The organism is Micromonospora sp. NPDC049114, assembly GCF_040648635.1.
Classification (GTDB): domain Bacteria; phylum Actinomycetota; class Actinomycetes; order Mycobacteriales; family Micromonosporaceae; genus Micromonospora.
Genome location: NZ_JBEZEA010000009.1, coordinates 54,936 through 167,835 on the forward strand (window position 1 = coordinate 54,936; position 112,900 = coordinate 167,835).

Annotated in this window: 114 protein-coding genes and 1 pseudogene (2 of these 115 only partly in view); 59 read left to right on the top strand and 56 right to left on the bottom strand. The window is 71.6% G+C overall.

What is annotated here, in order from left to right; all coding sequences use genetic code 11:
• Together AB0B39_RS23650 and AB0B39_RS23655 are read left to right on the top strand one after the other, a co-directional pair.
• Positions 1-145, top strand: partial view of a hypothetical protein gene (locus tag AB0B39_RS23650; RefSeq protein ID WP_357575395.1) — the 3' end only. 311 nt of this gene lie to the left of the window's left edge; the window shows 145 of its 456 coding nt (coding positions 312-456); its start codon lies beyond the left edge, outside the window; the stop codon is at positions 143-145.
• Between the two features lie 73 nt (positions 146-218).
• Positions 219-788 carry a hypothetical protein gene (locus tag AB0B39_RS23655; protein ID WP_357575396.1) on the top strand — a complete coding sequence of 190 codons (570 nt, stop codon included), beginning with the start codon at positions 219-221 and terminating at the stop codon, positions 786-788.
• A 3-nt stretch (positions 789-791) separates the two neighbouring features.
• Here AB0B39_RS23655 and AB0B39_RS23660 read toward each other — a convergent pair whose 3' ends face one another.
• Positions 792-947: a hypothetical protein gene (locus tag AB0B39_RS23660; RefSeq protein ID WP_357575397.1), complete on the bottom strand. Its 156-nt coding sequence runs from the start codon at positions 945-947 to the stop codon at positions 792-794.
• A gap of 122 nt (positions 948-1,069) precedes the next feature.
• Between AB0B39_RS23660 and AB0B39_RS23665 the strand changes: the two genes are divergently transcribed.
• From AB0B39_RS23665 to AB0B39_RS23710, 10 genes are all read left to right on the top strand, one after another.
• A complete protein-coding gene (locus AB0B39_RS23665) occupies positions 1,070-1,351 on the top strand; it encodes a hypothetical protein (protein ID WP_357575398.1) in 282 nt (93 codons plus the stop codon).
• Entirely contained in the window at positions 1,344-1,724 is a 381-nt protein-coding gene (locus AB0B39_RS23670; RefSeq protein ID WP_357575399.1) for a hypothetical protein, read from the top strand. The genes AB0B39_RS23665 and AB0B39_RS23670 overlap by 8 nt, the downstream gene beginning before the upstream one ends.
• Before the next feature lie 8 nt (positions 1,725-1,732).
• Positions 1,733-2,005 (top strand): hypothetical protein, encoded by a 273-nt coding sequence (locus tag AB0B39_RS23675; protein ID WP_357575400.1) that lies wholly within the window; start codon positions 1,733-1,735, stop codon positions 2,003-2,005.
• A gap of 1 nt (position 2,006) precedes the next feature.
• Entirely contained in the window at positions 2,007-3,932 is a 1,926-nt protein-coding gene (locus AB0B39_RS23680; protein WP_357575401.1) for a hypothetical protein, read from the top strand.
• Positions 3,919-6,651 carry a hypothetical protein gene (locus AB0B39_RS23685; RefSeq protein WP_357575402.1) on the top strand — a complete coding sequence of 911 codons (2,733 nt, stop codon included), beginning with the start codon at positions 3,919-3,921 and terminating at the stop codon, positions 6,649-6,651. The genes AB0B39_RS23680 and AB0B39_RS23685 overlap by 14 nt, the downstream gene beginning before the upstream one ends.
• Positions 6,652-6,670: 19 nt before the next feature.
• Complete coding sequence (locus tag AB0B39_RS23690; RefSeq protein WP_357575403.1) at positions 6,671-7,165, top strand: hypothetical protein; 495 nt, start codon at positions 6,671-6,673, stop codon at positions 7,163-7,165.
• Positions 7,165-8,058 carry a hypothetical protein gene (locus tag AB0B39_RS23695; RefSeq protein ID WP_357575404.1) on the top strand — a complete coding sequence of 298 codons (894 nt, stop codon included), beginning with the start codon at positions 7,165-7,167 and terminating at the stop codon, positions 8,056-8,058. The genes AB0B39_RS23690 and AB0B39_RS23695 overlap by 1 nt, the downstream gene beginning before the upstream one ends.
• A gap of 45 nt (positions 8,059-8,103) precedes the next feature.
• Entirely contained in the window at positions 8,104-8,277 is a 174-nt protein-coding gene (locus AB0B39_RS23700; protein ID WP_357575503.1) for a hypothetical protein, read from the top strand.
• An 88-nt stretch (positions 8,278-8,365) separates the two neighbouring features.
• Complete coding sequence (locus tag AB0B39_RS23705) at positions 8,366-8,704, top strand: hypothetical protein (RefSeq protein WP_357575405.1); 339 nt, start codon at positions 8,366-8,368, stop codon at positions 8,702-8,704.
• A 231-nt stretch (positions 8,705-8,935) separates the two neighbouring features.
• Positions 8,936-9,199, top strand: coding sequence for a hypothetical protein (locus AB0B39_RS23710; protein ID WP_357575406.1), 264 nt, complete (start codon positions 8,936-8,938; stop codon positions 9,197-9,199).
• Positions 9,200-9,357: 158 nt separating this feature from the next.
• Here the strand turns inward: AB0B39_RS23710 and AB0B39_RS23715 are convergent, their stop codons facing one another.
• The 3 genes from AB0B39_RS23715 to AB0B39_RS23725 form a co-directional block, all read right to left on the bottom strand.
• Complete coding sequence (locus AB0B39_RS23715) at positions 9,358-9,540, bottom strand: hypothetical protein (protein ID WP_357575407.1); 183 nt, start codon at positions 9,538-9,540, stop codon at positions 9,358-9,360.
• 9 nt (positions 9,541-9,549) lie between these two features.
• The gene (locus AB0B39_RS23720) at positions 9,550-9,858 is read right to left on the bottom strand and encodes a hypothetical protein (RefSeq protein WP_357575408.1); all 309 of its coding nucleotides are present in this window, start codon (positions 9,856-9,858) and stop codon (positions 9,550-9,552) included.
• 200 nt (positions 9,859-10,058) lie between these two features.
• Entirely contained in the window at positions 10,059-11,231 is a 1,173-nt protein-coding gene (locus AB0B39_RS23725; RefSeq protein WP_357575409.1) for a helix-turn-helix transcriptional regulator, read from the bottom strand.
• Between the two features lie 141 nt (positions 11,232-11,372).
• On the opposite strand from AB0B39_RS23725, the gene AB0B39_RS23730 reads away from it, so the two are divergent.
• On the top strand, positions 11,373-11,732 hold the full coding sequence (locus AB0B39_RS23730; RefSeq protein ID WP_357575410.1) for a hypothetical protein: 360 nt from the start codon (positions 11,373-11,375) through the stop codon (positions 11,730-11,732).
• A gap of 55 nt (positions 11,733-11,787) precedes the next feature.
• On the opposite strand, the gene mobF is transcribed toward AB0B39_RS23730, so the two are convergent.
• From mobF to AB0B39_RS23775, 9 genes are all read right to left on the bottom strand, one after another.
• A complete protein-coding gene (mobF, locus tag AB0B39_RS23735) occupies positions 11,788-16,185 on the bottom strand; it encodes a MobF family relaxase (protein ID WP_357575411.1) in 4,398 nt (1,465 codons plus the stop codon).
• A 220-nt stretch (positions 16,186-16,405) separates the two neighbouring features.
• A complete protein-coding gene (locus AB0B39_RS23740; RefSeq protein WP_357575412.1) occupies positions 16,406-17,473 on the bottom strand; it encodes a hypothetical protein in 1,068 nt (355 codons plus the stop codon).
• A 1-nt stretch (position 17,474) separates the two neighbouring features.
• On the bottom strand, positions 17,475-18,164 hold the full coding sequence (locus tag AB0B39_RS23745) for a hypothetical protein (protein ID WP_357575413.1): 690 nt from the start codon (positions 18,162-18,164) through the stop codon (positions 17,475-17,477).
• A complete protein-coding gene (locus tag AB0B39_RS23750; RefSeq protein WP_357575414.1) occupies positions 18,161-19,846 on the bottom strand; it encodes a TraM recognition domain-containing protein in 1,686 nt (561 codons plus the stop codon). Before AB0B39_RS23750 ends, AB0B39_RS23745 begins: the two co-directional genes overlap by 4 nt.
• A gap of 2 nt (positions 19,847-19,848) precedes the next feature.
• A complete protein-coding gene (locus AB0B39_RS23755) occupies positions 19,849-20,175 on the bottom strand; it encodes a hypothetical protein (protein WP_357575415.1) in 327 nt (108 codons plus the stop codon).
• A 129-nt stretch (positions 20,176-20,304) separates the two neighbouring features.
• On the bottom strand, positions 20,305-20,622 hold the full coding sequence (locus AB0B39_RS23760; protein WP_357575416.1) for a hypothetical protein: 318 nt from the start codon (positions 20,620-20,622) through the stop codon (positions 20,305-20,307).
• Positions 20,619-21,248 (bottom strand): hypothetical protein, encoded by a 630-nt coding sequence (locus AB0B39_RS23765; protein ID WP_357575417.1) that lies wholly within the window; start codon positions 21,246-21,248, stop codon positions 20,619-20,621. The genes AB0B39_RS23760 and AB0B39_RS23765 overlap by 4 nt, the downstream gene beginning before the upstream one ends.
• The gene (locus AB0B39_RS23770) at positions 21,245-21,670 is read right to left on the bottom strand and encodes a hypothetical protein (RefSeq protein WP_357575418.1); all 426 of its coding nucleotides are present in this window, start codon (positions 21,668-21,670) and stop codon (positions 21,245-21,247) included. Before AB0B39_RS23770 ends, AB0B39_RS23765 begins: the two co-directional genes overlap by 4 nt.
• A gap of 475 nt (positions 21,671-22,145) precedes the next feature.
• Positions 22,146-22,841, bottom strand: a complete 696-nt coding sequence (locus AB0B39_RS23775) for a hypothetical protein (protein ID WP_357575419.1) — start codon at positions 22,839-22,841, stop codon at positions 22,146-22,148.
• Positions 22,842-23,025: 184 nt separating this feature from the next.
• On the opposite strand from AB0B39_RS23775, the gene AB0B39_RS23780 reads away from it, so the two are divergent.
• The 3 genes from AB0B39_RS23780 to AB0B39_RS23790 all read left to right on the top strand — a co-directional run bounded on the left by AB0B39_RS23780 (position 23,026) and on the right by AB0B39_RS23790 (position 25,211).
• Positions 23,026-23,463 carry a VOC family protein gene (locus tag AB0B39_RS23780; protein WP_357575420.1) on the top strand — a complete coding sequence of 146 codons (438 nt, stop codon included), beginning with the start codon at positions 23,026-23,028 and terminating at the stop codon, positions 23,461-23,463.
• Positions 23,464-23,746: 283 nt separating this feature from the next.
• Entirely contained in the window at positions 23,747-24,262 is a 516-nt protein-coding gene (locus AB0B39_RS23785; protein ID WP_357575421.1) for a hypothetical protein, read from the top strand.
• A gap of 274 nt (positions 24,263-24,536) precedes the next feature.
• On the top strand, positions 24,537-25,211 hold the full coding sequence (locus AB0B39_RS23790; RefSeq protein ID WP_357575422.1) for a VOC family protein: 675 nt from the start codon (positions 24,537-24,539) through the stop codon (positions 25,209-25,211).
• A gap of 80 nt (positions 25,212-25,291) precedes the next feature.
• Here AB0B39_RS23790 and AB0B39_RS23795 read toward each other — a convergent pair whose 3' ends face one another.
• The 4 genes from AB0B39_RS23795 to AB0B39_RS23810 all read right to left on the bottom strand — a co-directional run bounded on the left by AB0B39_RS23795 (position 25,292) and on the right by AB0B39_RS23810 (position 27,657).
• Positions 25,292-25,804 carry an NUDIX domain-containing protein gene (locus tag AB0B39_RS23795; protein WP_357575423.1) on the bottom strand — a complete coding sequence of 171 codons (513 nt, stop codon included), beginning with the start codon at positions 25,802-25,804 and terminating at the stop codon, positions 25,292-25,294.
• An 88-nt stretch (positions 25,805-25,892) separates the two neighbouring features.
• Entirely contained in the window at positions 25,893-26,246 is a 354-nt protein-coding gene (locus tag AB0B39_RS23800) for a hypothetical protein (protein ID WP_357575424.1), read from the bottom strand.
• Positions 26,247-26,298: 52 nt separating this feature from the next.
• Entirely contained in the window at positions 26,299-26,958 is a 660-nt protein-coding gene (locus AB0B39_RS23805; RefSeq protein ID WP_357575425.1) for an MSMEG_1061 family FMN-dependent PPOX-type flavoprotein, read from the bottom strand.
• A 57-nt stretch (positions 26,959-27,015) separates the two neighbouring features.
• Positions 27,016-27,657 (bottom strand): VOC family protein, encoded by a 642-nt coding sequence (locus AB0B39_RS23810; protein ID WP_357575426.1) that lies wholly within the window; start codon positions 27,655-27,657, stop codon positions 27,016-27,018.
• An 84-nt stretch (positions 27,658-27,741) separates the two neighbouring features.
• On the opposite strand from AB0B39_RS23810, the gene AB0B39_RS23815 reads away from it, so the two are divergent.
• The gene (locus AB0B39_RS23815) at positions 27,742-28,083 is read left to right on the top strand and encodes a hypothetical protein (RefSeq protein ID WP_357575427.1); all 342 of its coding nucleotides are present in this window, start codon (positions 27,742-27,744) and stop codon (positions 28,081-28,083) included.
• A 118-nt stretch (positions 28,084-28,201) separates the two neighbouring features.
• Positions 28,202-28,642: a VOC family protein gene (locus AB0B39_RS23820; RefSeq protein WP_357575428.1), complete on the top strand. Its 441-nt coding sequence runs from the start codon at positions 28,202-28,204 to the stop codon at positions 28,640-28,642.
• A gap of 10 nt (positions 28,643-28,652) precedes the next feature.
• On the opposite strand, the gene AB0B39_RS23825 is transcribed toward AB0B39_RS23820, so the two are convergent.
• The 3 genes and pseudogenes from AB0B39_RS23825 to AB0B39_RS23835 form a co-directional block, all read right to left on the bottom strand.
• Positions 28,653-29,147, bottom strand: coding sequence for an N-acetyltransferase (locus AB0B39_RS23825; RefSeq protein ID WP_357575429.1), 495 nt, complete (start codon positions 29,145-29,147; stop codon positions 28,653-28,655).
• A gap of 493 nt (positions 29,148-29,640) precedes the next feature.
• Positions 29,641-29,967: pseudogene (locus AB0B39_RS23830) on the bottom strand (ADP-ribosylation/crystallin J1); the annotation flags it as partial.
• An 84-nt stretch (positions 29,968-30,051) separates the two neighbouring features.
• A complete protein-coding gene (locus AB0B39_RS23835) occupies positions 30,052-30,663 on the bottom strand; it encodes a hypothetical protein (RefSeq protein ID WP_357575430.1) in 612 nt (203 codons plus the stop codon).
• Between the two features lie 253 nt (positions 30,664-30,916).
• Between AB0B39_RS23835 and AB0B39_RS23840 the strand changes: the two genes are divergently transcribed.
• Positions 30,917-31,501, top strand: a complete 585-nt coding sequence (locus AB0B39_RS23840) for a hypothetical protein (protein WP_357575431.1) — start codon at positions 30,917-30,919, stop codon at positions 31,499-31,501.
• 67 nt (positions 31,502-31,568) lie between these two features.
• Here AB0B39_RS23840 and AB0B39_RS23845 read toward each other — a convergent pair whose 3' ends face one another.
• Positions 31,569-34,817 carry a S8 family serine peptidase gene (locus AB0B39_RS23845; protein ID WP_357575432.1) on the bottom strand — a complete coding sequence of 1,083 codons (3,249 nt, stop codon included), beginning with the start codon at positions 34,815-34,817 and terminating at the stop codon, positions 31,569-31,571.
• A 183-nt stretch (positions 34,818-35,000) separates the two neighbouring features.
• On the opposite strand from AB0B39_RS23845, the gene AB0B39_RS23850 reads away from it, so the two are divergent.
• The gene (locus AB0B39_RS23850) at positions 35,001-35,501 is read left to right on the top strand and encodes a SigE family RNA polymerase sigma factor (RefSeq protein ID WP_357490232.1); all 501 of its coding nucleotides are present in this window, start codon (positions 35,001-35,003) and stop codon (positions 35,499-35,501) included.
• On the top strand, positions 35,494-36,222 hold the full coding sequence (locus tag AB0B39_RS23855; RefSeq protein WP_357575433.1) for a hypothetical protein: 729 nt from the start codon (positions 35,494-35,496) through the stop codon (positions 36,220-36,222). Before AB0B39_RS23850 ends, AB0B39_RS23855 begins: the two co-directional genes overlap by 8 nt.
• Before the next feature lie 61 nt (positions 36,223-36,283).
• Here AB0B39_RS23855 and AB0B39_RS23860 read toward each other — a convergent pair whose 3' ends face one another.
• Entirely contained in the window at positions 36,284-37,003 is a 720-nt protein-coding gene (locus AB0B39_RS23860; RefSeq protein WP_357490235.1) for an SDR family oxidoreductase, read from the bottom strand.
• Between the two features lie 144 nt (positions 37,004-37,147).
• On the opposite strand from AB0B39_RS23860, the gene AB0B39_RS23865 reads away from it, so the two are divergent.
• Together AB0B39_RS23865 and AB0B39_RS23870 are read left to right on the top strand one after the other, a co-directional pair.
• Entirely contained in the window at positions 37,148-38,047 is a 900-nt protein-coding gene (locus AB0B39_RS23865) for a LysR substrate-binding domain-containing protein (RefSeq protein ID WP_357575434.1), read from the top strand.
• Positions 38,048-38,060: 13 nt separating this feature from the next.
• Positions 38,061-38,510, top strand: coding sequence for a GNAT family N-acetyltransferase (locus AB0B39_RS23870; protein WP_357575435.1), 450 nt, complete (start codon positions 38,061-38,063; stop codon positions 38,508-38,510).
• Here the strand turns inward: AB0B39_RS23870 and AB0B39_RS23875 are convergent.
• From AB0B39_RS23875 to AB0B39_RS23885, 3 genes are all read right to left on the bottom strand, one after another.
• Positions 38,507-39,415, bottom strand: coding sequence for an NAD-dependent epimerase/dehydratase family protein (locus tag AB0B39_RS23875; RefSeq protein ID WP_357575436.1), 909 nt, complete (start codon positions 39,413-39,415; stop codon positions 38,507-38,509). The genes AB0B39_RS23870 and AB0B39_RS23875 overlap by 4 nt on opposite strands.
• 169 nt (positions 39,416-39,584) lie before the next feature.
• On the bottom strand, positions 39,585-42,413 hold the full coding sequence (locus AB0B39_RS23880) for a PQQ-dependent sugar dehydrogenase (RefSeq protein ID WP_357575437.1): 2,829 nt from the start codon (positions 42,411-42,413) through the stop codon (positions 39,585-39,587).
• Between the two features lie 87 nt (positions 42,414-42,500).
• Positions 42,501-43,769 carry a ThuA domain-containing protein gene (locus tag AB0B39_RS23885; protein ID WP_357575438.1) on the bottom strand — a complete coding sequence of 423 codons (1,269 nt, stop codon included), beginning with the start codon at positions 43,767-43,769 and terminating at the stop codon, positions 42,501-42,503.
• A 312-nt stretch (positions 43,770-44,081) separates the two neighbouring features.
• On the opposite strand from AB0B39_RS23885, the gene AB0B39_RS23890 reads away from it, so the two are divergent.
• On the top strand, positions 44,082-44,429 hold the full coding sequence (locus AB0B39_RS23890; protein WP_357575439.1) for a hypothetical protein: 348 nt from the start codon (positions 44,082-44,084) through the stop codon (positions 44,427-44,429).
• Positions 44,430-44,459: 30 nt separating this feature from the next.
• Here the strand turns inward: AB0B39_RS23890 and AB0B39_RS23895 are convergent, their stop codons facing one another.
• A complete protein-coding gene (locus AB0B39_RS23895; protein WP_357575440.1) occupies positions 44,460-45,182 on the bottom strand; it encodes an alpha/beta hydrolase in 723 nt (240 codons plus the stop codon).
• Between the two features lie 120 nt (positions 45,183-45,302).
• A complete protein-coding gene (locus AB0B39_RS23900; protein WP_357490246.1) occupies positions 45,303-46,046 on the bottom strand; it encodes a methyltransferase domain-containing protein in 744 nt (247 codons plus the stop codon).
• Positions 46,047-46,150: 104 nt separating this feature from the next.
• On the opposite strand from AB0B39_RS23900, the gene mug reads away from it, so the two are divergent.
• Positions 46,151-46,717 (top strand): G/U mismatch-specific DNA glycosylase, encoded by a 567-nt coding sequence (gene mug, locus AB0B39_RS23905; protein WP_357575441.1) that lies wholly within the window; start codon positions 46,151-46,153, stop codon positions 46,715-46,717.
• Here mug and AB0B39_RS23910 read toward each other — a convergent pair.
• Together AB0B39_RS23910 and AB0B39_RS23915 are read right to left on the bottom strand one after the other, a co-directional pair.
• Positions 46,714-47,217 carry an SRPBCC family protein gene (locus AB0B39_RS23910; RefSeq protein WP_357575442.1) on the bottom strand — a complete coding sequence of 168 codons (504 nt, stop codon included), beginning with the start codon at positions 47,215-47,217 and terminating at the stop codon, positions 46,714-46,716. The genes mug and AB0B39_RS23910 overlap by 4 nt on opposite strands.
• The gene (locus AB0B39_RS23915) at positions 47,214-47,576 is read right to left on the bottom strand and encodes a metalloregulator ArsR/SmtB family transcription factor (protein WP_357490250.1); all 363 of its coding nucleotides are present in this window, start codon (positions 47,574-47,576) and stop codon (positions 47,214-47,216) included. Before AB0B39_RS23915 ends, AB0B39_RS23910 begins: the two co-directional genes overlap by 4 nt.
• 92 nt (positions 47,577-47,668) lie before the next feature.
• Here AB0B39_RS23915 and AB0B39_RS23920 point away from each other — a divergent pair, with 92 nt between their 5' ends.
• On the top strand, positions 47,669-48,766 hold the full coding sequence (locus AB0B39_RS23920) for an ionic transporter y4hA (RefSeq protein ID WP_234581952.1): 1,098 nt from the start codon (positions 47,669-47,671) through the stop codon (positions 48,764-48,766).
• A 65-nt stretch (positions 48,767-48,831) separates the two neighbouring features.
• Here AB0B39_RS23920 and AB0B39_RS23925 read toward each other — a convergent pair whose 3' ends face one another.
• The 3 genes from AB0B39_RS23925 to AB0B39_RS23935 form a co-directional block, all read right to left on the bottom strand.
• On the bottom strand, positions 48,832-50,088 hold the full coding sequence (locus AB0B39_RS23925) for a sigma-70 family RNA polymerase sigma factor (protein WP_357575443.1): 1,257 nt from the start codon (positions 50,086-50,088) through the stop codon (positions 48,832-48,834).
• Between the two features lie 4 nt (positions 50,089-50,092).
• Complete coding sequence (locus tag AB0B39_RS23930) at positions 50,093-50,485, bottom strand: YciI family protein (RefSeq protein WP_234582035.1); 393 nt, start codon at positions 50,483-50,485, stop codon at positions 50,093-50,095.
• 170 nt (positions 50,486-50,655) lie between these two features.
• Complete coding sequence (locus AB0B39_RS23935) at positions 50,656-51,018, bottom strand: hypothetical protein (RefSeq protein ID WP_357490253.1); 363 nt, start codon at positions 51,016-51,018, stop codon at positions 50,656-50,658.
• 223 nt (positions 51,019-51,241) lie between these two features.
• Between AB0B39_RS23935 and AB0B39_RS23940 the strand changes: the two genes are divergently transcribed.
• Positions 51,242-51,985 carry a neutral zinc metallopeptidase gene (locus tag AB0B39_RS23940; RefSeq protein ID WP_357575444.1) on the top strand — a complete coding sequence of 248 codons (744 nt, stop codon included), beginning with the start codon at positions 51,242-51,244 and terminating at the stop codon, positions 51,983-51,985.
• Positions 51,986-52,106: 121 nt separating this feature from the next.
• Positions 52,107-52,757 carry an HAD family phosphatase gene (locus AB0B39_RS23945; RefSeq protein ID WP_234582034.1) on the top strand — a complete coding sequence of 217 codons (651 nt, stop codon included), beginning with the start codon at positions 52,107-52,109 and terminating at the stop codon, positions 52,755-52,757.
• 54 nt (positions 52,758-52,811) lie between these two features.
• Here AB0B39_RS23945 and AB0B39_RS23950 read toward each other — a convergent pair whose 3' ends face one another.
• The 4 genes from AB0B39_RS23950 to AB0B39_RS23965 all read right to left on the bottom strand — a co-directional run bounded on the left by AB0B39_RS23950 (position 52,812) and on the right by AB0B39_RS23965 (position 58,266).
• Entirely contained in the window at positions 52,812-55,367 is a 2,556-nt protein-coding gene (locus AB0B39_RS23950; RefSeq protein WP_357575445.1) for an ABC transporter permease, read from the bottom strand.
• Complete coding sequence (locus AB0B39_RS23955) at positions 55,367-56,134, bottom strand: ABC transporter ATP-binding protein (RefSeq protein WP_234581947.1); 768 nt, start codon at positions 56,132-56,134, stop codon at positions 55,367-55,369. The genes AB0B39_RS23950 and AB0B39_RS23955 overlap by 1 nt, the downstream gene beginning before the upstream one ends.
• Before the next feature lie 354 nt (positions 56,135-56,488).
• Positions 56,489-57,175 carry a response regulator transcription factor gene (locus AB0B39_RS23960; protein WP_357490259.1) on the bottom strand — a complete coding sequence of 229 codons (687 nt, stop codon included), beginning with the start codon at positions 57,173-57,175 and terminating at the stop codon, positions 56,489-56,491.
• Between the two features lie 176 nt (positions 57,176-57,351).
• Positions 57,352-58,266 carry a PD-(D/E)XK nuclease family protein gene (locus AB0B39_RS23965; protein ID WP_234581945.1) on the bottom strand — a complete coding sequence of 305 codons (915 nt, stop codon included), beginning with the start codon at positions 58,264-58,266 and terminating at the stop codon, positions 57,352-57,354.
• Positions 58,267-58,343: 77 nt separating this feature from the next.
• Between AB0B39_RS23965 and AB0B39_RS23970 the strand changes: the two genes are divergently transcribed.
• From AB0B39_RS23970 to AB0B39_RS23980, 3 genes are read left to right on the top strand one after another with little or no spacing between them, the layout of a single operon-like run.
• Entirely contained in the window at positions 58,344-59,498 is a 1,155-nt protein-coding gene (locus AB0B39_RS23970; protein ID WP_357490260.1) for a site-2 protease family protein, read from the top strand.
• Between the two features lie 44 nt (positions 59,499-59,542).
• Positions 59,543-60,496, top strand: a complete 954-nt coding sequence (locus AB0B39_RS23975) for a tRNA (adenine-N1)-methyltransferase (RefSeq protein ID WP_357575500.1) — start codon at positions 59,543-59,545, stop codon at positions 60,494-60,496.
• Positions 60,497-60,524: 28 nt separating this feature from the next.
• Positions 60,525-61,097 (top strand): hypothetical protein, encoded by a 573-nt coding sequence (locus tag AB0B39_RS23980; protein ID WP_234581943.1) that lies wholly within the window; start codon positions 60,525-60,527, stop codon positions 61,095-61,097.
• A 63-nt stretch (positions 61,098-61,160) separates the two neighbouring features.
• Here the strand turns inward: AB0B39_RS23980 and AB0B39_RS23985 are convergent, their stop codons facing one another.
• Complete coding sequence (locus AB0B39_RS23985) at positions 61,161-61,454, bottom strand: ferredoxin (RefSeq protein WP_039908212.1); 294 nt, start codon at positions 61,452-61,454, stop codon at positions 61,161-61,163.
• A 178-nt stretch (positions 61,455-61,632) separates the two neighbouring features.
• Between AB0B39_RS23985 and arc the strand changes: the two genes are divergently transcribed.
• The 6 genes from arc to prcA all read left to right on the top strand — a co-directional run bounded on the left by arc (position 61,633) and on the right by prcA (position 67,891).
• A complete protein-coding gene (gene arc, locus AB0B39_RS23990) occupies positions 61,633-63,417 on the top strand; it encodes a proteasome ATPase (protein WP_234581942.1) in 1,785 nt (594 codons plus the stop codon).
• Between the two features lie 309 nt (positions 63,418-63,726).
• Entirely contained in the window at positions 63,727-65,244 is a 1,518-nt protein-coding gene (gene dop, locus AB0B39_RS23995; protein ID WP_357490263.1) for a depupylase/deamidase Dop, read from the top strand.
• 104 nt (positions 65,245-65,348) lie between these two features.
• Positions 65,349-65,564, top strand: coding sequence for a ubiquitin-like protein Pup (locus AB0B39_RS24000; RefSeq protein ID WP_030332902.1), 216 nt, complete (start codon positions 65,349-65,351; stop codon positions 65,562-65,564).
• A 245-nt stretch (positions 65,565-65,809) separates the two neighbouring features.
• Positions 65,810-66,241: an endonuclease VII domain-containing protein gene (locus tag AB0B39_RS24005; protein WP_357575446.1), complete on the top strand. Its 432-nt coding sequence runs from the start codon at positions 65,810-65,812 to the stop codon at positions 66,239-66,241.
• Complete coding sequence (prcB, locus tag AB0B39_RS24010) at positions 66,160-66,999, top strand: proteasome subunit beta (protein ID WP_234581940.1); 840 nt, start codon at positions 66,160-66,162, stop codon at positions 66,997-66,999. The genes AB0B39_RS24005 and prcB overlap by 82 nt, the downstream gene beginning before the upstream one ends.
• A gap of 61 nt (positions 67,000-67,060) precedes the next feature.
• Positions 67,061-67,891 carry a proteasome subunit alpha gene (gene prcA / locus AB0B39_RS24015; protein ID WP_234581939.1) on the top strand — a complete coding sequence of 277 codons (831 nt, stop codon included), beginning with the start codon at positions 67,061-67,063 and terminating at the stop codon, positions 67,889-67,891.
• A gap of 229 nt (positions 67,892-68,120) precedes the next feature.
• On the opposite strand, the gene rfbB is transcribed toward prcA, so the two are convergent.
• Entirely contained in the window at positions 68,121-69,122 is a 1,002-nt protein-coding gene (rfbB, locus tag AB0B39_RS24020; RefSeq protein ID WP_357575447.1) for a dTDP-glucose 4,6-dehydratase, read from the bottom strand.
• A 92-nt stretch (positions 69,123-69,214) separates the two neighbouring features.
• Here rfbB and rfbA point away from each other — a divergent pair, with 92 nt between their 5' ends.
• The 4 genes from rfbA to AB0B39_RS24040 all read left to right on the top strand — a co-directional run bounded on the left by rfbA (position 69,215) and on the right by AB0B39_RS24040 (position 73,150).
• Positions 69,215-70,099 (top strand): glucose-1-phosphate thymidylyltransferase RfbA, encoded by an 885-nt coding sequence (gene rfbA, locus AB0B39_RS24025; RefSeq protein WP_357490268.1) that lies wholly within the window; start codon positions 69,215-69,217, stop codon positions 70,097-70,099.
• Between the two features lie 123 nt (positions 70,100-70,222).
• Positions 70,223-71,581 (top strand): Pup--protein ligase, encoded by a 1,359-nt coding sequence (pafA, locus tag AB0B39_RS24030; protein WP_234581936.1) that lies wholly within the window; start codon positions 70,223-70,225, stop codon positions 71,579-71,581.
• A gap of 68 nt (positions 71,582-71,649) precedes the next feature.
• Positions 71,650-71,853 carry a hypothetical protein gene (locus AB0B39_RS24035; protein ID WP_234581935.1) on the top strand — a complete coding sequence of 68 codons (204 nt, stop codon included), beginning with the start codon at positions 71,650-71,652 and terminating at the stop codon, positions 71,851-71,853.
• A gap of 154 nt (positions 71,854-72,007) precedes the next feature.
• Positions 72,008-73,150, top strand: a complete 1,143-nt coding sequence (locus AB0B39_RS24040) for an oxalate decarboxylase family bicupin (protein WP_357490270.1) — start codon at positions 72,008-72,010, stop codon at positions 73,148-73,150.
• Between the two features lie 17 nt (positions 73,151-73,167).
• Here AB0B39_RS24040 and AB0B39_RS24045 read toward each other — a convergent pair whose 3' ends face one another.
• Both AB0B39_RS24045 and AB0B39_RS24050 read right to left on the bottom strand, forming a co-directional pair.
• Positions 73,168-74,253 (bottom strand): DUF3866 family protein, encoded by a 1,086-nt coding sequence (locus tag AB0B39_RS24045; RefSeq protein ID WP_357575448.1) that lies wholly within the window; start codon positions 74,251-74,253, stop codon positions 73,168-73,170.
• Between the two features lie 55 nt (positions 74,254-74,308).
• Positions 74,309-75,406: a cation diffusion facilitator family transporter gene (locus AB0B39_RS24050; RefSeq protein ID WP_357490274.1), complete on the bottom strand. Its 1,098-nt coding sequence runs from the start codon at positions 75,404-75,406 to the stop codon at positions 74,309-74,311.
• 119 nt (positions 75,407-75,525) lie between these two features.
• On the opposite strand from AB0B39_RS24050, the gene AB0B39_RS24055 reads away from it, so the two are divergent.
• The 6 genes from AB0B39_RS24055 (at position 75,526) to AB0B39_RS24080 (ending at position 80,457) form a co-directional block, all read left to right on the top strand.
• Positions 75,526-76,524 (top strand): WYL domain-containing protein, encoded by a 999-nt coding sequence (locus tag AB0B39_RS24055; RefSeq protein ID WP_234581931.1) that lies wholly within the window; start codon positions 75,526-75,528, stop codon positions 76,522-76,524.
• On the top strand, positions 76,521-77,579 hold the full coding sequence (locus AB0B39_RS24060; RefSeq protein ID WP_357490276.1) for a YafY family protein: 1,059 nt from the start codon (positions 76,521-76,523) through the stop codon (positions 77,577-77,579). The genes AB0B39_RS24055 and AB0B39_RS24060 overlap by 4 nt, the downstream gene beginning before the upstream one ends.
• A 10-nt stretch (positions 77,580-77,589) precedes the next feature.
• Complete coding sequence (locus tag AB0B39_RS24065; protein WP_357575449.1) at positions 77,590-77,835, top strand: hypothetical protein; 246 nt, start codon at positions 77,590-77,592, stop codon at positions 77,833-77,835.
• A 181-nt stretch (positions 77,836-78,016) separates the two neighbouring features.
• Positions 78,017-78,331 (top strand): Sec-independent protein translocase subunit TatA, encoded by a 315-nt coding sequence (gene tatA / locus AB0B39_RS24070; protein WP_279516191.1) that lies wholly within the window; start codon positions 78,017-78,019, stop codon positions 78,329-78,331.
• Between the two features lie 18 nt (positions 78,332-78,349).
• Positions 78,350-79,300 carry a twin-arginine translocase subunit TatC gene (tatC, locus tag AB0B39_RS24075; protein WP_234581928.1) on the top strand — a complete coding sequence of 317 codons (951 nt, stop codon included), beginning with the start codon at positions 78,350-78,352 and terminating at the stop codon, positions 79,298-79,300.
• 272 nt (positions 79,301-79,572) lie between these two features.
• Positions 79,573-80,457: a diacylglycerol kinase family protein gene (locus AB0B39_RS24080; protein WP_357575501.1), complete on the top strand. Its 885-nt coding sequence runs from the start codon at positions 79,573-79,575 to the stop codon at positions 80,455-80,457.
• Here AB0B39_RS24080 and AB0B39_RS24085 read toward each other — a convergent pair.
• Together AB0B39_RS24085 and AB0B39_RS24090 are read right to left on the bottom strand one after the other, a co-directional pair.
• Positions 80,420-81,331: an EamA family transporter gene (locus tag AB0B39_RS24085; protein WP_357575450.1), complete on the bottom strand. Its 912-nt coding sequence runs from the start codon at positions 81,329-81,331 to the stop codon at positions 80,420-80,422. The genes AB0B39_RS24080 and AB0B39_RS24085 overlap by 38 nt on opposite strands.
• Positions 81,332-81,526: 195 nt before the next feature.
• Positions 81,527-82,297, bottom strand: coding sequence for an HAD-IA family hydrolase (locus AB0B39_RS24090; protein WP_357490281.1), 771 nt, complete (start codon positions 82,295-82,297; stop codon positions 81,527-81,529).
• 86 nt (positions 82,298-82,383) lie between these two features.
• Here AB0B39_RS24090 and AB0B39_RS24095 point away from each other — a divergent pair, with 86 nt between their 5' ends.
• Both AB0B39_RS24095 and AB0B39_RS24100 read left to right on the top strand, forming a co-directional pair.
• Positions 82,384-85,185 carry a DEAD/DEAH box helicase gene (locus tag AB0B39_RS24095; protein ID WP_357575451.1) on the top strand — a complete coding sequence of 934 codons (2,802 nt, stop codon included), beginning with the start codon at positions 82,384-82,386 and terminating at the stop codon, positions 85,183-85,185.
• A 165-nt stretch (positions 85,186-85,350) separates the two neighbouring features.
• A complete protein-coding gene (locus AB0B39_RS24100; RefSeq protein WP_357575452.1) occupies positions 85,351-86,235 on the top strand; it encodes an MHYT domain-containing protein in 885 nt (294 codons plus the stop codon).
• A 20-nt stretch (positions 86,236-86,255) separates the two neighbouring features.
• Here the strand turns inward: AB0B39_RS24100 and AB0B39_RS24105 are convergent, their stop codons facing one another.
• Complete coding sequence (locus AB0B39_RS24105) at positions 86,256-86,624, bottom strand: nuclear transport factor 2 family protein (protein WP_234581920.1); 369 nt, start codon at positions 86,622-86,624, stop codon at positions 86,256-86,258.
• 131 nt (positions 86,625-86,755) lie between these two features.
• Between AB0B39_RS24105 and AB0B39_RS24110 the strand changes: the two genes are divergently transcribed.
• From AB0B39_RS24110 to AB0B39_RS24140, 7 genes are all read left to right on the top strand, one after another.
• The gene (locus AB0B39_RS24110) at positions 86,756-87,574 is read left to right on the top strand and encodes a helix-turn-helix transcriptional regulator (RefSeq protein ID WP_357575453.1); all 819 of its coding nucleotides are present in this window, start codon (positions 86,756-86,758) and stop codon (positions 87,572-87,574) included.
• A 97-nt stretch (positions 87,575-87,671) separates the two neighbouring features.
• Entirely contained in the window at positions 87,672-88,523 is an 852-nt protein-coding gene (locus AB0B39_RS24115) for a fumarylacetoacetate hydrolase family protein (protein WP_357575454.1), read from the top strand.
• Positions 88,520-89,269, top strand: coding sequence for an SDR family oxidoreductase (locus AB0B39_RS24120; RefSeq protein ID WP_234581918.1), 750 nt, complete (start codon positions 88,520-88,522; stop codon positions 89,267-89,269). The genes AB0B39_RS24115 and AB0B39_RS24120 overlap by 4 nt, the downstream gene beginning before the upstream one ends.
• Positions 89,270-89,288: 19 nt before the next feature.
• Positions 89,289-90,056, top strand: coding sequence for a (Fe-S)-binding protein (locus AB0B39_RS24125; RefSeq protein WP_234581917.1), 768 nt, complete (start codon positions 89,289-89,291; stop codon positions 90,054-90,056).
• A gap of 20 nt (positions 90,057-90,076) precedes the next feature.
• A complete protein-coding gene (locus AB0B39_RS24130) occupies positions 90,077-91,513 on the top strand; it encodes a LutB/LldF family L-lactate oxidation iron-sulfur protein (RefSeq protein WP_357490614.1) in 1,437 nt (478 codons plus the stop codon).
• A complete protein-coding gene (locus tag AB0B39_RS24135) occupies positions 91,495-92,109 on the top strand; it encodes an LUD domain-containing protein (RefSeq protein WP_357490292.1) in 615 nt (204 codons plus the stop codon). Before AB0B39_RS24130 ends, AB0B39_RS24135 begins: the two co-directional genes overlap by 19 nt.
• Before the next feature lie 122 nt (positions 92,110-92,231).
• Complete coding sequence (locus tag AB0B39_RS24140) at positions 92,232-93,215, top strand: zinc-dependent alcohol dehydrogenase family protein (protein ID WP_357575455.1); 984 nt, start codon at positions 92,232-92,234, stop codon at positions 93,213-93,215.
• 17 nt (positions 93,216-93,232) lie between these two features.
• Here AB0B39_RS24140 and AB0B39_RS24145 read toward each other — a convergent pair whose 3' ends face one another.
• Positions 93,233-93,463 (bottom strand): winged helix-turn-helix domain-containing protein, encoded by a 231-nt coding sequence (locus AB0B39_RS24145; RefSeq protein WP_357490616.1) that lies wholly within the window; start codon positions 93,461-93,463, stop codon positions 93,233-93,235.
• A 223-nt stretch (positions 93,464-93,686) separates the two neighbouring features.
• Here AB0B39_RS24145 and AB0B39_RS24150 point away from each other — a divergent pair, with 223 nt between their 5' ends.
• Complete coding sequence (locus tag AB0B39_RS24150; protein WP_357575456.1) at positions 93,687-93,899, top strand: hypothetical protein; 213 nt, start codon at positions 93,687-93,689, stop codon at positions 93,897-93,899.
• Positions 93,900-93,951: 52 nt separating this feature from the next.
• Here the strand turns inward: AB0B39_RS24150 and AB0B39_RS24155 are convergent, their stop codons facing one another.
• The 3 genes from AB0B39_RS24155 to AB0B39_RS24165 form a co-directional block, all read right to left on the bottom strand.
• Positions 93,952-96,396, bottom strand: coding sequence for a DUF4132 domain-containing protein (locus AB0B39_RS24155; RefSeq protein WP_357575457.1), 2,445 nt, complete (start codon positions 96,394-96,396; stop codon positions 93,952-93,954).
• A 1-nt stretch (position 96,397) separates the two neighbouring features.
• On the bottom strand, positions 96,398-96,826 hold the full coding sequence (locus tag AB0B39_RS24160) for a hypothetical protein (RefSeq protein WP_357575458.1): 429 nt from the start codon (positions 96,824-96,826) through the stop codon (positions 96,398-96,400).
• A gap of 74 nt (positions 96,827-96,900) precedes the next feature.
• Positions 96,901-97,782, bottom strand: coding sequence for an endonuclease/exonuclease/phosphatase family protein (locus AB0B39_RS24165; protein WP_357575459.1), 882 nt, complete (start codon positions 97,780-97,782; stop codon positions 96,901-96,903).
• Positions 97,783-97,884: 102 nt separating this feature from the next.
• On the opposite strand from AB0B39_RS24165, the gene AB0B39_RS24170 reads away from it, so the two are divergent.
• Positions 97,885-98,214: an NIPSNAP family protein gene (locus AB0B39_RS24170; protein WP_234581910.1), complete on the top strand. Its 330-nt coding sequence runs from the start codon at positions 97,885-97,887 to the stop codon at positions 98,212-98,214.
• A 45-nt stretch (positions 98,215-98,259) separates the two neighbouring features.
• On the opposite strand, the gene AB0B39_RS24175 is transcribed toward AB0B39_RS24170, so the two are convergent.
• Both AB0B39_RS24175 and AB0B39_RS24180 read right to left on the bottom strand, forming a co-directional pair.
• Positions 98,260-99,453 carry an endo-1,4-beta-xylanase gene (locus AB0B39_RS24175; protein WP_357575460.1) on the bottom strand — a complete coding sequence of 398 codons (1,194 nt, stop codon included), beginning with the start codon at positions 99,451-99,453 and terminating at the stop codon, positions 98,260-98,262.
• A 319-nt stretch (positions 99,454-99,772) separates the two neighbouring features.
• The gene (locus AB0B39_RS24180; protein WP_357575461.1) at positions 99,773-105,235 is read right to left on the bottom strand and encodes a carboxyl transferase domain-containing protein; all 5,463 of its coding nucleotides are present in this window, start codon (positions 105,233-105,235) and stop codon (positions 99,773-99,775) included.
• Between the two features lie 437 nt (positions 105,236-105,672).
• On the opposite strand from AB0B39_RS24180, the gene AB0B39_RS24185 reads away from it, so the two are divergent.
• Positions 105,673-106,926 (top strand): phosphodiester glycosidase family protein, encoded by a 1,254-nt coding sequence (locus AB0B39_RS24185; protein ID WP_357575462.1) that lies wholly within the window; start codon positions 105,673-105,675, stop codon positions 106,924-106,926.
• A 102-nt stretch (positions 106,927-107,028) separates the two neighbouring features.
• Here AB0B39_RS24185 and AB0B39_RS24190 read toward each other — a convergent pair whose 3' ends face one another.
• From AB0B39_RS24190 to AB0B39_RS24220, 7 genes are all read right to left on the bottom strand, one after another.
• The gene (locus AB0B39_RS24190) at positions 107,029-107,832 is read right to left on the bottom strand and encodes a methyltransferase (protein WP_234581906.1); all 804 of its coding nucleotides are present in this window, start codon (positions 107,830-107,832) and stop codon (positions 107,029-107,031) included.
• Positions 107,833-107,904: 72 nt separating this feature from the next.
• Complete coding sequence (locus AB0B39_RS24195; protein WP_357490304.1) at positions 107,905-108,675, bottom strand: ABC transporter ATP-binding protein; 771 nt, start codon at positions 108,673-108,675, stop codon at positions 107,905-107,907.
• On the bottom strand, positions 108,675-109,418 hold the full coding sequence (locus tag AB0B39_RS24200; RefSeq protein WP_357490305.1) for an ABC transporter ATP-binding protein: 744 nt from the start codon (positions 109,416-109,418) through the stop codon (positions 108,675-108,677). Before AB0B39_RS24200 ends, AB0B39_RS24195 begins: the two co-directional genes overlap by 1 nt.
• The gene (locus AB0B39_RS24205) at positions 109,415-110,443 is read right to left on the bottom strand and encodes a branched-chain amino acid ABC transporter permease (protein WP_357490307.1); all 1,029 of its coding nucleotides are present in this window, start codon (positions 110,441-110,443) and stop codon (positions 109,415-109,417) included. Before AB0B39_RS24205 ends, AB0B39_RS24200 begins: the two co-directional genes overlap by 4 nt.
• On the bottom strand, positions 110,440-111,336 hold the full coding sequence (locus AB0B39_RS24210; RefSeq protein WP_357490309.1) for a branched-chain amino acid ABC transporter permease: 897 nt from the start codon (positions 111,334-111,336) through the stop codon (positions 110,440-110,442). The genes AB0B39_RS24205 and AB0B39_RS24210 overlap by 4 nt, the downstream gene beginning before the upstream one ends.
• Entirely contained in the window at positions 111,333-112,526 is a 1,194-nt protein-coding gene (locus tag AB0B39_RS24215; RefSeq protein WP_357490310.1) for an ABC transporter substrate-binding protein, read from the bottom strand. The genes AB0B39_RS24210 and AB0B39_RS24215 overlap by 4 nt, the downstream gene beginning before the upstream one ends.
• 38 nt (positions 112,527-112,564) lie before the next feature.
• Positions 112,565-112,900: the 3' portion of a roadblock/LC7 domain-containing protein gene (locus AB0B39_RS24220; protein WP_007460021.1), read on the bottom strand. It continues 69 nt past the right edge of the window; 336 of the gene's 405 nt are visible here — the last part of the coding sequence; its start codon lies off the right edge, out of view — the gene reads right to left on this strand; it ends in the stop codon at positions 112,565-112,567.

Genomic DNA, 112,900 nt, shown 5'->3' on the forward strand with positions numbered 1-112,900 from the left:
GACGGTGCCCGGGTGGCCGCGGCCGGTGACCTGCTCTCGGGTGGGCACGTTCGCCGGGCCGACACCGGTTCCGGACCCGGCCGACAACACCCGAACGATCACCCAACTCACTGTCGAAATCGGCATGCGCGGCCGGCCCGCGTAACCCCCACTGTCGCGCCCGCGACCAAGTCCCCGGCGACCGCCGGGCCCTCACCATGCACGCAGGAGGATGACCCATGGCGGTCAACATTGACCTGATCCGGGCGTACACCGACGGGCTTGTGGCAACGCACAGCCCCACCAGCCCCGGCACGATCACCGCCCCCACCAACGCGACGACGGCGCTCGCGTCCGGCTTCAAGGAGGTCGGGGCGATCTCCAGTGACGGCTTGACCGAGGCCACCAACCAGGACCGCACCGACGTGTTCATCTGGCAGGGCAACGCCTTGGCCCGCCGGATCCCCGGTCAGTTCACCAAGACGTTCACCTTCGCTGCGGCTGAGACGTCGCTGTTCAACCTGGGCATTCAGTACCCGGGCAGCACCATCACGCAGACCGCCGAGGGCGCCAGCGTCGCGGAGAAGCCGGCGGCGACGGACATCCGGGCGTGGGTGCTGCACGGCATGGACGGGGCGACCCGGGCGCAGCGCGTGTACCTGCCGAAGGCGGAGGTGACCGAGCGCGGTGACGTGGTCTGGTCGTCGGGTGACGTGACGGTCTACGAGTGGACGCTGTCCGCTTACGTGGACGGTTCCGGCGTGGTGGCGTACCGGTACTTCCTCGACGCCCAGATGGCCACGCCGTAGCGGCTACTGGCCGTCGGCGGCGGTGAAGAGCAGGCCGAGGACTACCCATCCGGCGCACATCACCGCCGGGGCGACGACGAACAGCATCAGCAGCCAGAACAGGACGCGTCCGCACCCGGAGCCCTGCTGCTGCACGTACACGACCGGTGGCTGTGACATCCGGTCATCATGCCGGGCGCCCGCAACGTCGGGCTGCCCCCTGATCGCACCGGCGGGTCTGTCAGCGGGCGCGGGGCCCGCCGGTGCTCAAGCCCGCATCGCCCGCCCGAAAGGGGCCGCTCGTGCCCACCGAGAAGCAGCGGCAGTTCGCCGCCGACCTTCGTTTCATGTTCACCGCCTTGGTCGCCGAGGGCATCACCGACGACCACGCGGTCGCGCTGCTGTGCCGCCTGATCGAACCTCAGCCGGCCCGACCCAGCTCGGCGGACCGCAGCAAGCAGATCGCCGCGCTGCTCGCTTCCGCCGGCCAGAAGCCACCTGCGACGCGTGGCCCAGCCGATGACCGCGCGGCCGACCTGTGGAACCCGCCCGCCCCCGATCTTGGAGCGCCCGCCCATGACTGACGTTTTCGACCTCGACGCGTACGTCGCCGAGCACCGCAAAGTGCCGTACCGGTTCCGCTACGGCGGGCAGGACTTTGCGCTGCCCCACGCCCAGGACACCGACTGGCGGGTGATGGAAGTCGCCGACCAGGGCGACGTGGAGGCCATCCAGACGCTGTTCCGCCGCGGCCTCGGACCCGAGCAGTGGGAGCGGTTCGACGAGCTGCCACAGCCGGCCGGCGCGATGGGTGAGCTGTTCCGCCGCTGGCAGGCGCACTCCGGGACGAAGCCGGGGGAATCGCCGGCCTCGCCCGGCTCATCCGAGAGCACGGCGGGGCCGTCGACGCGTCGCTCCGCCGGTACTACCCGGGCACGTCGCTCCGTCAAGCCCTGATCGGCGAGGTGACCCGGCGGGAGCTGCTGGTGATGATCCGCCATCTTCCGCCGGAATCGCCGCTCGGCCTGGCGCTACACGGTGAGGCTGCCCGCTGGTCGACAGGCGATCACCTGCTGGCCAGCGCCGTGGAGTTGCTGGCGGGCGCGAATTGGCAGCGCGGCGGCGGCAAGGGCTCCAAGCCGAAGCCGATCAAACGCCCGGATGCGCGAGCGGAGAAGCGGCGCCGTGAGTACGTGGGACGCCTGGAACGGCTCGGACTGATCAAGGCATGGGGGTGACATGGCCACGGAGGCTGGTACCGCCTACGTGGGGCTCATCCCGTCGGCGAAGGGCTTCGCGCGTGCTCTCAAGAAGGACATCGCGCGGGAGTTCGCCGGGTCGAAGCTGGACACGCTGATCGGGGATGCCCTCGCAGGCACCACGGTCAGCGTGCCGGTGAAGCCGGAGATTGACCCCCGGGACATGCCCGACGAACTGCCGGTGCGGCGCGGCCGGGAGCCGGTTCTGCCAGTCAAGCTGGACCCGTTGACGGCGGCGTTGCAGGCCGACGTTCGACGGCAGTTGGCTGCCCTGACCCGTGAAGCGGTGCAGGTTGACGTTGGCGCCGATACCGATGGTCTGCGCGCCGACGTGTCTGCCGCGATCAACGCGGTTGAGTCCAGCCTGTCCGCTGACGTGCCCACCGAACCCGCCGGCCGAGCCGAGTATGAGCGGCAACTGCGGGCGCAGGTCGACGAGGCGGCCCGCACTGTCCGCGCCCGCATCCGCGCGGACGTGGACGTTGACGTCGACAAGCCGCTTCGCAACGGCACCGTCGACAAGTCGGGTGAGACTGTCGGACGGTCCCTGGCCGCCAGCATCGTCAGCAGCCTCGGCGCGGGCATCTCCACCCTGTCCGGCCCGGCCACATTCCTAGGGTTGACCGCTGCGGCCGTGCTGGTGGCGCCGCTGATCGCGGCGACCATCGCCGGCGGCATCCTCGCCGCCCTCGGTGGTGGGGTCATCGGCCTGGGCATTGTGGCGTTGGCTGACGACCCGCGGTTGAAGTCGGCGGCCGGGAAACTGTCGACCACCCTCAAGGACACGCTGGCGAAGGCCGCCGGGCCGCTGCTGGGTACAGAGCAGGCCCCGGGTCCGTTGCTGCGGGCCATGGAGACGCTGCAACAGCTCGTGGTGGACATCGGCCCGTCGCTGGAGCAGATGTTCGCCGCGATCGGCCCGTACATTCCTGGGCTGGCCGAGGGCATCGCCGCGTTCGTGAAGGAAGCGATGCCCGGCCTGGTCGCCGCCGTGCAAGCCTCCGGCCCGATCCTGGAGGTGATCGCACTCAACCTGGGTCCGCTCGGGGACGCGGTCGGCCGGTTCCTGATGCTGATGGCCGACTTGGGTCCGGCAGCCGCCGATGCCCTGAACGTCATCTTCTACTTGATCAACCACGTGATCGGTATCGCCGGCAGCCTGGTGTGGGCATTGGGTGCCGCGTTCGGCGGGCTGTTCCAGAACGTCAAGGACATGGTCGCCGGCATCGCCGCCGCCTGGGCGGTGATCGTCAACATCTTCACCGGCGGAACGGCGTCGGTGAAGCAGAGGGTTGAGGCGTTCATCGGCGCGACGATCCGCCTGTTCACCGGCCTGTGGGATCGGCTGACCGGCGGGGCGCGTGGCGCGCTCAACGGCGTTTCTGGCACGTTCAGCGGACTGCCCGGCCGGATCCGGTCGGCGGTCGGCAGCCTCGACAACCTGCTCTACCAGGCTGGCCGGAACGTGGTCGCCGGCTTGATCAACGGCATCCGGTCCCGGTTCCCGGACCTCGGCGCCGTCATCTCGCAGGGCGCGCAGATGATCAGGGACCACTTCCCCTACTCGCCGGCCAAGACCGGCCCCCTGTCCGGCAGCGGTAACCCGTACTACTCGGGTCAGAGCATCGTCAACCTCCTGTCGTCCGGCGTCACCGGCAACCTGGGTGTGGCACGGTCGGCGGCTTCCGATCTGGCGTCGACGTTCGCGCTCGACGGGTCGCCGCTCTCCGTCGCCCCCGGGGGCGGCTACGGGCTGTCCACCACGGCTCCACCTCCGGCCCCGCTGGTCGCCGAATGGGTTGGCGGTGACGGCGACCCGATCATGCGGGCGATCCGGGACCACACTCGGATTTACTACGGCGGCAGCGCGCAAGCCGCGTTGGGGAGTTCCAGTGGCGTGGCCTGACGACCGTGACCTACCGATCGAGGTTGATGCCGCGTTTGGGGCGGACGTGGCAGCGGACCCGGGCACCTGGGCGTGGACGAGCCTGTCGTCGCGTCTGCGGGCCGAACCGATCCGGCTGCGGGCCGGGAAGTCCGGCGGTGCCGCTCGGGTGTCACCGGGAACGTGCACGGTCACCCTCATCAACGACGACGGGGCGCTCACTCCTCTGCACCCCATGTCCCCGTACTGGCCGAACGTCGACCTGAACACCCCTGTGCGGGTGCGTTTGCGGCGGGTGGAGGACACGTTCGCGCGGACAGCATCGAACGGGTGGGGAACCACGGCGGCCGGCGACCAGTGGTTGGTTAACGGAGTCACGTCGGCGTACTCGGTCGCCGCAGGTGTCGGCCGGCAGTCCCACCCGGACACGAACACCATCCGTCGCGCCAGCCTGGCGGTCACGCTCAACGACAGTGAGCAGATCGCCGACATCGCTGCATCGGCGTTGCTGTCGGGCTCGTCGCTGGTGACGGGGTTCGTGTTCCGCTACACGAGCGCGGGCTACTACTGGGCGCGCTGCGAGTTCAACCCGGGCGGCACTGTCACCTTGAAACTCAGCCGCTATACCCCAGCCACCGGGCACGTCGACCTGGCGACCCTCGGCGTGGTGCCCGGCGTGTCGTACTCGGCGAACACGTACCTGCGGGTGCGGGCGGCCGTGTCCGGCACCAGTCTGGGGGTGAAGGTATGGCCGACGGCCAGCCCCGAGCCGGCCGGGTGGCACATCACCGCCACCGACAGTGTGGTCACCTGGACGGGTCGGGTCGGCTGCCAGTCGTGGCTGGTCATCGGGAACTCCAACACCCTGCCGGTCACCGCCCTGCACAAGACGTACACCGTGTATGTGGACCGGTTCTCCGGCGGCGCCGATCAGTGGGAACCCACCTACCTGCCGACGGGTGTGGCGGGGCAGGCGGCTTCGGCGGTGCGGATCACCGCGTCGGGTGTCCTGCGCCGCCTCGGGCAGGGCCGCAGCCTGGTGTCCTCGCCGATCTTCCGGGGCCTCAGCGCGTTCGCGCCGACCGGCTATTTGCCGCTTGAAGACGGCAACGACAGCACGCTGCCGGCGAACGTGGTTCCCGGCGGCCGACCGGGCAGCGCGTTCGACGTGGCGTACGGCGCGGATGACTCCCTGCCGGGTGCCTCCACCAGTGTCCGCCTCAACTCGGCGTCGTCGTTCGTCACGCTCACCAATCGTCCGCCCGCCGGAAACACGGCGTGGACGTTCGTCTGCTACCTCAAGTTGGATGCGCTGCCGCCCGGCGGGGACGTGACTCTGCTGCGCCTGAAGTCGACGGGCACCGTCACCGAATGGATCCTCCAGGTCAGCAACGGCGGCTACCGGTGGTACGGCACCAACGCCGCCGGCAGCATCGTGTTCGATAAAGGTCAACTTCACGGTGAGCAGGCGGCGCCCACCAGGTGGGTGGCGATGACTGTGTCGGCAACCCAGAACGGCGGCAACGTCGAGGCCCGGATTTACTGGCATGGCTTGGGATCCAACACGGTCTACCGCACTGACATCGCCGGGTTCTTCTCGTACACGGGCTCGATCGGCAACGTTTCCTCGGCCACTGTGGGCCCGAGCAGCATCCTTCCGGGGTCTGTCGGCCACATGGCCGTGTTCGGGCAGGTCGGCCCGGAGATCACGGTGTCTTTCACGAAGCTGTCGAATGGCTACATCGGGGAGACCGCCGGCCGGCGGATCCTCCGCCTGGGCGTAGAGCAGGGCATCCCGGTCGGTGTGGCCGGTGACCCGGACGACACCGAGGCGATGGGCCGGCAGGAGGTCGACACCTTCCTGAACCTGCTGGCGTCGTGTGAGGCGGTCGACGGCGGGATCCTGCACGAGCGCGGCCCTCGGCTGGCCTACCTGCCGAGAGCAGCCCGGTACAACAAGGCCGTTGACGTGACCGTCGACCTGGCCACCTACGCGCAGGCACGCGGCGCGGCGGACCCGCTGGTGCCGGTGTACGACGACCAGGACATCCGCAACGAGTGGCTTGTCGAGCGCCCGAACGGCTCGTCGGCGGTGGCCAGCGATCCGGTGAGTCAACGCCGCGGCGTGTACCCGGACAGCGTCGAGCTGAACGTCGCCGACGACTCCCGGCTGCTCGACCACGCGACGTGGCGGCTTCACCTCGACACCGACGTGGACCTGCGGGAAGCCACCTTTCCCATCGACTTGGCGGCGAACCCGACCCTGCTCGACGGCTGGCTGTCGTGCCAGGTCGGTGCCCGGATCGTGCGCACCAACCCGCCCGCACAGCATCCCCCCGGCCCGTTGGACCGGCTCGTGCTGGGTTGGACGGAGACGATCGGTCCCCGGTCGTGGCTGGTGCAGGTGGTGCCCGTCCCGGCTGCCCCGTGGGACGTGGCCCAAGCCGACGGGGCGCAGCGGGCACCGGCGGATGGGTCGACGCTGGCGGCGCCCCTGTCGTCGTCGGCGGCGTCGTTCTTGCTGGCGTCCACCGTCAGCAACGGTGTGTGGACCACCGCCGCAGCGGATTTCCCAATGGATGTCCGCGTGGGCGGGGAGCGGATGACCCTCTCGGGGATCACCGGCACGTCGAGCCCACAAACCGCCACCGTCTCGGCCCGCGGCGTCAACGGCGTCCAGCGGGCCTGGCCCACCGGCACCGAGGTTGACGTGTGGCAGCCGGCAGTCTCTCCACTTTGAGAGGACCAGCATCATGACGATGCCAGCACCGATCGCGTCCGGGAACTACCTGTTCCCGTCTCGACTTAACCGGCCACCCACGTTCAGCGCCCTGTCGACTGCGGCGCAGACGGGTGTGGGCACCACCGAGCTGGTGTCGCTGACCGTGGCGGGTGTGACGTTCAAGGCCGGGTGGGCGTATGAGGTGCAGATGCGGGGCGGCGTGTACGGCACCGCGGCCTCTCAGGCACTGTTCCGGATCCGGAAGACCAACGCGGCGGGTACCGACTGGGGCGAGTACGGGCGGGTGACGTGTGTGGGCACCTCCGCCGGCACCACCGCCATGGCCAACGGGTCGATCGTGCTGGTGCGGTCGGCGACCACTGATCTGACCGCCGATGTGGCGCTGACGGTGGTGGCGTCGTCTGGTGCCACCGTGAATGTGTACGCCAACGCCACGTCGCCCCGGTATCTGGTGGTCCGGCCGTGCGGGTTCGCCTACGAGTACGTCGGCTGCGGCGTGGAGGTCGCCTGATGACCCGCGCACCTGCCAACCTGCTGGCCGTCCGGTCGCTGCTCCTCGCCCATCTGAACATCGACGAGGCGCGGGTCCGCGACGCCGACTTGGAGCCGGCGGAGGTCGGCATCGTTGGGAACGCGGCCCATCGGGGCGGCTACCACTGCGGATCCGACCGCCTCGACTCGGACGACTACTCGCTGCGGGAGTCGTCCCGGGACCGCAACGGCCTGACTCTCGACGCCGCGGCGCTCGACGTCGGCGGCTTCTCGGTCCGTTCCGGCGGACGTACGCACACCCTGGCCAGCTTCTCACTGTGGTGTGTGGGCCAGTGCAAGGCGGGAGCGGCGGACACCCGGGATATCCGGGAGATCATCTACAGCCCCGACGGCACCACCGTGAAGCGGTGGGATCGCCTCGGCAAGCGGTCGAGCGGCGACAGCTCGCACCGCTGGCACACGCACTTCAGCTTCTTCCGGGACGCGATCAAGGCGGGCCGCGACCAGCGGCCCCTGTTCCGCCGCTACCTGACCAGCATCGGCCTGATCCGGCCGACCCCGCCCCCGAAACCGGCCCCACCTGTGGAGGTACCCGACATGGAACAGTCCGACAAGCTGACCCGCGCCACGAGCTACGACAAGCGGACCGTCGGCCACGTCTACGCCGACATGAGCAACCTGCGGGACTGGCTGGTGTCGCCGCTCGGCGAGATGGACGGATTCCTCAAGCCGGCCCCCGGTTCCCCGCTGGCGCTGCTCGTGGAGATGGCGAAGGGCGACCGGGACCTGGACGAGCAGATCGTGATCTCGGGCGTTCTCGCCGGGCTGACCCCGGAGAAGATCGCAGCCGCGATCCCGCCCACGGTGGCGCAGCAGGTCGCCGACGCGCTCGCCGCCCGGCTGGCGGACTAACCCAGCAACCCGAACGGGGGCCCGATGTCGACCTGGGTCCGAAACTTGACCATGCTTGTCGGCTTGGGCGGCTGGTCGGCGGTCGTCATCGCCTACCTGGTGCAGGACAAACTGCCGGACGCCATCCTGTTGGGTGTGCCCGCAACCCTTGTCCTTGCCCTGTCGCCGCCGTTCATCGGCCGTTCCCGGTCGTCCAACTCTGAGGAGTCTTCGCAGTGAGCTACGGCCTCCAAGCATTGCTTTCCCTCGCTGGTGCGGCCGTTGTTGGTCTGCTGCTGCGGCCGATCGTGAACCGGGGGCGGAAGTGATGGCGCGGGTGGTGCGGGCGTTGAATTCGCCGGCCGCGAACATGACCGTGAAGCTGGTGGCCTTCCTGGCGTTGGGGCTGTCGGTGTACGTGAACGTGCAGCAGGTGCAGTTGACGTCCTGCCTCGCCGACTACAACGAGGCGAGCAACCGCAGCCAGGCGGCCAGGTATGAGGCGGCCGAACAGGACCGGCAGGCGCAGGACCGGTTGTTCCGCAGCATCGCCGAGGATCCGCGATCAGGGATTGAGGCGCTGCGGCAGTACAACCTGAGCCGCGACGAGGCGAACGCGACCAGGCAGGCGAATCCGCTGCCGGCGCCGCCGTCGCAACGCTGCTAGCAGAGAGGCCCCGACCGAGGTCGGGGCCTTGCGCCGGGTTCACGGAGTTGCCCCTTCCCCTCAACCACGGTGCTGCGCTTTCTACTGAGTGCGCTACTCGCAGTGTTCTTGGGTCACCGGCCTTTGGGTCTCCACGTCAAGGATAGCCCGCTGCTGACCCTGCCCCACCTGACACCAACCGGCCCGCCCCCACTCCGGGTGCAGGGCCTTCTTCATGCCCCGGGAGAGCCAATGACCACCACCCCCACCGTGCCGCTTCCGGCGAAGGCCGACGCGGTCAATCGTGCGGCGCGTACCTTCGTGCAGGGCCTCGCAACCGACGTGGCCATCGCCGCGCTGCCCGTCATCTACGACGCCGTTTCCGGCTGGGACGGCGCGTTCACCAGCGAATACTGGACGGTCGTGGGCATCTCGGTGATGAAGACCGTCGCCGTGGCCGCCGTCTCGTACTTCATGCGCCTGCGCTCGACGCCGCCCGGGAACCGCCCCAACTGAACCCAACCGCGTCCCCCAATTAGGGGGTACCCCTTGGACCGTTGCTGTTCCCAGCGGGAGCAGTAACCGCCGGCCTGCTCATCCCCAGCGGCAGACCGCGCGAAGACGCCCCACCGCCTCCTACCGGAGGTTGGTGGGGCGTCTTCGTCGTTTCCGGGCTAGTCGCGGGCGGGCGCGGCCGGCTTGCGCTTCATGTCCTCACCGCGCCGATGGTCGTCCATGTGCGCGTGAAGTGCCGCCTGCCAGGCTGCTTGCCCCGCCTCGTCGGCCGGACCACCGGACCACCTGTGCGACCAGTCGGAGTGGTGGAGCCCTTCGTCGCCGCGGTGGATGCTGCCCACGGCGCACAGTCAGCGCGTCCAGCCGACGAACCGCTCCCACAACTCACCTGGGGCCGCCCCCGACAGTTCGGCGGAGGCCACCGGGTGCAACGCCCCGCAATACATGGACAGGCCGATGCGGTCGCGGCCGTACGCCTCAGCGAGGCGCACCCGCGCCGGGTCGCACGGCCACGCCTGCTCACAGGTGTCGCAGTCCCACTGCGGACGGCGGGGCGTGTGCTGTCCGCCGAGCCGCCTGTCGAGGGCGGCGACCGCCCGGCGACCTCGGGCCAGTTCGGCTTCTCGGGCTTCGCGGACGGTGGTCGGGATCGGAAGCATGGTCAGCGTCCCTCCGTCAGTGGCAGAGGGGCGCCCGGTCATCTCCGGCGCGGACGCCCCCCGCCTCTCGGCGGGACGGCGGTCACGGTCGCACACACCTCGGGTTGATGTTCGCCACCGCCGTCCCGTGGGCAGGACGTTACGGCGGGTCAACGGCTACTCGACGTCGGCGGCTGTCCGCTGTCCGCTGTCCCTGTCCGCTACTTCCCGACCGGACGGAACTGCTCGAACACGTCCCGCAGGTCGGCGGCCTCGGGTGCTCCGGACTGCTCAACCCGGCGCAGCACCTCCCGCGCCCGCCACCAGTTCGACGGCACCACACGGCCCGACGTTACCGCCTCCACAGCGAACGCGGACGCCTCGTCGGGGCGGCCTGTGGTGGCCAACGCCAACCCGAGATCCAGGCGGGCAGACGCCGACCGGCGCGGCCGGCTACCACCGTCGCCGAGCGGATCCAGGTTCGCCAGCACCTGCCGGGCGACCTGCTCGGCGCCCGGGTCGCCAGCCCACGCCAGCGTCGTAGCCGTGTACGCCTCAGCTTTCGCCGGGTCGTACCGGTAGTGGTGCTCCGCCCGCTCCGGAACGGGCAGGTTCGCCGTCAACCGTTCCACCCGCTCCAACGCCCGGCGTGTCTCGCGTACGTCACCCATCCTCGCCCACGCCCGTGCCTCCTGCGCTGTCGCCTGAATGTGGGCTGAGCTGCCGACTGGGGCGACCTGCTGCGCCTGCTGCGCCAGTCGCACGGCGGTCTGGTAGTCGCCGAGGGTCAGCACCTCCCACGCCCGGGTTTCCAAACACCAGCCCAGGATCTCCGGGTGTTCGGCGTGACCGGCGAGCCCGGACGCTGCGGCGAGGTGCGCGGCGGCGGCGCCGGGCTGTTGCAGGTCAATGTGCACGGTGGCCCGCAGCACCGCCAGCCACCCACCGGCGACAACCAGCCGCCGCTGCTGGGTGAGGGTGACCCGCCCGTCGAGTAGGCGGGTGACGTACGCGAGGTGCCGCCGAACCATGGGCAGCAGGTCCACTGGGGCGGTTGTGGGATACAGGCTGGCCAGGTCGTCCACACCCTGTTCGATGCGGGCGAGGGTTTCCGCGCTGACGTCACTGGCGGCCACCCGTTGGAGCAGGTCGTCGGCTTCCGCTTCGTGGTCGACGGGCGCCGTGACCAGCCGGGCGAGCGCACCACCGGCGTTGAGCACCTGGTCGAGGTGCTGGGCGGTGTCAACGGTGGGCGCTTTGCTGCCCGTTTCCAGTTCGTGCAGGTGGCTCTTACCCCGGTGGGTGAGCTGGCCGAGTGCCCGCAGGGACAGGCCGGACTGTTCACGGAGCTGCCGGAGTGTGGCGCCGAAACGCGGGTCGACGTGAGACGTCATGGTGGTGCTCCCAGGTAGAGGGCTGGGCGGCGGCGCTGCCGGCCTCTACCCCGGCAGCCCGCCACCTGCCACGGTACCCGTTCGTCTATGCGTCCTGGAGATGTCATTGAAGGTGTCGCACGTCTATGCGACCCTCAGTGAATGCCCGCCAACATCCCAGCCGGCGCGCTCGGTCGGCCACCCGAAGAGTTCCTTCAGGCCGTCGACGTGTGCGCCGACGAGTGGCGGCGGGACGACACCAACCTGTGGGTTGGCGGCATGGTCGCCGCAGCCTGGTGGGTGTGCGGATACACCCCGCACCCGCCGATGGAGCCGGACAAAGAGTCCGTCGCCGACCGGGATGCAATTGTCGACCAGTTGATGATGGCCGGCACCGCCCGGCTGGGTGACGCCGAAACGACGGCATGGGCACGCGGCGTGTACCGGATGCTGATCTACGCGACCGGCTACAGCGACGAGGTGCCGCTGCTGCCCACACGGCCCGCCCCCGCACGACCCTGACCACAACACGAAGCGGCCCCGGACCTCGCGGTCCGGGGCCGCTTTCGCGTGCCTGTCACAGAGCCATGTCGGACTCCCGGCTCGCCGACCGCGACTCAGCCTGCTGGGCATGCTCAGCCCGCCACGCCGCCTCACGCGCCTGCTGGGCGGCCGTCGACTGCCGCGCAGCCTCAGCCTCCGCGTGCGCCGCCTCCGCGCTACGCCGGTCCGCGACCTCCACCAACGCCAACCGAGCAGCCGCCACCGCCGCCGCCGTCTCCACCTGCGACGGCACGCCCCGCGGCATCGCCACCTCGTCGACCTCGGCCACGTCGGCAGTCCGCTCATCCGCCGACACCTCGTCGACCAGATCCACGCCCGCCGCCTTCTCCTCGTCGACCAGGTCCGCCTCCATCACCGGCCGGTGCGGATCCTCCGCAGCCATGGCCTCCGCGTGCGCCGCCAGCCACTCATCCGCCGTCACCCGATCCTCCTCGCCGCCAACATCCCGGCCCCGGGAAGCCAGCTCAGCCTCCGCGCGCTCGGCAGCCTCACGGGTCGCCGCGGTCTCCAAGAACCAGGTCGCCCGCGCGTCCGCCGCCAGCTCAAGATCCTGCTCGACCTCGGCGAGCATCCCCGCCATCGCCTCCTTCTCCTCAGCCTCGGCGAGCAGCCGGTCACGTTCGACCCGATCGGCGGCAGCCTCAGCCTGAGCCTTCAACAACGCCGCGTCCTGGCGGTGCGCCGCCGCCTGCTGACCGGTGGCCCGCATCTCCGCATCCACGTACTGCGGCGCCCACTCCTGCTCCCGCTGCCACGCCTTCACCCGCACCCGCAGAGCCCCATCGGACAGGTCCTGCTCCTCCTGGCCCGCCTCCGGTCGACCAGCGGCCCGCCACGCCTCATGCCAGGCGGCCCGCTTCTCGGTCGCCGAGATCCCCGGGCTGGGCGGCAGCACCGCAACCGGATCGTCGTGGTTGGCGGCCTCCCGGTACGCGGCAACCTGGCTCGCCCGGTGCTCCCACTCCATCCGTTCCATCAGGTCGTCCGGCACCGGACCCAGCGTCTCCACCGCCCACTGCGGCTGCTCCTGGGCGGCCTGCGTCCCCAACTCCCGGCGCCGGTCCTCTGCCCGCTCGGCCAGCTCGCCGAGGTGGTCACGCCACTGCTGCGGCAGATCCTCCGGGATGCTCTCAGCAGCGCCCGGGACCGGCGTCAGGCCGACCTCCTTGAAGGCCGTGCTGATCCGGTGGTGGGCAACCTGCGCCATCGACCGGGCACCGTCCAGCGTCCCGCCCGCCAGGGCGTCCCGCAGCGCCGCCTGCGGGTCGTGGCCGGCCTGCTCCACCGCCCGCAACTGCCGCGCCAACTGTTCCGTGCCCTGATCGGCGGCGAACGAGGCCCGCTCAACCTCGGAGATCACCCCGTCGGCGGCCAGCTCGTCGAGCCACGTCCGAACCCGGGTGCGACCCACCATCCGGATCGCCTCCTCCCGCTGCGCCTGAATGGTGTGCATCGAGGTGACCCGCTCATGGTCGGACAGGTTCTGCGACAGGGCGGCCCGCTGCTCCTCGGCGTCCCGCTCGAACGCGTCAGCCAGCACCGCACCCGCAGCCCGCCGGCCCTGCTCGTGGGTCAGACCGGTGGGTGCGTCCTGGTCCTCGGCGAAGGTCGCGACGTGCATGGTGTTGCCCTGCTTGCCTCGGGTCATCGCCACGTACTGGCCTTCCAGCGACAGCGACCCGTCCGACACCGCGTGGCAGGTGTCCACGGTGACGCCCTGGGCGGCGTGGACGGTGCCGGCGTACCCAAGCACCAGGTGCTCCTGCACGTACTCGGCCGACAGCACACGGACCTCGGTGGCGCCTTCCGGCGTCACCACCATCGACCCGTCGGCGCGCACCTCGGCGACCCGGTAGCGGCGCCGGTTCACCACCCCACGCGACCAGTCGTTGCGCCGCGCCATCACCAGATCACCAACACCAGCCAGGTTGCCGGCGTCGCGGCCCAACGCCACCCCGTCGGCGGCCACCTGGCCGAGCCCGACCAGGTGGTCCCGGATCGTCGCCGACGCCGCCGCGGCTGCCTCGTTGGACTGGCACACCACCAGCGACCGCAGACCGGAGAGGGTGTCGCCGAGGTACGCGCGGGCCGCCGAGTTCGTGGCCGCGTCCAGGGTGCCGCAGTCCAGGATCCGGCCCCGGCGGTCGTACTCGTCAAGAACGGTCACGTCGCCCTCGCGAAGCCGCAGCGACGCCCGGCTCTCCCACTCGGATTGGAACCGGCGCACCTCCGACAGGGTGTGCACCTCCGCGCACCCGTCGACCACCATCTCCATCGCACCACCGGCGCCAACCGACGCCAACTGGCGCGGGTCGCCGGCCAGCAGCAGCCGCGCCCGCCGGTGCTCGACGTACTCCCGGATCCGGTCCAGGTCCGGGGTGTCGACCATGCTCGCCTCGTCGACCACCACGATGTCGTTGTCGTTGAGCGCCCACCGCATGTCGTCGAGTGACGCCGTGCCCGCCGCCAGCCGGTCCTGCACCAGCAGCCAGCGGGCGGTGTTCATCGCGGTGACCCCGTCGTCGGCCAGAACCTCGGTGGCGATCTGCGACGTTGCCAGGCCGAACACTCGCCCACCGTCCAGATCGCTCAGCGCCTTCGCGACCGCCCCGACCGTGAACGACTTGCCGGTGCCGGCCGGCGCGGACAGCACCGACAGTCGCGCGCCAGAGGTCAGCAAACCCTTCACCGCCGCCGCCTGGTCCGGACCCAGCATCTGCCCAACCGGGTCGCACTCCAGCCAGTCCTCAACCGCCGGCACCGGCAGGGCGTGGGCGCCACGCTGCACTGCGGCACGACGCAACGCTTGCTCGGCGACAACGTGATCCCGGGTGGCGTAGCGGGCACCGGCGGGCGACGCGTACGAGCTGCGCCCGTTGGCGAGCTTCAGTTCGTCGGGGACGTCGGCGGTTACCTGCCGGCCGGTGACCTGCACGACCAGGCTGTCATCGGCGAGCGCCTGGTCGGCCAACTTTTCCGCTAGCCGCGTAACCTCGTCCGACTCCAGGCCGCCGAGGTGGTCGGGCAGTGCCAGCAGCACCTGGCGGATCAGTTCCGACCGGCCGAACGCCGGCCGCTTCGCCTGGCACGCGGCGACCGCCTCGGCGATCACACCCGACGGCGACCACTCCTCGGCGACCTGGACGAACGCCTCGCCGGGCACCCCGCCGACGGTGTGCGCGACCCGGTGCAGCCCACCGACCATCGAGGTGTGCAGCTTTTCCGCCCACCGGTCCAGTTGCTCCTCTTTCGTCTCACCATCGTGGGACTTCGCCCGTCGGGTCGACAGCGTCGACTGTCGGCGCAACCGGTCCATCTCCAACCGGGTCGGTTCCCGGCCAACCTTCTCCCGGAACAGGGCGATCTTCTCCGCCAGCTTCTTCGTGATCTTTGTGGTGCGGGTCGAAAACATGTCCATGACCTGCTGGTCGACGCCCACGACCTCCCGCGCGACCCCATCCGCGCGCATCTTCCACCGCACACCCAGCTTGCGGGACAGCGCCTCCTCCATCACCCGCTCGCCGATCGTCCCGGCGCCATGCTTGTTGTTGTAGAGCAAGTTCCCGTCGATGCTGCGGGCCTCGCCGTCGTCGCACACCACCCGGTTCAAGATCGCGTTGTGGATGTGGAGCTGCGGGTCCAGGTCCCGGCTCGTGTGCTGAAAGAACGACGCGACCGTCCAGTCCGGGGCATCGACATGCCGGGTGCCGTTGCGGCCTATGCGGGTGTACCCGCCGACGTCGTTCATGTGCCGCAGCATCGCCTGGTTGCCCTCCCAGACGGCCTCCTCGACGACGCGGCGCTTCGCCGCCCACTCGGCCGCGGCGACCTCGTCACCGTCACGCTGCGCATCCAACTCCATCCGCGCGTACGCGGTGTGCAGCACCGTCACAGACTTCACCGGAGAGAACGTCACGTCGTGAAACATCACCGCCTTCGCTCCCTTGCGTGCGTCACGGATCAACGGGGCGATGTCCTCGGGCAGTGCGCCGGTTGCGTCAACCAATGCGTCACGGAGCACCTTCTCCCACCCGGCGTGTCCGTCGTATGCGTCGCGGTACATCGCCGTGACGCGTGACGCGTCAATGCCGTACTTCTTGGCCACGGCCTCGGCGAGGATGACGTCCGGGGTGCGGTACTTGCCGGGCCGTTGCCCGAGGTGCGCCGCCTCGGCACGGGTGGCCAGGTCCTGCCAGCGCGGGTCGCGCGGGTCCAGGAACTTGCCGTACAGGGCCTCCATGTCCTCGGGGGCGACCTCACCGGTCAGGCCGAACTTCGCGGCGCCGCCGCCCGACCAGCGGCCGGGCGGCTCACCCTCGATGGCGGCGTCCAGGTAGTAAGACTCGCGCCCTCCGGCGACCTGCCCGTACAGGTACTCGGCCGAGTGTCCGCTTGAGATTCCGACGGCCATGATCTTGCCCTTCCGGCCCGCTCGCGGGCCATGATCAAACACCTACTCGATCGTGATGCATAGGTTTGTATTTCTGTGGTCGTCCTGGCTTGCTGATCTCGGTCACTGCTACGTGAGGGTTTGACTGTGCTGTTTGGTCCTGGCTTGCTGATCTACTTGCTGGTGCTGCTGAACTGATGGTTGTTGTGCTGACTGCTGTTCGTGCTGGGCTGGATCTTGGTTAGGCGTTGCTGTTCAGGTCGGGCTTCACTCCGTTGACCGCCGGCCGCGACAGCGGCCGAGGCTCTTGGGCCTCCGCTGCCCGCGCCGCGCGCACACGCCGCTGCACGGCCTGCTGGTCGACGCCGTGCTTGAGCGCCGCCTGCCGCGCGCTGACACCCGGGTCGTTCAGCGCCTCCATCACGGCGAGCGTCAACCGCTCGTCCCGCGTCAGAGATGCGTCACCCGCCGGCATGCCGCCACCGCCCGATGCGTCACCGGTCGCCGTGGATGCGTCACCCGCGCGCTGAGGTGCGTCACCGACGTGCGTCACCGGACGCGTCACGGGTGCGTCATCCTGACCACCGGACTGCGTCACTGGGGGAGTCACCGGCTTCGTGACGCGTGCCGCCGGGGCCGGCCGCGTCGCCGAGCCACCGTTACTGTCCGTGCGCGCCCGCGCCGCCCGAAACTCCGCCCGAGCCGCCCGCTCCTCCGCCAGCCGCGCCCTCTCTTCGGCCGCCTCCCGCGCCGTCTGGGCCTCCCGAGCCTGCGCGTCAACCTCCCGGAGGGCAGCCGCGCCAGCCTCGGCCACCTGCCGTGCTCGCTCCTCCTCGGCCAGCCGCGCCTCAGCCTCGATGCGCAGCCGGTCAGCCTCTGCCGCCGCCTGTCGGGCTGCCCGCAACTCCTCGGCGGCAGCCTGCTCCCGCGCGGCCTGCTCCTCGGCCTCCCCGTTGCCCTTCATGCCGAGGGTCGCCCGCAGCGCGATGATCGGCGGCACACAAACGGCACCCACCACCAGTTGCCACGGGGCCTCGTGTCCCTTCGGAACCAGGTGCACGGCGACCTGGCAGGCGATCATCAACAGCAGGCCGATGACGATGTCCACCTTGGCGCGCTTCGCAGCGGCCGTCGCCAAGTACACGTCGAGCGCGACGGGCAGCAGCCAGGCGATCGGCTTGGGGTAGTGGACCATGACGGCCAGGTCCCATTCGCCCTTGGCGGTCAGCGCCGCGGCTGCGACCATCGCCACGATCCCGCCGTGCTCGTGGATGGCCCGGGTGACGAAGTTCGTGTTGTCGTCGCTCACGTCAGCTCACCGCCGCTCGTGCCTCGGCGTCAGCCAGCATCCCGGCCGACGGTGCCGGTGCGACCTCACGGCCGCCTGTCTGCCACCACCACGCGGTAAGGGCGTCGATCATGTCCGCGCCGTGCACTCGGGGCGGCCGGAACGCGGTCACCCTGTCGGCGGTGTGGCGGTCGAGCGAGCAGTCCCCGATCTCCGCGTTGATGCGCCGCACGGTGCCCGGCCGGTACCGGTCAACCCAGTCCATCTGCGCGAACGGCGACCCGTTCTTCCGATCGGTTGCCGCGTCCCACACCTGCCGCAGCGCGAGCAGTTCGGCGACGACCTGCGGGTGCCACGCCCAGCAGTCCGGCAGCGGCTTGTTCTGCCACCGGCCGTACACGTTGGCCAGCCACTCCACGAAGCCCTTCATCAGCTTCGCCGCTTCCTCCGTGTCGGAGACGGTCAGCCAGGTCAGCGCCGGCACAACCTTCTCCACCTCGCCGTCCTCGTCGGCCCCGGCGGAAAGTTCCCCCAGCCGGGCCAGGTCGACCAGTTCCTCGGCGAGCTGCTTCGTGGCGCGCACCGCCTCCTCGGCGGTCTCCTTCGCCACCCCAGCGGTGCCCCGGATCTCGGCGAGCTGCGCCTGAACCCGCTGCACCTCCTTGATGACGGCGCGCAACTGGACCTGCGTCGTCGGATCCGACTCGGTCACTGGGCCACCTCCTCGGACGTCTCGGCCATGGCCTCCGCGTACCGGGTCTGCTTGGGCGGCTTCCCGACGGCCGCCATCGCCCGCCGCGCGTCCTTCCGCTCGAAGATCGACGGTGTGCGGATGATCGAGATCGGACCCTGTCCGTACACCACGGCGTGGAACTTCGGCAGCGCCGCGATCTGGTCCCGGGTCAGCACGGGCACCCGCCGGGTCGACGTCGACGTCACCTTCCCGTCGGCGTCCTTCGTCTCCGCGGCTTCCTCGCGCTGCCCGGACAGGGCCTCCCAGTGGGCGATGTCCGAAGGGTCCTTGCACCCGGCACCCAGCAGCACCACCGCCGAGTTGCCGAGGATGATCCGGGCACCGTTCTCACCCCACACACCGTGCAGCCACGCCAGCGACTGCACCGCGATGTCCAGGACGATGCCGCGCCCGCCCATGTCCGACGTCCATCGGTCCAGCGGACCCGGGGCGACCAGGGCGGCCTCGTCGAGAGCGAGCAGCAGAGCCGGATCCAGCCGGCCACCCGGCTGACCTTCGGCCCGCTGCGACGCCCGGAACGCGATCTCCGCGACCAGGGCGCCGGTGAGCGCGCCCGTGATCCGGTTGGTGCCGCCCAGTAGGTAGACGGTGCCGTTGCTGGTGAGCAGCGTGTCGACGTCAAGCATGTCGTCGCTGATCTCTGCGTCGCCGATCGCGGCGGCGGTCGGGTTCGACAGCCACTGCAACGCCGGCATCAGGGTGGTGACAATCGACGAGCGGGTGCGCTCGTTTTCCCCGGCCATGCCGAAAAACTGGCGGACGTTCTCCAACATCGCCGCCGCCTCCGGGGCCTTCTCCAGGATGCCCTGCACCCGCTTAGCGGCGTTCTTGGCGGCCTCCCCGTTAGCGGACACCCAACCCAGCACGGTGGCCATGGTGTGTCCGCCGCGGGCCGCCGCGAACAGCATCGGCGCGAGGATCCGCCGGGCCTGCTCGTTCCAGCCTTCCCGCTCGTCGGTGGAGGCGGTGGGCACCATGTCGTCGGCTCGGCGCATCGCCGTTTCGATGGACTTGCAGCCGACCAGCGGCGACCACTTCAACGTCGACGCGATGTCGCCCACGCCGGCCGGGTTGAAGACGTGCAGCGGGCCGCGCTTGGCGCGCATCGGGCCGGTCCACACGAGCAGGTCAACGCGGGTGGAGGTGACGACCGCCGGCCCTGGGTGGTCAACGACCCGGCAGGCCATCGCCGTTGTCTTGCCCGACCGGGCACCGGCAACCCGCAGCACCACATCCTCGGTGGACACCCACAGCGTGCGGTGGCCCGACTTGCCGAGCGGCGCCGCGTACTCGGTGACCGGGGTCCGCCAACGCTGCACGCGGGTCAGCTCGGCGAGGCTGGGCCGCAGCGTGGTTGCCCGGCGCCGCATCGCCAGCGACGACGTGGTCAGCAGGTGCCCGGCGAGGGACTGGACGCCCTGGTTGCGGCGTGCCCGACGCGACCACCGGTCGATGTGGGAGGTGGTGGTTCGGCGGCTGGTGTACCACGACCAGGCGGCCGTGCTGACCATGCCGACGCTGGCGGCCATCGCCGTCCAGCCGATCTGCTGCGCGTGGTCAACCGGCACCTGGGCGGCCACGTAGCCGACCGGCCCGGTGATGATTCCGGCCTGGATGGCGCGGATGCGGATGCTGGACATGGTCACCACCGTCCGTTCGGGGCGCGTCGTGCGTTGCGGATCTGGGCTGCGGCGGCGGCGCGGGTGATCGCCTCGCGGACGTCGCCGAGGAGCCCGACCAACTGACCGCGGGCGACCAGCTCGTCCGAGGCGAGCGCAACCCGCACACGCAGCTCGGCGTGCTCCCGGCCGGAAGCAGCCCGGATGCGGGTCAGGACGGCACGGGCGCGGCCGGAGACGTCGACAACGATCTCGTCGGAGCGGTGCTCGCCGAGTCCGCAGCGGTGGTCCTTGCCGCACCATGGCGTGTGCCTCTGCGGCGGCGTGTTGGTCGTGCGCGAGAATGGCACCGGGTTTCGCCTTTCAGTGGAGGTGGGGACCTAGGGCCCGGCCGGTGGTTGAGTCACCGCGTCCGGGCCTGCCCCCGTTTCTGGGTTAGGGCTGGCCGCCCCACCCGGGCAGGGCGGCCAGCAGGGGAGCTATGCCGGCAGGATTTCGCCGCGTCGAACCTTGACCGGGGTGGAGAGCCTGAACGGGTACGCGTCGTCGGCCTGCTCGTGCCGGGTGGTGGCGATCGACACCGCGTCGTCGCTGAACGGTCCGGCCCAGCCGTCGACCTCCACCCCGTCGACCTCCTCCCAGCCGTGCGGGCTGAGGATCTGGTCGCCGACCTGCACCCGGCAGGCGGGGATTTCCACCCCGTCCGGCCAGGCGGCGTGCAACGCCTCGTCCCGGATGTCCTCGATGAACGCCATCGCCTCGGCGGGTGTCATCCCGCGCACCAGTCCGTACGTCACAGCGCACCGCCTTCGGCCCGGTCCTGCACGGCCAGGCGGGCGGCCTCACCGTGCAGGTCGGCCAGCCGCAGCGCCGCCTCCGGGCTCAAGTCGCCGACGCCCTCCACAACCTCAACCCGCACGTACGCCTGACCGCGCTGCCCGTGGTTGTCGTCCCGCTCGATCCGCACCACGACCGTGGTGACCTCGCCACCGTGAACCGTGTCGGTGACGGTGCCCACCACGCCGATGTGAAGCGGCGAATCGGGGCTGTCCCCGGGGCAGCAGTCGTCGCACCAGTCGGGGTGAGCGAACACCTCGGCGAACGCGGCGAACTTCTCCACCGTCGACAGCAGCGGGTTTTCCAGGATCTGCTGCCCGCGGGCCATTTGCGCGGCGGTCACCGCGTCACCGGCCGCCAGGCGCAACGTCTCGCGGATGCCGTCCTTCACCGCGTCGGGCACCCGACTGTCGGAGAGGGTGGCGCGGATGCGTGACACCAGGCCGACGATCTCCGGGTCAATGTCGGCGGGCGCGTCGACCTCGCGGGCGGCGTGCACGTCGGCGGTCGTGAAGCGGGTGGTGTCGGCGTCGATGAGCCGGTACTGACGGGGCACCGGGTGGATGCCGATCGCGGGGGCGGTCACTTGGCACCGTCCAGGGCAGCAGCGGTGGCCAGCACGTTGGCGGCAGTGATCTCCGCGTCGGTGGCGGTGACCAGGCACCACACGCGGATGGGCCAGCCGGGTACGCGGGACCCCGTCCAGCACGTGTCGGTGCTGTACGACTTCCACGGCCGGTCGCGGTCGAGGTCGTGGACGCGCTTGCTGCGGGTCGGCGCCGCCAGGCCCAGGTAGGCCGCCCACCGGTCGACGGCGTCGGTGTCGTCGTCATCGAACCGCAGGGTCATCGACGGGGTGTCGTGCAGGTCCGTCGACATGGGGATCGGCAGGCCGTGCGTTGCGACGCCCTCGACGACCAGGCGGAACGCCTTGGTCCGGTCGATCGGTGTGGTGGCGGTCTCGGTCGTGTTGCTGGCGCTGGGCGCCGTGGTGATGGAGGATTCCATCGGTTCGTTCCCTTCGTCGGAGGGTTCGTGCCAGGGCTCGGTTCGGTGGCTGGAATCACCGGGTCGAGCCCGCCGCATTTTTGGGCACTTCTTGGGCACCAGGCGATGAAAACTGGTGTGAGATGACGGAAGATGCTGTGAGGCGTTAGCGCAGCTCAGAGCACCTACCGGGCCTATTCGTGCAGGTCAGCGGGTCGGCGGAATTTCTTCAACGCCAAGTGACGGCCGCAGCCTCGCTGACCTGCAATTACGGTCGTCCGAAGGGCCGCTGAACCATGATCATGCCGTCTCCAGGCCGTCAAGGGCTTCGGGGATGTCCTCGGCCGACCCTCACTGGGCACCGCCGAGAAGGGCAAAGCCGCTCTCGACAGCGTCACCCGATCGTTCGGCGAGCATCAGGGTAGCCTCGGGCCTCTGACCGGGCCGGCCGGACTGTCAGCGATGTCGTGTCTCAGGACCCGCGTGACAGTCAGTCTCAAGACGTGGGTGACACCTTCGGCTGGATGCCCTCTGATCTGTGGCTCGACGGGGCCGTTGTAGACCCACCCGTCGAGTGCGGTGGCACGGAACCAGCGACGGACCCTTCCGTTACTCCCGTCTCGGCCACGTATCCGGGAGATCCGACCGCCGGTCCAAGCCAACCCCTGACGGTGGCTGCCACCGCGGCACGTGGCGGTTTGATCGGGACCATATGGCGGCCTTTCGACCAGACCAGCAGCATTCCTTCAGTGGTGCTGATCCTCGTCGTGACCATGGTGATCCGACGGCCCTTCTGATCCCAGGTGTGCCACAACGCCCACCCCTGCGGCCGTGCCTCAACGCCGAGTCGCTCGCAGATGTCGATGTACTCCTGCTCGCTCAGGACGGTCGTGGGACGAACCAGGAGTGCTCCGGCCAGACCAACCAGCGGGGCGTCCGGATCGACGCAGCCGTCATCCTCGAAGTGGTAGTGCCGCAGCTGGCGTCCCAGCGCGTTAACGGCACGCTGGAGAGGCGTCGCATCGTCAGGATCGGGATCAAAGCTCAGCCAGCCCTCGTCCAGCGCCCGATCGACGACGTCATTGGCAAGGAGCTCTATCTCGCGGAGGTACTCCGCGTCAGTGGGGTCGATATCCGGCACCAGTTCACCCTGCCAGGCGCGCTCACGGTCGTCCTCCCCATTACGTGTCACGCACGTCTTGGTACCGATCGGTCACGTAGGTCTCGGGACGTGGGGTGACACCTCCAGCTAGACGATCTCCTCGCATGATGTCGGGGTGCGGCATGGAGTGAAGAGCTGTGTGCGGGTGAATGTGCGTCGCCGGACCGAACTCGCCCGGCCCTCGGTATGACCTTCGGCGGTCTATGGTGTGGCGATGTCCGAGCAGTGGTCCTTGACCGTCGACTGCGCGCGCCCGCGCGAACTGGCCGCGTTCTGGTGCGTCGCGCTGGGGTACGTCCCGGCCGCCCCGCCAGAAGGGTTCGCCACCTGGGAGGCATGGCAGACCCATTTCAAGGTTCCCGAGGACGAGTGGGACGACGGCGCCTTCATCGAGGACCCGGACCGCGTACGACCCGGTGTTTCGTTCCTGAAGGTGCCGGAACCGAAGGTAGTCAAGAACCGCATGCACTTCGACATCCACGTGGGCGGCGGCCGGCACGAGCCGTTCGAGGTGCGCTGGCCGCGGGTCCAGGCGGTCGTCGACAAGCTGGTGGCGGCGGGCGGGGCCGTGCTTCGGGTGGACGAACCGGACGGTACGCCTGACCACGTGACGATGGCCGACCCAGAGGGAAACGAGTTCGACGTCCTTTAGGGAGCGCAGGTCGGACAGATGTGTTGGTTGCCTGGGATCAAGGAGTCGATCGCCATCGTGTCCGCTGAGTGCCCGGTAGGCCGGCAGACATCGGCCGGTCGCGGCTTTGCCTCCGGGGAGGGCCATCCCACTGTGGGCCAGTCCCGAGGCTGGAAGGCTGTACCCTCCGACCGTGCAAAGCCCAGCGCCGAGGACTCCTACCGGGCCGTCACTGGCGGCTGCCTTCCCGGCCCATCTTCAGCGGGACGTGCAGACCGTCTTGAAGCTCCTACCGTCGGCACCCTTGAAGCCGGCCCTGCCGTTCGGTGTAACAGTCGATGAGCAGCCACTGGTCATCCCGTACCGCATCTACCAGGCCGAACCCCCAGCCGGTGCGGAGACCAGCCTGCCGCCGACCCAGCTCGCGATTCTCAACTGCCTCTACACGCGTCACCACGACGGTCGAGTACGGCAGCGACGGCTTGAGCACGTTCTGACGCTGAACGAGCCATGGGTGGTCCCATTCGTGGTCCGGCTCGTCGGGGAGTACGTCCTAGAGATCCTGCTCGACATCCGCCGTGAACTCGTCGAGCTCGACGACCCCACGACCCCGCAGCACGCTGTCTATGGACAGGTTCTCGCCGCCAACCCGTCCTTCCTCGCCGTCACGCGTCAGCGAGTGGCGAGCTACTGGGCCTGCTACTACCGGCATCTGTACTCCGACCGCCGTTACTACCCGGGCTTTACGCTCATCGAGTCCATGCGAGCCGCAGCAAGGCACCACAGCGCCCCCACCAGGTCACGACGTCCTCGTGTCTAGACGATGGGCAACGCGCCGTCGTAGTCCATCCCGATGCGCGGGCGAGTCCCAAGATCAGGCCGTACCCAGGCCGTCAGAGGTGAACCAAGCGCAACGAACGTTGACCAGCGATGACCGATGGATGCACAGCTCAGGCGGCATCTTGTCCGTGTTGATCGACTATGCCCTCACCGCTGATCAATGCAACGCCAAGTGGCCGGCGCGTCCAGACCGGTTCTAGAGCCTTGTCAGCGTGCGGAACTCCCCCTCCAGGCGCGCATGTGAGGATGCCTACATGGAACGGACACTGGGGCGGCGGGCGGCCTCGGACGCGGTAACCGACCAGGGGTGGCGGTATTTGCTGGGCGCGTTGCGCACCTCGGTTCCCGTCGGTTCATTGGTCCAGGCAACCGAGGTGGTGGCTCGCGCGGTGGCGGCGTGCGGTAGCGACGCCGATCGGCACCTACGCGCTGACATCCGGTCCGACCGGGTGGTCCTGACTCTGCAGTCGTTGGATCAGGCGGCGCTTACCGCTTGCGATATCGACCTCGCGCATCGGCTTTCCGCCGCGATGCGGATCGTCGGGCTCCGGACGGAACCTGAGATTGGTACGGGAGCGCCGCGGTCGGTCCAGCTGGTGGAGATCGCTATCGACGCGCTCGACATTGCGGCGGTCCGGCGGTTCTGGAAGGCCGTGCTGGGCTACACGGATGAGGCGGGAGCCGACGGTCCCACGGATCCGATCGTCGACCCGGTCGGGCAGGGTCCGGCGATCTGGTTTCAGCACATGGATCAGCCACGCCCGGACCGGAATCGCATCCACTTGGACATCTGTGTCCCGCACGACGAGGCGCCACGGCGGATCGAAGCCGCGCTGGCCGCCGGCGGTCGACTGGTATCCGCGTCCCATGCCCCCGCATTCTGGGTTCTCGCCGATATCGAGGGTAACGAGGCGTGTGTGACGACCTAGCAGGGCCGGGACGACTCGTAGACCGGGCTGACGCGTACACCTCGAAAGCCACCGGGGACAGCTACGACGGCGCGGGAAGCCTAGGCCTGCCGCGTGCCTGACGAATCCGTCCCAGCACAGGCACGACAGGCGGACCTTGTTCCTCGGTCGTCCTGGTCGCCGTCGGTGACATCCGACTGCCGGCGGTCGCACTCGAACTCAGGCAAAGCATGGACCATTGCCGCCAGGACGCCATGCACGAGCGGAAGGCCGGCCAGCTCGCTGATCGCGAACCACGCCATGTCGTCGTGCTCCTCGGGTGCGCGGTTGGTCGGAGTGCCGGCCCAGTCCCCGATGTGCCAGACGCCCGCGTGAAGGGCGTCCGCACCAGTGCCGTCATGCACGACGCCCAGCCGTGCGGCCGACTCCGTCACGATGTGCACACCGAGTTCCTCGTGCATCTCGCGTGCGAGGGCCTGTAGTTCCGACTCACCCGTTTCGACCAGCCCGCCGGGCAGGTCCCAGACATCGGGGTAGGCCCGTTTGGTCGGCCTGCGGTGTACGAGCAGGACCGAGCCGTTTTCAACGAGTGCGCCCGTGACGACGACATGCATGGCGGGAGTAGAGCACAGGGATGGGACAGACTCGCCAGAGCCGAAGGGGGTGGAGCGTGCCGCCGGCTCGGTGGCGATGCTGCCCGCGTTAGTGTTCCTCGATCATCGGCTCAGCCCAGGCCGCGTGACCGAACTCCCAGGTCCAGGTGATGCCGTCGGAGTCGCCCGTGGCCAGGTTGGCGGCGGCGGCGATCAGATGTCGCCCTGCCGGCACGATGGCGACTCGCTGCCGGACTCGCTTCGCGTGGCGGATCCGGTACTTCAGGCCCTCGATGTCGACGACTCCGCACCCGTCGCCTGGCTGGTCGACGGCGGTCGACTCCACCGTGACGGGCCAGCCTTCCTTCTTGGCCTTGTAGAGCCAGACCTCGAAGGCGCGTTGCTTGCCGTCGTTCTCTGAGACCCGGGCGATGATCTCGATCGGGTCCGTCCGGTTGTCCATCGTTGTCCTCTTGCCGTGGGCGGGGAGTGCACGGTAACGGTCGGGCGGCTTGTCACTCGTACCGGTACTTCAGCGCGTCCGCCTCGGCCTGCTCGATGTCGGCGATCGTCAGCTCCGGCATCCGTAGCTGGGCCAGCGTCACCTCGGCCGAGGTCGGCTGCGCGTCCGCTGGCAGCCACCGGTCGGGCTCCCAGACCCCGGTGCGCAGGAGCGACTTGGGGCAGTGCGGGTAGACCTCGTCGATTCCCACCACCAGCGCACTGGCCGGCGGCTTGCCCACGGCGGTCAGCTGTGACAGCAGGTCGGGGCGAGTGGAGACGCAGGCCCGGCCGTTCACCCGAAGCGTCGTGGTGCGCCCCGGGATGATGAACAGCAGTCCGGCCCGTCCGGTGGCGATGACGTTCTGCAGAGTGTCCAGGCGCTTGTTGCCGGTCGCGTCCGGTATCGCCAGCGTCCGTGCGTCCAGGACGGCCACGAACCCGGCGGGGCCGCCGCGCGGGGAGACGTCGCAGTTGCCCTCGGCGTCCACGCTCGCGACCAGGACCAGCGACGCGCAGCCGATCAACGTTCGGGTCTGCGCGGTGAGTTCGGTCATCTGTTTCCGTACGGCAGCCTCGCTGGGTAGGGCGTAGGCCTGGCGCAGCGTCTGCTGGTCGGGCACGGCATCGAGGCGGAGCGAGTCGAAGGCGGTGGCGGCAGGGGCTGGCGTCATGCCCCGACCCTATGGGGAACCCAAAAGCGGGTGGGGCCCGTGTCTTCGGGCCGCAGCTCAGGGCGCTGCGCGGTCGCGACCGACCCAGGTGGCGACACACACCTCGTTGCCCTCCGCGTCGGCCAGAACCCACCACATCGGCGCGTGCGCGTCGGAGACCAGGTGGCCGCCGGCGGCCAGGGCGGCGGCGATGCGTGCCTCCGCCTGATCGTGCGGAACAGCGATGTCGAGATGCATGCGGTTGCGTTGCGGGCGGGGCTCGTCCATCTGCTGTACGCCGAAGCCGGGGCCGCGGCGCGAAGGGTCGTAGAGGTAGTCGTCGCCGATCTGGGAGTAGCCGAGCACCGCACGCCAGAACGGCAGCACCTCGGCGCCGACGAGCGCGTCGAGGGTGAGGTTGATGACCTGCACGGCCGTCGGGTCGGCGGAGAGGCCCCGCTCCCTGGCGGCGGCCGAGATCCGCCGGGCCAGCCCGGCATCGCGCCGGGACAGGGACACGGTGACGCCGGCGCCGCGTACGTCGATGGTCAGAATCTCCTGCTCGGCCTCGTCGGCGAGCCGGCCGATCTCCTCGACGAGAGCGATGCTCCCGGTCAACGAGCCGGTGGGGAAGTGGGCCGAGACCAGGTGGTACAGGGAGCGCCAGTCCTGCACACCCTCGGCCGCGTGGAACTCGCTGGCCGTGATCTGCCGCGTCATGGCAGCGAACGTAACATCGGACGCCCTCAACCGGAGTCCGACGAGCAGTGGAAGCGGATCGCGCTCGGTTACCAGGCTCGCGACATGGACGAGAAGTGGAACGTGTTCGTCGAGGACGAGGTCGCGTTCCTGCACCGCAGCTGGACCGGTAATGGAATCTACGAAGCGTCCTTCTCGCCCGTGCCCGGCGGGGGCTGGCGCATCTCCGCGCTGGTGGTGGAGTCCGATCCGTCGCGTTACCGCCGCAGCTCGGATCAGTACGACCGCATGATGGTCGAGCTGGTGCTCAGCGGGATCGTGCTCGGTGAACCTGCCGTCGACCTACGCGCCGAGCTGGTGGCGCTGACCACTCAGGAGTCGGGACGCACCGACCTGCCCGCGGGGGTCGTCGAACACAGCGCGCTCGGGCTGAGATCACCCCGGTAGGTCGATCCGGGGATGCGACCTGCCAAGCAGGCCGCCATTGCGTGTCGAGAACGCCCTGGCGGCTTCGTCTCAGGGGAGGATGCGACCACGGCGGCGCACCAGAGCGAGGAGATCCCCCATGGCGATCCAGCGGATGGACAACGTCCTCATTGTTGTCAACGACCTTGACGCTGTCATCGCGTTCTTCGTCGAACTCGGCATGGAGTTGGAGGGCAGGGGGCCGGTCGAGGGACGGTGGGTGGAGCGTGTGATCGGCATCGACGACGTCCGGCAGGAGGTGGCGATGCTGCGGACCCCGGACGGTCACGGCAAGGTCGAGCTGGCGATGTTCCACACGCCGAAGGCGATCAGCCAGGCACCGGAGAACGCGCCCGCGAACACGCTGGGGATTCGCCGGATCATGTTCGCCGTCGACGACATCGAGGACGTCATCGCCCGGCTGCGCGCCCACGGGGCCGAACTCGTCGGCGACGTCGAGCGGTTCGAGGACATCTTCCTGCTCTGTTACCTGCGTGGCCCGGAGGGCATCATCGTCGGGCTGGCCGAACACCTCGACTGAGCCGCGAGAGTCAGGCTCCGACCTCGGCGACCATGGTGTCCGCGTTCTCGAACGACTCGACCGTGCGGAACCCTTCGGACGCGTAGAGACGGACGGCCGCGTTCGCCCGCTCCACGCTCAGCGACACGGTACGGATGCCGCGGTCCCGGGCGGCGTCCAGGACGGCGCGCAGCAGCGCCCGGCCGACACCCCGCCCTCGCCAGGCTCGGAGCACTCCGATGGTCAGCTCCGGCACGTCGTCCGCGACGTACCCGTAGCCGGGATCTTCGGCGCTCAGGTGGCGGAACCAGGCGGCGCCGAGCGGCCGGTGAGCGGGGTCGACCGCGACCACACCGACGTCGGTGGGCCGCATCCACCCCGTGACGTAGTGGGCCAGCGCGGGATCGGCCAGGATCCGCTCGCGCGGCCAGTCGCGCTCGGGTAGCCAGTTGACGGCCTCGACGAGCATGTCCGCCAGGAAGTCGGCGTCGGCCGGGGTGGCCGCGCGGATGTCGAAGTCGGTCACGGCCCAAGCCTCGCACGCGTACGCCGACCTGGCCGGCCACCCCTTCCGTGTGTTCGTCGGCTGACGGCGCGGTCCGACTCCGCCGCTACCCGGCGAAGGTGAATTCGAAGGTGCCCGCCTCGACGCGACTGACGAACTCGCTCACGTCGTCGGCCTGCCGGATGGCGCTGTCCCAGCCACCGCTCGTGAGGTCCACCAGCAGCACCGGCATGGTCTCGCTTCGCAGGTCGAGCACGAGTTGTTCGCGGGCGCCGTCACCGCCGATGATCGCGATACCCGGGTGGGTGTCGTCGCCCGACACGTCCCCCAGCTCGATCGTCTGGCGGGGCGTGTTGAGCCAGACGTAGGCGCCGGTGGTCATCCAGCCTCGTCGTAACCACGACCCACCCTGCAGATAGCTGCGCCAGGCGGCGGGCAGAGCACGACCCAGCGCCACCTCGGCGTCGGTGAACTCCTGGTCGTCTACCGGGCCGCGGTAGTCGGCCTCCTCGACGATCGCGCCGACGATGTGGTCGTTGAAGGCGTCAAGCTCCTCGGCAGGGATCCAGTACTCCAGGACGTCCCGGCCGCCGACCTGGTGGACGTCGTAACGGTCCAGGTACGACCGCTGGACGTCGAACCGGGTCACGTATCCGACGCCCCCGGCGGGAACGTTCCACTCCCGCGCGATCTTCGTGGCGTACCAGCGGTTGAGCACCGGGTAGAAGATCGGCTGGTCGGGAAGACGTGGTGGCCAGGCACGCCACCCGGACGCCGCCACGAGGTCGAGTTCGGCCTGCCCGGTGGGCCGCCACAGGGTGATCGTCTCGGGGGTGTCGATGGCCTGCTCCTGGGCGTGATCGTGCGGGTCGCCGACGATGGGTCGTCGGTCAGGCTCTGCCGTAGGTCGCGTCTGGTGCCCCGGTCAGGCCGGCGGGCTGCTGCGGCGTTGCCGCGCCTCGATGTCCCGCTGCACCTCCGGGTCCCAGAGGGCGGCGTTCCAGTCCTCGGGCTGCGGCTCAGGGGACAGCGGCATCCCGGTGGTCGACACGCCTCGTTGCTGCGGCAGGTGGCCGCGCTCGCCCGCGCCCTGCGGGCCGTCGGGACGGACGGCGGCAGGTGGAGTCGCCGGTTCGGCGAGCAGTCGTTCCACCCGGCGGTGCAGGATCCACGCGCCGACGATGACGAGGAGCGCGGCCAGCGCCCGGACGAGATGGAACGCCACAGGCGTCTTCATCGGCAGCAGGTACGACAGGAAGAGCAGGAGGGACCCCCCGGCGACAGCCCAGTTGCGGACGGCGGCGAGCGTGCCCCCGTGGGCTTCGACGGCGCTCTTCGTGCGGTTCGACCAGGCGAGGAAGGCGAAGAAGAGCGCCAGCGGCACGACGATCGAGAGCGCGGTGAGGGCACCCGAGCCGGGCGACTCGATCACGTCGGCGTCGATCGCGGCCCGGAGCAGCGAGAGCGCGGCGAACGCCCCGGCGAGCGTGACCAGCGTCCACAGGGTTGCCCGCCAGCCCGCGGGCGGCCGGGCCACGGGGTCGGGGCCGCCGACGCAGCTGTGTCCCTGCCCGGGATGATCGAGCGCTTGTCCGCACCGCGCACAGTTCATGGCTGGTCGTTCCCCCGTGATCATGGTGTCGAAGCCGGATCACGCTAGCAGCAAACGCGTGGCGAAGTCGGCCGGCGTCGGGTGGCGGGAGCGTGCCGCTGAGAGCGAACATGCGCCACGCCGGAGCGTGTGGTCCCTACGATGTCCGAAGAGGTGGCCGCTGTGAACGGGGATGACCATGCCGGAACCGCGCGCTTTCTGGCTCGACGAGAACTTCGACCGGGAGCACGGCGTCGACGGTCGCGGCCGTTACGAGGCCGAGGTGCTGAGGCGGCTCGACGAGTTCGCTTCCAGCTGGGACGACATCGCGCCGGTGAGTTTCGCGGCGACCGCGTGGCGGATCGCGGGTGAGCTGGAGCCGGGCTACGTCCGCTGGCACCGGCGGATCCTGTCGGCGTCCTGCACGCGCAGCCCGTGGGACGGGGGCATGGTGTGCGCGGTCACGGTGATCTCCCGCTGGCCGGCGGAGCTGACCTGGACGAAACAGTGGCAGCGCGACCGGGGTTGGCAGGACTGGCCGCAGCTGTTCGGCCAGTACACGACCCCGTCGGAGCAGGACGTGACGCGCAACCCGCACCTGCGCGCGCTGCTCCAGGTCGAGGCGCCGGTTCCGCTCGGTGATCTGCCGCCGGCGCCCGCCGGGCCGCAGGATCAGGTGGCGGCCGCGGCGCGCAGGGCGGTAACGGTGCTGGCCCGGGAGCTCAACGAGCTTCTGGCCCCGATGATCGGCCAGCTCGACGCCGGGGTGCCGGCCGACTCCTAAAGGACGCGGGCCGCCCACAGCCGGCGGGGGAGTCCGGGGCGACGGCGGTCACCCCGGACTCCACCGGTCACGCGGTGCGGTAGGCCCGCAGCACGGTCTGCGTCACCGTGTTGCCGGCGGTGTCCGTTGCCGTCACGCGCAGCGCGACGAAACCGGGCCGACAGGGGTGGGTGACGAGGGCGACGCCGTGCCGCACCGGCAGCGCGACCCACGTTGCGCCGTCGTCGAAGGACGCGGCGACGCCGAGCGTCCGGTTGGCCGCTGCCGACGAGCCGGCCTGCCGGTCCAGGCTGACAGCGACGGGCATGACCCGCCCCGCCCGGGCGGTGTTGGTGTCGTCGAGCTTCGGCGTCGGGCGGGCCGTGGTCAGCGGCAGCCGCTGCGGCGCCGAGGTGTGCGCCGAGGTGAACGTCCAGGCCACCGTGACCGACGTCGACAGCGTGTCCGGGGCGCCGCGCCGGGCGGTCGCCTCCAGCCGGTAGTCAGCCTTGCCGGCGGGCACCGTGAACTCCGCCCACGGACTGTCCGAGGTGCCGATCCGGGTGCCGTTGCGGAACAGCCGGACCTCGACCGGCAGGTCGTCGCGGCTGGCGGGGCGGCCGGTCGCGTCACCGAACAGCGGCAGCGACGCGATCGAGATGGTGTCGCCGTCGCGTCCCGCGTACCCCAGGGGGCTCAGGGTCGGCGCCTGGGTCACCGACGGGCCGAACGGTGCCGCGTTCCAGGTCTGGGTGTACGTCCGTCCCGGCTGGAGGGACGACTCCTGCATGGTGGAGTTGTCGCCCTCGACGAACGTGGAGGTCCAGGTGAGACCGCCGTCGGTGTTGTAGTACTCCGTGCCGTGAAAGGGCAGGTCGATGGGCGTGTGTGACCCGATCGGGCCGGATCCACCGGTCGCCGCCGCGCGGTGGAAGCGGACCGCCGTCGCCGTTGTCGACTGGCGGCGGTAGGTCACGTCGACGGTGGCGAGGTTCTTCGGCGTCAGCTTCGTCGACAGGCCGGTGAACATGTCGCCCTGGCGGACGTAGGCGAGGTCGTACGTGTAGGGGCTGTTGCGGAAGGTCCCGTCCCGACCGGGGCGGCCGAGCCCGACGCCGAGCGTCGCGGCGAACTCGGGGGCGGCGACGGCGGGCCCGATCCGGCCGAAGAACACGTCCGCGAACGACACCCCGCTGAGCTGGACGCCCGGGTAGCGGAAGCCGTCGTCCCAGTTCGCGCTCACGTTGATCGCGGTGGGCGCGGCGTCGCGCTGCGGCACGGTCAGTGCGACGGGCTTGGCGGTACGGGCGTCGACGGCCTCGGTCACCGGGCCGTGGACGTCCAGCACCGGCTGGACGAGCAGCGTCGAGGCGCTTCCCTCGTGGATGGTGCTGTAGAGCGCGTAGCGGCCGACGGGCAGCCGCAGCGTGCCGCCGCCCGGCTCGGCGGTGAGGGTGCTGAACTCGCCGGTGGTGAGGTTCGCCGCGACTGTCGTGTACTCGGTGGCCGGTTTCCCGTCCCGACCCGTGTGGGGGAGCGCGACGTCGTAACTCTCGATCTCGCGGTTGAGGGCGAACGGCGTGCGTACCCGCAGGTCGCCGGCGCCGGTGGCGACCACCGCGCCCTGGTAGACGCCGTCGGCGGCGTTGACCCGGGTGTCCACGGTGATCGTGGCCTCGGCCCGTCCGCCGGCCGGCACCACGAGCGTGGTCGGGCTGACGGTGAGCATGCCGGCCGGCGCGGGGGCGACGGTCAGCGACAGGGTGACCGGCGCGGCGCCGGTGTTGCGGTAGCCGACGACCCGGGTGACGGGGGTGTCGTCGGCGTGTGGCCAGCGCTGGACGGGAAAGTCGATGGCGGCCACGTCGGCGGCGACCGGCTGGGCGACCGCGCGGGCGATGTCGACCCGGCCGGCGCCCTGCTCGTAGAGGGTGTCCGCGCCGGTCGGATTGGCCGAGTCCATCAGCGCGGCCTTGAGCTGCGGGCCGGTCCAGTCCGGGTGCTGGCCGGCGAGGATCGCGGCGCTGCCCGCCACGTGCGGGGTGGCCATCGACGTACCCGACATGGTGGCGTAGTCGCCGCCGGGGGCCGCCGCGACGATGTCGACGCCCGGCGCGCTGATCTCGGGCTTGATGTGATTGTCGCCGACGCGCGGGCCCCGGCTGGAGAAGTACGCCCGCTGGTCGTCGGCGTCGACGGCCGCCACAGCGAGCGCGTCGTCGGCGGACGCCGGCGAGGACACGGACTTCGGCTTGCCCTCGTTTCCGGCGGCGACCACGAACAGCGTGCCGTACTGGCGGCTGAGGTCCTGCACCGCCGTCTCCAGGGGGTCGAGGCCGGGCGCGTCGTCGCCGCCCACGCTCAGGTTGACCACCCTGGTCTGCGGGGCGAGCCACTGCATGCCGGTGATGATGTCCGAGTCCTGGCACTCGGTGGTGGCGCAGACCTTGCCGACGAGCAGCTTCGCACCCGGCGCGACGCCCCGGTACCGGCCACCGGACGCGGCGCCGCTGCCCACGATTGTCGACGCCACGTGGGTGCCGTGCCCGACCGCGTCGGCGGGGTCGCCGCCGCCGGTGAAGTCCCGGACCTCGGTGAGGTGCCCGGCGAAGTCGGGGTGGGTGGCGTCGATGCCGGTGTCCAGCACGCCGACGGTGACGCCGGTGCCGTCGAAGCCGGCCTGCCAGGCCGCCGGGGCGCCGATCTGCGGCACGCTGCGGTCCAGCGTCACCCGCCGCTTGCCGTCGAGCCAGATGGCGCTGACCCCGTCGGTGAGCGTGCGGGCCATCGACGTGCCCCGGGTGAGCGACGACCACAGCGTCACCCGGTCGTCGCGGCCCGCCCGCACCGCGAGGGCGTGGGCGGCGGGCAGGTCGGCCCGCACACGCCCGTCGCCTCCGAGGGTAGCGGTCCGCGCCCCCGCCGCGCCCTTTGCGGGGTACGCCACCAGCAGCGGCAACTCGGCCGCCCGGTCGTCGTAGCCGAACTCGGCGAGCGTGGTGAGGTCGAACAGCCGCCGGTCGAGCCGCCCGTCGCGCAGGAGCGGCATGGCGTCCACCGGGATGACGAACTGGTGGCCACCCTCGCGGCTTGTCACGAACCGCATCGCGGTCCGTCCCGTTCCCCGCTCGATCGCCGGGCGGCCGGCCGCGTCGACGGACACCCGGTCGCCGGTGATCAACGTGAAGGTGCCGGGCGTGCCGGGCCTGCTGGGCGTGCCGGAGACGGTGGCCGCCGGCCGCACCTGCGCGCTCGCCGGGTTGGCCGTCAGGCCCGCCGCGACCAGTGCTGTGGCGAGCACCCCGGCCGTCAGGGCGCGTCGTTGACGTCGTCGCACATCGTCCTCTCCGCCACGGGCGTCTCCCGGGACGGCACGATGACGCCTGGGCCCGCCCGCCGGTTGATCTTCGCGGGTGTGACCGTGGTCACAAACCGACCCCGCCGAGGGGCGGCCGGATCGACGCGGCGAGTTCCATGCGCGGTGACCAGGGGGACGAGGCTTCGGAGGGGCGCAGGTCGGATGCGTGATGCTGAGGAGTTCGATGCCCTCTACGCCGCCTGCGCCGGGCGGATCGTGGGTCACGTCTACGCGCTGACCGGCAACCGCAGCGAGGCCGAGGACGCCGTCGCGGAGGCGTTCATGCGGGCCTGGCAGCGCTGGCACACCGTCCGGGAGGCGGACAGCCCGGAGGCGTGGGTCCGCGCGGTGGCCTCCCGGGCGGCGGTGAGCAGCTGGCGTAAGACGTTCAACCGGATCCGTGCCCACCACCGGGCCGCCGTCGACCAGAGCGTGCCCGGCCTCAGCGAGGACCACGTGGCGCTGATCCAGGCGCTGCAACGGCTCAGCGCCAACGAGCGCCGCGCCGTCGTGCTGCACCACCTGAACGACCTCAGCGTCGCCGAGGTGGCAGCCGAGATGCGGGCGCCCGTCGGGACCGTCAAGACGTACCTCGCCCGTGGTCGCCGCGCGATGGCCGGGTTGCTGACCGAGGCGAACCAGGAGGGAACCTCCCATGGCTGATCCGCACGACGACCTGCGGGCGATAGTCGACGAGGTCCGACGCGTCACCACCCTGCCCCCGGCGTCGACGCTGCGGGGGCGCAGCGACCGGCGGCGGCGACGCCGCGGGGCCGTCACCGGCGTGGGGCTGGCCGTGCTGGTCGCGACCGTCGGCACCACAGTGCTGCGGGTACGCGCCGACGTCACGACGCCGACCGGTGGCCCGGCGGGCGTGGCGTCGCCCCCCACCCCGAGCGAGACCACCCCGGCCGAGACCACCCCGAGCCAGACCGCACCGGCGGGACCGCAGGACATCCTCGCCGGTCGCCGACAGGTCCGGATCGTGGTTCCCGGCCTCGGTGGGGCGGCGCTGGCGACCGACCCGGACGGCGACCGCGTACGGGCCACCGCCGGGGCGGGCGTCGACGACCGGGCGCTGTGGGTCCTGCGGCCGGCGGGAAAGGCGTTCCGGATCGAGGCGGGCACCCCGGCCGGAGCCGGCCAGGTCTGCATGACCGTCGTGCACGACGCCGCGCCGGGCAGCGTCCGTGCCCGCGGCTGTGACCCGGACGCGGCGACGCAGCTCTTCATCATCGACCGGGTCGCCGACGGCAGCTACTCGATCCTTCAGGGCAGGCGCTACGTGCAGGTCGTCGACGGCACGAACGCCCTCGTCCCCGACCTGCCGGAGGCCCTGACCACCACCTACGAGTTCGAGGACCGGGGCTCGTCGGGCTCCTGACCGGCGGCGTCCCGGCACTGTGGTGCGGGGCCGGTCCACTGTCGACTCCGCGGGGTCGGGCTCAGGAGACCAGGGTGCCGCCGTCGATGGTCACCACCGTGCCGGTGCTGTAGGTCGCCCGCAGCAGATAGACGAACGTCTCGGCGACCTCCTCCGGCTCGCCCACCCGACCCAGCGGAAGTGACTCGCCGAGCTGGGCGTACATCTGCTCTCGGGTCTCCTCCGTCAGGGAGTCCCACAGTGGCGAGCGGATCACGCCGGCCGAGACGGCGTTGACCCGGATCGGGGCGAGTTCGACGGCGAGCGCGCGGACCAGGGCGTCGATCGCCCCGGTGATGCTGGACGGGACCGTCCAGCCGGCACTCGGCCGGTGGTTGGCGGTGCCGGTGGTGAGGGTGATCGACCCACCGGGCCGCAGGTGCGGCAGCGCCGCGTTGACAGCGGACAGGGCGCCGAAGTACCGCAGGTCGAAGGCGGCACGAGCGGCGGCGAGGTCGAGGGCGTCGACGGACATCAGCGCGAGTGGCTCGCCGGCGGTGTAGACGAGGTGGTCGAACGGGCCGATGTCCTGGAACAGTCGGGCCACGTCGGCGGGGTCGGTCAGGTCGGCCACGTACCCCTGGGCGCCGGTCGGCAGGGTCGCCAGGGCGCGGTCCACGCTGCGCTGGTTGCGGGAGGCGACCACGACCTGGGCGCCCTCGCTGGCGGCCCGGACGGCGGTGGCGAGCCCGATTCCCGATGTTCCGCCGAGTACGACGACCCGCTTGTCGCTGAGGCTCATGATCGTGTCCTTTCGGATCCGTGGTGGGGACGGTTCCCACCATGCGCCGACTCCGACGTCCACGTCCAAGACCTCTTTCACCTGCTGTGATGCCCGGAGGGTATCGTGGGACAGGTCGCATGCGGGGGCGGACGGGGGAACCGGATGGATGTCGATCTGCGCAAGCTCCGCTACTTCGTGGCGGTCGCCGAGGAGCTGCACTTCGGGCGGGCCGCGGCGCGGCTGCACATCGCCCAGCCGGTCCTGTCGCGCCAGATCCGGGCGTTCGAGCAGGAACTACGCGCCGAGCTGTTCGTCCGGGACCGCCGCTCCACCGTACTGACCGAGGCCGGTCGTCAACTGTTGACCGACGCCCGTCCGCTGCTCGCCTCGGCCGAGGCACTGCACCGACGGGTGCAACGGGCCGCGCACGGCAGGTCGACGTTCACCATCGCGTTCATGCCCGGCATCATCGTCACCGCCGAGGCTCGCGCGATCGCCGAGCGGCACCCCGACCTGTCCGTCGATGTCGTGCGCACCTCCCCGCGCGATCAGGCCGACGTGGTACGCGAGGGACGCGCCGACGTCAGCTACGTACGCCTTCCGGTCGACAAGCGCGGCCTGAGCCTGCGCCCCCTGTTCAGCGAACCGCGGGTCGTGGTCCTGCCTCGCGAGCACCGTCTGGCCGGCAAGGAGTCGGTCGACCTCGCCGAGCTGGTCGAGGAACGGCTTCTCCAGGACCCGGACGTGGTGCCCGAGTGGCGGGACCTGCCGAACCGTCCGAGCGACAGCGATCCCCGGCCCCGGCCCGTGCTGTCCTCCGTCGAGGAGAAGCTGGAACACGTCGCCGCGGCCGCGGGAATGGTGATCCTGCCGCTGTCGATCGCGACGTTCTACACCCGACCGGACGTCGCCCACGTGGCCGTCGACGACCTCGGGCCCAACCAGGTGTGCCTGGCCTGGGCCGAGGACAATCGATCACCGCTGGTGCGGGAGTTCGTCGACCTCGCCGCGCGGCAGGCGCAGGCGGCCGGCCGCGGGTCGGCGGGCGGGGATGGCTGGTGACTACGCTCGGGGCATGTTCCGTACGGCCCGGCCCGATGACTTCGCGCAGATCATCCGCCTCTACCGGCAGCTGAACCCGGACGATCCGATGGTGGACGACGGATCCGACGAGGCGGCCTTTGCGCAGATCGTGGGCTCACCGGGGCTGCACCTGTTCGTCCTGGAACGGGACGGGGTCGTCGTCGCCACGACGTACCTCAACGTGATCCCCAACATCAGCCGGTCGGCGTCGCCCTACGCCGTCATCGAGAACGTCGTCGTCGAAAAGTCCCGGCGCGGCACCGGTCTGGGCCGGCAGATCATGGCCGGCACGCTCCAGGCGGCGTGGAACGCCGGCTGTTACAAGGCGATGCTGATGACGGGCTCGCGCGACCCGTCGACGCACGCCTTCTACCGCGCCTGCGGGTTCTCGGCCGACGTCAAGACCGCGTACCTCGCCCGTCCGCCCCGATCCACGAGCTAGGCGGGGAAGGTCTCGCGCAGCGCGGCGTCCAGCGACCGACCGGTCGTCGGCTCGACGAACAGTTCGGCGAGCAGCAGGTCCGCGAGGTAGGTGGGGTTGATGCCCGACTCCTTGCCGCCGAGGCCCTGCATCGCGCCGCCGAGTCGCAGGGCGACAGTCGCCGCGCCGGCCGGCAGCCGGGCGACCCGGCGGCGTCGGCCCACCGACTCCGCGATCCGCCCGATCATGTCGTGCCAGGTGAGGTTCTCGTCGGCGACCGGGATGTCCGCGCCGCTCGCCTGTTCCAGAGCGTCCGCAGTGACCTCGGCGACGCTGCGCGCCGAGGCCGCGGCGCTCCCGCCGTTCGGGGCGACCAGAGGGGTACGCGACCGTGCCCACCGGTCCAGCGGCCCGGCCCAGTTCGGCAGCCGGTCGCCGGAACGACCGAAGACGAACGGCAGTTCGAGGACGGCGATCGGCAGGTCCGGGCCGGCCGCCGCGCGTCCCTCCCGGGCCTGCTCGACCCGGCACCTGATGTACGTGTGCCGCTCGGCGAGCCGCCACTGTCGATGCCGCCGGTCGAAGTAGGTGTAGTAGGAGCCCAGCACGGCGCCGCGGGTGAGGCCCTCGGCGCGGGCGGCGGTGAACAGGCGCACCACCGGATCGACGTTGTCGCGGCGGAACTGCGGATAGATCGGCTTGGGCAGTGGCCGCTGCTCGTCGGTGCGGGTGCCGTACACGACACCGTCGTGACCGGCGAGCACCGGCCGCAGCTCCTCGATCGAGGCGGACCCGACATCGAGCAGGTGGTCGACGCCCGGCTGGGCGGTCCGCGCCACCGAGGTGGTGGTGTGGCCGCGCTCGCGCAGCACGTCCACGATCTGCGCGCCGATCAGGCCACTGCCACCCACCACGAGGATTCGCACGCTGCATCGTCCACTCTGGAACGGGGTGCTTGTCAAGCCACGGTGCGAGCTGACCCACGCGGGCCCGAGACGACGACCGGAAAAGGAGCCGGGGCGGACGGTTCGCACCGCCCGCCCCGGACTCCCGCCGTTCAACGGCCCGGCCGCCGACCAGGCCGGGTACCGCCGCCTAACTGCCCAGGACGAACTTCTCCCAGGCTCCCACCGACGTGCGGTTGGCGATCAACGAGCTCGCCCCGGCGTTCTCGGCGCACACGATCTGGTTGTTGACCGTGGCGCGCAGGCTCACCGTCCCATCCGAGTTGGTGATGAGCTGGAACGTCTCCGACGTCCCGATCGACGTGCCGCTGGCGACCAGCGCTCCCGCGCCCGCGTTCGTGGCCGAGACGTAGAGACCGTTGGCGCGCGACCGCAGCGCGATGTTGCCGTTGCCGGCGTCCACCCGGTCGAACTGCTCGGTGCTACCGACGCTGGCCTTGTTGGCGATCAACGCGGTGGTGCCGACCGCCGACACGTACTGGTTGTTGATTTGGGCCCGCATGGTGGTCACCGGCGTGCTGGGGGTGCCGGTGGCGAAGGTGAACGCGTCGACGTCGAACAGGTAGCCCGACCCGCCCTTGAACACCAGGTACAGCGTTGTCGACGCGCTGGGCGGGTTGCTGATCGTGCCGGACACCTCGGTGAAGGTCTCCCAGTTGCCGGTCACTGGCACCGTGACAGTGCCCAGCAGGGTGCCGGTGGCCGAACCGGTCCGCACCTCGATCGTGCCACCCGCCCCGGCCGACGACGCCCGCACGGTGATGCGGTTCGCACCGGTCAGGTTGTACGGCTGGTACGAGATCCAGTCGTTGTTCTCGATGAACCCGGCGGTACGACCACCCTCGGCGCTGGTGTGGTCGGTCGCCTGCACACCCGACTGGGCGCCGAAGTGCTCACCCTGGCGGTGCTTCGGCTGCAGCGTCTTGATGCTGTGCGTGGTCAGCCCGCCGTTGTCGGTGTAGGCGGCGTCGAAGACCCCGTAGATGTTGGCCGCCGCGTCGTGCTCACCGTCGGTCGGGACGGTGATCGAGCCGCTGCACCCGTTCTTCGAGGTGATCTGGTGGGCGTGGCTGTCGTGGCCCAGCGCGTACGTCATGCTCACCTTGGAACAGTCGATGGTGCCGTCCTGTGGGTCGCTCACGCTGATCTGGTACGACACGGTGTCACCGAAGCTGAACAGCTGCCCATCGACGGGCGAGGTCAGCGTCACCGTCGGCGCGGTGTTGCCCACGGTGACGACAAGGCTCGCCGTGCCGGACAGGCCGGTCGGGTCGGTGACCTTCAACGTGGGGGAGTAGGTGCCGTTGGTGGTGTACGTCTTGGTGGGGTTGGCCGCCGTCGACGTGGTGCCGTCACCGAACGTCCACAGGTAGCTCAGCGCCCCGCCCTCGGGGTCGGAGCTGCCGGCCGACGAGAAGTTCACGGTCAACGGGTTGGCCCCCGACGTCGGGTTCGCCGAGGCGACCGCGATCGGGTTGCGGTTGCCGCCGCCGATGTACTCGATCCGGAACAGCGCCTGGTTGTTCGAGCCCGTGCCGTAGTCCAGCACGTACAGCGCGCCGTCCGGGCCGAAGGCCATGTCCATGACCTGCGTGCCGCTCCACGGGAACGAGGAGATCTCGCCGCGGGAGCCGTCGGAGTTGATGGCGATGGGCTTGATCCAGCGGCGGCCGTACTCGCCGGCGAAGAACAGGCCGTTCAACGACTGCGGGAACTTGACGCTGGAGTTGAGCGAGGCGTCGTACCGGTACACCGGCCCGGCCATCGGCGACTCGGAGCCGCTGCCGAACTCCGACGGTGATCCGGAGTCGCCGGCGTACTTGATCCAGGCCGGCTTCGCCGCGGGCAGCGTGCCCAGGCCCGTGTTGCGGAACGAGTTGTTGGTCGGCCCGCCCGTGCAGTTGTACTTCGACTGCGACGGCCCGGACGGGAAGGTGTATTCATTGTATGTTTCGGTGCTCGTGTTGCTGCCGGTGCAGTACGGCCAGCCGAAGTTGCCGGGCGCCGTGATGCGGTTGAACTCCACCTGACCCTGCGGACCGCGGCTGGAGTTGGTGCTCCCGGCGTCCGGGCCGTAGTCGCCGACGTAGACGACGCCTGTCGCCTTGTCGACGCTCATCCGGAACGGGTTGCGCAGACCCATCGCGTAGATCTCCGGACGGGTGTTGGCCGTGCCGGGCGCGAACAGGTTGCCCGACGGGATCGTGTACGTCCCGTCCGCCTGCGGCTTGATCCGCAGCACCTTGCCCCGCAGGTCGTTGGTGTTTCCCGCCGAGCGCTGGGCGTCGAACTGCGGGTTGCGGTTGGTCCGCTCGTCCAGCGGCGCGTAGCCCGACGACTCGAACGGGTTGGTGTCGTCACCGGTGGTCAGGTACAGGTTGCCGGCGGCGTCGAAGTCCAGGTCACCGCCGACGTGGCAGCACTGCCCGCGGTCGTTGGCGACCTGGAGCACGATCTTCTCGCTGCTCATGTTGACCGTGTCGTCGCTGTTGAGGGTGAACCGGGACAGCCGCAGGTGCCCCTTCCACCGGTCCCAGTCCGACTGCGTGCCGGTGGTGGGGGCGTCCCCGGACGGGGTGCTCAACGTGGGCGAGTAGTACAGGTAGATCCACCGGTTGGTGGCGAAGTTGGGGTCGACGGCGACGCCCTGCAACCCCTCCTCGTCGTGCGTGTAGACGGACAGGGTGCCGGAGACCTTGGTGTTGCCGGCCACGTCGGTGACCCGCAGGACGCCGTTGCGGGCGGTGTGCAGCACCGAGCGGTTGGGCAGAACGGCCAGGGACATGGCCTCGCCCAGCTCGGCCGAGCCGGTGGCGAGTTTGACCTGCTGGTAGTCACTAGCGGGAATCACCACCGCCTGCGCGGCGGTGGAGGGCGCGACTACTGCCAGGGTCACACTCGCGACGGTGGTGACCGCCGCGACGAGTGCCCGGGACCAGCGCCGGGATTTCGAAAGCATGATCGTCCTTCCTCGACGACCAGGGCCGGGGCGTGCGGGGGCGCACCACGGCCAGGTGAGGGTGGTGGGGAGCTAGCCGCGGAGCGGTCAGTTGGTGACGAAGTCGAACTTCTCCCACTGACCGATGGAGGTCCGGTTGGCGATCAGCGGGGACGCGCCAGCGTTGTCGGCGGCCACGTACCGGCTGTTCACGGTGGCCCGCAGACTCACCGTGCCGTCGGAGTTACGGATCAGCTGGAACGTCTCCCACGCGCCGGCGGTGGCCCGGTTGGCGATCAGCGCCGAGGCCCCGGCGTTCTCCGCCGCGACGAACTGTCCGTTGCTCTTGGCGCGCAGCGCGACGTTGCCGTTGGCGAGGTTGACCACCTCGAACCGCTCACTGGTGCCGGCGGAGGTCTTGTTGGCGATCAGCGCCGTGGTGGCGTTGGGGGCGCTGACGTACTGGTTGTTGGCGCGGGCCCGCAGGGTGGAGCCGGTCGCGGCCGGCGGCGGGGTGGTCGGCGGGGCCGTGGTCGGCGGCGGGGTGGTCGGCGGGGCCGTCGTCGGCGGGGCCGTGGTCGGCGGCGGGGTGGTCGGGTTCGTCGACCCCGGCGAGCAGTTGGCGCTCACCGAACCCGCGGCGACCTGCAAACCACCGAGCAGCATCCGGGTGAAGTTCGGGTCGCTGTACGACGCCTCGGTGTGCCCGAGACCCGTGTACCAGGCCCGCCCACCGCCGTACGCCTTGCACCAGGTGATCGGGTGGTCGCCGTTCATGTTGCCGCCGCTGTAGGACGACTCGTCGAGGCTGGCCAGAACCCGTGCGCTGGACCGGGGGTTGGTGCGGTAGTTGTACCACTCGTCGGAGCGGACCCAGGTGGCGCCGAGGTGCGCGGTCGACGGGTTGGTCCGGTCCTCGATCTTCACGGTCGCGGTCTGGATCGCCGGGTGCGAGTCGAACCACGCGCCGACGAGTTGGCCGTACCACGGCCAGCTGTACTCGGTGTCGGCCGCGGCGTGCACGCCGACGTACCCGCCGCCGGCGGCGATGTACTGCTCGAAGGCCGTCTGCTGGCTGGAGTTGAGGACGTCGCCGGTCGTCGACATGAAGACCACTGCCTGGTACTGGGCCAGGTTGGAGGTGGTGAACTGGCCGGCGTCCTCGGTGGCGGTCACGCTGAAGCCGTTGGCAGCGCCGAGCTGCTGGATGGCCGCGACCCCGGTCGGGATGGACGAGTGCCGGAAGCCGGCGGTCTTGCTGAACACCAGCACCTTGGTCAGCGGTGCGGCCGAGGCTGTCGTGGGAAGGGTTATCAGGCCGGCCATCAACACGGCCAGGCCGGTGACGAATGCCAACAGGCGGGGACGGGAACGCATGGTCCTGCTCCTTAGCTGAGCGTCGACCCCGAGGGGTGCGCGAGGGCACGCCCGGGGCCAGGGTGGCGGTGGTGCGGAAGCCGGGCCGCCGATGCTCGGCTGATGTGGAGCGGTGATGTGGAGCGGTGGTGACGTGCGATTGGCCAGCCGATGACTCCGACCAACCTCTGTGGACGGTCACGGTGCATCGATTCACATCGCTGACGCAGTAAACCTCCGATGTCTGCGCCCCGTCAAGCCCACCCGCTCCGGCCTGGGACGCACCACGGCACCCTCAGCGCCGGAGTCGGGGCGGGACGTAGGGTCGGCGGTATGTCCACCGACGAAGATCGCGAGCGCCTCGCCGGGCAGCTCGCGGCGCTGCCGGTCCGTGAGCTGGTCGACGTCCTGCGGCGTGCCCTGCCGGGGTTCACGCAGGAGGCGTACGGCATGCGAACGGTGCTGACCCTGGCCAGCGTCACCTGGTTCGAGGACGACGTCGAGCCGGGCCTCGGCGTCGAGCTGGTCGCCTGGCCCGATCGCGACTACTACGGCGGCGGGCTCGGCCTGGATCAGGGCCTGTGGGAGAACGGCAGGTGTCCACGCTGCGATGTGGAGGTCACCTCGAACGCCAAGCGCGCGCACTGCCCGTACTGCGGCACCGTGTGTGCCCTGACCTGACGGTGCGCGCCAGCGTCGCGGTGGTCAGCCTCAGGTGTTCGGCTGCGGGTCGCGAGTGCCCCTGGTCGCCATGAGGATGAGGTCGGCGATCGTCTCGGGGTGCGTGACCATGGCGAGGTGCGAGGAGTCGACCTCGATCGTCGTCGCGTTCATCCGCTCGGCCAGGAACCGCTCCAGCTCGGGTGCGGTGGTCCGGTCCGCCGTGGAGACGGAGTAGTAGCAGGGCCGGTCCCGCCAGGCCGCGACAGTCGTGCGGCCGGCGAAGAGGTTCCCTGCGATCGGCCCCTGAGCCGCGAAGAGGGAACGCGCACGGGTCGCGTCGACGCCGCCGGCGAAGTCGTCGAGGAAGGCCTTCTCGCTGAGTTGCGCGAAGCCGTCGTTGTGCACGAGCCCGGCGTTCGCCGGTGGGGTGGGGAACCGCGCCGCGAGCGCCGTGAAGTCCTCTCCGGCGTCCGGCGCGCGGGCGGCGACGTACACCAGGGCGGTGACCTTGGGGTGGTTGCCGGCCTCGCTGATGACCGTGCCCGCCCAGGAGTGCCCCACCAGCACCGTCGGCCCGTCCTGCCGGTCGAGGGCGCGGTTGGTGGCCGCCACGTCGTCGGCAAGGGAGGTCAGCGGGTTCTGCACCGCGGTGACCGTCAACCCGGCCCGCTGCAGGAGCGGAATGACGTCGGACCAGGAGGAGCCGTCGGCGTAGGCGCCGTGCACCAGGACCACGTTGTTGACGGGCCCGGTCGGGGTCGTGCCGCTCATCCGCACCTCCGCACACGACGACGCCGAGGCACGGCCCGGCCGCCGACGACAGGTCTCGCCAGCACTCTCCCTCATCGGGACGCGGTCGGTGGGCGAAACGGGCAGCTTGCGCCGGTGGCGTCAGCGACCGAGGACGAGGTACGCGAGGCCCAGGACGCCCCGGTAGCCGCCGACGTACTGGCGCAGCCGGTCGTCGAGCTCCGCGCGAACCTGGTCCGCGCGGGGATCCTCGGGGTACGTCAGCAGCCACTCCTGCCGGCCCGCGAGCCAGGTGGACTCGAAGTCGTCCCACTCCCGCTGGTCGGCGGCGCTCAGGTGCAGCAGCCGCCACCCCCGCGTGCGGGCGGCCTCGACGAGGCCCGCGAGATCGGTGACGTCCGCACCGAAGATCCGTGTGGCCTCGGCGGTGGGTTCGGACTGCCAGTACCCCTCGCCGAGCAGCAGCCGCCCGCCCGGGCGGACCACGCTGGCGAGCGCGTCGAGAGCCGCGCCGGTGCCGCCGAAGACGTGCGCCGAGCCGATGCACAGGACCCGGTCGGCCGGCTCGTGCCAGGCTGCCGCCTCGCCCATGACGAAGGCGACGTGCCGGTTCAGCGACTTCTCGGCGGCGAGCCGGCGCCCCCGGGCGAGGGCGGCCTCGTCGGTGTCGACGCCGACGCCCCTCGTCGCGACGGGGCCCGCCACGCCGCCGGCGGCGACGGCGCGCAGCAGCAGCTCACCCCAGCCGCAGCCCAGGTCGAGCACGCGCGCGCCGGGGCGTACGTCGAGTCGTCGCAGCAGCAGGGCGGCGTGCTCCTCCGAGAGCGGCGTGTTCCAGAGCATCCGCGCGTACCGGCTGGCGGCGAGGTGGTCGGTGCTGTGCATCCGTCCAGGGTGTCAAGTCGTGATCACCGGCGCGCACCGGGTGGGTGCGTTCGGGTTGCGCGCAGGTCGGGACGGGTGCCGGAGCGTACGGAAGGATCGGTGTGATGGACGCGGGCGCGGCGCAGCCCTGGCGGCCGCCGACCCGCCACGAGGTCGCGGCCGCGGCCGGTCGTGGCCTGGTGGACGTGATCGGCCCGGGCCTGCGGGTGCTGTTCTGCGGCTTCAACCCGGGCCTGTACTCGGCGGCGGTGGGGGAGCACTTCGCCCGCCGGGGCAGTCGCTTCTGGCCGGCCCTGCACGGCGCCGGCTTCACCGACCGGGAGCTGCGCCCGTGGGAGCGCGCCGAGCTGCTCGCGCAGGGGCTGGGGATCACCAGCCTGAGCAACCGGGCCACCGCCCGCGCCGACGAGCTGACCCCGGCGGAGCTGGTGGCCGGGGTGACCGGGCTGGCGGTCAAGGCCGAGCGGCACCGGCCGAGGTGGGTGGCGATTCTCGGGGTGACCGCGTACCGGATCGCGTTCGTCAGGCCGAAGGCCGGGCTGGGCCCGCAGCCGGAGCCCCTGGGCCCCGCCCGGGTCTGGGTGCTGCCCAACCCCAGCGGCCTGAACGCGCACTTCCCGCTGCCGGCGCTGACGGCCGAGTTCGCGGCGCTGCGGGAAGCCAGCTCCTAGACGCCGTCGGTGGCCAGCGCCCGGTAGTAGGGGGTCATGGCGGGGTGGTACTCGTCGAACTCCGGCCGACGGGAGCCGTCCCGCGACGCGACGAGCATGTCCAGGTAGTACTCCCAGCCGGCGCCCACCTCCGCGATGCCGTCCAGGCTGGTGAGGCGCTGGGCGAAGCGCAGCTCGGTGGTGCCGTCGGTCTCGGTCAGCGCGAACTCCAGCAGCCAGTTGCCCGAGCCGTCGATCATCGAGACGCCGAGGCGCCGCTGCGGCTCACACACCTCGATGCGCACCTCGCACCAGGGCTGCTGCTCCTCGTACGCCATCTGGACCCGGATGGTCCGGCCGGGCCCGGCGTCGCCCTCCCACGGGCCGAACCAGCGGGCCGTGCGCTCCGACTCGGTCAGGCTGGCCCACACGTCCGCCGCCGGGGCGCGGAAGGTGCGGGTCAGGACGAGATCGTGGCCGGTGGCGGTGCGGAACAGGCGGCCAGCGGGTGTACGGGTCATGCGATGTGCTCCGTTCGGTGTGCCGCCGGGCCGCGGGCGCGGCGTTCCCGGCGGGTGCGATGGACCTCGGTCTCCAGGGCGTCGAGGCGCTGCTCCCACTGCTCCGCCGCGGTGAACCCGGCGAGCCAGTTGATCAGCGCGGCGAGCGGGCCGGGGTCGAGCCGGTAGATCCTGCGGCGGCCGATCAGCTCGTCGCGGACCAGCCCGCTCTCCCGCAGCACCCGCAGGTGGCGACTGACCGCGGGTCGGCTGATGGCGAACCGCTGGGCGATCTCACCGGCGGCCAGCGGCGCGTCGCGCAGCATGGTCAGGATGCGCCGCCGCACCGGGTCCGCGATCGCGGTGGCCACCTCGTCCACGGCGAAAGGGTAACCCATAGGTTACGGGTCTGCGCCCCCGGCGTCGCGTCGATGGTGGGCACATGATCAGGTGACCTGGCACTCTTGACGGCATGCCAGCCCAGCTTCGATCCCGCCTGCTCGATTGGACCGTCGCCGTACCCGTACTCGCGGTGCTGGTGTTGCTCGTGACCTGGGGGCGAGAACTTCCCGCCCCCATCGTCGTGGTGGTCGCCGCGTTGCTGGGCGGCGCGGTCCTCGCGGCCGTGCACCACGCGGAGGTGGTCGCCCACCGGGTGGGGGAGCCGTACGGGTCGCTGGTGCTCGCCGTCGCGGTCACCGTGATCGAGGTCGCCCTCATCGTCACGCTGATGATCAGCGGGCCGGAGAAGACCCAGTCGCTCGCCCGGGACACCGTCTTCGCCGCCGTCATGATCACCTGTAACGGGATACTCGGCCTGTCCCTGCTGCTCGGGGCGCTGCGTCGTCGCGTCGCGGTGTTCAACCCCGAGGGCACCGGCGGCGCGCTGGCCACCGTGATCACCCTGGCCACCCTGAGCCTGGTCATCCCGACGTTCACGGCCCGGCCCGGCCCGCAGTTCAGCCCGGCCCAGCTCACCTTCGCCGCCGTGGCGTCGCTGGCGCTCTACGGGTTGTTCGTGCTGGTGCAGACCGGCCGGCACCGCGACTACTTCCTGCCGGTCGACAGCCAGGGTCGGGTGATCGACGCGGAGGAGCACGCCAAGCCGCCGACGACCCGCGCCGCGCTGGTCAGCCTGGGGCTGCTGCTGGTGGCGCTGGTCGCGGTGGTCGGCGACGCCAAGACCGTCTCACCGACCATCGAGGCCGGCGTCGCCGCGGCGAACCTGCCGCACGCGTTCGTCGGCGTGATCATCGCCCTGCTGGTGCTGCTGCCGGAGACCCTGGCCGCCGCCCGCGCCGCGCGCCGCGACCGCGTGCAGATCAGCCTCAATCTCGCCCTCGGCTCGGCGATGGCCAGCATCGGCCTGACCATCCCGGCCATCGCCATCGCCTCGATCTGGCTGGACGGCCCGCTGCTGCTCGGCCTCGGCGGCACCCAGCTCGCGCTGCTCGCGCTCACCGCGGTGACGGCAGTGCTGACCGTGGTGCCGGGGCGGGCCAACGTGTTGCAGGGCGGCGTGCACCTGGTGCTGCTTGCCGCGTTCGTCTTCCTGGCCGCCAGCCCCTGACCTTCTCGGTGTCGCGCCCCTCAGCGCTGATTCGTCACCGGTGGCCGACCCAGTCGGCGGTCGGCTCAGCCGGCGGTCGGCGGGTCGGCCGCAAGCCGGACCGCGCGGGCGTTCAGGTAGCGCTGCTGCGCCAGGTTCGTCGAGCGTGCCGCCGCCATCCGGTACGCCTCCCGCGCCGCGACCCGCTCACCGATCAGCTCCCACAGGTGGGCGCGAGCGGCAGGCAGCCGCGGATCGTCGGCCAACCGGACGTCGTCGGCCAGGTCGGCCAGCAGCGCCAGGCCGGCCGGCGCTCCCCGGCTCATGGCCACCGCCACCGCGTGGTTGAGCGCCACGACCGGATTGTCGGACAGGCCGAGCAGCACCTCGTACAGGGCGGTGATCTGCGCCCAGTCGGTGGCCGCCGCGCTCGGCGCCTCGTCGTGCACGGCCGCGATCGCCGCCTGGAGCTGGTACGGCCCGACCACCCCGCGCGGCAGCGCCCCGGTGATCAGGGCGACCCCCTCGGCGATCTGGTCGGCCCGCCACCGGCCGCGATCCTGCTCGGCCATCGGCACCAACTCGCCGTGGACGCCGATCCGCGCCGGTGCGCGGGCGTCGGTGAGCAGCATCAACGCGAGCAGCCCCGCGACCTCGGGGTCGTCGGGCAGCAGCCGGTGCACCAGCCGCGTCAGCCGGATCGCCTCGGCGGTCAGGTCGGCGCGCAGCAGTCCCGGGCCGGCGGTCCGCGCGTACCCCTCGGTGAAGATCAGGTAGAGCACGTGCAGCACCGCGGCGACCCGGTCGGCGCGCTCGGCCCCGGTCGGTGGCGCGAACCGCAGGCCGCTGTCGCGGATGCGCTGCTTGCCCCGGCTGATCCGCCGGCTCATCGTCGCCTCCGGCACCAGGAACGCGCGGGCCACCTCGGCGGTGCTCAACCCGCCCACCGCGCGCAGCGTCAGCGCGATCTGCGACGCCGGCGTCAGCGCCGGGTGGCAGCACAGGAACAGCAGGATGAGCGTGTCGTCGGCGTCTGCCGGGGACCGGTCGGCGGCCGGCGCCAACCACTGTTCCGGCAGCACCCAGCGCGCCGCCGTCTCCTCCCGCCGCGTCCGCGCCTGGTCGCGCCGGAGCAGGTCGGTGAGCCGCCGGGACGCGACGGTGATCAGCCACGCGCGGGGATTGTCCGGTACGCCGTCGCGCGGCCACGCGTCCGCTGCCGCGATCAGCGCCTCCTGCACCGCGTCCTCGGCGGTGTCGAAGTGCCCGTAGCGGCGGACCAGCGCGCCGAGGACCTGCGGCGCCAGCTCGCGCAGCAGATCCTCGACGGGCGTCGCCGGCACCTGGTCAGCCGGCCAGGTCCTCGACGCCGTCCAGCACCGGCCGCACGTCCACGTACGCGCCGGGGCTGTCCGGGTCGACCAGGCCGGCGGCGATCTCGGTGGCCCGGTCGAAGCTGGCGCACTCCACGATCGTGTAACCCGCGAGCACCTCCTGCGTCTCCGGGTACGGGCCGTCGGTGATGACGGACGCCCCGTCGCGTACCCGGACGCGACGGGCGTGCACCGGCTCGCTGAGGCCCCGCGCGTCGACGAGTTCCCCGGATTCGGCGAGCGCCTGGTGGAACGTCTCCATGTGCTGGTGCATGGCCGCGATCTGCTCGGCGGACATGGCCGGTCGGTCGGACGCCCGCCCCGACAGCACGTCGTAGTCCTGCTGCGACCCGTAGAGCAGAATCATGTACTTCACGGTGGCCCTCCTGTCTCCGGTGCCGCCCCGGCACCGCTCACCGGAAACGTCGAACCCAACCCCGCTCCCCGGACACTCCCGCCCCCACCAGACCCGTTGACCATGAAGTTGTTGCCCCGACACGCCGCGTCCGAGGGCAACAACTTCATGATCAACGGGGCTTACTGGCCGTAGGAGAGGCGGAGGCGGTTGTTGATCAGGTAGTTGAGGCGGTGCCGCAGGTAGCCGAGGGTGCTCTCGCTCGGTAGGTCCGCCTCGGTGGTCAGGGTCCAGCGCAGCGTGCAGTCCCCGCCGGGCAGGCCGTGCGTCACATCGAAGCGGATCCGGTCCAGCGGCCGGTGCGGCCACAGCGACGACCACACCAGCAGCACCGGCGCGTAGCCCGCCACCACCCGGGGCGGCACCTCGTCGTCGCGCAACTCCAACCACTGACGACTGCCAGCAGCGTACGGGTCACGCAGCGACCGCCACACGACATGCGCCGGGGCCGGTTGGCTGCGTCGGCGGCTGCCCAGCACGTGCACGTCGCCCTCCTCACCGGACGGCCACGTCCGCTTCGGGCCATTGTGGCGGCCAGCGCCGGCCACGTGAACCGCCCGGCCGGTCTGCGGGTCGAGCCGCCCGGCCGGCCCGTGAACCGCCCGGCCCGTGAACCGCCCGGCCCGGTGGTGCGTGGGATCCGATGGGCGTGGCGGTCGTACCGTCGGGGTACTGCGCCGTGCGAGCGCCGAGGTCTGGGGAGGCACAGTGGGGGCATGGTCAGGACGCGACGCCCGGGCGCCCCTGGCGGGCCTGGTGGTCGCCGCGCTGGTGTCGCTCGCCTGCGCCGGCGGTGGACTGGCCGAGCCGGAGGGCGAACGCCCGGGAGCGAACCCGCCGGCCGCCTCGCCGGGGCCGAGCACCACCCGCGCCGACAGCACCACGAGCGTGGCCGAGTTCAAGCAGGACGTCGCCGACGCGCAGGCGGTCGCCGAGCGCTACTGGGCGGCCCAGTTCAAGGCGTCCGGCAAGCGCTTCCAACCGATCCGGCGGGTCACCCCGTACCAGCGGGCCGGCGAGGTGTCCTGCGGCGGGCAGCCGCTGCCCCGCAACAACGCGGTCTACTGCTCGCAGGGCGACTTCATCGCGTACGACGTCGCCTGGTCGGTGGCGGCGTTCCGCGAGGTCGGTGACGCGTTCGTGTTTTACCTGCTCGGCCACGAGTACGCCCACGGCATCCAGGTGCGCCTCGGCATCAACTACAGCTACACCATCCAGCAGGAGTTGCAGGCCGACTGCATGGCGGGGGCGTACCTCGGCGATTCGGTGCGCTCCGGCGACCTGAGTCTCGCCGAGGGCGACCTGGACGAGTTCCGGGAGGGGGTGGCGGCCGTCGGCGACGACCCCGACCAGCCGTGGTTCGCCGAGGGCGCGCACGGCACCGCCGAGCAGCGCACCGACATGTTCTTCCGCGGCTACGAGCGTTCGCTCTCCGAGTGCGACCTGGGCTGAGCGGGGTTGCCCGGATCACCCCGACGCCCGTTGCCGCCACCGGCCACGGGCCGTGCTGGCAGGATCGCCGGTGTCGCCCACGACCCTGGAGGATCCGCTGAGCAGCCAACACCCCGCCGCCGTGCTCTTCGACATGGACGGCACGCTGGTCGACAGCGAGAAGCTGTGGGACGTCGCGCTGCAGGAACTGGCGCGCGAGTACGGCGGTGACCTCTCCGCCGACGCCCGCCGGTCGATCGTCGGCACCGCCATGGCCGAGTCGATGCGCATCCTGCACGACGACCTGGGGCAGCCCGAACGGGACCCCGAGGTCAGCGCGGCGTGGATCAACGCCCGGATCCTGGACCTGTTCCGGGCCGGTCTGCCCTGGCGGCCGGGGGCGTTCGACCTGGTGCACGCGGTCCGCGCGGCGGGAATCCCCACGGCGCTGGTCACGTCCAGCCCGCGGGCCCTCGTCGAGATCGCCCTGGACACCCTGGGGCGGGACACCTTCGACGTGGTGGTCGCCGGCGACGAGGTGGTCGCGGCCAAGCCCCACCCGGAGCCCTACCTGACAGCCGCGCGGCTGCTCGGCGTCCCGATCGAGCGGTGTGTGGCGATCGAGGACTCACCGACCGGGGTGGCCAGCGCGCTCGCCTCCGGCGCGGCCGTGCTGGCCGTACCCGCCGAGGTGCCGTTGCCCGACGGGACCGGCGTACACCAGGTGGAGAGCCTGACGGGCGTGGACCTGGAGGTGCTCGCGGCCCTGCTGGCCGACCGCGCCGTGGCCTGAGGCGAAAAAAGGAGGACCCCGCAAGTGCGGGATCCCCCTTTTTCCTGCCCGACGTCAGTCGTGGGCGATCGCGCCCAGGACGTTGATCCGGGCCGCCCGCACGGCGGGCAGCACCGCCGCCACCACCCCGATGATCGCGGCGAGACCGAGGAAGACGCCCATCTGCCCCCAGGGCAGGATCAGGTCGGTGATGCCCTCGTCCTTGAGCGCCTCGACCACTGCGGCGCCGAGGCCGCTGCCGACCGCCACGCCCAGCAGCGCCCCGAACACGGAGATCACCACCGCCTCGACCGTGATCATGCCCATGGTCTGCCCGCGGCGCAGGCCGATGGCCCGCAGCAGGCCCAGTTCCCGGGTCCGCTCCAGCACCGACAGCGCGAGGGTGTTGACGATGCCCAGGACGGCGATCACGATGGCCAGCGCCAGCAGGATCTGGATCATCGTGAGCAGCCCGTCGAGCGAGCTCATCTGCTGCTGGATGAACGCGTCCCGATCGGCCACCGACACCTCGGGGCTGTCCGCGAGCAGCGCCTCCACCTGCGGCTGCACGTCGGCCACCCGGGCGCCCGGCGCCAGCTGGATGAAGCCCTGGATGGGCTGCGGGATGGCGAAGTCCTTCGCCGCGGTCGCCGGCAACGTCACCGGGTTGGTCAGCTGCGACGACTCGTAGATCCCGCTGATCGTGTACGTCTGGGCCTCGCCCCGGGTCAGCTGCACATTCACTGTCGAGCCGACCGACCAGCCACGGGACTTGGCGGTGTCGGAGCTGGCGAGCATCTGGGTCGGTCCGAGCCGGTCGATGTCACCGGCGGTGGCCTTCGCGCCGAAGATCTGCCGCAGCGACGCGACGTCGCTGCTCGCCGCCACCCAGGTGCCCTCGCCGTTGATCCTGGCCATGTCGCCGTACTCGCCGTCGACCAACTGCACGCCGGGCAGGGCCTTGGCCCGGTCCAGGACACCCGGGTCGAAGCTCGGCGGACGCGGCCCGCCCTGCTGGCCGGAGATCACCAGCTCGGCCTTGATGGTGTCCTGGGCGAGGGCGCTGATGCTGCCCTTGGCCGAATCGAGGATCACCGTGACGCCGGTGACCAGCGCGATGCCGACCATCAGCGCGGCTGCGGTGATCGCGGTGCGGCGCGGGTTGCGCCCCGAGTTCAGCCGGCCCAACTGGCCCGGCACCGACCAGGAGAAGATCGCGCCGAGCAGGCTCACCACCGGCCGACTGATCAGCGGGGTCAGCAGCGCCACGCCGATGAAGGCGAACAGCACCCCACCCAGGATGGTGGACAGAGTCTGACCACCCGCGTTGCCGCTGAGCCCAAGGAAGAGCAGCAGCGCGCCGATGCCGGTGACCACCGACCCGGCCACCGTGATCTTGGTCAGCGGCCGGTCCGGGGTCGCCACGTCCTGCATGGCGGCGATCGGCGGGATCCGGGATGCCCGCAGGGCCGGCAGCAGCGCCGCCACCACGGTGATCACCAGACCGACGCCGAAGGAACCGATCACCGCTGCCGCCGGCACGCCGATCCCGGCCAGGGTCAGCCCACCGGCCAACTTGCCGAACAGGTACGCCAGCAGCGCGCCCACACCGATGCCGGCCGCCAGGCCGAGCACCGACGCGATCAACCCGACCGCGATGGCCTCCAGCACCACCGAACCGATGATCTGCCGGCCGCTGGCGCCGATCGCGCGCATCAGCGCCAGCTCCCGGGTCCGCTGCGCCACGATGATCGAGAAGGTGTTGAGGATCAGGAACGTGCCCACCAGCAGCGCCACCGCGGCGAAGCCGAGCAGGATCTTGTTGAAGAAGGACAGGCCCTCCTTCAGCCCGGCAGAGGCGTCCGCGGCCACCTGCTTGCCCGTCTTGACCTCGAAGTCCGCGCCCAGGGTCCGGGCCACGTCGTCGCGCAGCCGCTCGTCCGAGACGCCGTCGGCGGCGCGCAGCGTGATGCTGCTGAACGTGTCCGGCTCGCCCAGCATCAGCCGCTGCGCCACCGGCGTGGTGAAGAAGACCTCGTTGACCCCGCCGATCGAGTCCCGGTCACCGCTGTAACCCATGATCCCGACCAGGGTGAAGTCCCGCTTCTTCGACTCGAACGCGGTGAGCACACCGACCTTCTGGCCGACCTGCACCTTCGCGGCCGTGGCCAGCGCCTTGTTGAGAACAATCTCGTCCTCGGCCTGCGGCGCGCGCCCCTCCCGCAACTGCATCAGGTCGGTCTCGCCGATCCAGTTCTCGCCCAACTGGGGCGGACCGAACGAGGTGATCACCTTGCCGTTGCTGCCGATCACCCGGGCACCGTCGGCGTTGACGATGCCGGTCGCCGAGGCCACGCCCGGCACCTGCTTGACCCGGTCCACCACGGCGGCCGGCAGCGGAGCGGCGGTCTGCTCGCCCTCCATCTCGTCGACCTGCACCTTCGGCTTCGCCGCGACGTTCACGTCGATCTCGGAGAAACCGTCGGCGAAGACCGAGTCGAAGGAGCGGCCCAGCGTGTCGGTCAGCACGAACGCGCCGGAGACGAACATGACCCCGAGCACCACCGCCAGCCCGGACAGGATCAGCCGGACCTTGCGGGCCAGCAGACTCTTGAGTGTCGCCCGGAACATCAGTTGCCCACCTCAGCCGGGGTGTCCAGCTTCTTCATGGTGTCCAGCACCGTGTCGGCGGTCGGCTCGATCAACTCCGAGACGATCTGCCCGTCGGCGAGGAAGACCACCCGATCGGCGTACGCCGCGGCGGTCGGGTCGTGGGTGACCATGACGATGGTCTGGCCGTGCTCACGTACGGAGTTGCGCAGGAAGCCGAGCACCTCCGCGCCGGAGCGCGAGTCCAGGTTGCCGGTCGGCTCGTCCGCGAAGATCACGTCGGGGCGGGAGACCAGCGCCCGCGCACACGCCACCCGCTGCTGCTGACCGCCGGAGAGCTGCGCCGGCCGGTGGTCCAACCGGTCCTGCAGGCCCACCGTCTTGATCACCGTGTCGTACCAGGCCGGGTCCGGCTTGCGACCGGCGATCGACAACGGCAGCAGGATGTTCTCCTTCGCGGTGAGCGTCGGCAGCAGGTTGAACTGCTGGAAGATGAAGCCCACCTTGTCCCGGCGCAGCTTCGTCAGCCCCGAGTCACCGAGGCCGGTGACCGTCGTCGCACCGATCGACACCGTCCCCCGGGTCACCGAGTCCAGACCGGCCAGGCAGTGCATCAGCGTCGACTTGCCGGAACCCGACGGGCCCATGATCGCGGTGAAGCGGCCACGTTCGAACTCCGCGCTGACCCCCCGCAGCGCGATGACCTGAGCCTCGCCGCTGCCGTACACCTTCCACACGTCGTTCGCCCGGGCCGCGGCCTGCGCCTGCTGGCCTACCGTCGCGGTCACGTCATCTACCTCTTCCGTCTGTCCGAATCTCACGCCGCCCCCCGATGGTCCGGCGTGACCGTTCAATCATCGGCGCTGCTCGCGCCCGCCCCGTCCGCCCCTGGGGGGACCCGGCGCGGATTTCTCGCTGCGGGTGCACCCCCATGCCGCATCAGGGTTGCCCCTGACCCGGCCGCCGATCGACAGGTTTCCCGACCGGCGAAACACCGCCGGACACGACACTTCCCCCGTACGCCACAGGAGGGTCAACCGCGCTGAGCCGTCTACGGTCACGGTAGGTGAGCACGGCAACAGCGCCGTCCCCCCACGGAGGGATCTTCGAGTACGCCGGGTGGGGTAGCCGCCGCGTGTCCGCTACGCCCGGGGGCGGACCAGACCCGACTCGTACGCCAGCACGACCGCCTGCACCCGGTCGCGCAGCCGCAGCTTCGTCAGCACATGCCCGACGTGGGTCTTGACGGTGGTCTCGCTGACCGACAGCACCGCGGCGATCTCGGCGTTGGACAACCCCCGGGCCACCTGCACCAGCACCTCGCGCTCCCGGTCGGTGAGCGCGCTGAGCGTCGCCGACGGCGTCGCCGCCGGGTCCGGCAGCAGGTCGGCGAAGCGCTCCAGCAGCCGCCGCAGGATCCGCGGCGCGACCACCGCGTCCCCGCCGGCCACCGTGCGGATCGCCGCGATCAGCTCCTCGGCGGGTACGTCCTTGGCCAGGAACCCGCTGGCGCCCGCGCGCAGCGCCCCCACCACGTACTCGTCGAGGTCGAACGTGGTCAGCACCAGCACCCGCACCGGCAGGCGGGAGTCGACGATCGCCCGGGTCGCCGCCACCCCGTCCATGCGGGGCATCCGGATGTCCATCAGCACGACGTCGGGCAGGAGCCGCCGGGACAGCTCCACCGCCTCCACGCCGTCGCCGGCCTCCGCCACCACGTCCAGGTCACCCGCGGCGCCCAGCACCATCCGGAAGCCCGTGCGCAGCAGCGGCTGGTCGTCGGCGAGCAGGATCCGTACCGGTCGTGCCGGGGCCACCCGATCGCTCATGTCGTCTCCCGTCCCGCGTCGCCGGTCACCCTCGCGTCCACCGGCGGACGCGTCGCGGACCACGGTAGAGGTCGGCCGGGCGCCCTGTCCCGACCGAGCCCGCACCGCTGCGGTCGGGTCCGCGCCGCGCGTGTCACCGTCGCGGCGGCCGGACGGCCGGTCGGTCGGTCGGACGGTCACTCGTCGGCGCCGGGCACCACCGGGGCGGATCGGGCGTCACGCAGCGGATCGGCGTTCGCCGCCGCGACGGGGAACGGCGGCGGAGTGCCACCGAAGGTGGGGCAGATCGCCTGGTGACTGCACCAGTCGCACAGCCTGCTCGGACGGGGTCGGAAGTCCTGCCGGGCGGTGGCCTGCTCGATCGCCCGCCACAACGCCACCACCGTGCGCTCGAAGCGGACCAGCTCCTCGGCGTCGGGGGTGTAATCCAACACCTCGGCGTCGCGCAGGTAGAGCAGACGCAGCACCCGGGGCACCACCCCCCGGGTGCGCCACAGCACCAGCGCGTAGAACTTCAGCTGGAACAGCGCCCGCGCCTCGAACGCCTCCCGGGGTGCGCCGCCGGTCTTGTAGTCGACCACCCGCAGTGCGCCGTCCGGGGCGACGTCGAGCCGGTCGAGATAGCCCCGGATGAGCAGCTCCTCGTCGACGACCGCCGAGATCAGGCTCTCGCGTTCGGCCGGCTCCAGCCGGGTCGGATCCTCCACGGCGAAGTAGCCCTCCAGCAGCCCCGCCGCGGAGCGCAGGAACTCCACCGGGCCGGCCGGCTCGGCGCCGTCGAAGATCCCGGCCAGCTCCGGCTGCTCGGTGACCAGCCGGTCCCACTGGGGGGCCACCAGGTCGCCGGCCGCGGCCGGCGTGCGGGCCTGCGCGGGCAGGTCGAACAGCCGCTCCAGCACCGCGTGCACCAGCGTGCCCCGGGCCTGCTCGACGGTCGTGCGCTCGGGCAGCCGGTCGATGCTGCGGAACCGGTAGAGCAGCGGGCAGGTCTTGAAATCCGCCGCCCGCGACGGGGACAGCGAGGCCCGCACCGTCGGCGGTGTCTGTGCCGGGGTGAAGGACTGGGGGGTGGTGACCGGTTCCGCCGTCATGTCCGCAAAGGTTAGGGCACCGGTGTGACACCGCCCGCCGCCCGCCCCACGCCGGGCCGGTCCGTAGCATCGGTGCGATGGAGCAGAGAACCCGGCCACCACGTCGGTCCGACCGGCGATCCGGTCTGAGCGTGGGCCGTGTGCTCGGGGTGCCGTTGCACCTCAACGCCTCGATGCTCCTGCTCGCCGTGCTGGTCGCCGTGCTCTACGCCGAGTTCGCCCGCCGGCAACTGGACCTGCCGCAGGTCAGCGGCTATCTGATCGGCTTCGGGTTCGTGGTGTCACTGCTCGGCTCGGTGCTGCTGCACGAGCTGGGTCACGCGCTCACCGCCCGCCGCTACGGCATCGGTGTGCGCGGGATCACCCTGGAACTGCTCGGCGGGTACACCGAGATGGAACGGGACGCCCCGACGCCGAAGGTCGACCTGCTGGTGTCGCTTGCCGGCCCGGCGGTCTCCGCGGTGCTCGGCGTCCTCGCGGTCGCCGCCACCCTGGCCCTTCCCCAGGGCACAGTGGCCCACCAGCTCGCCTTCCAGCTCGCCCTGAGCAACGTCATCGTGGCGCTGTTCAACATCCTCCCCGGGCTGCCGCTGGACGGCGGGCGTGCCCTGCGCGCCGCCGTGTGGGGCCTGACCCGCGACCGGCACCGCGGCACCGAGGTCGCCGGCTGGGCGGGCCGCGTCGTCGCCGTCGGCACCGCCGCCCTGGTCGGCCTGCTGACCGTGACCGACTACCTCGTACCGGTGGCGCTGCCACTGATGCTGCTGGTGGCCGTCACGCTCTGGCGCGGCGCCGGCCAGTCGATCCGGGCCGCGCGGGTCAGCAGGCGGTTCCCGCTCATCGACCTGTCCCGACTGGCGCGGCCGATCTGGCCGGTACCCACCGGCACACCGCTGTCCGAGGCCCAGCGCCGCCGCGCCGAGGGCGGGCAGCCCACCGCCGCGCTGCTGGTCACCGACTCCACCGGCCGCCCCGTGGCGCTGGTCGACCCGGCCGCCGCCGCGGCCGTCCCCGCCGAGCGCCGCCCCTGGCTGGCGGTGGACGCCGTCGCCCGTGCGCTGGCCGCGCTACCCACCCTTGCGGTCGGGCTGGACGGCGAACGGGTGATGGAGGCCGTGCAGACCCACCCGGGCGCGCAGTACGTGGTGACGTCAGGCGAAGATGTCGTCGGCATTCTGCACATCGGGGACCTGGCACAGCTCCTCGAACCCAACCGGAAGATGACATCGTGACCGCAACTCCCTCCACCGTCGCCGCCGACCCCGCCAACCCGGCGCTGACACCCGTGCACCGTGGCCCGTTCCGGCCCGGCGACCGGGTGCAGCTGACCGACCCCAAGGGGCGGATGCACACCGTGACGCTGGAGCCCGGCAAGGAGTTCCACACCCACCGCGGCATCCTGGCCCACGACGCGCTGATCGGGCTGCCCGACGGCAGCGTGGTGACCACCTCCGGCGGCGGCACCGCCTTTTTGGCGCTGCGCCCGCTGCTCTCGGACTACGTGCTGTCCATGCCGCGCGGCGCCCAGGTGATCTACCCGAAGGACTCGGCGCAGATCGTCGCGATGGGCGATATCTTCCCCGGCGCGAAGGTCCTCGAGGCCGGGGCCGGCTCCGGCGCGCTCAGCTGCTCGCTGCTGCGCGCGGTAGGCACCGAGGGGGAGCTGCACTCGTTCGAGCTGCGCGACGACTTCGCCCAGATCGCCAAGCGCAACGTCGAGGCGTTCTTCAACGGGCCGCACCCCTCCTGGAACCTGCACGTCGGCGACGTCGCACAGTGCCAGGAGACCGGCTTCGACCGGATCATCCTGGACATGCTCACCCCCTGGGAGACCCTCGACATGGTCGAGCGGGCGCTGGTGCCCGGCGGCGTGTTCATCGGCTACGTGGCCACCACGCCCCAGCTCTCCGAACTCGTCGAGGCACTGCGCGAGCGCGGCGGCTGGACCGAGCCCCGCGCCTGGGAGTCGCTCGTGCGCGACTGGCATGCCGAAGGCCTCGCCGTCCGCCCCGACCACCGGATGATCGCGCACACCGCGTTCCTGGTCTCCGCGCGCAAGCTCGCCCCGGGCGTCACCGCGCCGCCGCGCCGCCGCAAGCCCAGCAAGGGCACCGAGGCGTACGCGCAGCGCCGGCAGGACCTGCGCGAGGCCGAGGCGGCCCGGCAGGCGGCCGCCGCCAGGGCCGCCGGCGCGCAGCCCGACGCGACGGGGGAGATGGACAGGCCGTGACCATCGGCGTGCGGGGGGAGGCGGCGGCATGAGCCGACCGGGTTACGGCGGCGGCGACCTGCCCGCCGTGTTTCCGGACTGGTCGCCCTATCAGGACCTGGAGTCGGCGGCGCGGGCCTATCTGCGCGACCCGGACGTCGCCCTGGAAGCGCTCGGCGGAGTGCTGCGCGGCGCCTCGGTGCTCGGCTTCACCCTGGAACGCTTCGTCAACGAGGTCAACGGCGTGTGGCAGGAAGTCGTCGTCTGCGACGGCAGCCGGCTGATCCTCTGGCACGGCGAGGACGTGCCGCCGGGGGAGGGGCCGCCGGGATCGATGACGTCGTCCCTGCGGGTCGTACCGGTCTCCACGGTCACCGAGGTGGGCTGCCGGCGGCGACTCAACCGCTCCGACAGCGGCGAGATCCGAGTCGACAGCATCGACGTCTACCTGCTACTCACCTCGTTGGACGAGGCGCCGCCGAGCGAGGACATGGCGGGTACGCCCCGGCACGACGCGCTGCGCTTCGGCAAGACACTCGACGACGGTGGCGCCGGGCAGATCGCCCGCTTGGAGGAGTTCGCCCGGCTGGTGGCGTCGGTGGTCGGCCGCCCGATGCTCTGAGCCGGCCCCTGTTCGGGTCGAGCCGGCGTCGCGCGGTCCGCGCGACGCCGGCGCCCGTTCGGCTCAGTCGTCCTCGGCGTCCGGGCCGGCGACCTCGACGCCGTCGCCACGCACCACGTGGATGCAGTCGCCCGGACACTCCTTCGCGGAGTCGATCACTTCGAGGCGCAGGTGCGCGGGCACGTCCACCCGGCTGCCCGGCGCCATCCGCAGCTCACCGTCGACGCCCTTGACGTACGCCAGGCCGTCGATGTCGAACTCGAACACCTCCGGCGCGTACTGCACGCAGAGCCCGTCACCCGTGCAGAGATCCTGGTCCACCCAGACCTGCAACTGGTCGGTCGCGACCTCGGCCACCGGTGCACCCCCCATGTTCTCCCGTACCAGCCTCCGACGGTACCCGAACGCCCGTACCGGCCCGGCAGGCCACCCTTGGCGATCAAGGTTCGGTGACGAGGGTGTTGCGTGGGACCGAATCGGGCTCATAGCGGCTAGTGTTAGCTCAGAACGTTCAAGCCCCCCGGGGAGGTGGGACGTGGCAGCACGCAGCGACGACGCGGACTCGCGCGCCGCACGGTGGGAGAAGGAAGCCCACGATCTCTCCACGCAGGTCGCGTTCCTTCAGGAGGAACTCGCCCTGGTGCGGCGGAAGTTGACCGAAAGCCCCCGACACGTCCGGCAGCTCGAAGAGCGGCTGGCGGCCACCCAGGCACAGTTGGCGCGGCTGACCGAGAACAACGACCGGCTGGTGAGCACCCTCAAGGAGGCTCGCACGCAGATCGTCACGCTCAAGGAGGAGATCGACCGGCTCGCGCAGCCGCCGAGTGGCTACGGAGTCTTCCTGGCCAAACACGACGACGGGACGGTGGACGTCTTCACCGGCGGCCGCAAGCTGCGGGTGGCCGTCTCGCCCTCACTGGACGTGGACGAGTTGCGCCGCGGTCAGGAGGTCCTGCTCAACGACGCGCTCAACATCGTCGACGCGTTCGGGTACGAGCGGGTCGGTGAGGTCGTGATGCTCAAGGAGATCCTGGAGGGACCGAACGGCGGGCCGGGCGACCGGGCGCTGGTGGTCTCCCACTCCGACGAGGAGCGCATCGTGCACCTCGCCGAGACGCTCATCGGCTCGGCGATCCGGGCCGGCGACTCGCTCATGATCGAGCCCCGCTCGGCGTACGCGTACGAGCGGATCCCGAAGAGCGAGGTCGAGGAGCTGGTCCTGGAGGAGGTGCCCGACGTCGACTACGGCGACATCGGTGGCCTCCAGTCGCAGATCGAGCAGATCCGCGACGCGGTGGAGTTGCCGTTCCTGCACGCGGACCTGTTCCGCGAGCACCAGCTCCGCCCGCCCAAGGGCATCCTGCTCTACGGGCCGCCCGGCTGCGGCAAGACGCTCATCGCCAAGGCGGTGGCCAACTCGCTGGCCAAGAAGATCGCCGAGCGCCAGGGCAAGGAGAAGCACACCAGCTTCTTCCTCAACATCAAGGGCCCGGAGCTGCTCAACAAGTACGTCGGCGAGACCGAGCGGCACATCCGGCTGATCTTCCAGCGGGCTCGGGAGAAGGCCGGCGAGGGCACCCCGGTGATCGTGTTCTTCGACGAGATGGACTCGATCTTCCGGACCCGCGGCTCCGGCGTCTCCTCCGACGTGGAGAACACGATCGTTCCACAGCTGCTCAGTGAGATCGACGGCGTGGAGGGTCTGGAGAACGTCATCGTCATCGGCGCCTCCAACCGGGAAGACATGATCGACCCGGCGATCCTGCGCCCCGGTCGGCTCGACGTGAAAATCAAGATCGAGCGACCGGACGCCGAGGCGGCGAAGGACATCTTCTCCAAGTACATCCTCTCCGGGCTCCCGCTGCACCCGGACGACCTCGCCGAACACGGGGCCGACCCCCAGGCCACCGTCGCCGCGATGATCGACGCCGTGGTGCTGCGGATGTACTCCGAAACCGAGGAGAACCGCTTCCTCGAGGTCACCTACGCCAACGGTGACAAGGAAGTCCTCTACTTCAAGGACTTCAACTCCGGCGCGATGATCCAGAACATCGTCGACCGGAGCAAGAAGATGGCCATCAAGGAATTCCTCACCTCTGGTCGCAAGGGCATGCGCCTGCAGCACCTGCTCGACGCCTGCGTCGACGAGTTCCGCGAGAACGAGGACCTGCCCAACACCACCAACCCCGACGACTGGGCCCGCATCTCCGGCAAGAAGGGCGAGCGGATCGTCTACATCCGCACGCTCGTCTCCGGTGGCAAGGGCGCCGAGGCCGGCCGGTCCATCGAGACCGCCAGCAACACCGGCCAGTACCTCTGAACAAACGGTGACGGTAGGGGCCCGGGACGCGACGCGTCCCGGGCCCCTACCCGTCGCGCCGGCCGGCCCCACGCGCCGCGGCCGAGCCGGGGACCCCGCCGCCCGCCCGGACCGCCGGCCAACCGTCGTGACCCTCTGCGGGCCAACGCCCGTGGGTCACCACCGTGCCGATGATCATCAAGTGCTGAGCGCGCCGCCACGGGCCGACACCCGGTGACCCGCCCGCACCGGCGTGCCCCCGTCCCCGAACAGTCGGACTACGCTCGACATGACGGGGGACCGGGTCGGGCGAGCGAAGCGGGTAGGTCGATGAGCGTAAGACGGATCATGGGCACCGAGGTCGAGTACGGCATCTCCGTGCCCGGCCAGGCCGGAGCCAACCCGATGGTCACCTCGTCCCAGGTGGTCAACGCCTACGGGGCCCGGCCCGAGCTCAACCGGGGCGGACGTGCCCGCTGGGACTACGAGGAGGAGTCGCCGCTGCGCGACGCCCGCGGCTTCACCTACTCCGGGGCCGCCTACGACCCCGCCGAGGCGCTCGCCGACGAGGACCTCGGCCTGGCCAACGTGATACTCACCAACGGCGCACGCCTCTACGTGGACCACGCCCACCCCGAATACTCCACCCCCGAGGTCACCACGCCCCGCGACATCGTGCGCTGGGACAAGGCCGGCGAGCGGGTCATGGCCGAGGCGTCCCGCCGGGCCGCCACCATCCCCGGCAGCCAGCCGATCCACCTCTACAAGAACAACACCGACAACAAGGGCGCCAGCTACGGCGCTCACGAGAACTACCTGATGCGCCGGCAGACCCCGTTCGCCGACATCGTGGCGTACCTGACGCCGTTCTTCGTGACCCGACAGATCGTCTGCGGCGCCGGCCGCGTCGGCATCGGGCAGGACGGCGGGCAGAGCGGCTTCCAGATCTCCCAGCGCGCCGACTTCTTCGAGGTCGAGGTCGGCCTGGAGACCACCCTCAAGCGGCCGATCATCAACACCCGCGACGAGCCGCACGCCGACGCCGACAAGTACCGCCGGCTGCACGTCATCATCGGCGACGCCAACCTCTCCGAGATCTCCACCTACCTCAAGGTCGGCACCACCGCGCTGATCCTCACCATGATCGAGGAGAAGGCGCTCGGCGCCGACCTCGGCATCGCCGACCCGGTCAGCGAACTGCGCGCGGTCAGCCACGACCCCTCGCTCACGCACCTCATGAGGCTGCGCGACGGCCGCCGGCTGACCGCCCTGGACGTGCAGTGGGCGTACCTGGAGCGGGTGCGGTCCTTTGTCGACGACCGCTACGGCACCGACGTCGACGAGCAGACCGCCGACGTGCTGGACCGCTGGGAGGACGTGCTGGACCGGCTCGGCCGCGACCCGATGCTCTGCGCCGACGAGCTGGACTGGGTGGCCAAGCTGCGGCTGCTGGAGGGCTACCGCGAGCGGGAGAAGCTCGGCTGGGGCTCGCACAAGCTCCAACTCGTCGACCTGCAGTACTCCGACGTACGTCCGGACAAGGGCCTCTACAACCGGCTGGTCTCCCGAGGGGCGATGAAGACGCTGCTCACCGACGAGGAGACCCGCAGCGCCATGACCGAGCCCCCGGAGGACACCCGGGCCTACTTCCGTGGCCGCTGCCTCGCCCAGTACGCCTCCGAGGTGGTCGCCGCGAGCTGGGACTCGGTGATCTTCGACGTGGGCCGCGAGTCGCTGGTCCGGGTGCCGATGATGGAGCCGGAGCGGGGCACCCGCGCCCACGTCGGCGCCCTGTTCGACCGCTGCGCCAGCGCCAAGGACCTGTTGGAGACGTTGACCGGCGGCTGAACGCGCCGCCGAATGCCCGCTGTGCGTCGCAAGCCGGCGCGCGGCGGGCTTTTCGTCGTCCGAGCGAGGTAAGTTCATCGCAGACGATCGTGGAGGAGGCAGCAATGGCCACTCATGACAGCGGCGGCCAGTCGCAGTCCGGCAAGTCCCGCCAGGGCGAGGAGATCGAGGACGTCACCACGGAGGCCAACCCCGAGGTGGCCGAGCGGCACGCCGAGATCACCGAGGACGTCGACGACCTCCTCGACGAAATCGACTCCGTCCTGGAAGAAAATGCAGAAGAATTCGTGAGGGGGTATGTACAGAAAGGGGGGCAATGAGGCATATGTCCGATTCAGTGGGTCGGTCGGACAAGGTATGCCCAGATTGCAAGCGGTCGCTGCCCCGCACCGAGTTCCATAGCGACCGCCGACGAACGGACGGTCTCGCCTTCTACTGCAAGTCGTGCGCAAACGTCCGGTCGGAGGCTAGTCGCCGCAAGCGTGGGGTTTCGCCGCAGCGCAGGTCACGGACCCCGGTCGGTGAGGGTCTGAAGTGGTGCCCGGACTGCGATCAGATCAAGCCGGTGGAGGACTTCCCAACCACCAGCACCAAGGCCAATGGCCGGCACAGTTACTGCAAGCCCTGCCACAACGCGCGCGGCAAGGAGACTGCGCAGCGGCTCTACGGCGGGACCCGCGAGTACCACCTCCGTCGCCGCTACGGCATCGGGGAGAAGGAGTTCCAGGAGCTCCTGGCCGAGCAGGGCGGGGTCTGCGCGATCTGCGGCGGCGCGGACCCGCAACATCTGGACCACGATCATCGCACCGGATGGGTGCGCGGGATACTCTGCTTCAACTGCAACGGTGGTCTTGGCCAGTTCCGTGACAGTCCTACGAGGCTGGCCAGGGCGATCACGTACCTGAGAGGAACCACGTGGCAGCGGGCTTTGATCCATCCGGGCGTCTACCAGATGTGTTCACCAACGCGGGGACGTCCTCCTTCACCACGTTTCTGAGCCGGGTGGCGCCCGAGATGCTGCCCGGTCGTCGGCCGCTGCCGCCGGGCATGGCCGCCGACCTGGCGCCGCACGCGACCACCATCGTGGCGATCTCGGCCGCCGGCGGTGTGGTGATGGCCGGCGACCGACGGGCCACCATGGGCAACCTGATCGCCCAGCGCGACATCGAGAAGGTGCACCCCGCCGACGCGTACTCGCTGGTCGGCATCGCGGGCACCGCGGGCATCGGCATCGAGCTGATGCGACTGTTCCAGGTGGAGCTGGAGCACTACGAGAAGATCGAGGGCGCGATGCTCTCGCTCGACGGCAAGGCCAACCGGCTGGCGTCGATGATCCGGGGCAACCTGGGCGCGGCCATGCAGGGCCTGGCGGTGGTGCCGCTGTTCGCCGGCTTCGACCTGGCCGCCGCCGACCCGGCTCGGGCGGGGCGGATCTTCAGCTTCGACGTGACCGGTGGCCCGTACGAGGAGACCGGGTACGACGCGATCGGCTCGGGCTCGCTGTTTGCGAAGTCGGCGTTGAAGAAGCGCTTCCGGGCGGGCCTGTCCGTGGACGACGCGACCCGGCTCGCGGTCGAGGCGCTCTACGACGCGGCCGACGACGACACCGCGACCGGCGGACCGGACCTGACCCGCCGGATCTATCCGGTGGTGATGACCGCTACCGCCGAGGGCACCCGCCGGTTGACCGACACCGAGACGGCGGCGATCGCCGAGGGTGTGGTCGCCGGCCGGATGGAGAACCCGGGCGGATGAGCCCCGTCCACCCCCACCAGTCCGCAGTCGTCAGCACAGCGCCGTAAGGAGAACCGCCGCCGTGGCCATGCAGTTCTACGCCTCGCCCGAACAGATCATGCGCGACCGCTCCGAGCTGGCCCGCAAGGGCATCGCTCGGGGTCGCAGCGCGGTGGTCCTGAGCTACTCCGGCGGGGTGCTCTTCGTCGCGGAGAACCTCTCCAGTGCCCTGCACAAGGTCAGCGAGATCTACGACCGGATCGGCTTCGCCGCCGTCGGTCGGTACAACGAGTTCGAGAATCTGCGTCGGGCGGGCGTGCGGATGGCCGACCTGAACGGTCTGAGCTACGACCGGCGCGACGTCACCGGGCGGGCGCTCGCCAACGCGTTCGCGCAGACGCTCGGCGCGATCTTCACCGAGCAGTCGAAGCCGTTCGAGGTGGAGATCTGTGTCGCGGAGGTCGGGGCGACTCCGGACGACGACGAGCTGTACCGGCTCACCTATGACGGGTCGGTCAACGACGAGCCCGGCCGGATGGCCATGGGTGGTCAGGCCGAGGCGATCACCGGTGTGCTGAAGTCCCAGCACCGGGCGGACATGTCCCTCGGCGAGGCGGCCCGGGTGGCGGTGCAGGCGTTGAGCAGCGTCGGTGGTGAGGGCGGCGCGGCCCGCACGATCGCCGCCAACCAGCTCGAGGTGGCGGTGCTGGACCGCCAGCGGGTGGGTCGTACGTTCCGCCGGATCACGGGCGCGGCGCTGACGGCGCTGCTGGACGGTGATGTCGCGGCAGCCGAGCAGCCGGCCGAGGCGGGTGGGCCGGACACGCCGGCGCAGCCGACCACGGAGGCGCACAAGCCGACGACGTCGGCGGGCTCCGCCGATCTGGAGGACAAGCCGGCGGACGGCAAGTAGCGCGCGTCGTGTCGGCGGGCGGCCCGGAGGAACGGGGTGCCCGCCGACGGCGTTGAACGCCCTGTCCTGGCTCGGCTCCACCGATCTGTACGTGCGGTCGCAGGGACCGACGACGGGGCCGTTGAAGCCGTTTCGGTCGCCGATAATGGCGGAGGCGAACGGTGGTGTGCCGGCCCCGGAAGGAGTGGCCGACTCGCGGCGGCCCGATCGTCGGCGTCGGACGACCGGGTCATGCGGCCGGTGCGGCCTTCAACGGCTCCCACCAGGCCCGGTTTTCGCGGTACCACTGCACGGTCTGCGCCAGGCCGTCGGCGAGGTCGATGCTCGGGGCGTACCCCAACTCTTGTTTGATCTTGGTGATGTCCAGCGAGTAGCGGCGGTCGTGGCCCTTGCGGTCGGCGACCGGGACGACCCGGTCCCAGTCGGCGCCGCAGGCATCCAGCAGCAGGCCGGTCAGCTCCTTGTTGGTCAGTTCCGTGCCGCCGCCGATGTGGTAGACCTCGCCGCCACGGCCCTTCTGCGCGACCAGCGCGATGCCCCGGCAGTGGTCGTGCACGTGCAGCCAGTCGCGGATGTTGCCGCCGTCGCCGTAGAGGGGAACGGTGCCGCCGTCGAGCAGGTTGGAGACGAACAGCGGGACGACCTTCTCGGGGAACTGGTACGGCCCGTAGTTGTTGGAGCAGCGGGTGACCACCACGTCCATGCCGTGGGTGCGGTGGTAGGCCAGGGCGAGCAGGTCGGAGCCGGCCTTCGAGGCCGAGTACGGCGAGGTCGGTGCGAGCGGCCAGGTCTCGGTCCAGGAGCCCTCGTCGATCGACCCGTACACCTCGTCGGTGGAGATGTGCACGAAGCGGCCGGTGCCGTGGCGCAGCGCGGCGTCCAACAGGGTCTGCGTGCCGAGCACGTTGGTGGTGACGAACGGCGCGGGGCCGACGATCGAGCGGTCGACGTGCGATTCCGCCGCGAAGTGCACGATCACGTCGTGCCCGGGGACCACCTCGTCGACGACGGTGGGGTCGCAGATGTCGCCGTGGACGAAGCGCAGCCGCGGGTCGTCGCGCACCGGGTCGAGGTTCGCCAGGTTGCCCGAGTAGGTGAGCTTGTCGAGCACGGTCACGCCGGCGGGGTCGACCGCGGGCACACCCGAGGCGGTGCCACCAGGCACGCCCAGCAGCATGCGGACGAATTCTGAACCGATGAATCCGGCGCCGCCGGTGACGAGGAACCTCACGTGTCCAGGAGTGTACGCGAAGTGGTGGGCCCGGCTGTCCGGCAAAAACCGACAGGCCGACGGGCTGGTTGGTTGCGGCTAAGCTCCCCTGGGTGCGCGGAATCGTACTCGCTGGCGGCACCGGCTCTCGGCTCTGGCCGATCACGCGGGCGGTGTCCAAGCAGCTGATGCCGATCTTCGATAAGCCGATGATCTACTACCCGCTCTCCACGCTGGTGATGTCCGGTGTGCGGGAGATCCTGATGATCACCACACCGGAGGACCAGGACCAGTTCCGCCGGTTGCTCGGCGACGGCAGCCAGTTCGGACTGCGGCTGGAGTACGCCACGCAGGCCCGCCCGGAGGGCATCGCCCAGGCGTTCATCCTCGGCGCGGACTTCATCGGCGACGATTCGGTGGGGCTGATCCTCGGCGACAACATCTTCCACGGCGTCGGTCTGGGTCGGCAGTTGGCCACCCACAGCGACCTCGTCGGCGGCCGGGTGTTCGCGTACCCGGTGTCCAACCCGCAGGATTACGGCGTGGTGGACTTCGACGCCGAGGGTCGGGTGCTCTCGATCGAGGAGAAGCCGGCTCGGCCGAAGTCGCGCTACGCGGTGCCCGGCCTGTACTTCTACGACAACCGCGTGGTGGACATCGCCCGCAAGATCACGCCCAGCCCCCGGGGCGAGTTGGAGATCACGGCGGTCAACGAGGTGTACCGGGAGACCGGTGAGCTGTCCGTCACCCTGCTGGACCGGGGCACGGCCTGGCTGGACACCGGCACGTTCGCCTCGATGATGCAGGCCGGCGAGTTCGTCCGGGTGATCGAGGAGCGGCAGGGCCTGAAGATCGGTTGCGTCGAGGAGGTGGCCTGGCGGGCGGGCCTCATCGACGACGACCAGCTGGCCGCGCTCGCCGAGCCTCTGACCAAGAGCGGCTTCGGCGACTACCTTTTCGGTCTGCTGGCCGAGAAGAACGCGCCGTTGACCCGATGAGGATCCGGGAGCGAGCCTCGGGCCGGACGGAATGTCGCACTCAACCGTTATGTGAACACCCCCGGAGTACGACCTGTGGTGTGACAGTGACGAACCGGGCCTCCGGGCGGCTAATGTCTCATCATGGAGCGGCGAATCTTCGGCCTCGAGACCGAGTACGGCGTCACCTGCACCTATCGCGGGCAGCGGCGGCTGTCCCCGGACGAGGTCGCGCGGTATCTGTTCCGTCGCGTCGTGTCCTGGGGCCGGTCGAGCAACGTGTTCCTGCGCAACGGGGCCCGTCTCTACCTGGACGTCGGGTCGCATCCGGAGTACGCGACACCGGAGTGCGACTCGGTGACCGACCTGGTGGCCCACGACCGGGCCGGCGAGCGGATCCTGGAGGGGCTGCTCGTCGATGCGGAGAAGCGGCTGCACGACGAGGGCATCGCAGGTGAGATCTACCTGTTCAAGAACAACACCGACTCGGCCGGCAACTCGTACGGCTGCCACGAGAACTACCTGGTCTCGCGGCACGGCGAGTTCGGCCGGCTCGCTGACGTGCTCATCCCGTTCCTGGTCACCCGGCAGTTGATCTGTGGGGCCGGCAAGGTCCTGCAGACCCCGCGCGGCGCGGTCTACTGCCTGTCCCAGCGGGCCGAGCACATCTGGGAGGGCGTCTCCTCGGCGACGACCCGCAGCCGGCCGATCATCAACACGCGCGACGAGCCGCACGCCGACGCCGAGCGCTACCGGCGCCTGCACGTGATCGTCGGCGACTCGAACATGAACGAGGTCACCACGCTGCTCAAGGTCGGCACCGCCGACATCGTGCTGCGGATGATCGAGGCCGGGGTCGTCATGCGGGACCTGTCGCTGGAGAACCCGATCCGGGCGATCCGCGAGGTGTCGCACGACATCACCGGTCGGCGCAAGGTGCGGCTGGCCTCCGGCAAGGAGGTCAGCGCGCTGGACATCCAGCAGGAGTACCTGGCCAAGGCCACCGAGTTCGTCGAGCGCCGCGGCGGCGACCAGGCCGCCAAGCGGGTCGTCGAGCTGTGGGGCCGGGTGCTCAACGCGGTGGAGAGCGGTGATCTGGAGCCGGTCTCGCGCGAGATCGACTGGGTCAGCAAGCTGCGGCTGATCGAGCGCTACCAGCGCAAGCACGACCTGCCGCTGTCCCACCCCCGGGTCGCGCAGATGGACCTGGCGTACCACGACGTGCGCCGTGGGCGTGGCCTCTACGGGCTGCTGGAGCGTCGCGGCGAGGTGGACCGGGTGGCCACCGACCCGGAGATCTTCGAGGCCAAGGAGACCCCGCCGCAGACCACGCGGGCGCGGCTGCGCGGCGAGTTCATCCGGCACGCCCAGGAGAAGCGGCGCGACTTCACCGTCGACTGGGTGCACCTGAAGCTCAACGACCAGGCGCAGCGCACGGTGCTCTGCAAGGACCCCTTCCGGGCGTACGACGAGCGCGTGGAGCGGTTGATCGCCAGCATGTGACGGGTGTGCCGGCCCCGGCGGTGGTGTGCCGCCGACGGGGTCGGCCGGCCCGGTAGGCTGAGCCGGCCATGACGACTTCTGGACCATCCGACCGTTCCGAGCGCTCCGAGCGCGGCACCGAACGGCAGAACTGGGTCGAACGCCGGCGGGAGAAGATCCGCGCCGAGGTCGACCGCAACCGGCGCGGTGAGTACACCGTGCCGACGTGGGTGCTGGCCCTGGCGCTGGTGCTCATCGTGGGCGGCTGGCTCGCCCTGATCTTCCTCTCCTGATCCCTCGGCGCTGTCGCGCGAGCGGTGACCCACCGGGGCCAGAGGTTGGCCCGGCCGGGTCGCGTCGACGGGTACCCGCCGATGTCGCCGTCGTGGGGGGCCCGCCCGCCCACCGCGTCGACGACACCCGGACGCGACGACGCGGGAGGCGATCATGGACGACGACCGGACGGTGCCGCAGCCGGAACGCGGTGGGGGAGGCTGGCAGGACCCGGGTCCGCGCGACGTGGTCCGGGACCGGCAGAATCCCGATCTGCTGACCCCGCCCAGCACGGATGCGGGGACGCTGCCCAACCTGCGGTTCTCGTTCTCCGACGCGCATACCCGCGTGCAACGCGGCGGCTGGACCCGCGAGGTGACCGTACGGGAGCTGCCGATCGCCACCGAGCTCAGCGGTGTGGACATGGCGCTGGAACCGGGCGGCTACCGGGAGATGCACTGGCACAAGCAGTCCGAGTGGGCGTACGTGTCGCGGGGCAGCGCCCGGATCAGCGCCGTCGACCAGGAGGGCCGCAACTTCCTCGACGACGTACGCGCCGGTGACCTGTGGTTCTTCCCGCAGGGGGTGCCGCACCACATCCAGGCGCTCGACGAGGGCGTGGAGTTCCTGCTCGTCTTCGACGACGGCGCGTTCACCGAGAACGGCACGTTCCTGATCAGCGACTTCTTCGCGCACACCCCGAAGGACGTGCTGGCCAAGAACTTCGGCTGGCGACCCGAGCAGCTCGACTCGATCCCGGAGCGGGAGAGGTACATCTTCGCGGGGCAGGTGCCGCCGCCGCTGGACCGCGACAAGGTGGTCAGCCCGAGCGGGGACGTGCCCCGCAGCCTGAGCCACCGGCTGCTCGCGCAGCAGCCTCAACGGTTCGCCGGCGGCCAGGTCCGCATCGCCGACGTCACCCAGTTCCCGGCGGCCACCACGATCTGCGCCGCGCTGGTCGAGGTCGACCCGGGTGGGATGCGCGAGCTGCACTGGCACCCCACCGACGACGAGTGGCAGTACTACCTCTCCGGCCACGGTCGGATGGGCGTGTTCGCCTCTCAGGGCGTGGCGGGCACCTTCGACATGCGCTCGGGTGACGTCGGGTACGTGCCGTTCGCCTACGGCCACTACATCGAGAACCTCGGCACCGAACCGCTGGTCTTCCTGGAGATGTTCCGCAAGCCCCGGTTCGAGTCCGTCTCGCTGACCCAGTGGATGGCGAACACCCCGGCCCAGGTCAGCGCCGACACCCTCAACCTTCCCCGAGAGCTGATCGAAGCCCTACCAAGAGACCAACGCCCGGTGATCCGCTGACCCCGACCCCGGGTGGGTTAGGGGAGGTGGGTGGTGGCGTGGCGGCCGGCGGCGGCGGCCGTCAGGAAGTAGGCGTGGTCGGCGTCCAGGTTGCGGCCCATCGTGGACAGCGGCACGGTACTGGCGCGCAGCGCGGCGTCGAGGCCGGCGGTGGGCACCCGGACGATCCGGTGTCGGGCCGTCAGCGGCGCCAGCGCCGCGTCGACCTCGGCGGCAAGGGCCGGGTCCAGGTCGTCGGGCACCACCAGCTCCGCCGGGGCGAGGGCGACCCGGCCGTACGCGGTGAGGCTGTGGTGCGACACGCCCCGGTGCCGGGGGCGGGGGTCGGCGTCGGAGATGCGCAGTGAGCCGATCGGGCGGCCGCCGAGCGTGGCGATCGCGTTGACGGCCTCGCCGACGGCGACGCCGGAGAAACCCCACCGGGTGCCGGTGCCCAGGTTGCCGGGCCCCTGGGCGACGATGGCCACGTCCGCGTCCAGCACGTGGCGGGCGGCGAGCAGACCGCCATGCAGGGTGGTGGCCTCCAGGTCGCCGCCGAACGCCTGCCCGACGGTGATCGTCCCGGCCAGTTCGGCGCGCAGCCCGGCGAGCGTGCGGGAGAACCAGGCCGGCAACGCCCCGCCGTCGGTGAGCAGGTACGCCACCCGGGCCTGCGGGGCCCCGGCCCGGATGCCGGCCAGGATCGCCGGCAGGGCCGAGTGCAGGTCGGCGGTGACCACCGGCATTCCACCCAGGTCGTCGGCGTCGGCGAGCAGGGCGCGGTGCGGGCTGGCCTCCTCGTCGACGCCGAGCAGGATCGGCTGCAACGGGGTGTAGCGGGCCTTGACCAGGTGCCCGGCGTCGCGGGTGTCGCCGGCGTCCGGCGGGTCCGGCGGCAGCCGGTCCGGCAGGGCCACCACGAGGGCGTAGCCGCCGGTGCCCAACCCCATCAGCAGCGCGCCCGCGTTGAGCAGCACCCGGTCACCCGGCTCGGGCGTGCCGACCAGTTCGGGATAGGCCAGCGCCCGCATGCGCGTGCCGTCGGGCAGGTCGACGTCGAGTTCCACCGCCCCGGTCCACTGCCGCCGCAGCGCCGCCACCGTCCCCGCCCGCCATCGCACCATGACGGGCACGCTAGCCGCGCGGACCAGCCGGCCCGCGCCCGGGTCGGTCCACCCCTCAGCGGGCGTCGGGTTCGCCGCCGAGGTCGGCGCTCGGCCTGGCCTGGGTGGGGTCGGAGTCACCCTCGGCGTCGGCCCTCGGACTCGCCTGGGTGGAGCCGGGTTCGCCCCCGGCGTCGGCGCTGGGCGCGGCCTGGGTGGCGCGGGCCTGCCCGACGGCCCCGGGCAGCGAGCGGGTGGGGTCGAGGAAGACGAAACGGATCTCCGGGTACCGCTCGGTGAGCCGCCGCTCGGCCTCGTCGGCGGTGGCCTCGATGGCCGCGCCGGTGGCCTCGTCGCGGAAGTCGACCTTCGCGGCGACGAGGATGTCGTCCGGGCCGAGCTGCATCGTCAGCAGGGTGTCGATGCGTTCCACCTCGGGCAGCCCGGCCAGGTCGCGTTCGATCTCGCGGCGCAGCCGCTCCGGAACGGCCCGGCCGACCAGCAGCGACAGGTTGTTGCTGGCCAGGATCCCGGCGACGGTCAGCAGCAGCAACCCGATCAGGATCGACGCGACGCCGTCCCACACCTCGTCGCCGGTGGCCTCGGACAGGCCGACGCCCAGCGCGGCCAGCAGCAGGCCGATCAGGGCCGCGCTGTCCTCCAGGAAGACCGCCTTGACCGTGGTGTCGGCGGTCAGTCGCAGGAACCGCCGAGGTGTCGTCTGCCAGCGCGCGGACTCGCGGCGGACCTGCCGCACGGCCCGCGCCAGCGAGATCGACTCGATGACGAACGACACCGCCAGCACGATGTACGAGATCAGATAGTCGCCGCTGTGCTCGTGCACGAGGATCGTGGTGACGCCGTGGGTGACGGCGAAGCCGGCGCCGGCCACGAAGGTGAACATGGCGGCGAAGAACGCCCAGACGTAGCTCTCCTTGCCGTACCCGAAGGGGTGTCGTCGGTCGGCCGGGCGGGCTCCGCGGCGCAGCGCCTGGAACAGCAGCACCTCGGTGGTCGTGTCGGCGACCGAGTGCGCCGCCTCGGAGAGCATCGCGGCCGACCCGGAGATCAGCCCGGCGATCAGCTTGGCGATCGCGATGGCGAGGTTGGCGGCGCCCGCGACGACCACCGTGCCGACGCTCTCGCTCTCGGTCTTCATCTCGCCCTGCGACATGAGGGCAACACTATGGCGGCGGGCGGCGGCTCGCCGGGGGAGGGGCTCGATCCGAACAAGTGTGCGGCACGCCCGCGTGGGTGCACGTCCTTGGCGTGTCGGCTGCTAGCGTCTACCGCGTGTCGCGGACCCGCACCGAACGCCTGGTCAACCTGGTGATCTGCCTCCTGTCCACGCGACGGTTCCTGACCGCCGCGCAGATCGCCGCGACCGTGCCCGGCTACGAGCACGACCCCGACGACGCGCGCGACCATGAGGCGTTCCAGCGCAAGTTCGAGCGGGACAAGGCCGAGCTGCGCGAGCTGGGCGTGCCGCTGGAGACCGGCACGGCCAGTGTCTTCGACGCCGAGCCCGGCTACCGCATCGCCCACCGTGAGTACGCGCTGCCCGACATCCCCCTGGAACCCGACGAGGCCGCCGCGGTCGGCATCGCCGCCCGTCTGTGGCAGCACGCCGGGCTGGCCGCCGCCGCGTCGTCCGGGCTGGCCAAGCTGCGCGCCGCCGGGGTGGACGTCGACCCGCAGGCCACCCTCGGCCTGGAGCCGATGGTCACCGTCGATCCGGCGTTCGCGCCGCTGACGGCCGCCGCGCGGGACCGCCGCGAGGTCGGGTTCGACTACCGGGTGCCCGACCAGGACGCGCCCACCCGCCGCCGCCTCCAGCCGTGGGGCGTGGTCTGCTGGCGAGGGCGGTGGTACGTGGTGGGCCACGACCTGGACCGCGCGGCGACCCGCTGCTTCCGCCTGTCCCGGGTGGTCGGCGCTGTCCGGGTCACCGGCGCATCCGGCGCGTACGAGCCACCGGCCGGCGTCGACCTGATCAGCCACGTGGCCCGTTGGTCCGGGCCGGTGGAGCGCACCGGCCGGGCCACCGTGCTGGCGGCGTCCGGGCGGGCCGCCGGTCTGCGCCGCTGGGCGGTGGAGGTGACCGCCGGGCCGGACGGCGACCACCTCGTCCTGCCGTACGCCGACCCGGACTCTCTGGCCGGCCAACTCGTCGGGTACGGCCCGGACGTGCGGGTGCTCGACCCGCCGGAGGTCCGCGAAGCGGTCATCCAGCGACTCAAGGAGATCGCCGTCCGGCACGACGAGCTGACCGTCACCGGGGGTGCCCGGTGACGCGTCCGGCCGCCCGCGGCGGTTCCCGCGCCTCCGCCGACCGACTGGCGCGGCTGCTCAACCTGGTTCCCTACCTGCTGGCCCGGCCCGGCATCGAGATCGCCGAGGCGGCCGGTGACCTGGGCGTCACCGAACGGCAGCTCCGGGAGGACCTGGAGCTCCTGTGGGTGTGTGGGCTGCCCGGTTACGGCCCCGGTGACCTGATCGACATGGCGTTCGACGGCGACCGGGTGACCATCACCTACGACGCCGGCATCGACCGACCGCTGCGGCTCACCCCCGACGAGGCCCTCGCGCTCGTGGTGGCGCTGCGGATGCTCGCCGAGACCCCCGGCGTGGCCAACCGGGAGGCCATCGAACGGGCCCTCGCGAAGATCGAGGACGCCGCCGGTGACCTGGTGGGCGCACCGGTCGCGGTCCGGCTGCCCGGGGACACCCGGCGGGTCGAGGCGCTGCGCGCCGCCGTGGAGGGCGGAAAGGCGCTGCGGATCACCTACTACACGGCGGCCCGGGACGAGACCACCGAGCGCGTCGTCGACCCGCTGCGGATGCTGATGGTCGGCGGCCGGGCGTACGTGGAGGCGTGGTGCCGGCGCGCGGAGGCCGTCCGGCTGTTCCGGGCCGACCGGATCGACGCGATCACCGAGCTGGACGAGCCGGCCACCGTCCCGCCGCAGGCCGTCCCGCACGACCTCACCGAGGGTGTGTTCCGGCCGTCGCCGGACCTGCCGCTGATCACCCTGCGGATCGGGCGGGGCGAGCGGTGGATCACCGAGTACTACCCGTGCGAGCGGGTGGAGGCCGGCGACGGCGACGAGTGGCTCGTCTCGCTGCGGGTGACCGACCTGGGGTGGGCGCGGCGGTTCGTGCTGGGCCTTGGCCCGGACGTCACAGTGGTCGCCCCGGTCGAGCTGGCCGAGCAGGTCCGGGCGACCGCAGCCGCCGCGCTCGACGCGTACGCCGTGCCGGCGGCCGTTCCCCGGCGTGCGCCGGCCGATTCCGTGCCGGTCGGCGTGCCGGCGGGCGATCCGGCGGTGCCTGCCCGCACCCAGTAGGCTGACCGGCGTGCTGATCTGGATCGTGCTCGCGGTGGTGCTGCTCCCGCTCGTGGCGCTCGCGCTTGCCGTACGCCCGGTGGTGAGCCGGCTGCCCCGGCTGCGCCGCGCCGCGGTGGCGTTGCAGCGGCGGGCCACCGAGGCGGAGGCGCTACGGGAGACCGCCGAGGCGTTGCAGCAGCGCGCCGAGGGTGTTCAGCGCCAGCTCGACACCGCCCAGCAGCGACTCGCCGTGATCAAGGCCAAGCGCGGCTGACCGACCTCTGCCGGCCACCGCCGTCCCTTGGTCGGGTGGCGATGGTTGACTGATCATCGCGGTTGGTCAAGACTTCACCGGCCGGGCCCTGATCATCATCCCCGGCCTGTGGCATTCGGTCCATCCGCACGTACGATGGGCTGCGTATCACCCCCCGGACACAGAGCGACTGGAGCTTCTCATGGGTGCCCTCAAGCCGTGGCACATCGCAGTTCTCGTGGTTGTGCTGATCCTGCTCTTCGGTGCGAAGCGGCTTCCCGACGCGGCCCGCTCGCTGGGTCGCTCGCTGCGGATCATCAAGGCCGAGACCAAGAGCCTGCAGGACGACGACCGCGACCTGGCCGAGAAGGCTGACGCGCAGGCCGGCTACCAGCCGCTGCCGCCGCACACCGGACAGCAGGCGCCGTACGCCGGGCAGCCGCAGCAGGCGCCGTACCAGCAGGCGCCGCCGCAGCAGCCGGTCGTCGACCCGGTGCACCGCGTCCGCGACAACTGACCGAAGGGCCCCACCACAGTGGCCTTCGCCCTGCGTAAGCGCGGCCCGAGCACCTTCGAACGGGCCGCCGACGGCTCGATGACGCTCATCGAGCACGTCCGTGAGCTGCGTAATCGTCTGTTCCGCGCCTCGCTGGCGATCCTGGTCGGCTTCGGCTTCGGCATCTGGCTGGCCGAGCCGGTGCGGCACCTGCTGTCGCAGCCGTACTGCGACCTGCCGGGGTCGAAGGACGCGTCCGGCAAGTGCCTGTTCGTCCAGCTCGGCCCGGCGGACCTCTTCCTGTTGAACCTGAAGATCGGCCTCTGGGTGGGCCTGATCATCGCGGCGCCGATCTGGCTCTATCAGCTCTGGGCGTTCATCGCGCCCGGTCTGCACCGGCACGAGCGGCGCTACGCGTACGCGTTCACGGCCCTGGCGGCACCGCTCTTCGCCGCCGGTGCGGTGCTGGCGTTCTTCGTCACCGCCAAGGGCCTCGAGTTCCTGATGAACGTGTCCGGCGATGACATCTCGACGACCCTGGAGGTCACCCGCTACATCTCGTTCGTCACCAACCTGATCCTGCTGTTCGGTGTGGCGTTCGAGTTCCCGCTGATCGTGCTGATGCTCAACTTCGTGGGCCTCGCCAGCGCGAAGCGGCTGCTCAGCTGGTGGCGGGTGGCGATCTTCGTGTTCTTCGCGTTCTCCGCAGTGGTCACCCCCACGCCGGACCCGTTCGGGATGACCGCCCTGGCGGTCTGCCTCTCCGCGCTCTACTTCGGGGCGGTCGGGGTGGCGTTCATCAACGACCGGCGGCGTGGGCGGGGCAAGGAGGTCTACGCCGGTCTCGACGACGACGAGGTCTCGCCGCTGGAGTTCGACACGGACCCGGTCGTGGCCGGGCAGCGGGTCGACGCGACAGCGCCGATCGGTGCGCCCGAACCGATCGCGAAGCCGGCGCCCATCGAACGCCGCTACGACGACATGACCTGACGGCCCCGCGCCGCCGGAGTGCACCGACGCCGTCCCCGCCTGCCGGGGGCGGCGTCGTCGTGTCAGCGGCCCCGCAGGACGCTCACCCGACGCGCCGGCGGCGAGACTGATCGTGACGTCGGCCGCCCCGGGTGAACGGCGGGTGTCCGACCGGTACGGTGCTGCCCGTGACCGCAGACGATCACCTGTCCGGCCCGCCCACCGACGGCCCGGTCGAGCGCACCCCTTCCGCCGGCGACCCGGTCGAGCGCGCCCGGGATGAGGGTGGCCCGGTGGCCGTGCTCGTCAACCCGACGGCCGGCCGGGGACGGCACCGGGCGCTGCTGCCCCGGCTGCTGGACGGGCTGGCCGCCGCCGGCCGGCCGGTCCGGAAGCTGTCGGCGTCCGACCCGGACGAGGCGGAGGCGGCGTGTCGTACCGCGGTCGCCGACGGTGTCGACGCGCTTGTCGCTATCGGCGGGGACGGCACCGTGCACCGGGCCATGCAGGCCGTCGCCGGCACCGACGTGCCGTTCGGGCCGGTGCCGGCCGGCACCGGCAACGACTTCGCCCTCGACACCGGCTTCCCGGCCGATCCCGTCGCCGCCGTGGCGGTGATCGACGAGGCGCTGCGCGCCGGTCGGACCCGCGTCGTCGACCTGGCGCGGATGACCGGCGTCGGCGGGGCCGAGCGCTGGTACGGGGCGGTCCTCGCGGCGGGCTTCGACGCGATCGTCAACGAGCGCGCCAACCGGATGCGCTGGCCGCGCGGCCCCCGCCGGTACGACCTGGCGATCGTGGTCGAGCTGGCCCGGCTCCGGCCGCGCCGCTACACGCTGCGCCTCGACGGGGTGCCGCACGAGCTGGACGCGGTGCTGGTGGCGGTGGGCAACTGCCCGACGTACGGCGGTGGGATGCGGATCTGTCCCGACGCCGACCCGACCGACGGGCTGCTCGACGTGGTGGTGGCCGGTCGCGTCGACCGGCGGACCCTGATCCGGGTCAAGCCGCGCATCTACCAGGGCACCCACGTGAGCCACCCGCTGGTGAGCAGCTACCGGGCCCGCACCGTGGAGTTGGCCGCCGACGACATCGTCACGTACGCCGACGGGGAACGCTCGCTGCGCCTGCCGGTGACGATCACCGCCGTGCCGGGGGCTCTGCGACTGCTGCTCTGACCCGTACCGCGCCGATGCTGGCGGCGATGACCAGCACGATGGCGGCGCATTCCAGGAGCGTGAGCGCCTGCCGCAGCACCAGCCATCCGGCGAGGGTGGCAATGGCCGGGCCGAGGCTCATCAGCACCGCGAAGGTGGCGGTGGGCATCCGGCGCAGCGCCAGCAGCTCCAGGGTGTACGGCAGTCCGGACGCGAGGACCGCGAGGGCGGTGCCCAGCGCCAGCACCTGCGGGTCGAGCAGGGCCGCGCCGCCGTCGACGATTCCCAGGGGCAGGGTGACCAGCGCGGCGAGGGTCAGCGCGAGGGCCAGCCCGTCCGCGCCCGGGAACCGGTCGCCGACCCGCGCGCTGAGCACGATGTACGCCGCCCACATGGCGCCCGCGCCGAACGCGAAGGCGACCCCCGCCGGGTTGAGCCGGTCGAAGCCGCCCTGCCCGAGCAGCGCCACCCCGGCCAGCGCGAGCCCCGCCCAGCACCAGCTCGCCAGCCGACGGGCGGTAAAGACCGACAGAGCGAGGGGGCCGAGCACCTCCAGGGTCACCGTCGGGCCGAGCGGGATCCGCTCGATGGCCTGGTAGAACAGCGAGTTCATGCCGGCCAGGGCCAGCCCGAACGCGCCGGCCGCGAGCCAGGCCGATCGGTCGTGCCCGCGCAGCCGGGGCCGGCACACGATGAGCAGCAGCACGGCCGAGATCGTCAGCCGCAGGGTGACCGCCCCGGCCACCCCGGTACGCGGAAAGAGCAGCGCGGCCAGGGCGGAGCCGAACTGCACCGACAGCGCCCCGCCGAGCACCAGCCCCACGGCGAGGACGCCGCCGCGGCGTTCGGGTGGCGCGTCGGTCGGCGCCGACGCGGGCAGCAGGGTGTCCGTCACGGCCCTGACGCTAGGCGGTCGGCTTCCGGGCTTCGCGCGCGGTGTCGACCTCCCGCCACCCGAATCACCTGGCCGGTCGGGCGGTGCGATCGTCTCCAGGACGGCGATGTGGGGGCATCTGAGCGCCCGGACAGCGCCATCCCGGCGATCTGGAGTCGATCACCGGTGTGGCCTCGGGGTGCGGCGTGGCCGGATTCAGGTTGGCAGGGCCAGGTCCAGGACCGCGCCGAGGCCGTTCTCCCGACCCGGGTCGGCGGCCGGGAGCACCAGCACCGCGCAGCCGGCGGCGACCGCGCCCGCGTCCGCCGGAGTGTCGCCGACCATCAGCGTCTGCTCGGGGTCGACGCCGAGCATCCCGCACGCCCGCCAGAAGATCGCCGGGTCGGGCTTGCAGCGCCCCACCTCGTACGACAGCACGAACGCGTCCACGAGGTCGGTCAACCCCCAGGCGTCGAAGTGCGGTCGCAGGTCGAAGCCGATGTTGCTGACCACCGCGACCCGCACACCGGCGTCGCGCAGCGCGGCCAGCGTGGGGGCGGTGTCCGGGTACGGCAGCCAGCCCTCGGCGACGAGCAGCCGCTCGTAGAGGGCGTCGGCGAAACCCTCGATGCCCGCGTCCACGGTTTCGGCCAGCCCCGTGTAGGCCCCCCGGTGCGCGTGCGCGTAGAGGTCCCGGTCGGCCCACAGCTCGGCCAGCCGGGGCGGCACCCGGGCCGGCAGGGGACCGCCCGCGCGGCCGGCGGTGAGCAGCCGGTCGGCCAGCGAGGTGGCGCGAACCCGGTCCAGGGTGACCCCGCAGGCGGCGGCGGCTTCGGTGACCCACTGCCGGGGCTCCTCCACCTGGGCCAGGGTGCCGTGGAAGTCGAAGAGCACCGCCTTGACGGGCCGTCGGGACGCCCGGGGGGCGCTGGCGTCCGCGACACTGCCCGGCGGACTGGTCTGGGGCGGTTCGGCATGGTCCGGCACGCCGTGCACCCTACCGACCGCCGCCGACGGCCCCCGCGCACGGCCTTGTCGGGTGTCGTGTCCCGGCACGCACTAATCTTGGTGCCATGTCGAGCCCCGCCGAGCGGTACGCAGCGGCACGCCGCCGGGCCGCGCAGACCGCGCAGTTCCCGGCACTGGACGAGTTCGCCCTCGACCTGGGGTTCGATCTCGACGACTTCCAGCGTGAGGCGTGTCAGTCGTTGGAGCGGGGCAGCGGCGTTCTGGTCTGCGCCCCCACCGGTGCCGGTAAGACGGTGGTCGGCGAGTTCGCCGTACACCTGGCGCTGCGCGGGCGGCCCGACGACCCGGCGGCGGCCGACGACGCCGCCACGCCACCCACCCGGCGCAAGTGCTTCTACACCACGCCGATCAAGGCGCTGTCCAACCAGAAGTACCACGATCTGGTCGCCCGGTACGGCGCCGAGCAGGTCGGCCTGCTCACCGGCGACAACGCGATCAACGGCGACGCGCCGGTGGTGGTGATGACCACCGAGGTGCTGCGCAACATGCTCTACGCGGGGTCCAGCACCCTGCAGGGACTGGCGTACGTGGTGATGGACGAGGTGCACTACCTCGCCGACCGGTTCCGCGGGGGCGTGTGGGAAGAGGTGATCATCCACCTGCCCGCCTCGGTCACCCTGGTCTCGCTGTCGGCGACCGTGTCCAACGCCGAGGAGTTCGCCGACTGGCTGGTCACCGTGCGCGGCGAGACCGCGGTGGTGGTCAGCGAGCACCGGCCGGTGCCGCTGTGGCAGCACATGCTGGTCGGCAAGCGGATGTTCGACCTGTTCCACGACGCCGACGCCGCCCGCAAGCACGACGTGCACCCGGAGCTGCTGCGCTACACCCGGGACCAGATGCGCCGGCTGGAGCTGGGGGAGGGGCGCAGCGCCGGGCCGGGCGCCGGCCGGCGTGGCCCCCGCTGGCGTGGGCCGATGCGCCCGGACATCGTCGACCGGCTGGACCGCGAGGGGCTGCTGCCGGCGATCCTGTTCATCTTCAGCCGGGCCGGCTGCGCCGCCGCCGTGCAGCAGTGCCTCGCCGCCGGGCTGCGGCTCACCTCGCCCGACGAACGCGCCGAGATCCGCCGGGTGGTCGAGTCCCGGGTCACCGCCATTCCCGGCGAGGACCTGACGGTGCTGGGCTACTGGGAGTGGCTCGACGGCCTGGAGCGCGGCCTCGCGGCCCACCACGCCGGCATGTTGCCGGTGTTCAAGGAGATCGTCGAGGAGCTGTTCGTCCGGGGCCTGGTCAAGGCGGTCTTCGCCACCGAGACCCTCGCCCTGGGCATCAACATGCCGGCCCGCTGCGTGGTCCTGGAACGGCTGGTCAAGTACAACGGCGAGGCGCACGTCGACCTGACCCCGGGGGAGTACACCCAGCTCACCGGCCGCGCCGGTCGACGGGGCATCGACGTCGAGGGGCACGCCGTCGTGGTGTGGTCCCCGGAGACCGACCCGCGGCACGTGGCGGGGCTCGCCTCCACCCGCACCTATCCGCTGCGCTCCAGCTTCCGGCCCTCGTACAACATGGCGGTGAACCTGGTGGGCACGGTCGGCGCGGAGCCGGCCCGGGCGCTGCTGGAGTCCTCGTTCGCCCAGTTCCAGGCGGACCGGTCGGTGGTCGGCCTGGCTCGGCAGGTGCAGCGCAACACCGAGACCATCGAGGCGTACGGCGCGGAGGCCGCCTGCCACCACGGCGACTTCGACGAGTACTTCGCGCTGCGGGTGGCGATCGCCGACCGGGAGAAGGCCATCGCCCGGCAGGGGCAGACCCAGCGCAAGGCCGCCGCCGTGGCGTCGCTGGAGCGCCTGCGGATCGGTGACGTCATCCGGGTGCCGTCCGGCCGGCGGGCCGGCCTGGCCGTCGTGCTGGACCCGGCGACCGGCGGGTTCGGCGAACCGCGTCCGCTGGTGCTCACCCAGGACCGCTGGGCGGGGCGGGTCAGCCCCGGCGACTTCACCACCCCCGCCGAGGTGCTGGCCCGCATCCGGGTGCCCAAGCACTTCAACCACCGCTCGCCGGGTGCCCGGCGGGATCTGGCCGCCGAGGTCAGCGGCACCGGCCTGGACCGGCACGGCGGCCGGCGCGGCGGCCGGTCCCGGCAGACGCCCGGCGAGGACCACCGGCTCACCCAGCTCCGCACCGAGCTGCGTAACCATTCCTGCCACGCCTGCCCGGAGCGCGAGGAGCACGCCCGCTGGGCGGAGCGGCGTCGCCGTCTGGAGCGGGACACCGAGGAGCTGCGCGAGCGGGTGTCCGGGCGCACCGGGTCCCTCGCGCGGACCTTCGACCGGATCGTCGCGCTGCTGACCGACCGTGGTTACCTCGCCCGCGACGGCGCGGTCACCGACGCCGGTCGGATGCTCGGCCGGATCTGGACGGAAGCGGATCTGCTGGTCGCCGAGTGCCTGCGCCGACGGGTGTGGGACGGGCTCTCCCCGGCCGAGCTGGCCGCCGCGGTGTCCGTGGTGGTCTTCGAGGCGCGTCGCGACGTCGACGAGCGGGCGTCGCTGCCGCGCGGCCCGGTGGCCGACGCCGTCGACGAGACGCTGAAGCTGTGGGGCGAGATCGAGGCCGACGAGGCGGCGCGCGGTCTGGCCGCGACCCGGGAGCCGGATCTGGGCTTCGCCTGGCCGGTCTACCGGTGGGCGCGGGGCGAGGCGCTGGCCAAGGTGCTCGGCAGCGGGCACGAGATCGACGGGGACATGCCCGCCGGCGACTTCGTCAGGTGGGCGCGGCAGGTGGTCGACCTGCTCGGTCAACTTGCCGACTCCGGCGGCGCCTCGCCGGAGCTGCGCTCCACCGCTCGGCAGGCGATAGCGGCCATCAACCGGGGCGTGCTGGCGTACCACACCTCTGCCTGATAATCATTTTCGGTCAGCGTCGTTCTCGAACCGACGCATCGGACGGTCACCGCGACAGCACCCCCCGAACAGCCCGGGGGGCGCTGTTGCGCCTGGTCGGAGCACCCCCGATCATTGCCCGAGCGCCGTGCTTACGCGCCGGTAACGAATGGGGAGAGAACCGCCGTGGCGGACATCAATCACTTTGAGTACGGGTGGATCACACCCGCGCTGAGCTACGCGCTGTCCGTGCTCGGCTCGATCCTCGGGCTCGTCTGCGCCGGTCGCATCCGTACCGCCCGTACCGCCGGTCAGCGCGCCTGGTGGGGCCTGCTGGCCGCCTGGGCGCTCGGCGGCACCGCCATCTGGGCGATGCACTTCATGGCCATGCTCGGCTTCGCCGTCGACGGCACCCGCATCCGGTACGACGTGCCCCTCACCGCCGCCAGCACCGTCATCGCGGTGGTGGCCGTCGGTATCGGCCTGGCCATCGTCGGCACCGGTCGGCTGAATCCGGTACGCCTCATCGCCGGTGGTGTCTTCACCGGCGCCGGCGTCGCCGCCATGCACTACACGGGCATGGCGGCGATGCGCCTCAACGGCAGCCTCGGCTACGACAGCACCCGCGTCATCCTCTCGGTGATCATCGCCGTCGTCGCCGCGACCGTCGCGCTGTGGCTCGCGATGACCGTCCGGCGCGGACTGGCGATCTTCGCGTCCGCGCTGGTCATGGGCGTCGCCGTGAACGGCATGCACTTCACCGGCATGAGCGCGCTCTCGGTGCACCTGCACGAACGCGCGGGCGGGGTGACCGGCACCGGGGTGAGCACTCTGCTGGTGCCGATCGTCGTGGCGGTGATCTTCGGGGTGGTCGGGCTGCTCTACGCCCTGCTCGCCGCGCCCACCGACGACGACCGGGCCGCCGCCGCGTACCTCGACGCGCGCCGGGTACCGGAGCCGGCCCCGGCCGTGCCGGTGACCGCTCCGGACCCGGTCGGGCTGCGTGCCCGCTCCACCCTCGGGCAGCCCGGTACCCCGTTCCCGTCGCGCCGGGACACCCCGCCGCGCTGACACCCGGCACGCGGGGACGTTCAGGCCACCGGGACCCGGTCCAGGAAGCCGAGCACCTGGCGGAGCTGCCCGTTGCCGTCCAGCACGGCGACGTCGAAGCCCACGACCGGCGCCTCGACCCCGTCGGGCCCCAGCTCCCAGGTGAACCGGAGCTGGTCGTGGTGGCCGTCGACCGGGCCGGCCAGCCGGAACGTCATGCCGGGAAACTGGCCCTGCACGGCCGCGATCGTCGCGTCGATCGCGTCCCGGCCCTCGGCGACGGTGAGCGGGTCGACGTAGCGGGCGTCGGGGGCCCAGACGTCGGCGATCTCGGTGCGGCGGCGGGCCGGGTCGGTCTCGTTCCAGATCGCGATGTACCGCTCGGCCAGCGCGTCGAAGCTCGTACCCATGACTTCTCTCCTCATCGTCGGGCGGCGGTGGGCGCCGCTCTCGGGACAGATGGTTGCGGCCGGCCCGGGGCGCTGTCGATTACGTCGGAGGTAATGGTCCGCGCACCGGCGCGCTCACTAGGGTCGGTCGCGTGACGACGACGACCAGGCCGGTACGACGGGTCGGAGAGCTGCTGCGCGACTGGCGCCGGAGCCGCCGGATGAGCCAACTGGACCTGTCGATCGAGACGGGGATCTCGGCTCGACATCTGAGCTTCGTGGAGACCGGACGGTCCCGGCCGAGCCCCGAGCTGATCCTGCGGCTGGCCGAGCAGCTCGACGTACCGCTGGCGGACCGCAACACCATCCTGCTCGCCGGCGGGTACGCGCCCGCCTACCCCCGTCACGAGCTGGACGACCCGGAGCTGGCGCCGGTGCGCGCCGCCGTACGGCGGATCCTCGACGGCCACGGCCCGTATCCGGCGGTGCTCATCGACAGGCACTGGCAGCTCGTGGAGGCCAACTCCGCCGTGGCGTTGTTCACCGAGGGCGCGGCGCCGCACCTGCTCGTCCCTCCGGTCAACGTCCTGCGGCTCAGCCTGCACCCCGACGGGATGGCCCCGCGGATCGGCAACCTGCCCGAGTGGCGGACGCACCTGCTCACCCGGCTGCGCCAGACGGCCGTCGCCACCGGCGACGCGGCTCTGCACGACCTGCACGAGGAGCTGCGCGGCTATCCCGGCGACAACTGCCGTCCTTTGGCCATGGACGACCCGGTCTCGCGGGTCGCGGTCGGGCTCCGGTACCGCCACCACGGCCGGGACCTGTCCTTCCTCAGCACCACCACCGTGTTCGGCACCCCGCTGGATGTCACGGTCGCCGGGCTGGCCGTCGAGTCGTTCTTCCCCGCCGACGCGGCGACGCTGCGTGCCCTGGGCGTACGGGGCGGCGGCGACGTCCCACGGAGCTGACCGAGGTGATCCCGCCGTGCCGGCCGCGGGGAGTGGCGGTGTTGAATGCGGGGGTGTCCGCCACCCGCCGGTCCGTCCGGACACGAAGGAGAGTGAGATGAACTTCCAGCGCCTCGGCCCGAGCGGCCAGGAGATCCCTGTCGTCACGCGCGACGGTACGCCCTTCGACCTGCGGCCGCTCACCGCCGACCTGGACGGGGCGTTCTGGGCGTCGGACGGGATCGCGCGGACGCGGGTGGCGCTCGACAGTGGCGAGCTGGCCGAGCTGCCCGACGCGGACAGCCTGCGGGTGGGAGCTCCGGTCGCCCGACCCCACAAGGTCGTCTGCATCGGACTCAACTACCGCGATCACGCGGCGGAGACGGGTGCGGCGCTGCCGGCCGAGCCGGTGGTCTTCATGAAGGACCCGATGACCATCGTCGGACCGTACGACGACGTTCTCGTTCCGCGCGGCTCGACGAAGACCGACTGGGAGGTCGAACTCGCGGTCGTCGTCGGCTCGACCATCCGCTACGCCGACTCTCCGCAGGAGGCCATGCGGCACATCGCGGGGTACGCGGTGTCGCACGACGTCTCCGAGCGCGCGTTCCAGTTGGAGCGCGGGGGCCAGTGGGACAAGGGCAAGAGCTGCGAGACCTTCAACCCGCTGGGGCCGAGCCTGGTGCCGGCCGACGAGATCGACGACCCGCAGTCGCTGGCGCTGCGGTTGTGGGTCAACGGGGTTCTCCGCCAGGACGGGTCCACGAAGGACATGATCTTCCCCGTGGCGCACGTCGTCTGGTATCTCAGCCAGTTCATGGTCCTGTACCCCGGCGACGTCATCAACACCGGTACGCCCGCCGGGGTGGCGCTGGGTCTCCCGGATCACCCGTACCTGCGCGCCGGCGACGTGGTGGAGCTGGAGGTCGCCGGCCTGGGGCGGGCACGCCAGACGTTGGTGGCGGCATGAGCGCGGAGTTCGCCGGGCTGGCGGCGCTGGTCACGGGCGGCTCCTCCGGCATCGGCCGCGCCACCGCCGTGGAGCTGCGCGAGCGGGGCGCCCGGGTGGCCGTCCTCGACCTCGACCCGAGCGGCCTGCCGGAGGGCATCGTCGGCATCGCCGCCGACGTGTCGAGCCGACCGTCGGTGCAGCAGGCGGTAGCCGCGGCGGCCGACGCGCTCGGCGGCATCGACGTGGTGGTCAACAACGCCGGGATCGGCGCGACCGGGACCGTCGCCGACCAGACCGACGACGAGTGGCACCGCGTTCTCGACGTCAACGTGGTGGGGATGGCGCGCGTCGTCAGCGCGGCCCTGCCCTGGCTGCGCCGCTCGGAGCACGCGTCGGTAGTCAATCTCTCGTCCATCGCCGCGCTCAACGGCCTGCCCGGCCGGGCGCTCTACTCGGCCAGCAAGGGCGCCGTGCTGTCGCTGACCCTCGCCATGGCCACCGACCACGTCCGCGAGGGCATCCGGTTCAACTGCGTCTGCCCCGGTACCGCCGACACGCCCTGGGTGGGACGGCTGCTGGCGCAGGCGGACGACCCGGCCGCCGAGCGCGTGGCGCTGCAGGCCCGCCAGCCCATCGGACGACTGGTGACGCCGGCGGAGGTCGCGAACGCGATCGTCTACCTCGCGTCGCCGCTGTCGGCGTCGACCACGGGTACGGTGTTGGACGTCGACGGTGGGGTCACCCATCTGCGGGTCCGGCCGTGACGATGGGCGGGGGTGTGCCGTGCGGATCGCGCTGTTCGTGACCTGCCTGGCCGACACCATGTTCCCGCAGGCGGCCACCGCGACGGTGCGTCTGCTGGAGCGGCTCGGCCACGACGTGGTCTTCCCGACCGAGCAGACCTGCTGCGGGCAGATGCACGTGAACACCGGCTACCCGCGCGAGGCCGTTCCCCTGGTACGCCGGCACGTGCGGGTCTTCGACCCGTACGACGTGATCGTCGCGCCGTCGGGCTCCTGCGTCGGGTCGGTGCGGCACCAGCACGCGATGGTGGCCCGGCGGGCCGGCGACGTACGGCTGGCCAGTCGGGCCGAGTCGGTGGCCGGGCGGACGTACGAGCTGTCGGAGCTGCTCGTCGACGTGCTCGGGGTGACCGACGTGGGCGCGTACTACCCGCACCGGGTCACCTACCATCCGACCTGCCACTCCCTGCGGATGCTGCGGGTGGGCGACCGGCCGCGACAGTTGCTGCGCGCGGTGCGCGGGCTCGACCTGGTGGAGTTGCCGGCGGCGGAGCAGTGCTGCGGGTTCGGCGGCACGTTCGCCGTGAAGAACCCGGAGACGTCCACGGCGATGCTTGCGGACAAGATGCGCCACGTGCTCGCCACCGGCGCCGACGTGTGCGCCGCCGGGGACGTCTCGTGTCTCATGCACATCGGCGGCGGTCTGTCGCGGCTGCGGACCGGGGTGCGCACCGTGCACCTCGCCGAGATCCTGGCCTCGACCGAGCAGAGCGGCACGCCCAGTGCCCGATCGGCGGTCCGGTCGTGACCCGCCGGACGTACCTCGGCATGCCGGCGACCGCGCCACCGGTGACCGCGCCGGCCGGCGTGGGGCACCTGCGCGGCGACGAGTCGTTCCCGGACGCCGCGCGGCGGAGCCTTGCCGACCCGCAACTGCGGCGCAACCTGCGCCACGCCACGACGACGATCCGGGCCAAGTCCGCGGGCGTGATCGACGAGCAGGCGGACTGGGAGCAGTTGCGCGCGGCGGGCGCGGCGATCAAGGCCGACACCCTGCACCGCCTGCCCGACCTGCTGGAACAGCTCGAGGAGAAGGTCACCGGGGCCGGCGGCGTGGTGCACTGGGCGGCGGACGCCATCGAGGCCAACCGCATCGTCACCGACCTCGTCCGCGCGGCCGGCGCGGACCGGGTCATCAAGGTCAAATCCATGGCGACCCAGGAGATCGGCCTCAACGAGGCCCTCGAAGGGGCCGGGATCACCCCCGTGGAGACGGACCTGGCGGAGCTGATCGTGCAGCTCGGCGACGACCGGCCGAGCCACATCCTGGTGCCCGCGATCCACCGCAACCGGGCCGAGATCCGGGAGATCTTCCTGCGCGAGATGCCCGGCGTCGACCCGGCGCTCACCGACGACCCGACGGCCCTCGCGGCCGCCGCGCGCCGGTTCCTGCGCGAGACCTTCCTGAGTACGCCGGTGGCGGTGTCCGGCGCGAACTTCGCCGTCGCCGAGACGGGCACCCTGGCCGTGGTCGAGTCCGAGGGCAACGGGCGGATGTGCCTGACCGTGCCGGACACCCTCATCACCGTGATGGGCGTGGAGAAGGTGGTGCCGACCTGGCGGGACCTGGAGGTCTTCCTCCAGCTGCTGCCGCGGGCGTCGACGGGGGAGCGGATGAACCCGTACACCTCGATGTGGACGGGCGTGACCCCGGGCGACGGACCGCAGGCGTTCCACCTGGTCCTGCTCGACAACGGGCGCAGCGCGGTGCTCGCCGACGAGGTCGGCCGGCAGGCGCTGCGGTGTATCCGCTGCTCGGCGTGCCTCAACGTGTGCCCGGTCTACGAGCGCGCCGGCGGCCACGCCTACGGGTCGGTGTACCCGGGGCCCATCGGGGCGGTGTTGTCACCCCAGCTCACCGGCATCGAGGACAACGCCTCCCTGCCGTACGCGTCGACGCTCTGCGGCGCCTGTTACGACGCGTGCCCCGTCAAAATCAACATCCCGGAGCTGCTGGTGCACCTGCGTGCCGAGGCCGTCGAGTCGCGACCGCGGCCCACCGCCGAGTCGATCGCGATGGCCGCCGCCGCGTACACGATGGACCGACCCCGGCTGTACGCGGCCGGGCAGCGCGCCGCGCGGCTGAGCCGGCTCGCCGGTCGGCGTGGCCGCGGGCTGCCCCCACCGCTGAACGGCTGGACCGCCAGCCGGGACCTGCCCGAGCCGCCGGCGCAGACGTTCCGCGAATGGTGGGCCGGGCGGTGACCTCCCGGGACCTCGTCCTCGGCCGGCTGCGGGCCGCGCTCGCCACCGGCGGCCCCGCGCCGGCACCGGTGTCCCGCGACTACGTCCAGGCCGACACCGTCGATGTGGACCAGTTGGCGCAGCGGCTGACCGACTACCGGGCGCACGTGCACCGGGCCACCGAGGCGGCCGTCGCCGCCACGATCGCCGACCTCCTGCCGGCGGGGGCCACCGTCGTCGTACCGCCGGGTCTGCCGCCCGCCTGGCTGCCGTCGACGGTGACCACGCTGACCGACGACGGCCTCGACCACGGGCGGATCGGGGCCTCGGACGCCGTCGTCACCGCCGCCGCCGTCGCCATCGCGCAGACCGGAACGATCGTCCTGGACGGCTCGCCCGATCAGGGCCGGCGGGTGCTGAGCCTCCTGCCGGACCGGCACGTGTGCGTGGTCCGCGCCGAGCAGGTGGTGGCCACCGTGCCCGAGGCCCTGGCGCGGCTGACGCCGCACCGCCCGCTGACCTGGATCAGTGGCCCGTCGGCCACCAGCGACATCGAGTTGATCCGCGTCGAAGGGGTGCACGGCCCCCGCCACCTGCACGTCGTCCTGCTGCCCTGACCACGCCGCGAGGCGCCCTTCGACGCGCCTCCAAACGGCACGGCTTTTCCTGATGCCGCCTCGTCGGCGCTCCCGTGCGGGCATCGTTACAGGCATCACGCACAAAGAGGTGAGGTAGCGCCATGCGCGCGGTAGTGCTCAGCGAATTCGGCGGCCCGCTGGTCGTCCAGGAGGTCGACACGCCGGTCCCTGGCGCGGGGCAGGTGCTCGTCCGAGTCGCGGCCAGTGGCGTCAACCCGTTGGACACGAAGATCCGCCAGGGGAAGGCCCCGCACGCCCGGAACCATCCGCCGGTCGTTCTCGGTCTGGACCTGGCGGGAGTGGTGGCGGAGGTCGGGCCCGGTGTCGTCGGCTTCGCCCCGGGTGACGAGGTGTACGGGCTCACCGGCGGGGTCGGTGATGTCCAGGGATCGCTCGCCGAGTACGCGGCGGTCGACGCCCGGCTGCTGGCCCGGACGGCGGAGTCGTTGAGCCTGCGCGAGGCGGCGGCTCTGCCGCTGGCCGTCGTCACCAGTTGGGAGGCGCTGGTGCACCGGGCGCAGGTGGGGGCGGGTCAGCGGGTCCTGGTGCACGGTGGGGCCGGCGGTGTCGGGCAGGTCGCGATCCAGATCGCCCGCGCCCGCGGCGCGGAGGTCTTCGCCACCGGTTCAGCCCGGAACCTGGAGACCATCGCGCGGCTCGGCGCGACGCCGATCGACTACAACGCCACCGAGGTCGAGGACTACGTGGCCGCGCACACCGGCGGCGACGGCTTCGACGTCGTCTTCGACACCGTCGGCGGCGCCACCCTGGACAGGTCCTTCACCGCCGTGCGCACCTACACCGGCCGCGTCGTGAGCGCCCTCGGTTGGGGTACGCATAGCCTGGCGCCGCTGTCGTTCCGGGGCGCCAGCTACTCCGGAGTGTTCACCCTGCTGCCGCTGCTGACCGGTCAGGGGCGTGACGCGCACGGCGAGATCCTGCGCGAGGCCAGCGCGCTTGCCGACGCGGGAGCGCTGCGCCCGCTGGTCGATCCCCGACGGTTCACGCTGGACACCGTCGCGGACGCCCACGCCGTCGTGGAGGCCGGCACCAGCACGGGCAAGATCGTCATCGACGTGCCCTGAGCTCACCGAGCCTGCTATTAGGGTTGCCCAGCTTCAGCGACGTAGACACCTTTACCGGGATGCCCCTCGACCAACCCGCGGTCCTTGAGGATGGTCATGACCCGGTTGATAGTGGAGATGTGCACGGCGTGCTGTTCGGCCAGCTCCCGCGTGGACGGTAGCTTCTCGCCCGGCGCAAGCTCTCCGGACTTGATCTTCCCGGCGATGTCGTTGGCTATGCGCCGGTAGTCCACTCTCTCGGTCGGCATGACTCGATCTCCGTAGGTCCCCTGGTTTCGGCGCTTCAATTCGATCACGGGAGGACCTGTTCCAACAAGTTTCATGAGCATCAAGACTTGACCTGCTCCTACAGGTAGGAATAGGTTGATTCGCGGTTGGGTTCCCTGGTTTCGGCAAACTCCTGGGTCCCGGCCGCCTGCCCACCTGAGGGAGCACGACGCCCTCAGGTGGGACCTCATCATCGTTGGGAAGGTGCTGACCGTGCCGATCGACGAACCGGTGTCCAAGGCGACCGAGCTGTTCATGGCGAAGCGGGTGCTCGACGCGCACTGGACTCGCGCAATCGGTCGGCCATGGCGGGTGGGTGGTTGCCTGGAGTGCAAAGGTCGCAAAGACTGCCCGCAGCTTGATTGGGCGATCGCACTGACAGCAGAGATGGCAGCCTTGATGTTTCAGAAGCGCTGACGTCGTTGTCAGCGGTTGTTGTCCATTTAGATGCGGATGGCGACGCCAACCGTCATCGGCCCGCGACACTCCCCAGTTGGCTCAGCACGGTGGGGTCGGTGATCCGGTCGTCGGCGGCGAGCATGATCGCCTTGGACAGGATCGTGGAGAGCATGGGGTCGTCGTCGAACGGCAGGTGCAGCCGACCGGTCTGTGCGCGCGCGGCGACGATGCACAGGTACGAGTCGTCGGGCTCCATCATGACGTTGCCCGACCCGAGGTGGATCCGGTACGCGCCCAGGTTGCCGCGCACCCGCAGATACCGGTCCGTGAGGTCCACCCGGTCGGCGATGGCCATCCGGGGCAGCAGCCGCGCGAGCGCGTCCCGGCGTACCTGCGCCGACGGGGTCAGCTCCGCCACTGCCGTGCGCTGCCAGTAGGCGGAGAACCGGTCCTCGCCGCGATCGGCCCACTGCGGGTCGGTGGCGATCGAGGTGACGCCGACGAACAGGTCGACGTCGCGCATGGCTTCGCTGAACACCAGCGGTGGCACGTCGATGACAGGTGCGGGGACCCACGTCGTCCCGTCGAGCCGGGCGAAGCGCACCTGGTCGGTCGAGCAGTACTCGACGTCGTAGTGGTGTGGATCCGGGTTATCGACGAGCGCGTGGTGAAAGGACGCCCGCCACGCGCCACCGCCGAAGATTTTGGTGGCTTCGCTGTCGTACCCGCCGTCCCAGGTCCCGAGGTAGCCGGCCTGCCAGCCACGGGCGCGCAGCAGGGCGTTGGCCTGCCGGTAGCGCAGGATGTGCCCGGCGAACCGGTTGGAGTAGGTGTGTGTCTTCTCCTCGGCCGGCGTGCGCGGGTAGACCTCCCGGAAGACCTGCTTGAACGGCTGCGTCAGACCGGTGGAGACCAGGTGGCCGCGCCAGGCCAACACGTCGGCGGTGCTCGCGCGGACGGGATGCCACAACCGGACCGACCCGGGCGCGAGGGCCCGGCCGTCCCGGTCGACGATCGTCCAGCCGTCGCCGTCCCGTCGGGGCAGGCCGGCCGTCCAGCGCTGGCCGTCGGTGCTGGTCTCCCACAGCAGCCGCCGCCCGTAGATCGCCGTGACCGGGTGGTCGAGGAAGCGCGACGACCAGTCCGGGTACGACCAGGTGCGCTCCTCCGACAGCAGTCCCTCGACCCGCTGGCGCTCGCTGACAAGCGTCGCGCCGACCTGCTTGACCACAGCCCGCAACCGGGCGAGATCGTCCCCATGGGACTGCTTCACCTGAGCCGGGACGCCCTTGAGGGTGACGCCGTCGCGGGCGAAGACCAGGCGTGCCCGCTCGCCCACGATCTCGACGGTCGCCTCGTACGGGCCGACAGGTGTGTGCAGGCACCCGTCCGGCCCGAGCCCGTGGTCGTCGACGGCCAACTCCATGACCTCGCTGAGCGACCACCCGCGCCGAGCGCCGAGCTGGGTCAGCGCGGCCTGGACCCGGCTGCGCACGGCCTTGTTGCGGACCGTCATCGCCAACCGGGCCAGCGTGCGCAGCGGCACGTCGCCGTCGCGGTCGGCCAGCAGGCGTACCGCCGCGATCGCCGTGCGCGGGGCGTGCGGGAATCCGGCGGCCTCGCGGGGCGCTGCCGCCGCGCAGGCGGTGGCTCGGGCCAGCAGGTCCGTCGCCCCCTCGTCGGGCTCCCGCGACAACGCCCAGACGAGGCCGCGCAGGAGGCGGTCCGCGTCGTCGTGGACGGTCCGCCCGTGGGCGGTGAACGCGTCGAGAAGCCGGCGGAGCACCTGCCGGCTGCCGGGCGCGGCCGCGAGCAGTTCGTCGAGGCGGCGCAGCCACTTCGCGGTCGCCGCCGGTTTGTCCAGCGCGGCGCAGTGCATGAGCACCTCCGGCACCCCGGGCGCGGTAAGGGCGGCCCCCAGGTCGGCGCGTACGGCGGGCCCGAAGGCGTCCCCGTCGTGCAGCAGCGACGACGGCAGGCGGCTGCCGGTGGTGCGGTCGATGGCCCGGCCGAGCAGCGTCACGGCGCGTCGGCGGGTCTTCGCCGCGATGAAGTAGTCGTCGACCAGCTCACTGACCAGGGCAGACAACGCCGGCACCAGGTCGGCCAGCTCGGCGGCCGTCAGGCGCGGCGCGATCAGGGCGGGCAGCTCCAGGTGGGCGCCGTTGTCGAAGCCGTCACCGTCGGCGACGATCTCCAGGCACCACACCAGGTCCGCCCGCGTGAACGGGACATCCTCGGTGGCGAGGCTGCGTACCACGTCGTTCAGCGCGGTGGGGATCGAGCCGTTCGCCGACTCCCGGTGCATGGCCAGGGCGGCACGGCGACGCTCCTCGGCCGGCCACGACTCGACCGCGGCCCACTCCGGCACGCTTGTCACCGAGGAACCCCAGAAGTACGTGCTGGCGATCCGCAGCACCGCCCGGATCCGTTCGTCGGCCTCGGGAACACCGGTCTCCACCTGTCGCCGGTCCGCGTCGCTCAGGCGCGGCAGGAGTGCCGTCCAGTCGCCCATGTCAGCCACCGACCAGGGCGACGAGCCGGACGAACGCCACGTCCGGGTCGGTGCGTAGGTCGATCTCCTCGTCGAGGTCCTCGATCTGGCGGTCGCCGACCAACAGCAGGAAACCGTTGCGGGCGAACGCGGCGCAGGCGCGATCGGCCTGCGCCACCCAGTCGAGTCGGCGGCCCGGAGCGACCTGGTAGCCGTTCAGCGTCGCCTCCGTGTCGGTCGGCTGCACCAGGCCCCGGAAGTGCCGCGGCTGCTGGGCGTTGAACCGCGCCACCTCCTCGCGCACGCGCAGCCGGACCAGCTCCCGCGCCGAGATGCGCTCCGGCAGGCCCGCCAACGGCCAGCTCTCGATGGCTCTGCCGGTCGCTGTCTCATCCCGAACGATCACCGTGACCATGCCCTGTGCTCCCTGCTCTGCGATGGGCGGCAGCATGGCACGACCGTCCGACGAAAAGCGGCGTCGCACCCGGCGGGGACGCTGCGGAAGGTGCCGCCCAGCACGTCACGTCAGCCGCGTGGGTCGTCGATGACGAGGGTGGCCAGCAGGGCGGGGTGGTCGGTAGCCCCGCCCATGCCCACCGAGCGGGCGCAGCAGAGCATGACGTCGGCGCTCGTCAGGATGTGCTGCACCGCTCCGTCGTCGACGCGCGGGTATCCGGCCGGCGGGCAGGACCGTACGTCGGCGTCGTCGCCGAGGCGGAGGTTGAGGTCGCCGCTGAGCACGGTGGGCGCGTACCCGCTGCTTCGCCGGACGGCGGGCAGGATCTCGTCGAGCAGATGGCCGCACTGGCTGAGGGCGACGGCGCGGCTGGTGGCCGCCAGGTGGGTGGTGCAGGCGTTGAGGGCGCCACCGACGTCGACGCAGAGCCAGGGTCGTTCCTCCGGGTCGGCGAGGTCCTGGGTCGGGTGGATTCCACTGTGTACGGCGTACCGGCCCTCGGCCGTCGCCAGCCGGGCCAACAGCCCGATGCCGTACGCCTGGCCGTTGCGGCACCGGGTGTCGGCGCCGCTGGGACGGTCGCCGGCGGCCTTAAAGGCGGACACGACACCCGTGCCGGGGTGGGTGGCCGCGAACACCGCCTCCAGGGTGGGCACGTCGTCCCGGCAGATCTCGTTGAGGGTGACCACCGCGGGTCGCTCGGCCCTGATCACCTCGGCGGCCCTGGTCAGCGCCCGCCCGGTGTAACAGCCGGCGCGACCGCTGTTGCACAGGTTCATCTGCAGCACCCGCACCGTCGTGGGCGTGGACGCCCCGGCAACCGGCGACCCGGCCGGCACCCCGGCGACGGCGATGAGGCAGCCGACGGCGAGGGCTCGGCCGATCGCGCGGTACGGGCCGAGGGGTCTGCCTCGACGGCGGGCGGTGTCGCCGGGCCGATCTGTCGACATGCGGGCTCCGGCAGGGGGAGGCGACAGTCGTCGCCGAGGTGCCCGTGATCCTACTGCCGGCCGTCGAGCGGCAGGGTCCGGCGCGAGCCCTATGGTGGGTCAATGATCACGTGCGTCGTGCACTACACCATCGACCCCGCGCAGATCGAGGCGTTCGAACGGTTCGCCCGCGCGTGGATGCGGCTCGTGGCCCGGCACGGCGGCGTGCACCACGGCTACTTCCTGCCCGCCGAGGGCGCCAGCGACCGGGCCGAGGCGCTGTTCAGTTTCGAGAGCCTGGCGGCGTACGAGCGGTACCGCGCACGGTTCGGCCACGACCCGGAGTTCGTCGCGGCCGACGCCATCCGCGACGAGTCCGGTTGTGTGGTGCGCTACGAGCGGACGTTCATGCGCCCGCTGCTGCCCGGCGACGACCTGGCCGCGCCGCGCTGACACGGGCCGTGCGGGGAGGGTGGACCCCGCACGACCCGTGTCGGTTCAGCGGTGTGGCCTGGGCGCGATGCGCGGCAGGACGTACGGCGGACCGGCGAAGATCAGGTCCGACTTCAGCTCCTGGTACGCCCGCTTGGGCTGGTAGTTCTCGTCGTAGATGGTGGCCAGACCCTCGGGCGGGTCGTTGAACCAGTCCGGCACCCACGAGTACTTGTCGCTGAAACCCCAGACGGTGTACGACAGGCAGGTGCGCACCGCGAGACACGCCTTCATCAGCACGCTGAAGTTGGCCGCCGACGCCTGCAGCCGGGGGTTGATCTCCTCGGAGTTGCCGGCCTGGACGCCGGCGGTCATCTGGCTGCGGACGTCGACCTCGGTGAACGCGGTGGCCAGGCCGAGCGCGGCGAACCGCTTCAGGGCGGCGGTCACCTGCAGGGTGTCGAAGTTGCCGTACTGGGTGCCCAGGTGGCCCTGCGAGCCGACGCCGTCGATCGGGACGCCCTGCGCGCGCAGCCGCTTGGCCATGTCGTAGACGAACTGCGTCTTGTCGTCGGCCGGGTTGCCCGAGCCGAACGCCTCGATGTTGTAGTCGTTGTAGAACAGCAGCGCCTTGGGATCGGCGGCGCGGGCCCAGCGGAACGCGTCGGCGATGTAGTCCGGGCCGAGGTTCTGCGCCCAGAAGCCCTTGTAGTGCAACGTCGACGGGGTGTCCCAGGGGTCGCTGACCGCCTCGTTGACGACGTCCCACTGCCAGATCTTGCCCCGGTAGTGGTTGACGACTGTGGTGATGTGCTTGCGCAGCAGCTCGCGCAGCTCCTGCTTGGAGATGCTGCCGTCGGCGACGCCGCTGGTCAGCCAGGCGGGCAGTTGGTTGTGCCAGACCAGCACGTGGCCGCGCACGGCCTGCCTGTTGCGCTGGGCGAACTCGACGAGCTGGTCGGCGGCCGTCCAGTCGTAGGTGCCCCGGGTGGGCTCCAGGCTCTCCCACTTCATCGCGTTCTCGGCCGTGACCGAGGAGAACTCGGAGGAGGCCAGCCGGCGGTACTGCGGGTCGCTGGCGTCGTTGAGAGCTTCCGCGTTCACCGCGGTGCCGATCTTCAGGCCGTGGCGCTGGCCGAGGGTCGCGAGGCTCTGTGTGGTCGGGTCGTACGGCCGGCTCGCGGTGGCCGGCATCGTGTTCAACGCCGCAGCGGTCGCGACGGCGACGAGGCCGGCGCTGATCCACCGTCTTGGCTTCATCTGCCTTCCTTTCGGCGATGATCGACACATGTCGATCTTTGAAGGGAGGGTGTGGCCCGGGGATGAGTGGGCGGGTGCGGTCTCGGGCTCGGTGGCGCTCCCCGAAGCACCGGAAACTCGTTCGAAACATTATGGCCGTCGATGGGCCTCGTCAACTCTGAAAACTTCCGGAAAAAAGTCGGGTGAGCTGCGCGACTGTGGACAGTCATCGGATGAAAGTTTCGACGGTGCGCGGCCCGCCCGGCGGGCCAACGACAGTGGGGACGGCACCGACCGCGATGGGTCGGCGCCGTCCCCACTGTGCGGGATCGGCAGCGGATCAGCCGCGCAGCCGCGCCTCGATGGCCTCGATGATGCGCGGACGCAGCTCGGCGGCGCGGATGACGGCGTCCACCGAGCCCACCTCGACGGCGCGTTGGATGTTGTGCACCCGGTCGAACTCCGTGGCCACCTCACCGAGCTTCTCCGCCCGCACCGACGAGCGCAGCTCGTCGAGCTCGGCGGCGAGCGCGGCGCGCTCGGTGCCGGCCGCGGCGGCGACGCGGGCCTCCAGGGCGCGCACCCGCTCGTCGGCGGCGGTACGGGCGTTGACGTCGGCGGAGAACACCACCGCCGCGGCGGGAGCACCGCCGAGCACCGAGGCGAACGACCCCTCCAGCGCCAGCACCGTCATGCTCGGGTTCAGCGCCTTGGAGAACACCACGAACGCGCCGCCGTGATAGCGCGAGATCACGCAGAAGACGATCGGGCCCTGGAAGTTCACGATCGCCCGGCCGATCTCCGCGCCGTACTCCAGTTGCAGCTTGCGCATCGACTCGGGCGAGCCGTCGAAGCCGGACAGGTTCGCCAGCACGACCAGGGGCCGGTTGCCGCTGGCCGCGTTGATGGCCCGCGCGGCCTTCTTCGACGAGCGGGGGAACAACGTGCCCGCCGTGTAGGTGTCCGGGCCGTCGGTGGGCGGGAACCCACGCCGCGGCACCGACCGGGACTCGATGCCGAGCAGGCACACCGGGATGCCGCCGAGGTGGGCGTCCTGCACGACAGCTGTGTCCGCGTCGGCCATGCCCGCCCACCGCTCCAGCACCGGGTGGTCCTGGTCGGCGAGGGCCCGCAGCACCGTCCGGATGTCGAACGGCTTCTTGCGGTCCGGGTTGGCCTCGGCGGAGAAGATCTCACCCACCGTGCGGAAGGGACTGCCCACCACGTCGTGCGGGAACGTCGAGACGTCACGGTCCACCGGGTCGGCGGTGGCCGCCCGCCGCGGCGCGTCCTCGCCGGGAGCGACGTACGTGTGCTCGTAGTGGGCCATCAGCACGTCCCGCGCGGCGGTCAGGTTCGGCGCCCAGTACTGCGCCTGCCCGTTCGGCCCCATCACCCGGTCGTAGCCGCCGATGCCGAAGTTGTCCTCTGCGGACACGCCGCCGGAGAAGTCGAGCGACTGCTTGCCGGTGAGCACCATCGCCGAGTCCGGCGTCATCACCAGGACGCCCTTGGTGTGCATGAGCATCGTGGCCTCGGCGTTCCAGTACGGCTGCGCGCCGACGTTGATGCCCGCCACGACGATGTTGATCTCGCCGCCGGCCTGGGTGAACTCGACGATCCGCTTGAGGGCGGCGGCGACCCAGTCCATGTTCTCCGTGCCCGAGGTCATCGAGATCCGGGCGCCGGCCGACAGCGCCCACCACTCCAGCGGCACCCGCATCCGCTCCGCCAGGTCCAGTGCGGCGATCACCCGCCGGCACTCCGGCTCGGACAGGGCGCCCAGCGACTTCGTCGGGTCGCCGAGCAGCACGACCCGGGTGACACCCTCGGGATGCAGCGTGGCTGGCGTGGTGACGACACCGGCGACGATCGCGGCGCGGTTGCGCCCCTTCGGCCGGTCCACCGGCACCAGCGCGTACGCGTCGTCGAGGTCGTGCTCGACGAAGTCACCGAGTCGGCTGGTCAACTCGTACGGGTACACCGTGTTGCGGCTGCTGGCCCGCAGCACCTTCAGCCGGTACTCGTCGAGCGGCTCGACCGGCTCGACCGGCGGCGTGCCGACGGTCAGCTCCGCGCCGCCCGCGGCGTCGAACGAGATCCGTACCGCGATCTTGGACAGCTCGCCGGTGCGACGGTCGCGCTGGCGCGCGATGAACAGGATCTCCTCCAGGCCGGCGCCCACCGTCGTCGGGCGCACGCGCCCGGCGATCATCTCCATCTCCTCGCGGGTCAGCTCGCTCGGCGGCCAGACGTAGATGACGATCCGGTTGGTGGTGAAGCGCGTCTTGGACGGCCGCCGCGACTGGGCCCGGCGGATCGAGTCGAGGCACGCCGCGACCGCGTCCTCGGCGGTCGGCAGCGCCACCAGCCGGCCGTCCTGCTCGCGCAGCTCGGTCAGGTCGCGGACCTGGGCGAACGCCACGAGACGCTCGTCGGCCGGGTTCTCCCGCGCTACGCACTGGAAGAGGTAGACCTCCTCGTCGGACGACGGCAGCCGGGTCAGGTCGAACTTGTGCAGCCGCTCCAGCTGCATCCGCTGCGCGATGTACGGGTGCAGACCGCGGATCAGCCGGTCCTCGACCATTGCGCCGTCCGACGGGCGGAAGGTGAAGTGGTGGTGCATGACCGCCCCGCCGCGACCCGCGACGGTGGCGGTGAGCCTGCGGACCCGCGCCGGCAGCGGATGCGCGGTGATCACCTCAAGCAGCGCGGCGGCCATCGCGTCGAAGTCCTCCGGCTGGTTCTCCCAACCGAGGTAGATGTCGGCGTCGACGGAGTCCTCGTCGCCGGCCAGCTCGGCGAGCCCCCGCAGCGCCCCGCCCAGCGCGTCGAAGCTCACCGCCGTGGAGACCACACTGGAGTCCGCGCGCTCGGCGACCACGAAGGCGCAGTCGGCGACCTCGCGGGTCCGTACCCGGGTGAGGGCCTTGTTGCCGTAGTAGCGGCGGGTGAGCACCTCCAGCATGACCGTGTTGTCCAGGTGGTCACGGACCAGTCGCTGGCCGAGCAGACGCACCAGCGGCTCGGTGCTGCGGACCATCTCGGCGATGCGCTCGGCGCGGTCGGGGGCGGCCGGGTGCGCGTCCAGGTGTCGCAGGTGCGCCCGGATCTGGGCGTAGACGCGGGCCCGGTTGCGGCGCAGCAGGGGCTGCGCGAACCAGGCGAACACCACGCCCCGGGCCAGGTCGGCGATGGCGGGGAAGCGGACCTGCGTCGCGGCGATCAGCCGCTCCAGCGCCAGACCGGCCGGCTCGCGCAGCGACTCGTCCGGCGGGGTCTCCCGCAGCCACTCGCGCAGCAGCGACGCCACGACCGTGGCGTCGGCGGACGCGCGCTGCTGGGCCAGGAAGATCCGGAACACGGCGGCTTCCAGGCCGGGGGAGCGCTCCAGGTCGGTGACGCCGTAGTGGCTCAGCGCCTTGGCAAGCCGCGCCTGGAAGGCGTCGGGCAGCCCGGCCCGCTCCACGTCGAGGCTCTGCAGGTAGGTGTGGAAGTACTCCCGGGCGCTGCGGACGTGGGCGCCGCCGTCCTCGCCGGTCGGCCGGTTGCGGCTCAGCTCGGCCAGGTCGGCGAACACGTCGACGAGGTCCACCTCCGCGGCCAGCGGTCGGTGCCCGTCCTCGGCGGCCATCCGCCGCACCACGAGGTAGTCGTCGAGCACCCGGCGGTCGTCGTGCGGGTCGACGTCGAAACCGAGCAGCAGGCCGCGCAGATCCTCCTGACCGCGCCGGCTGCGCTCGTACGCCCCGGCGTTGTCGTCGGCGGCGGGCAGGTCCAGCTCGACGCTGGCGACGCTCGGGCCGGCCGCGGCCTCGCCCGCGTCGTCGGCGAGCGGCTCCAGCCGCAGCAGCGGCGCCCCGGCCTCCACCTGGCTGCCCACCGAGACGGCGCACTCCTTGAGCCGGGCCCTGAACGGCGCGCGCAGCACCGTCTCCATCTTCATGGCCTCCAGCACCAGCACCGGCGCCCCCGCCTCGACCTCGGCGCCGACCTCCAGCGGAGTGGCGACGACGAGCGCGGGCATGGGCGAGCGCAGGACGCCACCCTCGTCGCGGCTGACCCGGTGCGTCACACCGTCGACCTCGACCAGGTGGGTCGGCCCGTGCGTGCCGGTGAGCAGGCGGTACCGGATGCCGTTGACGACGATCTGGCCGGTGTGCCGGTCGAAGCGGTCCAGCTCGACGTCGGCGGTGCGCACGGCGGCGCCCGCCTCGATGCCGACGCGGAACCGGTGCGCGCCGATCCGCGCCACCCGCATCCGGTAGGTGACCCCACGCAGCTTGAGGTCCAGCGGCCGGCCGCTGGCGTGCTGCACCTGCGGGCGGCCACCGGCGGCGGTCGACAGCAGCCGCTGCCGCTCGGCGCGCTCCTCCTCCTCGTACGACTCGATGGCGGCGGCGGCCAGGGCGACCGCGGAGTGCCGGTGCGTCACGAGTCGGCCTTCGCCCCGGACCCGGTCGATCCAGCCGGTGTCGGCGCTGGCGTCGATGATCTCGGGCTGGTCGAGCAGGTCGAGCACGAAGCTCTTGTTCGTCGCGCCGCCCTCGATGATCACCGTGGTGTTGGCCATCGCCCGGCGCAGCTTGCCGAGGGCCTCGTCGCGGTCGCGCCCGTACGCGATGATCTTCGCGATCATCGAGTCGAAGTCGGCCGGGATGGTGTCGCCCTCGCTCACACCGGTGTCCACCCGGATGCCCGGGCCGGCGGGCAGGTCCAGCCGCGCGATGCGCCCCGGTGACGGCGCGAAGTCCCGGTCGGGGTCCTCGGCGTTGAGCCGGGCCTCGATGGCGTGGCCCCGCTCGGCCGGCGGCTCGCCGACGAGCCGGCCGCCGGACGCGACGTGCAGCTGCGCCTTGACCAGGTCGAATCCGGTGGTCAGCTCGGTGATCGGGTGCTCGACCTGGAGGCGGGTGTTGACCTCCAGGAACGCGAACAGCCGGTCGCCGGGGTGGTAGAGGAACTCGACGGTCGCCGCGCCCCGGTAGCCGACCGCCACGGCGAGCCGCTCCGCCGAGGTCTTCAGCTCGGCCGCCTGGGACGCGTCGAGCACCGGCGAGGCCGACTCCTCGATGACCTTCTGGTTGCGCCGCTGCACCGAGCAGTCGCGGACGCCCAGCGCCCACGCGGTGCCCTGACCGTCGGCGATCACCTGGACCTCGACGTGCCGGGCGCCGGTGACCAGGCGCTCCAGGAACACGATGCCGCTGCCGAACGCCCGCGCCGCCTCCTGGCTGGTGCGCTCGTACGCGTCGACGAGTTCGGCCTCGTTGGTGACCACGCGGATGCCGCGTCCGCCGCCGCCGGCCGTCGCCTTCAGCATGAGCGGGTAGCCGATCTCGGCCGCCGCCGTCCGGGCGGCGTCCAGGGTCTCGACGGCGCCGCGGCTCCACGGCGCGACCGGCACGCCGACCTCCTCGGCGATCAGCTTCGCGCCGATCTTGTCGCCGAGCTGGCGCATGGCCTCCGGGCTCGGCCCGACGAACGTGACCCCGATCTTCTCGCACAGCTCGGCGAACGCCGGATCCTCGGCCACGAAGCCCCAACCGACCCACGCGGCGTCGGCACCGGTCTCGGTCAGGGCGCGCTCCAGCGTCGCCAGGTTCAGGTACGGGCGCGCGGAGGCCGGCCCGAGGTCGTACGCGATGTCCGCCTCGCGCACGAAGGTGGCCGTGCGGTCGACGTCGGTGTGGAGGGCGACCGTCTCGATCCGGCTGCCCGTCTCCGCGGCCAGCTCCCGGACCGCGTGGATGAGCCGCATGGCGGCTTCACCACGGTTGACGATGGCGACACGGTTGAACACCCGACTGACCCCTTTGGTAGACCATGATGTGCGTGCCGGAAGTCGACGGCTCCCGGCAGTGGTCACTTTTCCGGCTCCGGACGGACAGCGCCATGGCGCAACCGCCGAACCAACAGTCGCTCTGTTGTAGGAACCCAACAAAACTTTTTGGCTGTCGGGGCGTAGGCGTCGGATCTCCGCCCGATCCTCAACGTGGATGCCCAGATGTCCGTTGAGCGGGTGTTTGCCGTCATTTCGACGGTTGCGGGGCCGGGCTGGCCGCCCTCCGGTCGTCGGCAGTTGATCAAGAAGGTGCGGGTGGTTCACCCCGGACGTCCCCGTCGTTCACCGGCGGGTGATCCGCTGACCAGGAAGATCATCGCCGGCCCGGGCCAGTCGCCCGTCCGGCGGGAACCTGCGGGCATCGGCCCGCAACCGCACCGAAGAAGGGAACGGCGATGAGGCCATCGAAGCTCGTACGGCCGGGTCTGGCGCTGCTGCTCGCCGCGGGGCTGAGCACGCCCGCGACGGCGGCCGACGCCGCCGGGATCGCGACGACGACGTCGGCGTCCGTGGCCCCGGTCACCGTCACGTCGAGCGAGCAGCTCGCCCCGGGCGTCACCTACGGCTCGTTCCAGGTGGACACCCCGCGCGGCGCGGCAGTCGGTTACCTGCTCACCGCCGACCTGCGCAGGAACAGGGTGTCGGTGGACCTGCTGCACCCGGACACCGTGGCGCAGCGCCAGGTCGTCTCGGCGATGACCAACGCGCAGGGCGCGATCGCCGGCGTGAACGGGGACTTTTTCAACATCAGCGAGACGCACGCCGGCGTCGCACCGACCGGCTCGTCCTCCGGCCCGGAGATCGCCGACGGCGAGCAGCTCAAGTTCGCCGTGCCGACCGCCCAGCGCTTCGGACCCGGCCTCGCCCCGGGCACCTCGACCCGCGACGTGTTCGGCGTCGGCGTGAACGGCGAGGCGCGTGTCGACACCCTGAGCCTCACCGGCGAAGTCCGGAGTGGACCGCACGCGATCGCCCTCAGTGGCCTCAACCAGTACGCGCTCCCGGTCGGCGGCGTCGGCCTCTTCACCTCCGCCTGGGGCACGGCCTCCCGGGTGCGGTCGACCTGCGGCAGCGACACCAGCCGCAACGACCCGTGCAGCACCCGCACGTACGAGGTGACCGTCCGCCGTGGAGTGGTGAGCGCGGTGGGCCGGACGCCCGGTGCGGGCGCGATCCCCGCCGACACCCAGGTGCTGGTGGGCCGTGAGGGTGGCGCCGACGCGCTCGACGACCTCGCCGTCGGCGACCGGGTGACGGTCCACGAGAAGCTCGCCTCCGCCGGCGCTCCCAAGCTGACGTTCGCGGTCGGCGGTGCGCCGATCCTGCGCGACGGCGTGCCGCTGGCCGGCCTCGACACCAGGACCGCAGCCGTGCGCAGCGCGGCCGGCGTCAGCCCGGACGGCAGGACGGTGTATCTCGTCGCGCTCGCCGGCCGCGCCCCGGCCAGCGCCGGCCTCACGATCGCCGAGCTGGCCGACGTGCTGCGCGCACTCGGCGCGCACGCGGCGGTCAACCTGGACGGCGGCGGCTCGACCACTGTCGCCGTCCGCGAGCCGGGCCAGGCGGCGGCCACCGCCCGCAACAGCCCCTCCGACGGTACGGAGCGCGCGGTCGCCAACGGCGTCGGAATCTTCGTCGGCCGTCACTGACCGAGCTGTCCGGGTCGGCGCACCTGTCGCGCCGCAGTTCTTTCCTAGGACGCTTGAGGGGGTGTGCGGCCCGCCACGCGAGGCGGGCCGCACCGGGGAGGTCTAACCGGCCAGACGGCCGCGCGTGGAGACGAAGTGGTACGACATGACGGCGAACGCGGGGTCGCGCGTCAGTCGACGGAAGGCGGTGAGCTGTTGGGGCGACAGACCCGCCGCCAGCAGGTCCGGCTCCAACTGGCGGGAGTTCGTCTCGTAGAGCGACGTGCCGCTCGACCCGCCCGCCCAGCTCTGCGAGTGGGTGATGGTGTCCACGTCGACGAGGCCCGCGAGGACCATCTCGGTGTGCACGTCCTGCGCCCACCCCAGGTCGGCGCCGTGGTCCTGCAACACACCCATCATGGTGTCCATCACCTGCGCGAACAGCTTCGCGGCGTCGTCGCTCGGCGCGTTCAGCACCCGCACCGGCGTCGTGCAGTCGAACTCCTCGACGAGCAGCCAGCCGTCGGGCGCCAGCGCGCCCGCGAGGGTGCGCAGGACCCGTCGGCGCTCGGGCAGGTGCAGCAGCACGAGACGGGCGTGGACCAGGTCGAACGTGTCCCCGGGCGGGAGGTCCGCGCGCACGTCGTGCCGGCGTACGCGCAGGTTGCCCTCCGCCACGAGGTGCGTGGGGTCGATGTCGGTGGCCAGCACGTGCCCGTCCGTGCCGACCGCGCGGGCGATCCGCCGGGCCATCGAGCCGCCACCGGCCCCGACCTCCCAGCAGGTCGAGCCGAGGCGTAGCACCGGGCGGGCCAGGCGGCGCATCGTGATCGGGTCCAGGAAGGACTCCAGCGCCCGCATCTGCGGGACCGCGTCCGGTGCGCCGTTGTCGAAGGTGTACGCGCCATCACTGGTGGGGGTCGCCATCGTCTTCTGCCTCTCCGAGAGGGATCGGGTGACTAGCGGGGTGTCGGCCGGTGAGTCGACGGACCGGTTGACCTACGGGGTGTCGGCCCAGAGCCGAGGGTTCGATCGGGTCACCGGGGGCGGCGCGGTGGGGGCGATGCCGACGATCGCCTCCAGCGGACCCGGGTCGCTGCGCGCCTCGGCGGTCGGCCGGTCGTAGACGACCCGGCCGTACTCCAGCACCGCGACCCGGTCGGCGACCTCGATCGCGTGGCGGAGCTGCTGTTCGACGAGCAGCACGGTCAGACCTCCGGCGGCCAGGTGGCCGATGAGGTCGCGGACCCGGGCGGCCAGGTCGGGGGAGAGCCCCTCGCAGGGCTCGTCGAGCAGCAGCACCCGTGGCTGACCGAGCAGCGCGCGGGCGATGGCCAGCATCTGCTGCTCACCGCCGGAGAGCTCGCAGCCGCGGTGGCGTAGCCGTGCCGCCAGCCGGGGCAGCAGTTCGAGGATCCGGGGCACCGTCCAGCCCTCGCCGCCCGGCGTCGCGGCCCGCCACGGCGACGCCGCCAGGACGAGGTGCTCGGCCACCGTCAACCGGGAGAAGACCCGCCGGCCCTGCGGCACGAGGCCGACGCCGGACTGGGCGACCCGGTGGGGCTGCCGCCCGGCCACGTGGACGCCGCCGATCTCGATGCGTCCGCTGGAGGCGCGCACCAACCCGGCGATGGTGTGCACGAGGGTGCTCTTGCCCGCACCGTTGCGGCCCACCACTGCCTGGATGCTGCCCGGGTGCACCCGGAGGTCCACCTCGTGCAGCACGATCCCCCCGGCGTAGCCGGCGCAGAGCCGCTCCACGTACAGCATCAGGACACCCCGTCGGCGTAGGCCTGCCGCACCAGCGGCGAGGTACGGATCTCGTCAGGTGTGCCGGCGGCCAGTGTCCGGCCGTCGCGCAGCACGGTGACGGTGTCGCACAGGGCGTACACCAGGTCCAGATGGTGCTCGACCAGCAGGACGGCGACCTCCCGGGGCAGCGCCGCCAGCAGCTCGGCCAGCCGGTCGACCTCGGTGGCCGACAGCCCGGCCGCCGGCTCGTCGAGCAGCAGCAGGCGCGGACGGCCGGCGAGGGCCATGGCGATCTCCACCTGCCGGCGCTGGCCGTGCGCGAGGTGACCGGCGGGCACCGTCGCGAGATCGGACAGGCCCAGCTGTTCGAGCAGGTCGGCGGCGAGCCGGCGGGCCGTGCCCCGGGTCCCTCCGGGCCACCACCTCCGGCGTCGGATGGTCCGAGGCAGGGCGGCGACCTCGATGTTCTCGATCGTGGTGAGGGTCGCGAAGACCGCGGGGCGCTGATGGGTCCGGTTGATGCCGCGGCGGGCCCGCGCCGCCGGACCGAGCCGGCTGACGTCGCGGCCGGCGAAGCGCACCGTGCCGCGCTGCGGCCGTGTCGTCGCGCCGAGCACGTTGAGCAGGGTCGTCTTGCCGGCACCGTTCGGCCCGATCACTGCGTGTCGCTGGCCGTCGTGCACGCACAGGTCGACGTCGGTGAGCGCGGCCAGCGAGCCGTACCGCACACTGATCTTCCCGGCGCTAAGAAGGCAGTTCATACCCGCAGCTCCGGCGTCGGGCCGCGGTCGCGGGTGGGTGTCGCAGCCGGCTGGCGCGGCGCGGGGATCGGTGGCCGGGATCGGCCGCGCGGTCGGCGGACCCGGGTGACGCCGGTGGGCAGCAGGTAGACCGTCGCCACGAACAGGGCGCCCAGCACCAGCGGCGCGTGACCGGGCAGCACCCCGAACAACCAGTCGCGTACGGCGATGACGAGCGCCGCCCCGACCAGCGCGCCGCCGATCGACGCGGTGCCGCCGATGACGACCCCGAGCAGGAGCAGCGCGGAGGTGTCGAAGCCGAAGTCGGCGGGGGAGATGTACTGCTGGGCGACGACGAGCAGGGAGCCGGCGGCGCCGGCGATCGCCCCGGCGGCGACGTGCGCGCCGGACAGGTACAGCCCCACCCGGTGCCCGCTGGCCCGCAGCCGCATCTCGTCGTCCCGGCCGGCGCGCAGCAGCGGCCCGACCCGGGTCCGCAGCAGCAGGAGCACCGCGCCGACGAGTGTCGCCACGACGGCAAGCGTGTAGAGATAGCGGGCCTGGTCGGTCGCCAGGACCGGCAGCCCCCACAGGGGACGGACGGGGGTGATGCCGGCCAGGCCGTCCGTGCCACCGGTCACCGACCGCCAGCGCCCGAGGACGGTCACGGCGAGTTCGCCGATCGCCAGGGTGATCATCAGGACGATGACTCCCCGGGCCGGGACGATCAGCGGCAGGGTCACGGCGGCGAGCGTCGCCCCGGCCAGCGCCGCCACGGCGACCTGCACGACGCCGACGTCGGAGACCTGGCTGCCGAGCACGGCGCTGGCGTACGCGCCGGCGGCGTACGGCGCGGTCTGGCCCAGGGTGGGCATGCCGGCGACACCGGTGAGCAGCGCCACGCTCACCCCGACCAGGCCCAGCGCGAGCGTCCGGGCGAGGATCGCCGCGGTGTAGTCGTCCACCACCCACGGCGCCACGACCAGGCCGGCCAGGACGACCGTCGCGACGGCGAGGCGTACCCGGCGGATCACCTCGTCCCTCACGCCGCCGCCCACCGTGGGGCCAGGCCCCGTGCCCGCACGGCGAGCACGGCAGCCATGGCGGCGAACAGCAGGAACGGGGCGGCCGACGGCAGCAGCGCCACGCCCAGGGTCTGGATCTCCCCGATCGCCAGCGCCGCGAGCAGGGTGCCTCCCATGGATCCGAGGCCGCCGAGGACGACGACCACGAGCGAGAGCAGCAGCACCGTGTCGGCGGTGTCCGTCCCGGGCCCGATGATCGGGGCGCCCAGAACCCCGGCCGCGCCGGCCAGCGCGCCACCGGCGGCGAGCACACCGACCCGGATCCGCGTGGGGCTCACGCCCAGGCAGGCGACCATCTCCGGGTCGTCCACGGCGGCGCGGACCAGCATCCCGGCCCGGGTCCGCCGCACCGTCAGGTAGAGCCCGGCCGCGAGCGCCGCGGCCACCACGATGAACACCAGCCGGTACGCGGCGTAGCGGTGCCCGGCGACCGCCACCGACCCGTCGAGGGCGGCGGGCACCAGCACCTGCGGATCGTCGGGCCCGAAGCCGGCGACGAGCAGGCTGCCGCCGGCCAGCGCCACCCCGAAGGTCAGCAGCGCCTGGGTGAGATGGTTGCCGGTGGCGACAGGTGTGAGCAGGCCGGCGAGCAGCACACCCGCCGCGGCGGCGGCCAGGATGCCGACACCCAGCGCCAGGGCCAGACTCCCCCAGCCGCCGTCGAGCAGCGCCGCGGCGGTGTAGCCGCCGATCGCGTACAGCATGCCGTGCGCCAGGTTGAGGATGTTGGCGACGCCGAAGCAGAAGACCAGGCCCGCCGCCGCCACGAAGACGAGCAGCCCGTAGGCGACACCGTCCAGCGCCGGGATGACGTACGGGTCGATCCGGTTCGGGCCGGCCGCCACCGCGATCACCGGCCGATGGTCGCGAGGTCACCCACGACGGTGTTGGACAGCGCCCGACCGTCCTGGCGGACCTGACGCAGGTACCACTTCTGCACCGGCGAGTGCGTGACGGTGGAGAACTGCCACGCGCCCCGCGGGCTGGCGATCTGCCCGAGCTTGCCGATCTGCGCGTTGATGGCCTCCGGTGTCGGATCGTCGCCGGCGGCCCCGATGGCCCGGTCGAGCACCGCCGCCGCGTCGTACGACGCCAGGGCGTACGTCGTCGGCGACCCGTCGTGCTTGGCCTTCCACGCCGCGACGAAGCCCCGGTTCTCGGCGTTGTCGAGGTCGGGGGAGTAGTTGAGCACCGAGAAGATGTCCCGGGCCGCCTCGCCCTGCGCGTTGAGCACGCCGCCCTCGGTGAGGAACCCGGCCGCGTACAGCGGAACGTCCCTGATCTCGGACTGCGCGTACTGCTTGACGAAGTCGACGGCGGCGCTGCCGGCGTAGAAGGTGTAGACCGCCTGCGCACCGGACGCCTTGATCCGGGCGAAGTACGGCGTGAAGTTGGTGGTGGCCGGGAACGGGGTGAAGGTGGTCTTGCCGTCGGGGTTGGCGAGGGTTCCGCCGGCCTTGGCGAACGCCTCGGTGAAGCCGCGCAGCTCGTCCCAGCCACCCTGGTAGTCGGGGCCGATGGCGTACACCGAGCCCTTGACGTTGTCCCGGACGTGCTGGGCGATCGCGGCGCCCGGCTCGTCGGAGAGGTACGAGGTGTGCCAGACCCGGGAGACGTCCTTGATCTCGGGTCGGCCGTTGGAGCCGACGAGCGGGACCTTGGTCTCCTGCAGCAGCGGGTAGACGCCGGCCACCGAACCGCCGCCGACGATGCCGGTGAGCGCGGCCACGCGGTCCTGCTTGAGCAGCTTGGTCGCCGCGGGCACTGCGGTCGCGGCGCCGTTGCCCTCGTCGGCGACGACGAGGTCCACCTGCCGGCCGCCGAGCTTGCCGTCGTGCGTGTCCAGGTACAGCTCGAAGCCGTCGCGGATCTCCTTGCCGACGGACTGGTACGTGCCGGACAGCGAGGCGAGCAGGCCGATCTTGATGGATCCGCCGCCGGTCGTGCCGGGCTCGTCGTCGGCGCAGGCGGTGCTGGCGGTCAGCACGAGCGCGAGCAGCACCGCGGTGCGGGCACGGCTGCGCAAAGGGGTGGTGAGGGACATGTCGTCTCCAGGGGAAGGGGAGGGGTCTGTCGGTGGGGTCAGCGGCTGCGGGCGAGCGCCGCGCGGGCCGCTGGGGTCAGCGCGTCGCCGATCCGGTTGGCCAGCTCCGTCATCTCGTAGGAGACCTTGCCCACGTCGCACTCGGGCGCGGCGAGCACCAGCAGTGACGCCCCGTCGTTGAAGGCCATCGAGAACATGAATCCACCTTCGAGCTGGGTGACGTTGGAGATCACCGCCCCCGCGTCGAAGAAGGCCGCCGCGCCGCGCAGCAGGCTGACCAGGCCGCTGCCCGTCGCCGCGAGCTGGTCGGCCCGGTCCGGCGGCAGATCACGGGTGGCGGCCACCATCAGGCCGTCACTGGAGATGGCGATCGC

Coding starts and splice junctions, on each gene's coding strand:
- AB0B39_RS23655 (WP_357575396.1), top strand. CDS start 219: ATGGCGGTCAACATTGACCTGATCCGGGCGTACACCGACGGGCTTGTG.
- AB0B39_RS23660 (WP_357575397.1), bottom strand. CDS start 947: ATGTCACAGCCACCGGTCGTGTACGTGCAGCAGCAGGGCTCCGGGTGC.
- AB0B39_RS23670 (WP_357575399.1), top strand. CDS start 1,344: ATGACTGACGTTTTCGACCTCGACGCGTACGTCGCCGAGCACCGCAAA.
- AB0B39_RS23680 (WP_357575401.1), top strand. CDS start 2,007: ATGGCCACGGAGGCTGGTACCGCCTACGTGGGGCTCATCCCGTCGGCG.
- AB0B39_RS23690 (WP_357575403.1), top strand. CDS start 6,671: ATGCCAGCACCGATCGCGTCCGGGAACTACCTGTTCCCGTCTCGACTT.
- AB0B39_RS23695 (WP_357575404.1), top strand. CDS start 7,165: ATGACCCGCGCACCTGCCAACCTGCTGGCCGTCCGGTCGCTGCTCCTC.
- AB0B39_RS23705 (WP_357575405.1), top strand. CDS start 8,366: ATGGCGCGGGTGGTGCGGGCGTTGAATTCGCCGGCCGCGAACATGACC.
- AB0B39_RS23710 (WP_357575406.1), top strand. CDS start 8,936: ATGACCACCACCCCCACCGTGCCGCTTCCGGCGAAGGCCGACGCGGTC.
- AB0B39_RS23720 (WP_357575408.1), bottom strand. CDS start 9,858: ATGCTTCCGATCCCGACCACCGTCCGCGAAGCCCGAGAAGCCGAACTG.
- AB0B39_RS23725 (WP_357575409.1), bottom strand. CDS start 11,231: ATGACGTCTCACGTCGACCCGCGTTTCGGCGCCACACTCCGGCAGCTC.
- AB0B39_RS23730 (WP_357575410.1), top strand. CDS start 11,373: ATGCCCGCCAACATCCCAGCCGGCGCGCTCGGTCGGCCACCCGAAGAG.
- mobF (WP_357575411.1), bottom strand. CDS start 16,185: ATGGCCGTCGGAATCTCAAGCGGACACTCGGCCGAGTACCTGTACGGG.
- AB0B39_RS23750 (WP_357575414.1), bottom strand. CDS start 19,846: ATGTCCAGCATCCGCATCCGCGCCATCCAGGCCGGAATCATCACCGGG.
- AB0B39_RS23770 (WP_357575418.1), bottom strand. CDS start 21,670: ATGGAATCCTCCATCACCACGGCGCCCAGCGCCAGCAACACGACCGAG.
- AB0B39_RS23780 (WP_357575420.1), top strand. CDS start 23,026: ATGTCCGAGCAGTGGTCCTTGACCGTCGACTGCGCGCGCCCGCGCGAA.
- AB0B39_RS23790 (WP_357575422.1), top strand. CDS start 24,537: ATGGAACGGACACTGGGGCGGCGGGCGGCCTCGGACGCGGTAACCGAC.
- AB0B39_RS23795 (WP_357575423.1), bottom strand. CDS start 25,804: ATGCATGTCGTCGTCACGGGCGCACTCGTTGAAAACGGCTCGGTCCTG.
- AB0B39_RS23800 (WP_357575424.1), bottom strand. CDS start 26,246: ATGGACAACCGGACGGACCCGATCGAGATCATCGCCCGGGTCTCAGAG.
- AB0B39_RS23805 (WP_357575425.1), bottom strand. CDS start 26,958: ATGACGCCAGCCCCTGCCGCCACCGCCTTCGACTCGCTCCGCCTCGAT.
- AB0B39_RS23810 (WP_357575426.1), bottom strand. CDS start 27,657: ATGACGCGGCAGATCACGGCCAGCGAGTTCCACGCGGCCGAGGGTGTG.
- AB0B39_RS23815 (WP_357575427.1), top strand. CDS start 27,742: ATGGACGAGAAGTGGAACGTGTTCGTCGAGGACGAGGTCGCGTTCCTG.
- AB0B39_RS23820 (WP_357575428.1), top strand. CDS start 28,202: ATGGCGATCCAGCGGATGGACAACGTCCTCATTGTTGTCAACGACCTT.
- AB0B39_RS23840 (WP_357575431.1), top strand. CDS start 30,917: ATGCCGGAACCGCGCGCTTTCTGGCTCGACGAGAACTTCGACCGGGAG.
- AB0B39_RS23850 (WP_357490232.1), top strand. CDS start 35,001: ATGCGTGATGCTGAGGAGTTCGATGCCCTCTACGCCGCCTGCGCCGGG.
- AB0B39_RS23855 (WP_357575433.1), top strand. CDS start 35,494: ATGGCTGATCCGCACGACGACCTGCGGGCGATAGTCGACGAGGTCCGA.
- AB0B39_RS23860 (WP_357490235.1), bottom strand. CDS start 37,003: ATGAGCCTCAGCGACAAGCGGGTCGTCGTACTCGGCGGAACATCGGGA.
- AB0B39_RS23865 (WP_357575434.1), top strand. CDS start 37,148: ATGGATGTCGATCTGCGCAAGCTCCGCTACTTCGTGGCGGTCGCCGAG.
- AB0B39_RS23870 (WP_357575435.1), top strand. CDS start 38,061: ATGTTCCGTACGGCCCGGCCCGATGACTTCGCGCAGATCATCCGCCTC.
- AB0B39_RS23880 (WP_357575437.1), bottom strand. CDS start 42,413: ATGCTTTCGAAATCCCGGCGCTGGTCCCGGGCACTCGTCGCGGCGGTC.
- AB0B39_RS23885 (WP_357575438.1), bottom strand. CDS start 43,769: ATGCGTTCCCGTCCCCGCCTGTTGGCATTCGTCACCGGCCTGGCCGTG.
- AB0B39_RS23890 (WP_357575439.1), top strand. CDS start 44,082: ATGTCCACCGACGAAGATCGCGAGCGCCTCGCCGGGCAGCTCGCGGCG.
- AB0B39_RS23895 (WP_357575440.1), bottom strand. CDS start 45,182: ATGAGCGGCACGACCCCGACCGGGCCCGTCAACAACGTGGTCCTGGTG.
- AB0B39_RS23900 (WP_357490246.1), bottom strand. CDS start 46,046: ATGCACAGCACCGACCACCTCGCCGCCAGCCGGTACGCGCGGATGCTC.
- mug (WP_357575441.1), top strand. CDS start 46,151: ATGGACGCGGGCGCGGCGCAGCCCTGGCGGCCGCCGACCCGCCACGAG.
- AB0B39_RS23910 (WP_357575442.1), bottom strand. CDS start 47,217: ATGACCCGTACACCCGCTGGCCGCCTGTTCCGCACCGCCACCGGCCAC.
- AB0B39_RS23920 (WP_234581952.1), top strand. CDS start 47,669: ATGCCAGCCCAGCTTCGATCCCGCCTGCTCGATTGGACCGTCGCCGTA.
- AB0B39_RS23930 (WP_234582035.1), bottom strand. CDS start 50,485: ATGATTCTGCTCTACGGGTCGCAGCAGGACTACGACGTGCTGTCGGGG.
- AB0B39_RS23950 (WP_357575445.1), bottom strand. CDS start 55,367: ATGTTCCGGGCGACACTCAAGAGTCTGCTGGCCCGCAAGGTCCGGCTG.
- AB0B39_RS23960 (WP_357490259.1), bottom strand. CDS start 57,175: ATGAGCGATCGGGTGGCCCCGGCACGACCGGTACGGATCCTGCTCGCC.
- AB0B39_RS23965 (WP_234581945.1), bottom strand. CDS start 58,266: ATGACGGCGGAACCGGTCACCACCCCCCAGTCCTTCACCCCGGCACAG.
- AB0B39_RS23970 (WP_357490260.1), top strand. CDS start 58,344: ATGGAGCAGAGAACCCGGCCACCACGTCGGTCCGACCGGCGATCCGGT.
- AB0B39_RS23980 (WP_234581943.1), top strand. CDS start 60,525: ATGAGCCGACCGGGTTACGGCGGCGGCGACCTGCCCGCCGTGTTTCCG.
- dop (WP_357490263.1), top strand. CDS start 63,727: ATGAGCGTAAGACGGATCATGGGCACCGAGGTCGAGTACGGCATCTCC.
- AB0B39_RS24000 (WP_030332902.1), top strand. CDS start 65,349: ATGGCCACTCATGACAGCGGCGGCCAGTCGCAGTCCGGCAAGTCCCGC.
- pafA (WP_234581936.1), top strand. CDS start 70,223: ATGGAGCGGCGAATCTTCGGCCTCGAGACCGAGTACGGCGTCACCTGC.
- AB0B39_RS24035 (WP_234581935.1), top strand. CDS start 71,650: ATGACGACTTCTGGACCATCCGACCGTTCCGAGCGCTCCGAGCGCGGC.
- AB0B39_RS24040 (WP_357490270.1), top strand. CDS start 72,008: ATGGACGACGACCGGACGGTGCCGCAGCCGGAACGCGGTGGGGGAGGC.
- AB0B39_RS24045 (WP_357575448.1), bottom strand. CDS start 74,253: ATGGTGCGATGGCGGGCGGGGACGGTGGCGGCGCTGCGGCGGCAGTGG.
- AB0B39_RS24050 (WP_357490274.1), bottom strand. CDS start 75,406: ATGTCGCAGGGCGAGATGAAGACCGAGAGCGAGAGCGTCGGCACGGTG.
- tatA (WP_279516191.1), top strand. CDS start 78,017: ATGGGTGCCCTCAAGCCGTGGCACATCGCAGTTCTCGTGGTTGTGCTG.
- AB0B39_RS24095 (WP_357575451.1), top strand. CDS start 82,384: ATGTCGAGCCCCGCCGAGCGGTACGCAGCGGCACGCCGCCGGGCCGCG.
- AB0B39_RS24105 (WP_234581920.1), bottom strand. CDS start 86,624: ATGGGTACGAGCTTCGACGCGCTGGCCGAGCGGTACATCGCGATCTGG.
- AB0B39_RS24115 (WP_357575454.1), top strand. CDS start 87,672: ATGAACTTCCAGCGCCTCGGCCCGAGCGGCCAGGAGATCCCTGTCGTC.
- AB0B39_RS24120 (WP_234581918.1), top strand. CDS start 88,520: ATGAGCGCGGAGTTCGCCGGGCTGGCGGCGCTGGTCACGGGCGGCTCC.
- AB0B39_RS24130 (WP_357490614.1), top strand. CDS start 90,077: ATGCCGGCGACCGCGCCACCGGTGACCGCGCCGGCCGGCGTGGGGCAC.
- AB0B39_RS24135 (WP_357490292.1), top strand. CDS start 91,495: ATGGTGGGCCGGGCGGTGACCTCCCGGGACCTCGTCCTCGGCCGGCTG.
- AB0B39_RS24140 (WP_357575455.1), top strand. CDS start 92,232: ATGCGCGCGGTAGTGCTCAGCGAATTCGGCGGCCCGCTGGTCGTCCAG.
- AB0B39_RS24145 (WP_357490616.1), bottom strand. CDS start 93,463: ATGCCGACCGAGAGAGTGGACTACCGGCGCATAGCCAACGACATCGCC.
- AB0B39_RS24155 (WP_357575457.1), bottom strand. CDS start 96,396: ATGGGCGACTGGACGGCACTCCTGCCGCGCCTGAGCGACGCGGACCGG.
- AB0B39_RS24160 (WP_357575458.1), bottom strand. CDS start 96,826: ATGCTGCCGCCCATCGCAGAGCAGGGAGCACAGGGCATGGTCACGGTG.
- AB0B39_RS24165 (WP_357575459.1), bottom strand. CDS start 97,782: ATGTCGACAGATCGGCCCGGCGACACCGCCCGCCGTCGAGGCAGACCC.
- AB0B39_RS24170 (WP_234581910.1), top strand. CDS start 97,885: ATGATCACGTGCGTCGTGCACTACACCATCGACCCCGCGCAGATCGAG.
- AB0B39_RS24175 (WP_357575460.1), bottom strand. CDS start 99,453: ATGAAGCCAAGACGGTGGATCAGCGCCGGCCTCGTCGCCGTCGCGACC.
- AB0B39_RS24185 (WP_357575462.1), top strand. CDS start 105,673: ATGAGGCCATCGAAGCTCGTACGGCCGGGTCTGGCGCTGCTGCTCGCC.
- AB0B39_RS24190 (WP_234581906.1), bottom strand. CDS start 107,832: ATGGCGACCCCCACCAGTGATGGCGCGTACACCTTCGACAACGGCGCA.
- AB0B39_RS24195 (WP_357490304.1), bottom strand. CDS start 108,675: ATGCTGTACGTGGAGCGGCTCTGCGCCGGCTACGCCGGGGGGATCGTG.
- AB0B39_RS24200 (WP_357490305.1), bottom strand. CDS start 109,418: ATGAACTGCCTTCTTAGCGCCGGGAAGATCAGTGTGCGGTACGGCTCG.
- AB0B39_RS24215 (WP_357490310.1), bottom strand. CDS start 112,526: ATGTCCCTCACCACCCCTTTGCGCAGCCGTGCCCGCACCGCGGTGCTG.